This window comes from Nocardia sp. NPDC049190 (assembly GCF_040648115.1).
Lineage (GTDB): Bacteria > Actinomycetota > Actinomycetes > Mycobacteriales > Mycobacteriaceae > Nocardia.
Genome location: NZ_JBEZDE010000011.1, coordinates 1 through 113,073, shown reverse-complemented (window position 1 = coordinate 113,073; position 113,073 = coordinate 1). Strand labels below are relative to the sequence as shown.

Genomic DNA, 113,073 nt, shown 5'->3' with positions numbered 1-113,073 from the left:
GATAGCCGAGCACGCTCGACCCGAAACCGTCAGTGACATCGACCATGTGCGGGAACACTCCCTTCCTGTATTTGATTGCAGCGCCTGCGGCGCTGCGTGTTCGCGGCCCTGGGGAATCTCGCGTCCGAGTGTCCGCTGCTCGCGCCTTCGGCGCTTGCGCAACGGAACTCGGACGCGAGACGGGCCGCGAACGGCGCTCGTAGGACTCGCACCTCGCACTGCAAGAGGGTGCGAGTCGGACGGTCACTCCAGGGTTTCACCGACCACCTCGCGGTCGACGAACGTCTATCGGTTGTATTGGTAGAAACCGGCGCCTGTTTTCTTGCCGAGAAGTCCTGCTTCGACCATGCGCATGAGTAGCGGGGGCGCCGAGTAGAGGGGCTCTTTGAACTCCGAGTACATCGAGTCGGCGATCGACTTCACGGTGTCGAGCCCGACCAGGTCGGTGAGCGCGAGCGGGCCCATCGGGTGGGCACAGCCGAGCACCATTGCCTTGTCGACATCGTCTTTGGTGGCGAAGCCGGACTCGACCATACGGATGGCCGACAGCAGGTACGGCACCAGCAATGCGTTGACCACGAAACCGGAGCGGTCGGCCGAGCGCACGACCTGTTTACCGAGTACCTCGCTCGCGAATGCCTCGGCTCGCGCGGAGACCGACTCGCTGGTCTTGAGCGTGGTCACCAACTCGACCAGGGGCAGCACCGGGACGGGGTTGAAGAAGTGCATGCCGACCACGCGCTCGGGGTTCGCCGTGGCGACCGCGATCTTCATGATCGGGATGGACGAGGTGTTGGAAGCCAGCACCGCCGTCGGATCGGTGACGACCTTGTCCAGTTCGGCGAAGATGCTGGTCTTCACCTTCTCGTCTTCGAGTACCGCTTCAACCACCAATTGGCGATCGGCGAAGTCTCCCATCTCGGAGGTGAAACGCAGGCGCCAGGCCGCCTGTTCACGCTCGCGCTCGGTGATCTTGCCGCTGCTCACGCCGCGGTCCAGTGACCGGAGGATGCGGGCGCGCCCCGCGGCAGCCAGCTCTCTGGTCTGCTCGTATACCAGCACGTCGACGTGCGCCCTGGCACATACCTCCGCGATTCCGGCGCCCATTTGGCCGGCGCCGATAACACCGACGCGTTGGATCTTTTCGCTGCTCACGTCCCGCTCCTGCTGGTTTTGTCTGGCTGTCGGGTGGCTTGTGGCGAAGGTGTCGCTCGGGTCCGAGCAAAGCCTTCGATGGTCCAAGGTATAGGGATGCCCTCCCCGCCGTGACTGTTCAGCGGGGAGGGCGGTTCACCCCTACCGAAGTAGAGGATTGTCGGTATTCACGTCGGGAACCTCTTTCCCTCAGCGAGTTCCAGGTGCGTCGAACTAGTCGAACTATCGGTGCGTTGTCACCAACTCGCGCGAGCCCGCCGAGCGCCGTTCACGGCCCGCCGCACGTCCCAGTCGCCCATCCACACAAGCACCGAAACCACCAGCCGAGAACGCTGACCCAACCACAACGCGCGAGGCTTTCGAGCGCCGTTCGCGGCCCGTCTCGCGTCCGAGTGTCCGTGGCGCACGCGCCGCAGGCGCAAGCAGCGGACGCTCGGCCGCGAGACGGGCCGGGGCCGCGAACACGCAGCGCCGCGGGCGCTGCCGATGACACTGCCTAATGGAACTGCCCCTCTTCGGTGGAGCCCTTCAGCGCTGCCGTCGAGGTGTTCGGGTCGACAGTGGTCGCGATCAGGTCGAAGTAGCCGGCGCCGACTTCACGCTGGTGCTTGGTGGCGGTGTAGCCACGCGCTTCGGCGGCGAATTCGCGCTCTTGCAGGTCGACGTAGGCGGTCATGCCTTCGCGGGCGTAGCCGTAGGCCAGGTCGTACATGCCGTAGTTGAGCGAGTGGAATCCGGCCAGGGTGATGAACTGGAACTTGAAGCCCATCGCGCCGAGTTCCTTCTGGAACTTCGCGATGGTGGCGTCGTCCAAGTGTGCCTTCCAGTTGAAGGACGGCGAGCAGTTGTAGGCCAGCAGTTGGTCGGGGAACTCGTTGCGCACCGACTCGGAGAACTTCTTGGCCAGCTCGAGGTCCGGGGTGCCGGTCTCCATCCAGATCAGGTCGGCGAACGGAGCGTAGGCCTTGGCACGAGCGATGCACGGATCGATGCCGTTTCGCACGCCGTAGAAGCCCTCGGAGGTGCGGGTGCCGTCCAGGAACGGCTTGTCCCGCTCGTCCACGTCGGAGGTGATCAGGGTGGCGGCCTCGGCGTCGGTGCGGGCGATGATCACCGAGGGGACGTCGGCGACGTCGGCGGCCAGCCGCGCGGAGGTCAGCGTGCGGATGTGCTGCTGGGTCGGGATCAGCACCTTGCCGCCCAGGTGACCGCATTTCTTCTCGGACGCGAGCTGGTCTTCCCAGTGCACGCCCGCGGCGCCGGCCTGGATCATGGCCTTCTGTAGTTCGTAGGCGTTCAGCGCGCCACCGAAGCCTGCTTCGGCGTCGGCGACGATCGGGGCGAGCCAGTTGGACACCGAGGTGTCGCCTTCGACCTTGGCGATTTCGTCGGCGCGCAGCAGCGCGTTGTTGATGCGACGGACTACGGCGGGCACCGAGTTGGCCGGGTAGAGGCTCTGGTCCGGGTAGGTGTGGCCGGACAGGTTCGCGTCACCGGCGACCTGCCATCCCGACAGGTAGATGGCTTTCAGCCCAGCACGGACCTGCTGGACGGCCATGTTGCCGGTGAGTGCGCCGAGGGAGTTGATGTAGTCCTCGTTGTTGACGAGGTCCCACAGGACCTCCGCGCCGCGGCGGGCAAGGGTGGCCTCCTCTACGACGGTGCCCTGGAGCTTCGACACCTGCTCCGCGGTGTAGTTGCGCGTGACGCCCTTCCAGCGGGGGTTGGTGTCCCAATCCTGCTGGATTTCCGCAGCGGTCTTAGGGGTGCCGGTGGTCGACATCTCTGACTCCACTTCCTCGTGTGATCGATGGCCCCACGGTCGAGCAGGAAACAACTCGAACTGCTGGAGCGGCAATTTGCAGGCTTGCTAGACCCATCGTGCGTACTTCCACACGATTGCACACCGAGAAATAGCCGTCTACCTGTTGCTAATGTGAATCTCAGCTAGCTTTACACAGCCGTTTGCTAACACTGCGAAATTTGCTGTTGAATTGCATGTACGAATGCTACCGGCCAGTAGCTCTGACATGCGGTTTTAGCGTAACGCTCGTACTGTTTCCGGCCGACGCGCGGCCCACCTGCGACGCACCCGGCAATTGCCTTGTGTGAGCGCATTCACAAGCCCAGAAGGGCTGCGCGTGTCCCGCGCCACGCGACCCGCCGCCGAGGATGACACCGGACATTTCGCGCTACCGCACAGAGTCCCCCGGATCGGCGTCGAGGATCTCGCGCATCTTCGCGGCATACCCGACCGGGTGGGTCAGATTCCCGTTGTGCCCACCGGGGAATTCCACCACCGGCACACCGCGCAGCGCCCCCAGTTCCCGGGCGCACTTGTAGTCGAAAACATGCGTGGCGGTGGTGCGCCCGCAGGCGGGGACGATGCGCACCGGGGACCGCCGCAGGCGAGCGACGTCGAGGTGATCGTCCCGGACCGCGGTGAAGTCATTCTCGAGGAAGTACTCGAAGTTCGCCGCGCGCTCCGGGCCGAGCGCGGGCGCTGTCACGCCGGGCTCCCGTTCCTGAGCCTCCGGATCAATGCCGAGTGTGCGCACCATCGGTGCGAGCGCAGCGCGCCAGCCGCGCTCGGCGAACACCTGCTGACAGTGTTCGAGTTCGCCGAGATGGTGGGCGCGGTCGGCGGCGGCGAGCAGCCACGGCGCGGCGGGCTCGTGCGCGATGAGGGTGTGCAGCAGCCCGGGATGCCGGACGGCCAGGTGTAAGCCGATGGCCGCACCCATGCTGCACCCGAGCATCCGGACCGGCTCGTCGGTCAGCGTGGCGAGCAGGCGGCGCACATCATCGGCGTGCCTGGCGAGCGACGCGGTTCGCCCGGTCTCGCGCACGATGCTGCGGGAGAGGCCGCGCCGGTCGTAGGTGACGACGGTGAAGTCCCGAGCCAGCTGCCCGACCAGACCCGCACTGCGCCGCGCGTCGCCCTCTCCGCTCTGCCCGATCAGCAGCAGCGGACCGCTGCCGTGGACTTCGTAGTACAGGTCGGCGCCAGGGGCTTCGAGAGTGTCGGAGTACTCGGAGTACTCGGAGTACATCGTGTTCATGTCGACCACGCTAATCCATCAAAATTAATATATCAAGAGTGATACATCTTAACTGATGTATCTTGAGCGACATGGACGGAGTCGAACTGTTCCTCTTGGGCCGAACACTCATGAAAATCGGCGAGGAGGCGCTGCCGACCGAGGGGATCGGCGGCGGGCATCGGCCGGTGCTCGTCGTGTCGAGCGACATCCTCGAGCACCCGGGCAGCACGGTGGGTGAGATCGCCGCGCGTACCGGACTCCCGCAGAGCGCGGTGTCCACAGCGGTGGCCCGACTCAAAGCGGCGGGCTCGATCATCACGGCCGTCGACCCCCGCGACCGGCGGCGTTCCCTGGTTCACCCGGCCGATCACGTGTCGCCACGGGTGGCCGAGGTGCGGGCGACACCGATCGATACCGCGGTGGCGGCTGCGCTGGCGAGCGACCCGGCGGCCGTACGCGAGGTGCTCGATGCGCTCGACACGCTGGCTCGTCATCTGCGCCCACGTGCGCCGCGGGTCGCCGATCGCGCCAATCCGACTCCACACGGCGAGCACTGAGGGACGCATCGGCCCGGCGCGCCGGTCCAGGATCAGACGCCCGCCGGATGTACCGAGCGCCAGTGTTCGGCGATGTCGATGCGCCGCGCTACCCAGACCTGGTCGTGCGACTGCACGTGGTCGAGCAACCGTTCCAGCGCGGCAGTACGGGCGGGACGACCCACCAACCTGCCATGCAGACCGATCGACAGCATCTTCGGATTGCCTTCCGCGCCTTCCCGATACAGCACGTCGAACGCGTCACGCAGGTGCGTGAAGAATTGCTCGCCAGTGGGAAATCCGGCAGGCGAGGCGAAACGCATGTCGTTGGTGTCCAGGGTGTAGGGCACCACCAGGTGGTCGAGGTCGCGCACTCGCGTCCAGTACGGCAGGTCGTCGGCGTAGGAATCGGAGTCGTAGACGAACCCGCCGTGCTCCACCACCAGCTCACGCGTGTGCGGCGAGTCGCGGCCGGTATACCAGCCGCGTGGCGCGGCACCGGTCAATTCGGTCAGGATGCGCACCGCCTCGGCCATATGCGCCCGTTCGGTCTCGCGGTCGACGAGCTGATAGGACTTCCAGCGCAAGCCGTGGCAGGCGATCTCATGGCCGAGTTCACGAAACGCGGCCACCGCTTCCGGGTTGCGCTGCATCGCAGTGGCGACGGCGAAGACGGTCAGCGGCAACCCGCGGCGCTCGAAGACCCGCAACACCCGCCACAGTCCGGCACGGGAGCCGTACTCGTAGAGCGACTCCATGCTCATGTGGCGGTTCGGAAACGCCTCCGCCGGCGTCATTTCCGAAAGGAACGTCTCGGAGTGTTCATCCCCGTCGAGGACGTTGTTCTCGCCGCCCTCTTCGTAATTCAGCACGAACTGGACCGCGATGCGCGCGTCATCCGGCCATTCCGGATCGGGTGGCGTGGGGCCGTATCCGACGAAATCCCGATCGCTCATCCGCTCGACTCCCCGTACAGTCGCAGCCGAGCAAGCCCGCCGTCGGGATAGATGTCCAGGCGGACCTCCCGCACCGGCACCGCCGTCGGCACGACCGGAAAGCGGTGCCTGGTATCGGGCAGCAGCGCGGTGCGCGGCAACAACTCCCACTCGGTGCCGTCCTCGGTACGGCCGGTGAGCCGGGCGGCGCCCGGGCTGTTGCCGAGAAAGTGGGAGGTGTCGAGCTCGGCGAGCCGGATCACTCCGGGCCCGGCCAGCCGGACGCGCACCCAGTCGTTGCCGTCGTCCCTGCGGCGCGCGGTCTCCCAACCGTCACCCATGCTTCTGGCCAGCCCAGGGTAGAGCAACTGATTGGGGGAACTGTAGAAGCGATTGGAGCAGTCCAGCACCAGCGCTCCGTTCTCCACCGCGGCCAGGTCCAACGGGCCCAGGCCGAGCAGCCGCTGATCCGGCCGGCCCTCGCCGTGCACCCGCAGTCTGGCCACTCCCCCGTCTGGATGCATGGTGAGTTTCACGTGTGTCCAGCGATTCTCGCTCTCGACGGCGAACAGGTTACGACTGTCGCCCGCGATCGGAGCACGGTCGACGAGAGTGACCCAGTCATCACGCACGGCAAGGGTTTCCGCAGGCGGATAGCCCTCGACTTCCAGGGCGGAGACCGAGACAGCGGGCGGGTAGTTGCCCGTGAACCAGGCGGTATCGACCACGATCCCGCGGATCACACCGGGCACGCCGAGCCGCACGATGGCGGAGTCGTCGCCGGGCTGCCCGCGGTGCCTGCGGGTCTCCCAGCCGTCGTAGATCTGACCCTTGTGCCCGAAAGTGGACGGCCGGTAGTCGGCGGGGCCAGGGTTGATCAAGTTCTCCTTCTCCGCGAAGAATTCGTCATCGGCCCAGATCACCGCGCCGCCGAGCGGACGAACCGCCAGATCGGGCAGCAACGTGAACTTCTCGTCCTCGATGGGACCGCGCATCGCACCTCCTGTACTCATGCGGGACACCCGCACCCGGTCGGACCGATCACGCGCTGCGCAATGGTGCCCGACCACTCCTCAGTATTCATGCGGCAACCCATTCGTCCAGGTGGCCGTTCATCGTCTCTGCGGCGGAATCGCCGCGCGGGCGGCCAAAGCGCGCAGGACGGCCTCGGTCAGCTCTGGTGCGCCCGCGTCGATCCGTGCGCCGCAGTCGATTCCACGCAATACCGTGGCGGCCAGCGCCTCCGCGGTGGCAGGCTCATCCAGGACGCTGCCGCCGCGCCGGTTCAGGTAGGCCAGCAGGCGCGGCACTGCCACGTCGATCGCCGCGCGGAAGAAGTCGTAGGTGGCCAGCCATCGGGTGACCAGATGGCCGGGATGCATATCCCAACCTTGGTAGTAACCGTGCCGCAACGAGCGTACGACCAGACGGTGATGGTTGCGCAGCGCGGCTTCCGGTTCGGCGTCCGGCACGATCTGGGTGGATCCGTCGCACACCCACACCCCCGTCTGCGCGGCCGCTACCTGCATGACCGCCTTGGCGTAGTCGGCGGCCGGGTGGTCGAGTGCCTGGTGCGGTGCGGCGACACCACAGGCGGCGGTGTAGTCGTAGGTGCCGAAATGCAGTGCGCTGCATCGGCCGTCGGTCATTGCGATCATCTCGGCCACCGGTGCCCGGCCGTCCGCCGCGATAATCGCCTGCGGGCTCTCGATCTGTAGTTCGAACCGCAGGGCGCCCTCCGCGATGCCGTAGCCGCGCTCCAGTCCCGCGCAGAGTTGTGTCAACGCCGTAACCTGCCGCGCGGCACGAATTTTCGGCACCGTGAAGCGGAAGCCGTCCGGAACTCCGCCCGCGCTGTCGAGCACCAGTTCCAACGTACGCAGGGCACGGTTTCGCTCGCCGCCCGTCAGGCCCTTCATCCGAATACCACCGGCCGGGCCGCCGGGCTGCCGCGCCCACGCCGCGAGCACGCCGCCCGCCGCCACGGCCGCCCGGTCCTCCTCGGCGTCGGCACGGAAGCCATAGCCGTCCTCGAAGTCGATGCGCAGGTCCTGGACCGGATTCTGTGCCAGCCGTTCGCGAACGTCGGGCAGCGACCCGGTGCCATCGAGGGTTGCCAGCAGGTCACGGTGGCGGTCGAGCAGTTCCACCGCAGCCGCGCCCCATTCCCGCGGCGTCGCCTCGGTCACGCGATCAGCGGGGACATAGACGGTATGGATCGGCTGCTTCGTGCCGGTCGATCCCGGATAGCTATGCCGCAGTTGCGCATCGACCGCGTCGAGTATCGCGTCTATCCCGATGCGAACCTCCGCAGCCACCTTGGTCATCGCCGGCCCTCCTCCTGTATCGCACGCCAGACCCGATCCGCCGTCATCGGCACTCGAGTGAGGCGCACCCCCACCGCGTCCCGGATCGCGTTGGCCAGTGCGGGCGCGACCGGGTTGTACGGTGATTCGCTCATCGACTTGGCGCCGAGCGGCCCGAGTTCGTCAGTTGTGTCGGCGAAGTACACCTCGGTGCGCGGTACATCGGCGAACTGCGGGACGTGATAGTGCCGCAGGGTGCGCGTGGTCACCACCCCCGCATCGCTGCGCATGTCCTCGTACAACGCCGTGCCGACGGCTTGCGCGACACCGCCCTCCACCTGCCCTCGGCACTGCACCGCGTTCAGCACCGTGCCCGCGTCCGCGGCCTGGATCGACTGGAGAATGCGGATCGAACCGGTGTCGGGGTGCACAGCCACTCGGGCGGCGTGCACGTTGAAGCTCACCGACCTGGGGCTGCCCGCATGCTCACAGTGTGCGGTCAGTTCGCCGTCGGCCAGCAGGTCGTCCGCTCCGAGCATCCGGTCACCGCAGCGAACGCCGCCGGACTCGACCACGCAGTCCTGCTCGGGAACCCCCGCCAGCTTCGCCGCCCTGGCCAGCATCAGCCCGTGTAGCTCGCGCGCCGCCGCGTAGGTGGCTTTGCCCGCGACCACGATGCCGGTGGAGCCGAACGCACCGGTGTCATGGCCGACCAGGTCGGTGTCGGACTGCCGGATCACGATGCGGGACACATCGGTGTTCAGCGCGGCGGCGGCGAGCTGGGCGTGCACTGTCGTGGTGCCGTTGCCGAATTCCGCGGTGCCGACCCGGACCTCGCAGCGCCCGTCCGGCAGCAGCCGCGCGATCGCCTGCGATCGGTGTCCGCGTGGCGGAATAGTGGCGATCATCGCCACGGCCATGCCCGTGCCGACCCGCCATTGCCGGCCAGGAGATTGAAGGCCGTTGCCTCGCAGCAGCGCTCGCTCGGCGAGGTCGATGCACTGGCCCAGACCGTAGCTGCCGAACACCAGATCGTCCTTGTCCACCTCGGCGCCGACGAACGGGTCTCCTGGCACCACCACGTTGCGACGCCGGAACTCGAACGGGTCGATGCCGAGCGCATGGGCCAGTTCGTCCAGCGCCGACTCCACCCCGAAGATCACCTGGCCGAGGCCGTAACCGCGGAACGCGCCGGAGGGAACATTGTTGGTGTACACCGACTGTGCGTCCACCCGCTTGTTGGCGCAGCGGTAGATCTGCACCGACTCGCCGACACTGTGAAACATCACCCCCGCGCCGTGGTTGCCGTATGCCCCGGTATCGGCGAGCACATCGACAGCGAGCGCGGTGAGCACGCCGGTGCGGTCAGCGCCCGCCGTCACCGCAACCCGCATCGGATGACGGCAGGTGGCGGTGGTGAACTCCTCGGAGCGGGTGAACTCGTAGCGCACCGGCTCGCCGGTACGCAGGACGGCCAACGCGATCAGATCCTCGGCCAACATCTCCTGTTTGGCACCGAACCCGCCGCCCACCCGCGCGGCGAATACCCGCACTCGGGCCTGGGGCAGCCCGAACACATGGCACAGCTCGTCGCGCACCAGGAAGGGAACCTGCGTGCTGCACCGGATGACGAGCCGACCATCCGAGTCCAGCCAGCCGATCCCGCCGTGTGCCTCCAGGTGCACGTGCTGCGCGCGCGGCGAGTGCCAGACACCACGCACCACCTGCGCCGCGGCGGCCAGACCCGCTGCCAAGTCGCCGACCTCACCGTGCAGCTCGGCGACCAGATTCCGGTCGGCGTCCGCGATCCTGGACGAATCGGGTTTGTCCCCATGCAGTTTCGGCGCTCCCGTGCGCAGCGCCTGCTCCGGATCGAAGACGGCGGGCAAGATCTCGTAGTCGACTCGCAGCAATGCGCACGCGGCCCGGGCGACCCCCACGCTCTCGGCCACCACCGCCGCCACCCGCTGCCCGACGAATCGCATCGTGCGATCGAGCACAAAGGTGTCGTCGGGGTCGTCGGTCCGCTGCTCGTGCCGCGCGGTCGAGAACGCGACCGGCGGCGCGTCGGCGTAGGTGAGCACGACGCGCACTCCGGGAAGCGCCTCGGCGGCCGTGGTATCGATCGACCGGATGTACGCGTGCGGGTGCGGACTCGGCAATACCGCGAGGTGCAGCGGGACGGTTGGGGGCGCGACGGCCGAGGCGCCCGGCTGCGGATAGTCGTTCGCTGCGGGGGACGGTATGTCGAAGGTGAACGGTTCGGTTCCGGTGACGATCCGCGGCCCTGCCGGAGCGCTCACTCCGCTTCCGATCCGCCCCGCCACCCCGGGCGGGCGCGGAGAAGCATCGGCGGCGCGGGCGTCGTCGGGCGGCGCTCCCAGTGCCGCCGCGATCGCGCGATAGCCCGTGCAGCGGCAGAGGTTTCCCTTCATCAACTCGGCACGTTCCGCCTCGGACGCCCCGACCTGCCCTTCGGCCCCGGCGCCGAGGCCCGCGGCCGTCACGACCATGCCCGCGGTGCAGAAACCGCATTGGAATCCGGCGTTGTCCAGAAACCGTTGCTGCACCGGGTGTGGGTTCTCGGTCGTCCCGAGCCCGGACGCGGTGGTGACCACACGGTCCGCGGCGCGATAGGCGGGAACCACACAGGAGTGCGCCGGCACGCCATCGATCAGGACCGAGCACGCGCCGCAATCGCCCGCATCGCATCCCTTTTTCACGGCCGGATGGCCGCTGTCGCGTAACGCCGACCGCAGGCATTGCCCCGGCCGCGCGTCGATCGCGACCGATCTGCCGTCCACCTCGACCCGCATCATGATTCCCGCACCCGCAGTTCCGCGGCGACCGCGCGGGCGAGCAGCCCGGCGACGTGCCGCCGCCACTCCGGCGATCCGTGCGGGTCGTCGAACCACAGCGTCGGGTCGAGCGCGCCGACCGCCCCGGCGATCTCGGTGTCATCCGGCGCAGCAGCGAAATCCAGGACGATGGGTCGGACCGTGGCGGCGGTGAGGGTGACCGCACATCGACCATCCGGATCGCGCCGACCCAGCACGACGGCGCCGGACCGTCCGAGCGGAGCGAGCGCGATCTTCCGAAAGCTGGTTCGCGCCAGCAGACTCGACCGCGGCACCCGTATCGAACGCAGTACCTCGCCAGGCCGCAGTACAGTGTGTCCCGGTCCGAGGACGAGGTCCCGCAGCGGAATACGTCGATCGGAACCATCAGCCGCCCAGATGAGCGCGACACCGTCCAGCGCGGTCAGTGCGCCGAGGACCGCGCCAGCGGGCAGTGCGAGACACACGTTCCCGCCCACCGTGGCGCTGCGCCAGATCTTGTGTGAGGCGAGCAGTGCCCGGCAGGACGGCGCGAACAGCGCGGTCCCCGGCCAGCCCTCGCGTAGTACGGGCATCCCCAGCTCACGTCCGGGTGCCGCCCCGGCGAACTCGGCCAAGGTGCAGGTCGCGGCGATCTCCAGGCCGTCCGCGACGACTTCGAACGGCGGCCACCCCATGGTCGTAATGTCCACCAGCCGTTCGAGCTGATCCTGCGGCTCGGAAAACAGAAAGGTCCCACCGGCCAGAACCGCCGTCGACGCGCCGAGCATGCGCAGATCCGCTCGTTCGCGCGCCACCACCACCTCCCGGATCGTGTCCAGATCCACGTCTCACCCTCTTCCCGCCACTCCCGCCACGGTAGAGCCAGTCGATTGCCGCAATGTTGCGCGACACCGGCCGCAGATGTCGCGGCCGTTACCTCGTCACACTGCGAACACCGCGACCGCGCCCATTCGAACCGGTCGCGCCAGTCGGCATCTCCTCCGACGCGCCACACACACCCGCACCGACCCGAATACCCCGAGAAACCGAGCCGATCCCCGTCCCAGTATCCCGCGCATATCCTGACCTGGCATGAAAGCCCGGCAGCACCCGCGATCCCCGACACATGGGGACGAGGTTTTCGCGGTGCGGGAAATGGTCATGCCGTCTTCCATCCGGCCATGTACCAGATTTCTATACGGCAGGCCGCGAGACGCGCCATCCTGGGGGCGACTCGACCATAGCTCAGTAGCCAACCGTATCCGGTCGACCCGCATCACGACGTTTCGACGACTGAACGAACTGACAATCACCGCCTTTGTCAACGTATTCATGTGGCGGGCGATGTGGCACCGGTCAGCCACCATATGACTACCGGCGACGACTCTCGACGGTTGTCGGCAGCATCTGGGGTTTGCCCGGTCGGCGATCAGCCGGGAGCTTTCAGGGAATGGGCTACTCGGCCGCAGGAGCCCTCGAGCACGTCAGCGATTGGTGGACGCTGCTGATCATGCGAGTCCGACCTACCTCCGCGCGATGGGCGAACGCCCACCTCTGGGCGACTACATCCGCGCAATCCGAGGATGCCCCGCTGCCGGCTGGCCACCCGCCTATGTCACAGCCGGAGGCGAAGTCGCCTGTCACTGCGTCGAAAGTTGACATCCGTTGAGGAAAGCACTCACTGCCGCAGCCGGACCGATCGACGCCACCGACGCACCGGACGCCGTCCGACAAGCCTCCCGAGCACGAGCAATCTGTTCGGTGTCCGACGAGTCGCGTGAGGTGGCGTGGTCCCTCCGGACAAGTTCGACGGGTTGCCAATGGTCGCGAGCATCCGGCGCCGTGTGGACGACTGGCGTTCGGGGTGAGTGGCCGGCCATCCGGTAGGGCTGGTCCTTCCCGATCACCGCAGCTCACACGACAGAATTCGTACAGATGGCCTGCGGGTTCCAGTTCACCGGACAGATCATCCGGCTTTCGCGATCAAGAGGGCCTGCGCCCGCGCCACCTGCACGGCGACCGCATCCATCGCGACCGTGCACACCACACCATCGCGCACTACCGCACGCCCGTCCACGATCAGCTCGGCCAGCGGCGGGGCGGAGCCGAGGACGAGCGCGGTCACCGGGTCCTCGATCCCGGCGTGCGCGTCCGTATCCAGGCGCCATAAGGCGAGATCCGCCAGTTTGCCTACCTCGATGGAGCCGATCTCGCGGTCGCGCCCGAGGACGCGCGCGCCACCGATGGTCGCCAGTTCCAGCGCGGTGCGCGCGGTCATCGCATGGGGACCGCCCGTGGCCCGGGCGTACAGCAGGGCGTTGCGCGGCTCCTCGATCATGGAGCCGGATTCGTTGCTCGCCGCGCCGTCCACGCCGAGGCCCACCGACACGCCGGCCCGCACCAGATCGGCGGTGCGGGCGACACCGGCACCGAGGCGCGCGTTCGAGGTCGGGCAATGCGCCACGCCGGTACCGGTTCTCGCCAGGGCGGCGATGGCCGCGTCGTCGAGATGGACTGCGTGCGCGAACCAGACATCGGAGCCGAGCCAGCCGAGTCGCTCCATATATTGCGCGGGCGTGCAGCCGTAAACCTGCTCGCAGTAGTTCTGTTCGTCGATGGCCTCGGCCAGGTGGGTGTGCAAACGCACACCTGACTCGCGCGCCAGCGCCGCCGACTCGCGGAGCAACTCCGGCGTGACCGAGAACGGCGAGCACGGGGCAAGGGCGATCCGCAGCATCGAGCCGAACGACGGATCATGCCAGCGGGCTATGGCTTCCGCGCTCGACGCGAGAATGTCGTCCAGATTCTCCACCACGCGATCGGGCGGCAGCCCGCCCGTGCTCACACCGAGATCCATCGAGCCGCGGCACGGATCGAAGCGCAGACCCACCTCTCGCGCGGCCGCGATCTCGGCGCCGAGCATGTCACCACCCGCGCGGGGGAAAACATAGTGATGGTCGGTCGTGGTGGTACATCCGGTGCGCGCGAGCACAGCGAGTGCGCCGGTCGCCGCGATCCGAACCGCGTCCTCGTCGATGCCGGCCCAGATCGGGTAGAGCGTGCGCAGCCACTCGAACAGCGTGCTGTCCACCGCGAGGCCACGGGTGATCCACTGGTAGAGGTGGTGGTGGGTGTTGACCAGACCGGGGGTCAGCAGGCAGCCGCGGCCGTCGATGCGGCGCGCGCTCGGGTCGGGCGCCGGCGCGTCTCCCGCACCGACCTCCTCGATCCGGTTGCCGCGCACAACGACATGACCGTGCCGGTATTCAGTGCGCTGCGCGTCGACCGTCGCGATCGCACACCCCTCGATCACGGTCACCGGGTCCATGCGAGACCCGCTTCCGGTGCGTCGGCTCGCGCGACGGTGGCATGGATCAAGCCGTAGGGACGGTCGTCCGCGTGGTAGACCTCACCGCGGTTCTCGATGCCGAATCGGGCCAGGTCGTAATCGAAGTGGTGGTTGTTCGACGCCGCCAGGCGGATCTCGGCCAGTACCGGATACGCCGTCAGCGCGGCCTTGCCCATCTCGAACAATGTCTGCTGCAGCGCCTTCGAGTGGTGCGTCGCGAACGTCCGCACCAACTGCGCCCGCACCCCGGCGTAGACCTCGTCCCAGGCGACGCGGTCGGCGGCGGCGAAACGCCACTGCGCGACCAGCGAGGCGGCCAGCACCCGATCATGCGTCGGGGTGAGCACGGTGAATTCGTCGGTCAGGAAGTCGGCGAACTCCGAATCGGTCGACTTCAGGATGGTCAGCAGCTTCACCCCGCCGACGACCCACGCCGCGCGGTCGGCGCCCTTGCCTGCCACGGTGACCGCCGCCGTGCGCACCTCAGGACCCTGCCGTACCCAGGTGTGGTCGTGCTCGGCGCCCCCCACCGACACCCGCTGCCAGACGTATTCGTCGACCTCGACGCGCGCACTGGTCACCGGCTCGATATCGGTGACGAAATGATCGGCCAGCGCGAGCGCGTAGTCCTCGATCGTTCGCAGTCCCGGTCGCTTCGCGTAGGCGTACGCGGTCTGCTTCTGCGTATCGGTGGGCAGTACCTTCGCCTGATCGCCCAAGACATAGGCGTCGGCGAAATCACCGCGCAGCATGGTGGAGACATTCACGTCGCGAATCTCATGCCGTGCGGTCTCCCGATAGATCCGGACAATCCGGTTCTCGGACTTGCCGTATCGGTATTCCGACAGCACGATCGGTCCGGTCAGTTCCATGCTCGGCTCAGCTTCCTCGGTAAGTGGAAAAAGCGAAAGGCGACAGCAACAAAGGGACGTGGTAATGCCGCTCGCCGGTAACGACGAACGCGATGGCGACCTCGGGGTAGAAGGTTTCGATGTCGCGCCGCGCGAAATACGCGCCGGTATCGAACACCAGGCGATAGGTCCCCGGCGCAAGCGCCGCACCGAACTGACCGATCCTGCCATCCGCGTCGGTCACGCCCGAATCGAGCTGCTGCGCTGGCCGATACAACGTCACCGTGACGCCGACAGCGGGCACACCGGACACCGCGTCCAGCACATGGGTGCTCAGCGTGCTCATGGCTGGCCCGCCAGCAGACCACCCAGCCTGATCCGGTTGATCTTCGCCAGTTCGGCACGAACGACGCGTCTTTCGACCTCCGGGGTGTTGCGCAGCCGGTCTGTGAGCAGTGCGAGCAGCTCCTCGGCCGACTTGCCGGTCGCACACACAAGGTAGATATGCCCGAACCGTTCCTCGTAGGCGTGGTTGCCCTTGGCCAGCGCCGTCCGCACGTCGTCCGTGGCAGTCGTCACCTCGGCCTGCTCACGCGCCGAATCCAGCGAATCCGCCCGCTCCCCGATCCGGGGGTGTCCGGCCAGGGCCAGATCTATCTCGGACTCGGGCAGCCGTGCCACCGCGGCGTCCGCGGCATCGAAGAACACCCGGATGCTCGGGTACGGGCGGCCCGCGACCAGCGAACGCGCCACACCCGGCGAGGAGCAACAGGCGAGCAGCACCTTATACGCCACGTCCTCGGGCATCGCGTCGAACGCCGCGAGGCCCGGTTCCTGGTCTGCCATCGGACCAGCATCGAACACGACCTGCCCTACCGCTGCCCGAACGCATGAGATCGCCTTCGGCGTGTCGCCTGTGGGCGGGCAGCCGCGCAGCCCGCTGAGCACCAGATTTACGGTTTTACCCCGTGCGGAGCAGACCGCGCGGTACTACCTTCATACCCATGTCGCCCCCTGATCGCCCGGACATCTCCCCAGCGTGCGCGGGAATCGTGCTCGCCGCGGGCGCCGGCACACGCTACGGGCGACCCAAGGTCCTCGCCGAAGGCGGCGCCTGGCTGCGGGCCGCCGTGCGGGCATTGCGGGGCGGAGGCTGCGATCCGGTGATCGTGGTGCTCGGCGCGACCGGCCCGACGCCCGAGATCGTCGATCTCCCGCCTGATGCCGAGCACGTGTGGGCGGCGGACTGGGCCACCGGACTCGGCGCCTCGCTGCGGGCCGGTCTCATCGCCGCGGCGCGCACTCCGGCGCGCTATGTCGCGATCATGCCGGTGGACACACCCGATGTCGGCGCCGACGTGGTCACCCGGGTGACCACCGCCGCGTTCGCGGCGCCGAGCGGTCTCGCACGAGCTGTGTTTCACGACCGGCCGGGCCACCCCGTTGTGCTCGCGCACCAGCATTGGAAGGCGGTATACGCCGCCGCCGTAGAAGATTTCGGAGCGCGCACCTATTTGACCGGTAAGGGCGATATGGTGTGCGTCACGTGCGACGATTTGGCGACGGGCGTCGATCGTGATTTCCCGGCCAGGACCGCACGGTGATCGGAGCTGGCTGATGCGGGACATCATCGACGACCTGCTGCGGGTGTGGCATTCGGGCCGGACCGGCGGGCTGGCCACCGTGGTGCGCACGGTGGGCTCCGCGCCGCTGCCGGTAGGTTCGGCCATGCTGGTAGATCCGATGGGCGGCGTGTACGGTGCGGTCACGGCGGGCGGGCTGGAGGAGATCGCCTACGAAGCCGCGCTGCAAGCCGCACGCACCGGCCGGCGCGCGCTGCACCGCTACGGTGCGGCGACCGGCATGGAGACGGGCCCGAACGGCGAGGGCATGATGGACGTCTTCACCGAGCCGTTCTCCCGGGTGCACTTCCCCGAATTTCCTGATGTCGCAGCCGAGATCGCCGCCCACCGCAGGGTCACCGTCTTCACGGTGGTGTGGAATTCCGATCCCGATCTGATCGGACAGCATCTGATCACCGACAAGAAGCACGCCACCGAGCTGATCGCACTTCCGGATGCGGATATGTTCGTCGCCTCCTACGCTCCGCCACCTCGGCTGATCATCTTCGGCGCCAATTCGTTCGCCGCCGCGCTCACCGTGCAGGCCAACCTACTCGGCTACCGCGTCACGATCTGTGACTCGCGCCCCAATTTCGCTACGCCGGAATCTTTTCCGGGCGCTGAGGTCGTCGTCGACTGGCCGCACCGGTACCTCAACACGCTGTCCGCTGCCGGGGAAATCGACCGCAGCACGAGCATCGTGCTGCTCGCACACGACCCCATGTTCGAGATTCCACTGCTCACCGTCGCGCTGCGGCTACCCGAACTCGGTTATCTCGGCGCGATGGGATCCCGCCAAGCGCACGCCCGGCGAGTAGAAGACCTGCGGGCGGGCGGGTTCAGCGACGAGACACTCGCCCGCCTGCATGCACCGGTGGGTGTCGACCTCGGCGCGCGGACCGCGCCCGAGTTCGCGGTCGCGATCGCGGCCGAGCTGCTCGCCGCGCGCGCCGCACAACCCCCACGACCCCAGGACCCGTACAGCGGGGAAATTCCGGTGACGTCGAAAGCCGCCGTAGGGCTTGGGATCTGATTCCGACGCTATCGCCTGCCCGGATCGGCCGAGACCTGTCGGCCGATCCGGGTACGGTTATCCGGTGGTTTACCAGCGTGCCTCGCGGTAGTGGGAGTCCCACGCGGCGGTAGACCGTCAGACAACACTGGTGCGCCCAGGACCGCGTCGTCGAGGTCGAAAGCCGCCATCCGTGCGGGGAGGTTGTCGGCGAGGTTGTTGATTGCGTGGTGGAGCTGCTGCTTCGTAGCGGTGACAGCGGAGGCGTCGAGTAGACCGTGGGCGAGGCACCACGCGGCATGCCGATCGAGATAGCGCAGGGCGAAAACGTCACGCACGGCGGCGATCTCGACGTGTTCGGATTGCTTTCGAGCAAGTCCAAGGCGTACTCGGCGCAATGGGCCTCGGCGACGTCGAGCACGTCCGGAATGACTGCCAACCTCTCCGCGAGCGCGGGAGTGGACAGGTGCGGTTGTGCCTCTTGCGCGATCGTCAGAACACGGGCGGTGAACACGCGGTCGTGCGGGTCGGCGGGGTCGTGCAGGACGGGCTCTGGGGGCGGGTGACGGGAGTTGTTTGGCCAGTATGCGGCCGGCGACGGAACGAGGACATCGCAGTCGCCCTCGCCGGTGATGGCGGCATGACAGACGCCGAGGTAGTCGGCGACCCGGTTGGCGCTGAACATGCCTTGTGCACCCATCTTTATTCGACAGTGAGTGATCGTGTCCAACGCATGCAACTGAATGAAGTACTTGGCCAACATCACCGTGACGACGGTGTCGGGGTCGGTGAGATCCGCGCCGGCAAGGAATGTCTTGATCGCGTTGCCGTAGACGGTGCGGGCCACAGTGTCTGCCAGATCGGTGAGCAGGGTGTCTCGCACGTGCGGAATGTCGAGCATTCGCGGTCGGTCTACCGCTGTCATCGGTACTACCCTGCCGGCGGCGTAGCGCAAGGAGATACAGAGCGCGGCGCGGGCCGAGGCATTCAGGCAGGACGACAGCGCCATTCGGCCGACGGTCAGCTGGCTGGTGACCGAGGGGAATGCCCGCCGTCGACTGTCCTCGTCGCGCCAGTTCAGCACACCGTTGGCATCGATGGTGGCCAGGCCGGCGCTCAGCCAGGCGCCGCGCTCCATTCGAAGGTTGTCGAAGCTGATGATCGCGTTGTCCATGATGACCAGCGACTGGCGGCCGAGCCGGGTGATCGTCACGCCGGGACATGGATCGCCGTTGGCATCGCGCAGCCGCGCCCTGAACAGTTGCACGCCATGATCGGTGCCCGCCCCATCGATGAGCCGCGCGGCGATGACGCAGACTCGTGCCACCGGAATGCCGACGCTGGGCAGGAACTTCCGCGCTCGCGGATCCGGGGTGTCGAGCAAGAACCCGTCCCAGGTCGCGGTGGTCTGCATGAACCCGATAGTGGAACCGCAGCCGTACTCGGTCAGCAGCATGTTCTCGATGCCGGAACCGTCGTCCAGGTCCTGCAGGCGCGGCAGAGTCGGGATCGGTCAGGGTGGCCAGGCTGCCCGAGGCCGAGTTGTAATGTCCGGAGATCAGCGGAACCAGGTCCGTCGCCAGCGCTGCGGACCAATCGAACGCTGCGAACAGACTGGGTGGATCGGTCGCGACAGCGGTGGAGGTGCCGAGTTCACCACGTATGCAGATCCACGGAGTCCAGCGCCCGCACCGTTTTCCGCCCGACCCGGAAGGACTTGGTCAAACCGCTGACCTGGATTCCGGTCCCCCGGTGGTGCCGATTTCCGTGCTCATGACGGTCACCCTACGAGAACCCGGTTGCGCCGATATTGCCAATCGCGGCGCCAGATTGCGCAATCGTCACGCTTCGCGCCCGGCGGCGTGGCCGCATGTCGAATCCGGGCGAGCCGATTCGGATGAGATCCGCCCCGCCGCTGGTTGCACAGCAGATGAACCCGATCCGTACGCTGCTCGACGCCGAACTGCACGTCGCGGGCTCGCAGATACTGTGGCGCGAAGTGATCGGCAACGGATTCGGCCTGGCCTCCGCGATCGGCGGCATGCGCAGAAAGGTGTGGGCATGGCCGATCGGCATCGCGGGGAACGCCTTGCTGTTCACGGTGTTCGTCAGCGGGATATTCCACACGCCGCAGCAGCTGAACATGGCGGGCCAGGCCGGGCGCCAGTTGATGTTCATCGCGGTCAGCGTCTACGGCTGGTGGAGCTGGTACCGGCACGCGACCACGGCGAGCGGGCTCGAGCATCGCGGCGTCGATCCGCGGTGGGCCGGCGCCGGCGAACGTCTCGCCCTCGTTGCCGCTATGCTCGCCGGCACCGCGGTCTTCGCCCTCCTCTTCGAGCGACTCGACTCCTATGGCCCGTGGGCCGAAGCCTGGATCTTCACCGGGTCGGTCCTGGCCACCTATGGCATGGCGCGCGGGCTCGCGGAGTTCTGGTTGCTCTGGATCGCGGTCGACATCGTCGGTATTCCGCTGCTTGTGCGCGCCGGGTACTACCCGTCGGCCATCCTCTATCTGGTCTACGCCGGCTTCGTCGCCTGGGGGTTCCTGGTCTGGGCGCGCTCTATACGGCCGAGCCCCGCGCCGCAGCGGCCGCTGGCGACGGTTGCGGAATAGTCGCCGTGGCGTTGCGGGCTCGAGCTGCTACACCACGTCGACGCGCACCCCGGCCGCACGGATCGCGGCCACCGCCGCTGGATCGGCGTCGGTGTCGGTGACCAGGATCTGCACCTGTTCGATGCCGCAGATCCGAGCCAACGCCGTGCGCTCCAACTTGTCGGCGGTGGCTACCACCATCACGTGCCGCGAACGCCGCACCATTTCGGTGGTCACCCCGGCCTCATCGATGTGCCTGCACTGCGCACCGCCCTCGGCGGAGATCGCGTTCACGCCGAGGATGAGTTCGTCGAGCCGCAGTTGGGCCAGCGCGCGCTCAGCCAGTGGCCCGTGCAGTTCGTAGGACTCCCGCCGCGCGACACCGCCGAGGACGATCGTGCGCATGTGCGGTCGCAGCACCATCTCACCGGCGATATTGAGCGCGTTGGTGACGATGGTCAACTGGTCGTCGCCGGACATCCCGAGATCGGTGCGACCGGCCAGCGCCCTGGCCACCGCCGTGGTGGTGGTTCCGCCGTTCATCGCCACCACCGCCCGCGGATCGACAAGGGACGCAGCGTGTTCCGCGATCCGATGTTTGGCCTCACCGCTGGTCTGACGGTAGCGAGCGGGCAGGTCGTAGGCGACCGTGGTCGCCACGACGCCACCGTGCGTCCTGGTCGCCAGCTGCTGTTCGGCCAGGGCGGTGAAATCGCGGCGCACCGTCGCGGCGGACACACCGAGCCGCTCGGCGGCGTCCTCTACCGAGAGCCGCCCGGATTCGGCGAGCAATTCCAGCAGCCGGTTCCATCGTTGCGGTCGATCCGTCGACCCGGTCATCTCACACCCTCCGGTCCGTGCGGACGACCTGATGTTTCTCCAAGCACGCGAACAATATGACCACAGCCACGGTACCGACCGTAGAGATTCGCCTACGGCGATACCGAGCCGGGCTTGCGAGCGCGTCGGGGAAACGCGGAATACTCCGCAGTGCGGGCCGTTTGCCGCGCCGCGTTCGTGTTACTTGACGCTTCCGGCGGTCAGTCCCGCTACCAACCGTTTCTCGATGAGCGCGAACAACACCACCACCGGAATAATGCCGACGGTGGAAATAGCGAACACGTACTGCCACGCCGTGTCGTACTGACCGACGAACTTGGTCAGCGCCACCGACAGCGGCTGGTTCGCCGGCGTCGTCAACACGACCAGGCTGGCGGCGAACTCGTTCCAGCACGCGACCACCACGAAGATGGTCGCGGTGACGATGCCGGGCCAGACCAGCGGCAGACTCACCCGGACCAGCGTTTGCCACCGGTTCAACCCATCGAGCAACGCGGCCTCCTCGATCTCCACCGGGACGGCGGCGAAGAAGCTGTGCAGGATCCACACCGCGAACGACAGGTTGAATGCCGCGTTCACCAGGATCATCGCCAGCCAGGTGTCGTTGATGCCCAGCGTGAAGAACTGCCGGATCAGCCCGGTGACCAAAACGGTCGGCTGCAGCATCTGGGTCACCAGCACCAGACCGAGAAAGACCGCACGCCCCGGAAAGCGATGGCGTGCGGTGTAATACCCGGCCGGAATCGCGACGATCAACACGAGCGCGGTGGCGCAGGCCGAGATGACGACCGTACTGACCAAATTGAACGGCAGTGGCGTCTCCGGGGTGCCCCACATCGTGGCGTAGTTGTCGAGATGCCACTCCCGGGGCAGGTAGGTCGGCGGGATACGCAGAATCTCGGCTCTGCTCTTCAGCGAGCCGAGCACCATCACCACGAACGGCAGCAAGAACATCGCGGCGATCACGATGCCGACCGCGGTCAGTTCCCAGCGACGCCGCCTGGTCCGCGCGGGGGTGACCACCGGCTCCGCCGCCCCGATGTCCTGCTCGATCCGCGCCACATCGGCCGGCGTGGTCATCAGTCCACCTCCTTGGTCGGCCGAACCACCTTCACGTAGATCGCGATGATGACCACGATCAGCGCGAAGTTCAGCACACTCATCGCGGCGGCCGTGTCGATCTGCTGATTCTGCCGAATCAGCTTGAAAGTCAGCGTCGTCGTGGTGTCCGCGGAGAACCCCGCGATACTTCCGGTGATGACCTGCAGGATCGGCAGCGAGTTGAACGCGTTGATGATGTTGATGATGGTCGCCACCGCGATCGCCGGCCGCAGCTGCGGCAGGGTCAGATGGCGGTAGCGTTGCCACGCGCTCGCACCGTCGACCCGGCCGGCCTCATCGACTTCGGCCGGAATCGCCTGCAACCCGGCCAGAATCGTGTACGTCGTGAACGGTATGGACACGAACACCGCGACGCAGATCGCCACGAGGAATGCCGGCGTCGGCTGTTTGGTGAAGCCGTACCCCCGGTCCAGCACGCCGATGTCGACCAGGAACCGGTTGGCGATGCCGACGTCCGGGTCGAGCATGTAGTAGAAGATCGTCGTGGTCATCACGACCGACGCCGCCCACGGGATCAGGATCGCCATCCGCACCGCGGTGCGGCCGGGGAAATCCTTGTTCAGGAACTGAGCCAGCGCCGCGGAGAGCAGCAGCGTGATCAGCACGACGCCGACCACCCAGATCACGGTGTGCACCAGGACCGAGCCCAGCTCGGAGATCCCGAACAGCGTCCGGTAGTTGCCCAGCCCGGCGCTACCGCGGTCCTGGCCGTAGGCACTGAGGTTCCTGGTGCTGGTCCACACCATGTAGCAGGCGGGGAAGGCGACGATGGCCGCGATCAGGACCAGCGATGGCCCGATCCACGGCATCGCCGCCAGTATTCCTCTGCGCCGCACGCTATTTCGCGGCTTCCTGGATTCGCTGCAACACCTGGGCGGGATCCGCGCCTTGAGCGATGGTGCCCATCTGCTGACGGATAGCGCCCTGTGCCGCGGCCCACGCCGCGTTGTTGCTGGGGTAGAACTTGGCTACCGGGAGCGTCGCGGCGAATGCCTTGGTCACCGGGTCGTCCGCGAGCAGGGCGGTCGCGCTGTCGGTGATCGGGATGAAGCCCTCGTGGCGCACGAAGTTCGCGTACACCTGGGCGGAGTAGAAGTAGTCGAGGAATTTCTTGATCGACTCGGTCTTCTTGCCGTCCTTCTTGAAGGCCATCAGATGGTCGGCCACGCCGAGCGTGACCGGTGCACCGGTCTTCGTCGGCGAGGGAGCGGTCGCGTACTGCAGACCCGGGTTCTTCGCCGCGATCTGGCCGATGGTGGGCGGCAGACCCTCGATCATGCCGATCTTGCCCTGGATGAAGGCGTTGATCACGTCTTTTCGATCGGTGGCGCCCGGATTCGGCTGGGTCACACCGGCGTCGATCAGCGCACGCATAGCCTGCACACCCTCCAGATTCTGCGGCGTGTCCACGGTCAGCCGGTCGCCGTCGGCCCAGGAGCCACCCGCACCGAAGGTCCAGATGGACGTCTCACCCTGGGCCTCCTCGCTGCCGAGGGGCAGTCCATAACCGGACACACCGCCACCGAGCGCCTGGATCTTGCCGGCCGCTTCGGTCAGTTCGGCCCAGGTCTTCGGCGGTGCGGCGACGCCGGCCCTGGCGAACAAGTCGGTGTTGTAGAACAGCGTGCGGGTCGAGGCGAACAGCGGGAGCGCGTATTGCGTTCCGTTCAGCGAGGCGTTCTTCGCGAAGCCGGGCTGGATGTCGGTCAGCACCGACGCGGAGACGATGTCGGCGGCCGGATACAGCATGCCGTCGCCCGCGAAGCTGGCGTAGGCGTCGATGTTGAGGATGTCCGGGGTGGTCGACGTCGACTGCAGTTTGGTGCGCACGACGTCGTTGATCGAGTTCCACGATTCCATCTGCAGATCGACGGTGACGCCCGGGTTCTGCTTCTGGAACTCGGCGATGATGCCGTCCCAGAGGGCCTTGGTGCCCGTGGCGCCGTCGCTGTAGGCGGGGGCGAGGAAGTTGATCGTGGTGTCGGAGTCCGCGGCCTCTTTCGAACCGAAACCGCAGGATGAGAGCGCCAGCGCTAGGCCGGTGACCATCGCGACTCCGGCAAGAACGCGGTGGAGTGGTCTTTTCACGAGCAGAACCTTTCAGATTTTCACACCCGGCGCCAGCGAACCGCCGATGATGAGAGGACGTACCGTCCGTGCTGCCAATCTAGCCCGAACGGTGATCACATGTGACCGATTTACTTGTAAATTTGACATGAACGATCACATAGGGTGATCCTGTCCCTGTGCCGATCCCCGCCGAGCCCACCCCAGTGACACATCTGGCCACCGAGGTCGCCACCCAGCCCGACGACTGGGAGCGCGCCGCGACCATCGCCGCCGACCACCATGCCGCACTTCCCCAACCGGGTGAGCGCGTGGCGGTAATCGGTTGTGGCACTTCACTTTTCATGTCTCGCACAATCGCCGCGCTGCGCGAAGGCGGCGGACACGGGATCACCGACGCCTGGCCCGCGAGCGAGGTGCGCGGCGGTCGCGACTACGACCGCTACCTGGTGATCTGTCGCTCCGGCACCACCACCGAAGTGGTGCGGGCGATGCGGGACATCCCCGCGCACATCCCACGGGCCGTTATCTGCTCCAGCCCCGGCACCCCCGTCCTCGAGCTGGGCGACCCGATCCTCATCGATCAGGTCGACGAGGAGTCGGTAGTGCAGACCCGCTTCGCCACCACCGCCTTGGCGATCCTGCGCCGGCACCTGGGACACGACCTCGAACCGGTGATCACGCAGGCGCGCGCGGTGCTCGCGCAAGACCCCGCGACATCACTCGCCGAGGTACGCGGGGCCGAGCAGATCAGCTTCGTCGGCATGGGGTTCGCGGCCGCCATCGCCGACGAGGCGGCGCTCAAACTGCGCGAATCCTGCCAGTCCTGGACCGAGGCGTACCTGGCGACCGAGTACCGGCACGGCCCGATCAGCATCTCCGCCCCGGGCCGCGCCGTCTGGGCCTTCGGGCCACTGCCGCCGAATTTCGCCGACGATGTCGCCGCCACCGGCGCGCATCTGGAACATCGTGCCATCGACCCGATGGCCGACCTGGTGCGCGTGCACCAACTCTGCATCCTGCGTTCGGCCGATCTCGGTCTCGACCCCGACCATCCGCGCGGACTGAACCGCTCCGTGCTCCTCGAGCCGTGATGGTCGCGGCACGGTGCGCGCGGCGCCGGGCAGTGGCTCCCGAGCCCGGGCCGCGCAGTCCGCGCCGCGAGCTGCCGTGCGGTCCATGACGGAAGCTACTGTGCCGAGCATGGGAACCCCACCGCCGGAGCCGCCGACCCCCTCCGGCACGATCAGATCCGATTCGACCAGCCCGGCCGATCTCGTGCGCGGCACCGACCAAACGCGCGCGAAGCCCTCGCCGACACCGGGTGCGGCCGCGACCGCATCGCGACCGGTCGTGCCACTACCCGACGACGCGCTCGTCCTCGGCCTGGATGTGGGTGGGACCACCATCAAAGGCGAGGTCTCGGATACCTCGGGCACAGTGCTCGCGACGGGAACCGTCGCCACCCCGTGGGGCGAGGCCGCCTTCGACGCGATGGCCGAACTCGGCGACCGATTGCTCGCCGAACTGTCCGGAGCACAGCGCCGAAGGGTCGGCCGCGCGGCAGTGGTGTTGCCCGGCCTTGTCGATACCGCGAACTCGATCGCGGTGTTCAGCAGCAACGTCGGGTGGCGCGATGTGTACCTCGGCGATCGGTTCACCCGACGCTGGGACCTCCCGGTCCTGCTCGAACACGATGTCACCGTGGCGGGCTGGGCCGAATCGCGATTCGGGGCCGGCAGCGGACACGACAACGTGTGCGTACTCATTCTCGGCACCGGAATCTCCGGCACACTCACCGTGGGCGGACGACTCGTGCGCAGCCATTACGGGCAAGTAGGCGAGTACGGTCACGTGCCGGTCCGGCGGGCGGACGGAGTGCCCTGCCCCTGCGGCAATATCGGCTGCGTGGAGACCGTGGCGTCCGGTGCGGCGATGTCGCGCGCCTACACTCGTCACACCGGACGCGAAATATCCGGCGCCGCGGAGATTTTCGCTCTGATCGCCACTGATCCGGACGCGGCGGCCGTGGTCGAGGACGCCGTGGACGCCTTGGCCGACGGTCTGGTCGGCATGGTGCACGCCACCTGTCCCGAACTGATCGTCCTCGGCGGCGGGCTCGCTGGAGCAGGCGCCGCCCTCACCGAGCCGCTACACCGAGCATTGGCTGATCGGCTGCGCCTGGTTCCCGCGCCACGGGTCGTGCTCGGCGAGTTCGGTGTCCGCGCGGGTCTGGCGGGCGCCGCACTGTTCGCACGACAGGGGACGCTCGAGTGACGCCGACCATTCGCGGGCGCATCGTGTCGACGAGTTCGATGCTGGACGACGGCGTGGTGTCGATTACCGGTGAGCGCATCGCTGCCGTGCAATCGTTCGCGCAATGGCGAACCGCGCATCCGGACGCACCCGAGCCGACGTTCGCCGGGATCGTGCTGCCCGGCCTGGTGGACATTCACAACCACGGCGGATTCGGGTATCGGTTCGACACCGTGGACAGCGCCCACGCACGGGCGGCGGCACAGGCCCACCACGCCCATGGGTCGACCACCGTGGTGGCGGGCGTGGTCACCGCGGCCGCGGTGGACATGGTGGCGCAGACCGCCGTACTGCGGGAATTGGCCGAGGAAGGGGTGCTCGGCGGCATTCACCTCGAGGGTCCCTTCTTGTCGGCGGCCCGGTGCGGGGCGCAAGATCCGCAATTTCTGCGCGACCCCGATCTCGAGCTGACGAACCGACTCCTGTCCGCCGCGGGCGGCCAACTGCGCGTGATGACAATGGCGCCGGAACGGCCCGGCTACGCCGCTGTCGCACGCCGACTGGCCGACCACGGAGTGGTGGTCGCGCTGGGCCACAGCGACACCGATTACGCGTCGTTCCGGAAGGCATTGCGTCCCGATGGCTTCGGTGGTCTGGTCACGCACTTGGCGAATGGGATGCCGCCCCTGCACCACCGCGGTCCCGGTCCGGTCGGCGCGAGCCTGGTCGCGGCGGCGGCCGGGCACGCGATCGTGGAGTTGATCAGCGACGGCGTGCACGTCGATCCCGGATTCGCCGCGCTGGTGTTCGCGACCGCGCCGGGGCGGGTCGCGTTGGTCACCGACGCCATGCAGGCGGCGGGGCTCGCGGACGGCGAGTACCAGCTCGGTCCACGGTCGGTGACGGTGCGCGACGGGGTGGCGCGAATCGCCAACGGTTCGATCGCCGGCGGCGTCAGCACGCTACTGCGGTGTGTGGCGCGAGCAGTACACGATTCCGGTGTTCCGCTGTCGGCGGCGGTCGCGGCGGCCACCTCGACCCCGGCCGCGGCGCTCGGACTCGCCGATGTCGGTGACCTGCGGGCCGAGTATTTCGCCGACGTAGTGATCGTCGATGACCGTCTCCAGTTGCGCCGGGTGCTCAGACGTGGACAGTGGGTGTCGTGATCCTTACCGTGACAATGAATCCCGCGTACGACATGACCTACCGGGTCGAACGCTTCGAACGCGGGCAGGCCCACCGGGTCCGTTCGGTGGAGCAGCGCATCGGCGGCAAGGGCATCAACGTGACCCGAGTGCTGAATCAGCTCGGCAAATACGCCAGGGCGACCGGGTTCTCCGACTACGCCTTCGCGGCCGCCGCCGAGCTGGAAATGCCGGTCGACTTCGTGCACGCGCTACCCTGGGTGCGCCGCACGGTGGTGATCAGCGAGTCCGAGGACGGCACCGCCACCGCACTGTGGGAACCGGGCGCCCGGGTGTCCAATCCGCATGCCGCAGAACAGTTGGCGGTGCGCGTCGCAGGTTTGCTGCCCGATATCGATGGCCTGGTCATCTCCGGATCATTACCCGGCGGCATCGAACCCTCGCTTCCCGCCGAGATCGCGCGGACGGCGATCGCGGCCGATGTGCCCACCATCTGCGATGTCGACGGCGAGGCACTGCGCTTGGCCACCGAGGTGCCGGGGATCGTGCTCATGCCGAACGAGACGGAACTGCAGCGTCTCACCGGCATGACGCCGAAGACCGAGGATGAGGTCGTGGCCGCCGCCTACCCGCTCATCGACCGCGGTGTGCGCGCGGTCATCGCCACGCGCGGCGCGGAAGGCATGGTTTTGGTCACCGCCGATGGCGCCTGGTCGGCCGTCTTGCCTGAACCGCTCGCCGGAAATCCCACCGGTGCGGGTGATTCCGCCACCGCCGCGGTAATCGCCGCACTCTCCGACGAACCCGACCCCGACTGGACTGCCATCCTCACCGACGCGGTCGCCACCTCCGCGGCCTCCGTCGTCATCCCGGTGGCCGGTGAGTTCGACCGCTGCCTGCGCGCCAACGTCGCTCCCACGATCCGAGTCGAGCAATTGGACCTCCCGACTTCGCAGGGCACCGCGCCATGATCACCGACAGCGCCGAGCCGATCAGTGACCGCCATCGTCCCGGCGGCCGGTCCGATGGCGCGCGCACCGGCGCATTCGAATCCGTTTACACCGCACCCGATGACCGCGCTCGAATCGCTTCCTTCCAGGGCAACCCCGGCAAGCATGGCGAACCCGCCGAAGCCGAACGGTCGAGGAGCCGCGCGCTATGCCATTGACCGCGGTTCCCGATCTGATCGAAGCAGCGCGCCCGGGTGGGCTCGGCGCGTTCAATGTGATCACCTTGGAACATGCCGAGGCTATTGCGGCCGCTGCGGAGTCGACGGAAAAGCCCGTGGTATTGCAGCTCTCGGAGAACACGGTGAGCTATCACGGTGGCATCGCCCCGCTCGCGCTGGCCTGCCTGCACATCGCCGCCGAGAGCCGCGCCACCGTCGCCGTCCACCTCGACCATGCCACCACATTCGAATTGATCACCGCTGCAGTCGATCTCGGCATCCGATCGGTGATGTACGACGGTTCGGCCCTCGACTACCCAGACAACGTCGCGGCCACCGCCGCCATCACCCGCTGGTGCCATGATCGCGGCGTCCATATCGAGGCCGAACTCGGCGAGGTCGGTGGCAAAGACGGCGCACACGCCCTCGGCGTTCGCACCGATCCCGACGAGGCCGCCGGATTCGTCACCGCCACCGGCATCGACGCGCTGGCGGTCGCCGTCGGCTCCTCGCATGCCATGCACACCCGCACCGCGGAACTCGACAACAACCTGATATCCCGCCTGGCGGCGAGCGTTCCGGTCCCGCTGGTCCTGCACGGGTCTTCCGGCGTCCCCGACAATGGCCTACGCGCGGCCGTCGACCACGGTATACGCAAAATCAACATCGCCACCCGCCTCAACGTGCTGATGACCGCCGCCATCGGCGCCACCCTCGCCGACAACCCCACCCTGTCCGACCCCCGCAAATACCTCGGCCCCGCCCGTTCTGCCATCCAGTCGGAAGTCGAGCGTTTCCTGCGCCTGCTCGCCTGACCGAACCGTCCGTCGTGACGAGCGGCCTTCTTCGATTCACGGTGGCATTCGCCACGAAGCGCACCCAGCGTCGGGCTTTCTCGCGTCTCGCCACAGCCATGTCATTCGGTGGGCCGGTTGCGGCCGGCGGCGCGAGCGAGGGAGTCAGCGCCGCCGGCCGGCGGGAGGTGGATCAGGGCAGTTGTCCACCGGTAGAGCTGTCGGAGCCGATCGCTTCGCACCGACGGGGCAAGCCTCGCTTGCTCACCTGAGTAAGCGTTTCAACCACGCTGAGAGTCAGCTGGGAACCGCCAGGAGTGCGATTGACGGATGCGACGATGGCCGTGGGCGACGCGGGGGTCCGGCTACGAAAACTCAGCCGCCCGAATGGCTGTCGTGAATGCGGACCATTGGGTCGGCGTGACGACCAGAACCGGCCGGATAGCGGGAAGGCCAGCAAACTTGCTGTCGCGGACGAGGACCCGCTCACCGTCGAAGCACACCTCGACGCAGGTCTGGCTGTCATTGGAGTACGAGGATTTGAACCAACCGGCGCTGCTCACCCGGCCGACTATAATCCAGCCGCGGCCTCCCGGATCAACGCCGAGGACTCGGCCGGAGACAGCGCCACCGACCACGCTCGCTCGAAGACGAAACCCAAGTCACGCACTGTGGTGTCCTTTCGGCTCTCGCCGTCAACCACGATCTGGCCGAATACCGCCGATTCGTACCAGCCCAGCGTCGGCAACCGCGGGCTGGCGAAATCCAGCAAATGGTAAGTGGAACTCGCCGGAACACTGTCCGCGACCGTAAACGGGATGACCCGCACGTCGAGATTCGCCGGATGCGACTCCGAGAGGTCGGCCAGGTGGAGGAGTTGTCGCCGCAGCACGCCGGGACCGCCGATCTGCTGACGGAGCGCGGCCTCACCGATCACCGCCCGCAGTGCGACCGGACTGTCGCCCGACAACCGTTGCTGCCGGAGAAGTCTCGCGTCGACACGCTGATCGACTTCGATCGCCGGCACTGTCGCTCCCGACGAAAGCATCAGTGCCCGAATGAACTCCTCGCCCTGCAGAAGCCCCGGCATCATGACGCTTTCGTATGTCCGGATCGATTCCGCTCCCCACTCCATGCCGTAGTAGCGCAGGATCTCATCACCGAACAACGCCGAATATCGGCTCCACCAGCCGCGCCCCTTGGCGGTCTCCCGTAGTGCCAGCAATTCGCGCTGTTCGCTGGGATCGATCTCGAGAATGTCCAGCAACTGTTCGAGCTTGGCCTTCGGAAGCAAGTTGCGCTCGTTCTCGATGTGCGACCAGTACGCAGCCGATACATCGAGCGCCCTGGTGAGCGAAGCGGCGCCGATCCCCAACTCCAGTCGTCGCTGCCGAAGCCGCAGTGCCAGCTCCCAGCGCGCAACCGCAGGTGATGGGGCCATGCCTCGCACAATACCGCTGATAGTGATAACAGCCGACAGCCGACAGCCTGTGACGACAGCGGACCGTGACGACACCTGAGAATGACGCGACACCACTTCCGTATCTTGACTTGTATACTTTACAATAGCCGAGTTCCACTGTCGCACATCACAGGCGGGGGCTCTGCTGCCCGCACGGCGGATCGGGGGGTTCTGGTGTCGGTGCACGTCATCGACCGGGCTTGGATGGTGAGTGATCGGACGCCGCATCAGGCCCGGCGAGTCAGTGAAGACGCATGGGTGGTGTCGTATCTGCGCGGTCGGATGTTGACCACCGAGCAAGCGACGGCCGCGATCCAAGCGGCCGAGGCGGTTTCGCTGATGCACGAGCTCGCCAGCCGCATAGGGCTCACCGCGCTGGAGGCCTTCGGCCTGGCCGTGATCGAAACACCGTGGAATACCGGGCCGTCCCCACGTCGGCGCCGATTGCCGCGACCAGGTGGGCGGCATCGTCGATGACCTCGGCCCTAGTTCGCCGTCCCGAAAAACCAAACGATCCAGGGGGTCACCGCAGTGGAACCGCTGCCGTCCAAAGAACGTGTCCTGCAGGCCTGTCGCGTCGCGCCGCACGGCGATCATCCGCTCCTGGAGTCCACACACCTACTCGCCGTGCTGCACGCTCGGCGGCTGCACACCGAGCCGGGCGAGCGCACCGATATCGACCAGCATCGAGCCCGAATCGTGCTGAGCATCGACCGTTGGATCGCGACCGAGGTGCCACTCCCGCATGGCGGCGCTCATATGCACACCGAAACCGTCGGCACGGTGATCGACCGCCTCGCCCAATTCTCGCGGTGCGCGCACGAAATCCTCACCGTCGCACCCGAATGGGCCGTCCACGACGCATGGGAACGTCTCGCCGAACTCGCACTCGGCTACGAAGACCTCGCCTACGAAGTCTCGGCGGGCCTGCGCCGGCTCCCGTATCTGAGCGGACCCCGAAATCACCGATGAACCGTAGGGCATGACGAGCCGTAGACGAGTTGGTCGCATATCGACGGGGCGCCAGGAAGGCACTCACACACCTTTACTCGGTGCGACACGGTCAGAATATCGTCACTCCGTGACTCCGACCGAGCTAGTCCTCGCCTGGGTCCGGCCAGGCGTGGGTCTCCAGACGAGTGCGCACGCGAGTCACATCCGCTTCGGACGGCAGGCTGTTGGTGATCCTGGTGATCATCACCTGGATGTCGATCTTGTCGGTGTGCAGGTCGCCGGACCCGGCCAACTCGGTGGCAATCCGAGCCACCTCCTGATCGGAGAGACGGCGGCGTAGCAGGGCCAGCAGCGGGATGTAGTCGGATTCCGGGACACCATCCGGATATCCGGCCCGTAGCCATTCGATGATGGCATTCAGGAAAGGTGGCATCGGCCAACGCTTTTCGTTCAGTCGGAGTCGGCGGAAAGCGCGGCCAGTGGCCAGCCGCCCGCCGCCAGACGGGAAGCGACGCGAGCGATGTCGCGGTCGTTGGGTTGTTCCTTCACAAACCGGCCGATCGCCGCCTCGATGTCGGCGTGGGTGATCATGCCGTCGGGGTTCGACACCGCCATTTTTTCGGCGATCGCCACCACCTCGTAGTCGGTGAGGTGGCGGTGCAGCACCGCGAACACGGCGACATAGTCCGCGTGCGGAATCCCCTGCGGGTAGCCGGCGCGCAGCCAGCCGACGATCTTGCCGAGCAGGGTCGACCGTAACTGCGCGGGTTTCACTTGGTCGGTCACTCTTCGCCTCTCATACATATCCGAACAGATGTATGCCGAACCTGGCCGCGATAAATGCCCGTGCGGTGTAGAGAATGCCGGCGATAATCACACCCACCACCAGCACGAGGCACATCAGCGCGACCGCCAGCGCCGGGAAGTTGCGCCGCCCCCCACCACCGTCCGCAGGGACCGCTTCCGATGCCGACCAGGCCCGCACCCCGATCGCGAAAATCGTCGGCAGCCCTGCCCCGAGCAGCAGCCCAACCGCCGTCACCTTCCACAGCGAATTCAGATTCGTGACGAGTATGTGCACGCCGTCGACCTCCTAGACCTGTGCCGAACGAGATGTCGAGCCGGATTCCTTCGACTGCCCGTCCTCGGCTGGTTTCTTCGCCTGCCCACTCTCGACCGGTTCTTTCGCACGGCCCGGAGTATCGGGTGCGGCACTCGGCGTATCGGCCGGCCACTCGTTGACGTTTCCGGTGTGCACCGGATTGCGCCGTGACCGTAGATACATCAGAGCCGACAGTGTGATCAGGATGCCGAACACCACGAGCACGCCGGCCAGCCCACCGATGAAATACGCGATGGCCCAGCAGATCGCTCCCGCGACGCCGGCCAGCGGCAGGGTGAGCAGCCATGCGACCACCATCCGCCCCATCACGCTCCACCGCACCTCGGCGCCCTTGCCGAGCCCGGTACCGAGGACCGCGCCGGTGGCGGTCTGGGTGGTCGACAGCGGCAGGCCGAGAGCAGAGGAGGTGAGAATAATCGCCGCTGACGCGGATTCTGCGGCGAGTCCCTGTGGCGAATCGATCTCGACCAGCCCCTTACCCAAGGTCCGAATGATCCGCCATCCGCCGAGGTATGTTCCCGCCGCGATGGCGACGGCACACGCGGCCATCACCCACAGCGGCATCTCGTCGTTCTTGGTGAGGGTCCCGTGCGCGACGAGAGCGAGGAAGATCACGCCCATCGTCTTCTGCGCGTCGTTGGTGCCGTGCGCCAGGGAGACCAGCGAGGCGGAGCCGATCTGGCCCCAGCGGAAGCCTTCGGTGACCTTGCCCTGGTCGCAGTTACGGACGATCCGGTAGACCAACCAGGTCCCGGTCGCCGAGACGAGCGCGGCGACGACCGGAGACAACACGGCCGGAAGAATGATCTTGATGATCACACCGTCCGCACCGGACGCCCAGATCACACCGCTCCAGCCGAGCGCGGCGAGCGTCGCGCCGATCAGACCGCCGAACAGCGCGTGTGAGGAACTCGACGGCAGGCCGAACAGCCAGGTCAGCAGATTCCACAAAATGCCGCCGACCAGACCGGCGAACACGATGATCAACAACTCGTGGCCCGACACGGCATCGAGCCGGACGATGCCCTTCGCCACGGTGGCGGCGACAGCCACCGACAGAAAGGCGCCGACCAGGTTCAGCACCGCCGACAGCGCGACCGCGGCACGCGGCTTGAGCGCGCCGGTGGCGATCGACGTCGCCATGGCATTGGCCGTGTCATGGAAGCCATTGGTGAAATCGAATGCGAGTGCCGTGACGATCACGATCAGGAGAACCAGTAGTTCGGCGGTCACGCCTCTAGTGTGCGGTACCGGCCGACATCGTGGGCATGCGGTTGCTGTCAGTTGCGCGTCCGAGATGCGATAGCGTGGATGTTGTCCTATCTCAGCCGAATCGCGCGCATTCCGGTGTGACCGGCCTACCCGCGAAGCGATCGTCGATCCAGGCATTCGCATCGGGAATGCCACTGGAACTGACGATGAAGTGTTCACCGGGATACACCTGGAATTCGACCGGCGTCCCGCCGCCACACCACTGCGCGTACAGGCTCTCGGCCCCCGCTATCGGCACCCACTGATCATGCGTCGCGTGGTAGAGGAACACCGGCACCTTCGGCGCGGTCGCACCGAGGCGGTTGGCGGCCAGGATCTCCTTGACCATGGGCAACTCGGTGGGCGCGGCGACATCGGTGAGCGCCTGCACCGGGATCGGCGCGACGAGACCGACGAACTCCTCCGCCGGAATACACATGTCTTTACCGATCTGAGCCAAGCGCCAGCCATTGTCGTTCATCAGACCGAGCATTTCCGGATACTCCCGCGCCAACCCGAGCGTCGCGGCCAGAAAGACCCCGCCAGCGGCGTTGCGGCCGTTCATGGTGTCCAGCAGCATGCCGAAGTCGGCGGGGACACCGCCGAACGCCGCGCCGACGAGATTCACCTCGGGCGCGTACTCCGGCGCCAGCTCAGCAGCCCAGCCGGTGGCGATGGCTCCACCGGAGTAGCCCGTCACCACCGTCGGCGCGTCCGGACGCAATCCGAGTTCTGGCGCACGGATCACGGCCTTGATCGCGTCGAGCACCGCGTGACCGGCCATCCGGCCCGCACCGTAAGCCTGTCGTGGGCCTTGGTGGTCCGGAACAACCACGGCGTAACCCTTGGAGAGGGGAATCTGCGCGGCCCACAGCATGGTGGATAGTCCCGATTTCAGTTCGTAGGACGGCGCGCATCTGTGCCCGAGCGAGTCGATCGCGGCGTCGAACGACAGCAGCGGGCGCGGACCGGGTCCGGGCCACGGCGCGGTCGGCATGAGCAGCGTCGCGACCACCGGGACCGGGCGGCCCTTGGCATCGGTGGACCGGATCAGCAGTTCGGTCGAGAGCAGCGGAAAGAGGGTCAGACCGGCGCCGCTCGGGCGGTTGGCAAGAACAGTTCCTGTCGGCCTGCTTTCGAAGTCCGGCGGCGGCGTGTAGAACGAATCACCCAACGGGGTCGGTAGAATTCCGGCGTACTCGCGTGACGGCGCAAGAAATTGCTCGAGCGGATTCGCCTGAGCCGATGTCCCGGACACAGCACTCACCGCAAGGGCACCGACGAGCGCCGATATCCCGAGGTAACGCACGCGAAGCAGCCACCGCACCATCGCACCCCCTTGCTGATCCCTGTCCGGAAGCGAGAACATCGCCGATCCACCACAGGTGTGGAGTATCCGACAGGCCCATACTTCCAGCGTGCAGCGATTTCGCACGCCACACACGCCGACGTCGGGCCGATGAATCATTCCGTATGATCACGGCAGTAGCGAACGCACCGCATCGATGGTGTCCGCCTCGACGGGACCCTTGTCCGGCCGATAGCGCACCACTCGGGCGAAACGCAGCGCCACACCACCGGGATAGCGTGGGCTGACCTGGACCCCGTCCAGAGCGATCTCGACTACGAGCTCCGGCCGCAGATACACGGTGGATTGGTCGCGAGTTCGCTCGTGGCGCGGGAATTCGGCGGTCTGCCACTGCAGCAGCGCGTCAGTGAGGCCTTTGAAAGTCTTGCCGACCATCACCGGATCGCCGGTTTCCGGATCCCGGGCGCCCAGATGCAGATTCGACAAATATCCGGCGCGGCGACCATAACCCCACTCCGCGCCGAGCACGATCAGATCGAGGGTATGGGTCGGCTTGATCTTCTGCCAGGCTCGTCCACGCCTGCCCGCCGCGTACGGCGCGGTCAGCGACTTGATCATGATGCCCTCGTGCCCGGCCGCGAGCGCACCGTCGAAGTATTCTGCGGCAGCTTCGGCAACCGGCCCGATCAGCGCGGGAATGCTGTGCGCACCGGCCACCTTCGTGAGCGCGGCGCGGCGCTCGGACAGTGGGGCGTCGAGCAGGTCCCGGCCGTCCAGGTACAGACAGTCGAAGAAGTACGGGTGCAGCAACAGCTCCCGGGTAGAGCTCACCTCGGCGAACCGACTCATGGTCTCTTGGAACGGGCGCGGCCGCCCGGAGTCGGTGAGCGCGAGTGTTTCTCCGTCCAGCACCACGCTCGTACAGTCCAGGCCCGCGACCAACTCCACCAGTTCCGGCACTCCTGCGGTGATCTCGCGCAGCGTCCTGGTGAACACCCGCACCTGGTCACCATCCCGATGCACTTGGATACGGGCGCCGTCCATTTTGTGCTCGACGCTCACCACCCCGTCGAATTCGGCCAGCGCCTCATCGAGCGACGCGCCGGGCGAGGCGAGCATGGGCTGAATCGGACGACCGACTTCCAGCCGGAACCCGGCCAACGCCTCGGCTCCACCGGTGAGTGCGGCTTCGGCGGTGACCGGCAGCTGACCGGAGAGCATATAGGCCCTGCGCACCAGATCCGGCGGCACAGCGGCGGCAGCGGCCACGGCTTCGCTGACGATCGCGACCAGCGCGCCCTGACGTAGCTCCCCGGTGAGTAAGCGCAGCAGGAAGCCCTGTTCATCGCGGGTCGCGGCAGACCAGAGTGCCGCGAGCAGTTCTTTGCGACGAGCCGTCGAGCCGGGACCGGAGGTTTCAGCGAGATCGCCCAGCGCGGAATCAACCGCCGAAACCGTCAGCGTCGCAGCGACTGCCGGTACACCGTCCATCGCCGTAAGCGTGCGCCAGCCCGCCCCGATCCGCCCCTGCGGCAGTTCGCCGGATACCCAGGCGACCACCGGCACCAGTTCCCTTGGTGCGGCCGACGTCAGTAACCGGGCCAACGTGGCGATCTTCGTCTTGCGTGACCTCGTCGCGCGAACGGTCGCCGAGACCCCGACCACATCCGAGAACAACACCCCTCGACGGTAACCCCAGGGTGTGACACATCGCTCAGTCGGCTGCTAATTCCCCGTTGGCGAGTCTGCGAAAGCCGCCATAAACTGGGCGTATGGCCAAGACTTACGTCGGTGCGCGGCTACGCCAGCTGCGCACCGAACGAGGGCTGAGCCAGGTCTCGCTCGCTCAGAAGCTGGAGATCTCGGCGAGCTACCTCAACCAGATAGAACACGACGTACGCCCGCTCACCGTACCGGTGCTGCTGAAGATCAGCGAGGTGTTCGGCGTCGACGCGACGTTCTTCTCGACCCAGGACGACACCCGGCTCATCGCCGAACTCCAGGAGGTCGTGATGGACCAGGAGTTGGGCATCGAGGCCGACACCCAGGAGATCGCGGACATGGTCTCCGCGCACCCGAGCATGGCCCGTGCGCTGGTCAATATGCACAACCGCTACCGCAACACCTCCGCACAACTGGCCGCCGCCACCGAGGATCGGTTCGCCGACGGCTCGGGCAGCGCCGCGATCAGCAAGCCACACGAGGAAGTGCGCGACTACTTCTACCAGCGGCAAAATTACATTCACGAATTGGACACGGCCGCAGAGGAACTCACCGCACGCATCCGGTTCCACGGTGGCGATGTGCACAGCGAGATCGCCAGGGTACTGCGCGCGCACGACGTGCGGATCGTCGAGCGCATCGACCTCGGCGAGGGCGTGCTGCACCGCTACGACCCGCAGACCCAATACCTGGAGATCGCACCGCACCTCTCCGGCGGGCAGCGCACCTTCAAGCTGGCCGCCGAGCTGGCCTATTTCGAGTGCGGCGAACTGCTGGAGAAGCTGGTCGAAGAGGGAAATCTCGCCTCCGACGACGCCCGTAAACTGGCCATGCTCGGCTTGGCGAACTACTTCGCCGCGGCGACGGTGCTGCCGTATACGCATTTCCACGAGGTCGCCGAGGATTTCCGCTACGACATCGAGCGGCTGTCGGCGTTCTTCACCCAAAGCTATGAGACCATCTGCCACCGGCTGTCCACCCTGCAGCGGCCGACACTGCGTGGCGTACCGTTCTCCTTCGTCCGGGTCGACCGCGCGGGCAATATGTCGAAGCGCCAGTCCGCCACCGGTTTCCACTTCTCCTCCAGCGGCGGCACATGCCCGCTGTGGAACGTCTACGAGACCTTCGCCTATCCCGGCAAGATCATGACGCAGATCGCCCAGATGCCCGACGGCCGCAAGTACCTATGGGTGGCCCGCACGGTAGAGCGCCGCGCCACCCGCTTCGGCCAGCCGAGTAAGACGTTCGCTATCGGCCTCGGCTGCGAATTGCGGCACGCGGGCCGAGTGATCTACGCCGATGGCATCGATCTCGACGAAGTGCAGGCGACGCCGATCGGCGCGGGATGCCGGGTCTGCGAGCGCGCCAACTGTCCGCAACGTGCGTTCCCGCCGCTGGGCAAGGTTCTCGACATCAGCGAGCACCGGAGTTCGGTGTCGCCGTACGTGCTGAAGTAGCGGCCGCGCAACCATGACCGCGCGCGCCCGCCGCGCAGCGCGAACAGTTCACCGGAGCCCTCGACCACGCCGGTCGATTCGACCCCGCTGTGCGCCCTGACCAGCACCGCTATGGCTTCCTGAACGCCGATGCGGTCAACAGGATTACCACCGCGGGAACGAGCATGCCGGTAACCAGCACCCGCCAACGGCCATAGCGCTCCGGCGGCGGTCCGAACAGGACGACCTCGGCCGCGTAGCCGAACGTGAACGCGCTGATGATCCAGGTCATCACACCACAAGAACCAACTAGTCGGTTTAGTGAGATGATAGAGTATAGGCCATGGTGGCCACCATGAGACGTAGCGACGCGACCAAGCAGGCCCTCCTGCGTGCCGCGCGCGACGAATTCGCGCAGTATGGCCTGGCCGGCGCCCGGGTAGACCGCATCGCGGAAGCGGCGGGCGTGAACAAAGAGCGCATCTACGGCTTGTTCGGCAGCAAAGACAAGTTGTTCGACGTCATCCTTCTCGAGGCCATGCGCGAGTTCCTCGAGGTGGTCGAACCCTTGGCCGACACCGAACCCGGCGCCTACGTCGGCAAGTTGTTCGACTACCACCGGCACAACCCGCAGCTGTTACGGCTGATGCTCTGGGAGGCGTTGCACCGCGGTACGGACGTGCACGCTGTCGACGGGTGTCGCGCCGAGCAGTATGCGCGCAAATTCGACCGTGCCCAAGCACAATTCGATGTCGACTCCAGTCGCGCGGGTCGCCTACTGCTCGCACTGTGCGGACTGGCCAACTGGGCGCACGCGGTGCCGCAGACCACCCAACTCCTGCTCGGCGCGGCCGCCGCGCAGGACAAGGACGCCACCCGCGAGTTCATGATGGATTTCGCGCGGGCTGCGCTGCGGCGCGACCCACCAGAGAACGAGGGTCGAGCACCGCTCCCGGAACCCGAACTGATCAAGGACTTGTCCAGCGACGATATGTCCGTGGTGGACCGGGCGGCGCACCGTCTTCGGGATGCTAGAGCGGCCGCCGAATCGGCCCGCACCGAACTCGCCGACGCCCTGCGCACCGCACACGCGGCCGGCGCCAGCGCCAACCAACTCTCCCGACAAGTCTCGGGCATCCTCTCCCGGCCTGTCGTCCTCAGACTTCTCTCGCCCCCCGAAGCCTGACGTGTCGGCGACCATACCGAACCCACTTCGACGGGTGGATTGACATCGTCGTCAGTGTCGCGTCGAACGCGCGACATCCCTGGCCACAGTCGGACAAGCCGTGCTGCGCCCACGGCCGGAACGGCTTCGACATTCCTACGGGGAATAGACCGTGCCAGGACAGCCCACCTCCCGCCAATTCGCCGCATAACCCCCGACGAACTATGAGGCAGACCTCCTACCTACCTCCTCGGGACGCTGCCTCGTCCAGGCTCCTGATGTCTAGACGCTTCCGGGCTCTAGCTGGGATCAGGACCCGTTTGCCCAGGTTTGGCTTGCCCGGGTTTGGCTTGCTCAGCGGTGGCCTGCTCAGGTTTGGTTTGCTCAGGTTTGGTTTGCTCAGGTTTGGTTTGCTCGGCGGCGGCTTGCTCCGGCTCGGCTTTGCCGGTGCGCGCCGTAGAGCCTTGGTCGGCGTGGTCGGATTCCGACGATTCCGACCCGGTAGCGACGGGGAGACGCCACTGCCAGCGATGAGATCCGTTCGGGCGCCCACGAACCCACTGTGTGAGAGCAACCAGAGCCGACACCGCCGCGAACGCGAGGGCAAGCCACGCCTCAGTGGTCAAAGTGCCGGTGGGCCATGCGTACTGCCGGGCTCCGGGCATCGGGTAGCTGCCGTTGCCGGAGGCCCAGCGAATGATCAGGCCGATCTGAGTGCCCATATCCCGGTGACTGCCGGACGAGACCATCCCCCGGAGTGCTTCCAATTTGCTGTTGATGTCGACTAGCGCCATGACGACGAAAAACGCCACGGCCACTGTGGCGCCGGTCGCCACGCGGGAAAGCAGCTCGGTGCGTGCTTGAAGATTGATCAGCACGGAGAAAACGGTGACAGCGATGGCGACGCTGGCAAGGACGGCCCATGTGCCATTGACCTTCGTGGGGGTCGGCGGCGCCCCTGACCAGAGGGAGGTGAGGGTTGTGCTGACTCGGAGTCTGCCGAAGGCGTTGGTGGCGATCTTGCCGTCGGGACCGTTACCGACGCCCCATGGCTTGAACAGCAAATAGAAGACGATGACATTTCCCACTGCGGCGCACAGGTAAGCCCAGTCCTTTCGGAACGACGCCGGCAGCGGCGGAACTGAGGCCAGAACCTGTGCCACGTCGATTTGGCGCCGTGTGGCACGGCCTTTCGACCGGCTGGGTAGGTCGGCCTGCCGGTCGCTTTTGCCTGCTTGCCAGGGAGTCGGCTGCACCATCGTCCAAGTTTAGGGGCTGAACAAGGCCGGTATTCGGCCCGAACTCACCTCTCGTGGGAAGCTTGCGCGGCGCCGCTGTGCATCGACCCTACTCGAGACTGCCGACGGAACTCATTTCGTGCAGTGGACAACGCGGCGCCCGGTCTTGTCTTCTGATCGACCATCCCGAATGGTCTGGCGGCCGATCTCGCACCTGTCGCGCCGGGTGCCGCGTCGGACTGGTGCGGCACTAGAACGACGCCTGGTCGAGGTTCATGATGTCGTTGTCGAGCGCGGCGATGATCCGTGCCACCGCGGTCAGTTGGGGCAGCACGTTCTTCGCGAAGAAGCTTGCGACAGCGATCTTTCCAGCGTAGAAAGCGCGGTCCCGGTCCGATATGTCGGCCGCGAGCGCCGCGGCCGCGATCTCCGCCTGCACCAGCAGCCGCCAGCCGATGAGCAGGTCACCGACCGCGAGCAGGAAGCGCACCGAGCCCAGGCCGACCTTGTACAGCTCAGTTGGTGTCTGCCGCGCGGCGACCAGAAAGCCGGTGAGCGTGGCAGCCATCGCCTGGACATCCGCCTCGGCCGTGCGCAGCAGCGCACGCTCGGTCTCGAACCGACCTGTCTTCGCGTCCAGGAACGCCGTGATCTGTCGGGTGAGGTGGCCGAGCGCCACACCGTTGTCACGCATAATCTTGCGGAAAAAGAAATCCTGCGCCTGGATGGCGGTGGTGCCCTCGTACAGCGAGTCGATCTTCGCGTCCCGGATGTACTGTTCGATCGGGTAATCCTGGAGGTAGCCCGAACCGCCGAGGGTCTGTAGCGATTCGGTCAGGTACTGGTAGGACCGTTCCGAGCCCACGCCCTTGACGATCGGTAGCAACAGGTCGCCCACCCGGTGGGCCAGCTCGGCGTCGGCGCCCGAAACCAGCTGCGCCACATCGGCGTTCTGATGGGCGGCGGTGTACAGGTATACCGCACGCAACCCCTCGGCATACGCCTTCTGCAGGGCGAGTGAACGCCGGACATCGGGGTGCTGGGCGATGGTCACCCGAGGCGCCGCTTTGTCGGTCATCTGGGTGAGATCCGCGCCCTGTACCCGGTTCTTCGCGTAGTCGAGTGCGTTCAGATAACCGGTCGACAGGGTGCCCGACGATTTGACCCCGACCATCATCCGGGCGTTCTCGATCACTTGGAACATCTGGGCGATGCCGTTGTGCACGTCCCCGACCAACCAGCCCTTGGCGGGCAGGTCCGTGCCGCCGAAAGTCAGCTCACAGGTGGGCGAGGATTTCAGGCCCATCTTGTGCTCGACCCCGGTGACATAGACACCGTTGCGGTCGCCGAGTTCCAACGTCTCGTGGTCGAACAGGAACTTCGGGACGTAGAACAGCGAAAGACCCTTGGTCCCGGGACCAGCCCCCTCGGGCCTGGCCAGCACCAGATGGAAGACGTTCTCGGCGGTATCGCCGACCTCGGCGCCGGAGATGAAGCGCTTCACGCCTTCGAGATGCCAGGAACCGTCCTCCTGTTCGATGGCCTTGGTGCGGCCCGCGCCGACGTCCGAGCCCGCGTCCGGCTCGGTCAGCACCATGGTGCCCTGCCAGCCCTTCTCGTAACCGAGGGTGGCCCAGTGCTGCTGCAGCGGTGTGCCGACGTTGTACAACACCGAGGACATCACGCTGCCCATGGCGAAGAAGGACGCCGAGGGATTGGCGCAGGTGATCATCTCGCCGACCGCCCACACCACGGCCGCGGGCGCGGGCGTGCCGCCCATGCCCGCCGGCATGCCGAGACGACCCCAGTCCGCCTCGCGCACGGCGGCGATCGTCTGACGCAGCGGCTCCGGAACCGAGATCGTGAAGGTGGTCGCGTCGTAGACCACCGGGTCGCGGTCCGCGGCGGCGAACGATGCCGCCACCGGGCCCTCTGCCAGCCGCTTCACCTCGGACAGCATCGAGCGAACGGTGTCGGAGTCCAGGTCGCCGTAGGCGCCGGTATCCAGCAGTTTGTCCAGTTCCAGCACCTCGAACAGGTTGAACTCGAGATCGCGCAGGTTCGCCTTGTAGTGCCCCACCTCGTCCTCCTCGACTCACAGCCCCTGGCCCGCCGCCGGGGGATCGGGTGGTTCTGACGTCGTACAAATCGAAGAGTGCCGTACCGCGGCGACGCTACGCAACCGTAAGGAAGTCGCCGCTGGTCAACGGGTCCGCACCGACCTCACCGCGATTAACCAATCGGTAACGGAAAAGGTTCACACCGACGAAACACTCAACATGGATTCGTCACCGGGAGACATTCCGGCGCGACAACTTCTGTCTACCCTTCGGAGCACGAATACAGCCGATGTATACAGCGCGGGCCTTCCGCCGTAACCGCCTGGAACAGCGAAATATTCGATGCGGCGCACACCGGGCGCCGCCGCGCCGCCTGATGAGGAGAAGGGTCCCACCCCATGCCAGATTCCCGTGCCATTCAACGACATCGCTACACGCGCGTGGTGAAGGCGTTGGCGATACCGACCGCGGCAGCACTTGCCGGTATGTTGCTGAGCGCCTGTGGCGCCAAGGACGACGCCTCGACCGCCGGCTCGACCACCGCCTCCTGTGTCGACACGTCGAAGAACACGATCAAGATCGGTTCCCTGCACTCGCTGTCCGGCACCATGGCCATCTCCGAGGTCACCGTCGCCAACTCGACGAAGCTGGCCGTGGACCAGATCAACGCCGCGGGCGGCGTCCTCGGCAAGAAGCTGGAACTGGTGCTCGAGGACGGCGCCTCGGACCCCAAAACCTTCGCGGAGAAAGCGGAGAAGCTGATCAGTTCCGACTGCGTCGCCGCGGTATTCGGCGGCTGGACCTCTTCGAGTCGCAAGGCCATGAAGCCGAAGTTCGAAAGCCTGAACTCGCTGCTCTACTACCCGGTCCAGTACGAGGGCCTGGAGGACAGCAAGAACATCTTCTACACCGGCGCGACCACCAACCAGCAGATCATCCCGGCGCTGGACTATCTGAAACAGAAGGGCATCACCTCGCTCTACCTGGTCGGCAGCGACTACGTCTTCCCGCAGACCGCCAACCGCGAGATCAAGGCCTACGCCGCGGCCAACGGCATCGAGATAAAAGGCGAGGATTACACGCCGCTCGGCTCGACCGACTTCTCCACCATCGTGAACAAGGTGCGCACCGCCAAGGCGGGCGCGGTGTTCAACACCCTCAACGGCGACTCCAACGTCGCGTTCTTCCGCGAGTACACCAACGCGGGTCTGAAAGCCGCCGACATGCCGGTGGTCTCGGTGTCCATCGCCGAGGAGGAGGTCGCTGGCATCGGCGCGCAGAACATCGCGGGTCAGCTGACCGCCTGGAACTACTACCAGACCGTCGACACCCCGGTGAACAAGAAGTTCGTCGCGGACTACAAAGCCGCATTCGGCGCCGACAAGCCGACCTCGGACCCGATGGAAGCCGCCTACGCCTCGGTCTACCTGTGGAAGAACACCGCCGAGAAGGCGAAGTCGTTCACGGTTGCCGACATCCAAGCCGCCGCCGACGGCGTGACCTTCGACGCGCCGGAGGGCCCGGTCACCATCGACGGCGCCAACCACCACATCACCAAAACCGCCCGCATCGGCGAAATCCGGCCGGACGGACTCATCTACACCGTGTGGGATTCGGGCAAGGCGGTCACCCCGGACCCATACCTGAAGTCCTACGACTGGGCCAAAAACCTGAAGTAACTAACCCATCTCACGGCCGGTAATCGCGCAAGAAGCCAACGATGACTGCTCCCCACCGCTCAACGGCTCAGCAGTCGAACGAGGGCTCACGAGCGCCGGGACACGGCCAGGGTCGCGCCGAGCGGCCGACACGCCAGCGACAAAGTCGCCAACGTCGATCGCTCGGGGCGAGCCGCACTCCCCAAACCGAATACGAGCCCAAACCCGACCGGCGAGCCCAAACCGTATCCCCGCCCCCCAGAACCACATTCATCCCCAATAGCGACCACATGAACCCACCTTCACCACCCACCGCGGCCACATCGGCCCGACCCCCACTTCCGAGCGAAGCGAGACCGAGCATTCCCCGTTCGCGCCGAAGGCGCTGCCAAACAACACAGGAGTCCCTATGGATGTCGTGATCGGACAGCTCTTCACGGGGCTGAGTCTGGGATCGATTCTCTTGCTTGCCGCGTTGGGCCTTTCGCTGACCTTCGGGCAGATGGGCGTGATCAATATGGCGCACGGCGAGTTCCTCATGGCCGGTTGCTACACGACCTATGTGGTGCAGAAGGTCATCTCGTCGGCGGGTGTCTCGCTGGCTGTTTCGCTGCTGGTCGGCTTTCTCGTCGGCGGTCTGCTCGGCGCGGCGCTGGAGATGGGCCTGATCCGCTGGATGTATGACCGACCGCTGGACACCCTGCTGGTTACGTTCGGTGTCGGGTTGGTGCTGCAGCAGCTCGCCCGCGACGTCTTCGGCGCCCCCGCCAAGAACGTGATCGCACCTGGATGGCTCGGCGGCGGCGTCACGATCATGGGCGCGGTGGTGCCGAAGACCCGCATCTTCATTCTGGTACTGGCGGTCGTCGCGGTGACCATGCTGGCGGTGGTGTTGAAGACGACACCGTTGGGGCGGCGCATTCGTGCCGTTGTGCAGAACCGCGGGCTGGCCGAAACCTCGGGCATCTCCAGTCGTTTCACTGATGTCAGTTCCTTCTTCATCGGCTCGGGGCTGGCCGGGGTGGCCGGTGTCGTGCTCACGTTGATCGGGTCCACGAGCCCGACCATCGGCCAGAGTTATCTGATCGATGCGTTTCTCGTGGTGGTGATCGGCGGGCTCGGCCAGATCAAGGGCACGGTGATCGCGGCTTTCGCGCTCGGCCTGCTGAATTCCTACATCGAGTACTCGACCACCGCGTCCATCGCGAAGGTCATCGTCTTCGTCATCATCGTCATCGTCATCGTCCTGCAGGTACGTCCGCGGGGCCTGTTCACCGTCCGCACAAGAAGTTTGGCGTGACCATGCTCGGACCGCTTCTGCGCGCGCACCCTTCGCTCACCCCACTGGCTGGATTCGCCGGCGCGGCGATTCTACTGTTCGGGGTCGCTCCCGTGGTGCTCGACGACTTCCGGCTGAACCTGCTCGCGAAGTTCCTGTGCTTCGCGATTGTCGCGGTCGGGATCGGACTGGCGTGGGGCCGTGGCGGAATGCTCACTCTCGGGCAGGGTGTGTTCTTCGGCATCGGCGCCTACATCATGGCGATGCATCTGCAGATGGCCGATGCCGCCCGGCTCGGCAACGAGGTACCGGAGTTCATGGAGATCGCCGGTATCCGCGAACTGCCTTCGTTCTGGCGGCCGTTTTCCTCTGCTCCGGTGGCGCTGGTCGGCATTCTGGTGCTGCCCGCGCTGACCGCCGCGATACTCGGCTACGGTGTGTTCAAACGCCGGGTCAAGGGCGCCTATTTCGCCATCCTGAGCCAGGCGCTCGCGGCGGCGCTGGCCATCTTGCTCACCGGTCAGCAGACCATCGGCGGCTTCACGGGCCTGTCCGATTTCCGCGCCTTCTTCGGGTTCAAGCTGTCGGATCCGACGAACCGGCAGATGTTGTTCTTCCTTGCGGCGGGCACCATGCTCGCGGTCGTCGCGCTGGTGCGGCAATTGATGCACAGCCGGTACGGCGAACTTCTCATTGCGGTGCGCGACCAGGAGGAGCGGGTGCGCTTCCTGGGCTACGACCCGGCGAACGTGAAGATCGTCGCGTATGTGATCGCCGCGTTCTTCGCGGGCATCGCGGGTGCGTTGTTCACCCCGATCGTCGGCATCATCTCCCCTGCCGATATCGGCGTCGTTCCGTCCATCGCGTTCCTGATCGGCGTCGCGATCGGCGGCCGGACCACCCTGCTGGGGCCGGCGCTCGGCGCGATCGGCGTGGCGTGGGCGCAGACCGCGTTCTCCGAGGAGTTCCCCTCCGGCTGGACTTATCTGCAAGGCGTGCTGTTCATCGTGGTGGTCGGTTTCGTCCCGGCCGGGTTGGCCGGGCTGTGGCCGATGGTGAAGGGGATGCCGGGCAGCCGGTTTCGGTGGCATCCGGCGGCGCGGGCCGTGACGACCGAAGCGCTGCCCGAGCCCGTGACGGGGAAGGTGGAATTCCGATGACCGAGATCGTGCAGGAACCGAAACTCGGCGGCAATGCCGGAATGTCCAGTGAATATCTCGAAATTCGCGGCCTCTCGGTGAGCTTCGACGGCGTCAAGGCCGTCACTGACGTCGATCTGACTGTGCTGCAAGGCGACCTGCGCTTTCTCATCGGCCCCAATGGCGCGGGAAAGACCACACTGATCGACGCGATCACCGGACTGGTTCCCGCGACCGGTTCGGCGCGGAAGACCGGTGTCGAACTGCTCGGCAAGCCGGTGCACCGGATCGCCCGTCTCGGCGTCGGGCGCACGTTCCAGACCGCGAGCGTGTTCGAACAGCTCAGCGTGCTGCAGAATCTCGACATCGCGGCGAACGCGGGCCGCTCGGCGCTCACCATGCTGCGCCGGCGCAAGTCGGTGCTGCCGAGCATCGAGACGGCGCTCGAGACGATCGGCCTCGCCGACCTGCGCGATCGGCCCGCTGGCGTCCTTGCGCACGGGCAGCGGCAATGGCTCGAGATCGGCATGCTGCTGGTGCAGAACGCGTCGGTGCTGCTGCTCGACGAGCCGGTCGCCGGCATGAGCGCCGAGGAGCGCGCGCAGACCGGAACCCTGCTGCGCCGCATCGCCGCCGAGCGCGTTGTCGTCGTGGTCGAACACGACATGGATTTCATGCGTGCCTTCGCCACCTCGGTGACCGTCCTCGCGGGCGGCAGGGTGCTCAGCGAGGGCACCGTCGAGCAGGTGCAGGCGGATCCGAAGGTGCAGGAGGTCTACCTGGGCACCGCGGCCTCCGCCGGGCCATCCGCGCGACGACATAACGACCACGCAGGGCAAGGAGTCCGCTGATGCTCGAACTCATCGATATCCACTCCGGGTACGGCCGCACCGAGGTGATCCATGGCGTCTCGGTGACGATTCCGGATGACAGTGTCGTGGCCATCATGGGGCACAACGGCGCAGGAAAGACTACCTTGTTGCGCACCGCGGTCGGTCTGCTCGGCACCGCATCGGGGCGGATAGTTTTCGACGGGGAGGTCATCACCAAGCTGTCCCCCGCACGGCGGGTGCGCCGCGGCATCGCGTATGTGCCGCAGGGACAGCAGAGTTTTCCGCAGCTGACCACAGCGGAGAACTTGCAGGTCGTCGCGGACGGACGCAGGCGAGGCACGGCGCTGATCGACGAGTCGCTCGACCTGTTTCCCGCGCTGCGTGGGTTGCTCGCCCGCAAGGCGGGCCTGCTCTCCGGCGGTCAGCGCCAACAGCTCGCGATCGCGCGGGCGTTGATCACCAACCCGAGGTTGCTCATTCTCGATGAGCCGACCGAGGGCATTCAGCCCTCGGTGGTCGCCGAGATCGAGCGCACCATTATCGATCTCACCCAGCGGGGCGGATTGAGTGTGCTATTGGTCGAGCAGCACATCGGCTTCGCGGTGCAGGCGGCACAGCGGTATTACATTCTGCGCTCCGGGCGGGTGACATCTGCCGGTGCGGGCGGCGCGGATGCGGAGACCGCGGTGCGCGTGGCGATGGCGATCTGAGCGCGGCCGTGACCACCCACCGGGGTCGGATCCCATTGAGCGAGCGAATATACGCCGCGCTGCGCCGGGATCTGGCAACCGGTGCGATCGTGCCGACCGAACGGCTCAGTGAAGAACGCCTCGCCGACCTCTACGGGGTATCACGGACCCCGGTGCGCGAGGCACTGGCCCGCTTGCAGGCCGACGGACTGGTCGAACGCCTCACCGACGGACTCTTCCCGCACCGCCCACGACTCGACGAGCTAGATCACCTCTATGAGTTACGGATTGTGTTGGAGGCGCGCGGGATTCAGCGGGTGCGATCCCGCGCACCCGAGTCCTCGCCTACACACAACTTAGCGCTGGTGCGCGCGGAACTGGATACCTGGCGCACGCTGCGCGACAACCCGCCCGAACCGGGGCCCGCGCTGGTGGCCGCCGACGAAGTTTTCCATACCGCGCTGCTCGCGGCGGCGGGTAACGCCGTTCTGGCTGATGCGCTCACCGCGGTACACCTTCGGGTGCGCCCGGTGCGCACCCTGGATCCGCCCACTGCGGACCGGATCGCCACAATGACCGCCGACCACATCGAGATCGCCGAACACCTGCTGTCCGGCGCGGTCGACGCCGCGCTCGACAGGTTGATCGCTCATATCGACGCAGCGCGGGCGCGTCTGCTCGCGCGAGCGCAGTCAGCGCTGCGTCTGGCCGAACTGGGACGCGCCGTGCGGGATTGAGGTCAGCAGTTGGGCTGGAAGGGCCAGCAGGTGGTAGGGCGGTAGGGCGTCGGCGAGGGCGTCGGACTCGTCGTGCCGACGTCGCCTGCCGGGGCCGGCTGCGCCGTATCGTGGGCCAGCGCGGTCGCGATCACGCCGAGCACGATCACCATGCCGAGGATGGCGACGGCGACCACCGCCCAGCCCGTGTATGTCTGTTGCTTCGTCGGGACGCCCGGTGTCGGTTCGATCCGCGGTTTTGCTTGGCGGTCAATAGTTTTCGTCGGCTCCGGCATCTTCTCCTCGAAGCCGGAGTCGAGCAGCTCGGCGCGGGACGGCGCCAGATCGGCGAGGCCGAGCGCATCGCACGCGCCGATCACCCGATCCGCGGTCCAGCTACGCGGTCCCGCGGAGAACCCTTCCAAGTAGATGCGCAGCTCGGTCGCGTCCGCGACGTTGCCCACGACGACGTCCAGACCGGGACGCAGATTGGTGCGCGCCGGGCGCACCACCGCGCCGCGGAACGGAACGAGCACGACCGCGCCGCAGATATGTCCCGGATCCTGCAGCGCTCGTTGGAGCGTGTGCTTCACCGCGTAGATGCCGTGTTCCACGCGATCGGACGGACTTCCGGAACCTTCGGCATCCAGTGCCACCACGGCGTCGCTGATCTTCCACGGCCCCTCGATCGGCGTGCTCAGGACGCCGCTCTGCCTACGCAGGAACCCGTGCACCTCGAGCACGGTGAGTCCGCGAGGCGTCCAGACCGCTGCGTCGATCCGCCGGTTGTCCGCCTCGACGTGGATCATGGCGAGGCCGGTCGTCGGATACGACTGTAGGCACGCGACGAATTCCCGCTCGGCGCCGGAAAGTTGCGCTCCGGGCCTGATCCTCACCAACATCTGTTCCCCTGCCGACCTGTGACGTATTCCGGGGGCGCGGGCATCCCGCTGCGGCCGCACCGCCCCGTATCGGTACTGATGATGACGGGGTACCCCGGCGAAAACCACTGGAAAGCAAAGAATGGTCCGCCGATCCCCGACTACCGCCGGTTAGGCTCAGACACATCGGCTCGGCACCAGCGCCGGCCGCAGACCACGCGGAGGTGACGATCGAGCATGGTTTCAGCGCTGCGACCCCGCATCTCGCCCGGACGGCTCCGGGAACTCGGCCCGATCAACTGGATTGTCTGGCAGGTGCTTTCCCGCGCCGCGGGCACCGACGACGCGCATCTGTTCAGTACCCTCGGCCGCACTCGGGGCCTGTTCCGCGGCTGGCTGCACTATTCGGGCAAGCTCATGCCGGGCGGGCGGCTGCCACGTCACGAGTCCGAGCTGGTGATCATCCGCGTCGCACACCTGCGCGGATGCGACTACGAGATGGACCATCACATCGCGCTGGGCAGGCGGGCAGGGGTGACCGTCGAGATCCTGGACCGGCTGCGTGCCGGCCCCGGCGCGGAGGGTTGGTCGGACAAGCACCGCGCGCTGCTGACCGCGGTGGACCGGCTGGTGCGGACACGCGACCTCGACGACGACACCTGGACCGCCTTGGCGCAGCACTACGACGAGCGCAGCCTGATCGAAATCGTCCTGTTGGTCAACCAATACGACGGGCTCGCAGCCACTATCGCCACCCTACGCATCCAGCGCGACAGCATCCAGCGCGACAGCATCTAGCGGTCCACGCTGGAACCTCCGTGTCCCTCGATGTGCTGGGCGAGCCCGTCCAGCAACCGAGCCAGACCGAACCGATAGGCGTGCTCGGCGCTGTAGGCGGCGTCATGGGCTCGGCCGGCGGCCGCGCCTACTCGTGCGGCGAGCGGATAGCGCCGTGCGTCGAAGACCTGTTCCAGCAGTGGGGCGGCGCGTTCCCACCACTGCTGGTCGGACATCGCGCTGTCGATAGCGGCACGCTCGGTATCGCTGGCGATGCGGGCGACGGACGTGACGAAGCCGAGCACGAGCGTCAGCGCGGCGTCCATCGTGACGTCGTCGAGGCCGAGACCGTCGAATGCGCGTAACTCGTGGTCGTATTTCGCGGCGAGGCCGGGGCCGAGCGGCGGACGAGTGGTCGGCAGGTAGGCCACCCACGGATGACGCGCGAGCATGGCGCGATTTTCGGCGGCGACCACGGTGACCCGTTCACGCCAAGCCAAGCCGGCCAGGTCGGCGCGCGCCATCTCCGCGTACACCGTATCGAGCATGAGGTCGACCAACTCCGCTTTGCCCGGCACGTAGGTGTAGGTGGCCATCGGGGTCAGACCGAGTTCGGTAGCGACCGCGCGCATGGTGAGTGCGCCGATGCCCTCGGCGTCGGCGAGCGCGATGGCCGCCGCGACCACCGCCTCGACACTGCTGCGCTGTTTCGGACCACGACCAGCGCCGTGGCGCGGCGGAACCCGCCACAGCAGCTCCAGGGTGCGCACCGGGTCGCCCGCGCTGCTGCGCTCTTTCGACTGCCCCACGCTGCCTCCTCACCGGTCGAACCACCGATCGTATCGACGTGCGGCAGCCCAGAGCGCGCGGGAAGGGAATTTCTCTACGAAGTACAGCGTACTTAGTACAGTAATTTGCGGCAGACCATCGAGGAGGACAGATGAATATCACCGCTTCCGCCATCTCACTCAACGTCCCCGACCCGCAGGCATCGGCGAAGTTCCTGATCGACCACCTCGGATTCGAGGAGACGATGTCGGCGGACGGGTTCGTCTCACTGGACCGAGCCGACGCCGGCCTCACTGTGATCTACCTGCGCACCGGACTGACGACCTTCAAGCCGAAGAGCGCGGCAGGCAGCGCCGGCGACGGGATACTCGTCGTGTTCGTCGTGGACGACATCGATGCCGAATACACCCGGCTGCGCGACGCGGGCGTGCCGATCGTGACACCTATCGAGACCGAAGAATGGGGCGAACGGTACTTCCAGATGAGCGATCCGAACGGGATCATCATCCAATTGGTCCAGTGGGTGTGAGCCCGAGCGGACGGCGCGCTTCCCGGTAGGGAGCCGCGCCGTCCCGGCAGGGTTCGGCGGCAGTCTCAGCCGAGCGCCGCACGGAAGACCTCGACCGCCGGGGTGGCGGGGCGGCCGAGCAGCTTCTCCAGCTCGCCGGAGCGCACCTCGAGGATGCCCTGCGCGATGCCGGCCTCGGCATCGCCGAGCACCCTGGCGTAGTCGGCGGACAGTCCCGCCTGGATCAGACCGGCGACGTAGTCCGCCTCCGACAGATTCTCGTAACGCACTGGCTTTCCCGCCGCCTCCGACATCAGTCGCGCCAGTTCCGGGTAGGTGAGCCGTTCCTCGCCACCGAGTTCATACACCCGACCCGCGTGCCCGTCGGTAATGAGTACCCTCGCGGCCGCGTCGGCGTAGTCGGCGCGTGCCGCGCCCGCCACGCGCCCCTCACCGGCCGCACCGTGCAGCACACCCGATTCCACCGTGTGCGCGAGACCACCCAGGTAGTTCTCCCAGTACCAGCTATTGCGCAGAATGACATGCGGGACGGTCGATTCGGCGAGCACGGACTCGGTGGCCCGGTGCTCCTGCGCGAGGATCAGCGGGTTGTCGGTCGCGCTCGGAATGCTGGTATAGGCGAGCAACTCGACGCCCGCGCGCTCGGCAGCGCGAATGACAGTGGTGTGCTGCGCTACGCGCACGCCGAACTCATTGCCGGAAATCAGCAGCATCCGGTCGACGCCGTCGAGGGCGATGTCCAGCGCCGCCGCATCGCCGTAGTCGGCCCGCCGGACGTCGACGCCGCGCTCGGCCAGGTCGGCCACCTTCCGCGGATCGCGCACGATCGCGACGACCGGTGTCGATCCCGCACGCATCAGCGCCTCGACCACGAGCCGGCCCAGCTGTCCACTGGCCCCGGTCACTGCGATGGTCATCACTACCTCCTGAGCATTTCATAAGTACTTACTATTTGTAAGTACTATGCATTCATGCGCTACTGAGGTCAAGGCAGGTACCATCGAAACCATGACTACCCAGCGCATCGCCTCGGCCGACGCCGACGATCCCACGCTGGAAGCCGATGTCTTCGCAAGAAACTGCACGTCACGGCCGGTTCTACAGAATGTCGCGGGCCGCTGGGGCACGTTGGCGCTCGTCGCGCTCCGCGAGGGGCCGTACCGTTTCAGTGCGTTGCGCAGACGAGTCGATGGTGTCAGCGAGCGCATGCTGTCGCAGACCCTGCAGGCGCTCGAGCGTGACGGCATGGTGCACCGCGAGGTACACGAGACCATTCCGCCGCGGGTCGAGTACACCCTCACCGAACTGGGCGCCGAGGTCGCCGCGCATCTGGAAGCGCTGATCCAGGTGGTCGAGACCAACATGACGCGCGTGCGCGCGGCCCAAGCGGCCTATCACCGCGACTGACCGCTCCGCAGCGCAGCAGGGAAGAGACCCGCGGCACCAACGGTTACACGGACATGGAACTCGCCGCCGCAGTCGATTTCGCACGAGATCACCGCAGGTCCGTGCTCACCACGATCCGCCGCAACGGACGCCCCCAACTGTCCAATGTGCTGCATGTCGTCGGTGACGACGACCGGATCCGCATCTCCGTCACCGCCGACCGTGCCAAATACCACAACCTGGCTCGCGATCCGTGGGCGGCGATCCACGTCACCCGCGACGACTTCTTCGCCTACGCGGTACTCGAAGGCACGGTGGAACTCAGCCCGATCGCCGCCGCTCCCGACGACCCCACGGTCGAGGCGCTCGTCGACTACTACCGCAAAGCCGTCGGCGAACACCCGGACTGGGCCGAGTATCGCGACGCGATGGTGGCCGATCGCCGCGCCCTGGCCCTGTTCACTCCCAACCGCGCTTACGGCATGCTCTGAGACCTGGCCGCACTCGGCCGGGGATGTATCGAGCCGTCACTGCGCGGATCCCGGTGGGGATCACCGTATCCGCGCGGTGCTGCACCAATCGACTCAGCGCGCCCTCAGGTCTGACACGGAGACGAAACGATAACCCGCGGAACGCAATTCGGCGGCGATACGCGGGATGGCGGCCAGCGCCGTAGCAGGCCCGAACATGGCGTGCAGCAGAATGATGGACCCGGGACGAACCTTGTCGAGCGTCTCGGCCACGATGTCGTCCGTGGTGGCGACCCCGCCCGAATCCGGCTCGACGTCCCACATCACGGTGACGCGGTCATGCTGGGCGAGGTAGTGCGGCAGCGTCCACAGCTTCTTGCCGTAGGGCGGACGGAAGGTGACCGGGCCGGTGTAGCCGGTTTTTCCGATCTCGGCGTCGGTACGTTCGATCTCATCGCCGACGGTGCCGGAAGAGACGAAGACCATCCGCCGATGCGAGTAGGTGTGGTTACCGATCTCATGGCCCGCCGCGGCGATCGCTCTCCCGTACTCCGGGTGAGCGGCGAGATCGCGTCCGTTCAGATAGAAAGTAGCCTTAACCTGGGCATCGGCCAGGACCTTCAGCACTTCGGGCGCCCGATCGGACGGTCCGTCGTCCAACGTCAGCGCGACCACTTTCTCGTCGGTGTCCACCCGGTTCACCACGTGACCGGCCAGCTGGAAGGTACGGGCGTTCATCAGGTAGTAAGTGCCCGCCGCTAGCAGCAGCACGACGACGAGTACCGGCACACTTCCGATCCGCGCTCTACGAAACATGCACGCTGTATAGCAGTGCCCGCGCGTCGACGGCGACTCGCGCGGTCCCGCGCAACCTTTCCCGATATGCGAAAGGGGCGTGCGGTCCTCGACCACACGCCCCTTTCGCGACCCCGGGATCAGAAGTTGATCATGTGACCGGCCAGGCCGTGGAAGGCTTCCTGGAGAGCCTCGCTGAGGGTCGGGTGGGTGTGCACGTTGCGGGTCAGCTCGTTGACCGTCAGGTCCCACTTCTGCGCGAGCGTGAGCTCGGGCAGCAGCTCCGAAACGTCCGGGCCGATCAGGTGGCCGCCGAGCAGCTCCCCGTACTTGGCATCCGCGACGAGCTTGACGAAACCGGTCGGGTCGCCGAGGCCGTGCGCCTTGCCGTTGGCGGTGAACGGGAAGGTCGCGACCTTCACGTCGTAGCCCTCATCGCGGGCCTGCTGCTCGGTCAGGCCGAAGCTGGCGACCTGCGGCTGGCAGAACGTGGCGCGCGGCATCATCCGGTAGTCGCCGAGGGTGACGGTCTCCGCGCCCGCGATGGTCTCGGCCGCGACCACACCCTGCGCCTCCGCCACGTGCGCGAGCTGCAACTTCCCGGTGACATCGCCGATGGCGTAGATGTGCGCAGCGGTGGTGCGCATGTTGTCGTCGATCGCGATGGCGCCGCGTTCGAGCTGCACTCCGGTCGTCTCCAGGCCGTAGCCCTCGACGCGGGGCGCGAAGCCGACGGCCTGCAGCACCTTGTCGACGGTGACGGTCTCGATCGCGCCGGTCTTGTTGTCTTTGATCGAGACGGTGACCTTGGCGCCGTCGTCGTCGATGGACTGCACGGCCGCACCGGTGGTGATGGTGATGCCGAGCTTCTTGTATTGCTTGGTGATCTCCTTGGAGACGTCTACGTCCTCGTTCGGCAGTGCGCGGTCGAGGAACTCCACAATGCGTACGTCGACGCCGTAGTTCTTCAGGACGTAGCCGAACTCCATGCCGATCGCGCCCGCGCCGACGATCAGGATCGAACCGGGCAGGTCACGGGTGAGGATCTGCTCCTCGTAGGTGACCACGTTCGCGCTCAGCTGGGTGCCGGGCAGCAGCTTGGTGACGGTGCCCGTCGCGATGATCACGTTGTCGAACGTGATCGTCTCGGTGCCGCCCTTGCCGAGTTCGACCGACAGCGAGTTCGGACCGGTGAAGGTACCTTTGCCGTCGAACTCGTCGATCTTGTTCTTCTTCATGAGGAAGTGGACGCCCTTGACCCGGCCGTCGGCGACCTTGCGGCTGCGGTCGAACGCGACGCCGAAATCGAAGTTCACCTCACCGGAGATACCGAAGGTCTTCGCTTCCTTGGTGAAGATATGCGCCAGTTCCGCATTCCGGAGCAGTGCCTTGGACGGGATGCAGCCCACATTGAGGCACACCCCACCCCAATACTTCTGCTCGACGATCGCGGTACGAAGGCCTAATTGTGCCGCACGGATAGCGGCGACATAACCGCCTGGGCCGGCACCGAGAACGACAACGTCGTAATGGGAAGTCACGGGTCCGAGCCTAACTCCGATGGGTGAAGTTCACCCACTGGTCCCCCGCAACAATGAGGCCTGCGCCACACCCGGCCGAATGATTCCCTAGGAGGGAAGTAACGGGTTGAGCGTCACGGCCGGCCTGCGGTACGGGCCATGCGGTCGGTCCGGTCGCCATGCCTGGTCCGGCGAGGTCGGCACACCCCAGGGAGGACCGCGTCTCCGTACCCGACCGACCAGTGTTGTGCGCTTGCGTGACAGGCTGAGCCAGGGCCGACCGGCTGGCTGAGATACGCGGGCGCCGGATTCCACGGTCGGGGGGTGAGGTCGAACCACCCTCGGCCCGCCGATCAAACCGCCATCGTGGTGCATCGGTGCACGCCGCCAATGACTTTCGATTTTCCGACCTGCTAACACAGGCTCCTGGACGACCGATCCACTCAGTACGTGATCCCTCGTGTCCGAAGGCGGTGCGACCATGAGTCGCTTGTTTCTCTTGGTCATCTCGCTCGTGACAGGCGTCGGTCTCTGGATCGCGCCGGGACCCGCGGCGGCGGCCGCGAACTGTGCGGTGGACTGGGGCTCGCGGGACAAAGCGAGTTCCACCCGGGCGCCCGCGCTGATCGCGGGAGTCCGATCCGGACGGCACGAATGCTTCGACCGACTCGTGTTCGATATCACCGGACCGGTGACCGGTTATCACGTCGGCTACGCCGATCGGATCGTCATGGACGGCTCAGGCGCTCCGGTCGCGCTGCGCGGCGAGGCGTTCCTGAACGTCGTCATCGGCGCCCCCGCCTACGACGACGCGGGCAACGCCACCTACCAGCCCGCGAACCGGGCCGAACTCGTCGACGTCGGCGGATACCAAACTTTCCGCCAGGTAGCCTGGGCCGGATCCTTCGAAGGGCAGACCACGGTCGGCCTCGGGGTCCGCGGCCGCTTGCCGTTCCAGGTACACACGCTCGCCGGACCAGGTGGTGAGTCGCGCGTCATGGTCGACATCGCGCACTCCTGGTGATCCCGGGTTGCGCCGCTCGGCAACAATGTGGACATGAGCGGCGTTGAGCAGAATGTGACGGACCCCTACCTCTGGCTCGAAGAAGTGACCGACGAGCGTGCCTTGGACTGGGCGCGCGCACACAACACCGTGGTCGACGAGCGTTTTGCCGACTCGGATCGCTTCCGCGAGCTGCAGCGGCGCATCCTGGACATGCTCGACACAGATGCCAAGATCGCCTATCCGGGCCGGCGCGGACGCTGGCTCTACAACTTCTGGCGTGACGCCGATCACCCTCGCGGTCTCTGGCGGCGCACCACCTTCGCCGAGTACGCCAAGGACGACCCGGAGTGGGACGTCCTGATCGATCTGGACGCGCTGGCCGCCGCCGAGGACGAGAACTGGGTGTGGGGCGGCGCCGCGGTGCTGCGCCCCGAACAGTCCCGCGCGTTGATCAGCCTGTCACGTGGCGGCGCCGACGCGAAGGTGGTCCGCGAGTTCGATATCGAGCGCAGAGAGTTCATCGAGCCCGCCGACGGCGGCTACTTCCTCCCCGAGGCGAAGTCGGAGATCCGCTGGATAGACCTCGACTCGGTGTACGTCGGCACCGATTTCGGTCCCGGCTCGCTGACCGAGTCGGGATATCCGCGGATCGCGAAGCGGTGGCGGCGCGGCACCGACCCGGCCGAAGCGGAGACGGTCTTCGAAGGTGAGGCCGGTGACGTCGCGGTCTCGGCGGGCTACGACCGGACGCCGGGCTATGAACGGCACTTCGTCGGCCGCGCCACCGACTTCTTCAACGAAGAGGTCTACCTGATCGAGGACGACGGTTCGCTGCGCCATCTCGACATCCCCACCGACGCCAGTGAATCCTGGTACAAGGACTGGCTGCTGATCCGGCTGAAGTCGCCGTGGGAGGTGGGCGGCGCCAGCTATCCAGCAGGCGCCCTACTTGCCACCGACTTCAATGAATTTCTTTCCGGCACAAGGAAATTCGAGGCCATATTCACTCCCGACGCACACACCTCGCTGCACGGCTACGGCTGGACCGAGAACCACCTCCTGCTGATCACGCTCGAGGACGTGCAGACCAAGCTCTACGTGCTGACCCCGGACGATGACGGCTGGCGAAGCGAACCGTTGGCCGACACCCCGCCAATGGCGACCACCAGCGTGCTGAACCTCGACCCGCTGGAGGGGGGCGACGAATTCATGCTGACCACCAGCGGATTCACCACGCCTGCCACGCTGCTGGCCAGCGCCGTCGGTGGGCGTACCGAGCGGCTCAAGCAGGAGCCCGGCTTCTTCGACGCCGACGGGGTCGAGACCGAACAGTTCTTCGCCCGGTCCGACGACGGAACCATGGTGCCGTACTTCGTGATCCGGCAGCGTGATCACAACAACACGCCGGGGCCGACGGTGATGTCCGGATATGGCGGTTTCGAGGTGTCGCGCACTCCCGGTTACAGCGGCGCGTCCGGGATGGGCTGGCTGGAGCGCGGCGGCACCTGGGTAATGACCAATATTCGCGGTGGCGGCGAATACGGTCCGCAGTGGCACACCTCCGTACAGAAGGCCAACCGGCACAAGGTGTACGAAGATTTCTCCTCGATCGCCAAGGACCTCGTCGCACGCGGGATCACGACCGCCGACCAACTCGGCGCCGTGGGTGGCAGCAACGGCGGACTGCTCATGGGCGTGATGCTGACCCGCTATCCCGAGTTGTTCGGCGCCATCGTGTGCCAAGTGCCGCTGCTCGACATGAAGCGCTACCATCTGCTGCTCGCGGGCGCTTCGTGGATGGCCGAGTACGGCGACCCGGACAAGCCGGAGGAATGGGAGTACATCGGCAAGTATTCGCCGTATCAGAACACGCGCGCCGACATCGCCTACCCTCCGATTCTGCTCACCACCTCCACCCGGGACGACCGCGTACACCCTGGCCATGCCCGCAAGATGGCCGCGCTACTGGAGGCGCAGGGGCACGAGTTCTGGTACCACGAGAACATCGAGGGCGGCCATGGCGGCGCCGCCGACAACAAGCAATCGGCGTTCCAGGCAGCCCTGATCTACGAGTTCTTCACCCAGATCCTGATCGAGCGGCGCGGGTAACCGTCCGGCCGATCCCACGGGCGCGGCCGCCTCGCCCCGCGGCCGCCTCGCCCCGCGGCCGCCTCGCCCCGCGGCCGTCGATGGCGCCGCGGGCGTCGACCGTTTCGAGATCGGCCGCACCGCGATGATCGACGGATTCGAGCGTCATCTCGGCAGCGGCACATCCTGACCTCGGCGAGGCGGTCGCTGCCGCCGCCCATCGACGAGCCGACCCGCTACCGATCGCGCAGCCACTTCTCGATCTGGTCGATCGTGCTGGCGCACTGACGGATCCAGCCGTTGTGGCCCAGTTTTTCCGGCTGCCGCCACCGGGTCAGCTCGGCGTTGGGCAGTTTCGCCAGCAAGTGCTCGGCAGAGCTGGGCGGTGTCAGATCGTCATCGGCGATCGTGATGGACAGCACGGGCAGTTTCAGCCGCGCGATCCGCTCCTCGTAGTCGATGTCGGCGCCCACCGGAACGAAACGGCCGGTGCGCGCCAGCCGTGCCCAGTCCGAAATCAGCACCTTGGACTGACGGCCGAAACCCATCGAGATCCGATCGCCGGGCCAGAAACCGGCCAGATTGGCGGTCAGCGAGATCGCGGCGGTGCCGAACAGCATCCCGGGGCCCGAAATACCCTGGTAGCCACGATAATACGGCGTACCGGAAGCGATCAGAATCAGTCCGCCGAGTCTGCCACGGATGCGTGCAGCGTACAGAACGCCGAGCTGGCCGCCCATGCTGTGGCCGAGCAGGTACGGCGTGCTGTCCGGGAACCGGTCGCGGACCACCTCGAAGATCGCCGGAAAGTCGACCGAAACCAACTCGTGGTAGCCGAAGCTACTGGCAGAACTCGGCTTCGGTCTGCTGTCCCCATTGCCGCGCAGCTCGCCGATGGCCACGTCGAATCCGCGTGCCGCCAGACCGGTGGCGAACAGTTCGTAATACCCGGCCGGAACACCGAGCCCCGGCACGATCACCAGCACCGGGCGCGGCGCGTCCGGCGTCACCGGATGCCGGTGCGCACCCGCTGCCGGAATCAACCGCACCGGGACGGTGCTGCCATCCGGCATCTGGATCGGAACTGTCTGCATGGGCGCACGCTACCGCGCCGACCCGCGCCCGTCGCGTACGCTCGGCCGCTACGCGCCGACCGCGCCGATGATCACCTTGCTCAACACCCGGATCACATCATCCAACGGCGGACGCGGGTCCGCGACGCTCCAGGCATCCACCACGTAGTTGACGGCGCCGATGATCGCGAGCACCCGCATCTCGTAGTCGCCGGTGGGAATCTCGCCGTGCAGGGCCGCGTCCTCGGCGGCGCTCGCCAGCAGCGAACCCCACACCCGGCGCAGTTCCAGGCGGAACTTCTCCACCTTCGGGCCCGCGCCGACCACCTCGACCAGCGCCACGCGCGCCTTGCGCGGATCGGATCCGATGGATTCGACATAGGCGCGTACACCGGCATCGACGATGTCGAGCGCGCTCGCGTCGGACTTCGATGCCAACGCCTTCGTCACGGCGTCACGCGATTCCCGATCGATGTGCTCATAGAGCTCTAAGAGCAGGGACTCGCGCCCGGTGAACTCCTCGTAGAACTGACGCGAGGACAGTCCGGCGTCCTTGCAGATGGCGCCGACCGAACTATTGGCGTAGCCGTCGCGCGCGAAGACCGTCAGGCCTGATTCCAGAAAACGCGCACGCCGCTGACGTTGCCGGTCCTCCACGGGTTGCCCGGCATACATTCGACCCGTATTCGCATCCTGTGACATTGAGGCAGACAATACAGAAGAGCTCGAACCTCTCGTCATGGATCGGGCCCTTCGTTTCGACGTCGAGCCGAATGCGCATTAGCCGAAAGTTGGCTGCTCGGTTACCCCCTCGCGCGAAAGTCTCCCATCCGACGCCAGGCGAACATAGTGACGCCCAAAAACGCACCCCAGGCCGGAGGCGGTTCGGGTAAATACGCCGATACGGCCGAATTGCGACGCTGTCACTAGCAATTTGCCAAAACTATAGCAACACACCGGGAGACGGCGACGTTTGATTTTAGAGGGAATTTGTAGAATTTATTTTTGGATACCGATCGGCGGATTACAGTGCGTTCGCCGGACTGGTAATCAACCCGGGAAGCGCGGCGACGGAATCGATGACGTGATCGGGTTTCCGGTCGACCGCAGCCAGCACCGCCGCGCGAAATTTCCCGGTGCGCACCAGCACGCCGGTCATCCCGACGGCCTGCGCCGCAAGCACATCGGACTGCACATCGTCACCGATCATCAACACCTCGGACGGGTCGAGTCGCATCAGTTCCGCACAGGTGCGGAAGCCGGCGGCGGCGGGTTTGCCGACCACCTCGATGCGCGCGTTCCCCGCCGCCTCCAGGCCGGGAAGGTACACGCCGGCATCGACGCGCAGCCCCTCGGCCGTCGCCCAGGTGAGCCCGCTGTGCATGGCCACGACAGGGACTCCATCGAGCATCAACTCGGCCACTCGACTCAGCGCCAGATGGCTGAATTCCACTCCCGCGCCACCGATTACCACCACGTCCGGATGTTCGTCATCAAGCGTCAATCCGGCGAGGTCCGCGCCGATATCGCCGTGGTTGAGCACCCAGACGGCGGCGCCAGGGTAGTGCCGACCGACGAACTCGGCGGTGAGCCGCGCGGCCGTGACGATCTCGCCCGCGGCGACCTCGATTCCGCTGCTGCACAGGCGTTCTGCGATCTCAGCACAGGTGCGCGAGGTCGTGTTGGTGAGAAATGCTCGGCGCAGCCCGCTTTCGCGAACACGGCGCACCGCGACAGCGGCGCCGTCGATCTCCTGCCAGGAGGTCACCAGCACGCCATCGATGTCGTAGAGCACGCCTCGGATCCGACCGCGGTCAGACATGGATCCAGCGTACGACCATAGGGACGAATGCGGCGACCTGCGGAGGTGTTCCTGGTACCGCAACGTCATAGCTTCTGCGCATCCTCTCCGCCGATATCGCGACACGGCAGACACCACCGCGTTCGCCCGCCGCTCCGCATTCCCCGGCGAGTCGACACCAGCACACCAACACAGCTGTCGACAAGGCGGCACATACCCGCTGACCTAGGGTGATCCCATGCTGACCGCGCTGCTCTACGGACTCGGAACGGGCGTGCCACTGGTCATCGGCGCGGCCATCGGGTTGCGGTGGCAGCTACCAACGGCGGCCCTCGCTTCGCTGATGGCCTTCGGCGCCGGCACCATGATCGCCGCGGTGTCCGAAGAGCTGTTCGAGCCCGCGTTCCACCAGGCGGGCGCGCTGATCGCCGCACTCGCGCTGTTCGCGGGCGCCGGCGTCTACGTGGTGGCCAACCGCCTCATCGAGAACAAGCTGGGGCCGCGCGCACTCGGCTGGGCGCTGATGCTCGGCACAGTGCTTGACGGCGTCCCGGAGAACACCGCGCTCGGCGTCTCGCTGGCTGGTGGTGGCGGACTGGTCTTGCTGGTGGCGGTGGCCTTGGGCAACGTCCCCGAGGCGATCAGCGGTGCGGCGCTGACGCGCGATCAGCATGACGTAGCCGGCGCCCGTACCCTATGGCTCTGGACCCTGACCGCTGCGACGCTCGTGCTTGTCACTGTCATCGGGAATGCGTTGTCGGATAACCTTTCGCACACTCATATCGGTATCGTGCAGGCGTTCGCGGGCGGCGCGACGATCGCCGTACTCGCCGACTCGCTGATGCCCGGGGCTTATCGCGAGGGCGGCTGGTGGGTCGGACTGGCGACAGCGGCAGGCTTTCTCGTGGCGTTCGCGCTCGGCGGCTGACCGCTCAACACGGTCCGGTGCCACGGACTCCGGACGGGTCGCCTCCAGCACCGATCATCTCGCCGAACGCCGGAAGCCGGCCCACCCGAGGGTGGACCGGCTTCCGGTTCGAAATATGGTGCCGGGTGGCCGGACTCAGAAGTCCATGCCGCCCATGCCGCCGGTCGGGTCGCCGACGGGAGCGGCGGCCTTCTCCGGCTTGTCAGCGACCACGGCCTCGGTGGTGAGGAACAGGGCCGCGATGGAGGCCGCGTTCTGCAGCGCCGAGCGGGTGACCTTGACCGGGTCGGCGACGCCGGCGGCCAGCAGGTCCTCGTACTCGCCCGAGTCGGCGTTCAGGCCGTGGCCCGCGGGCAGGTTGGACACCTTCTCGGCGACCACGCCGGGCTCGAGGCCGGCGTTGAAGGCGATCTGCTTCAGCGGAGCCGACAGCGCGACACGCACGATGTTGGCACCGGTGGACTCGTCACCGGTCAGCTTCAGCGCGTCCAGCGCCGGAGCCGACTGCAGCAGGGCAACGCCACCACCGGCGACGATGCCCTCTTCGACGGCGGCCTTCGCGTTGCGAACGGCGTCCTCGATGCGGTGCTTGCGCTCCTTGAGCTCCACCTCGGTCGCGGCGCCGGCCTTGATCACCGCGACACCGCCGGCCAACTTGGCCAGACGCTCCTGCAGCTTCTCCCGGTCGTAGTCCGAGTCGGAGTTCTCGATCTCGGAGCGGATCTGCGCGACCCGGCCCTTGATGGCCTCCGGGTCACCCGCGCCCTCAACGATCGTGGTCTCGTCCTTGGTGACGACGATCTTGCGCGCCTGACCGAGCAGCTCGACGCCCGCGGTCTCCAGCGAGAGGCCGACCTCTTCGCTGATGACTTCGCCACCGGTCAGGATGGCGATGTCGGCCAGCTGCGCCTTGCGGCGGTCACCGAAGCCGGGGGCCTTGACGGCAACCGACTTGAAGGTGCCGCGGATCTTGTTCACGACCAGAGTCGACAGCGCCTCGCCCTCGACGTCCTCGGCGATGATCAGCAGCGGCTTGCCCGCCTGGATGACCTTCTCCAGCAGCGGCAGCAGATCCTTGACGGTCGAGATCTTCGAGCCGACCAGCAGGATGTACGGGTCCTCGAGGACCGCTTCCTGACGCTCCGGGTCGGTGACGAAGTAACCCGAGATGTAGCCCTTGTCGAAGCGCATGCCCTCGGTCAGCTCCAGCTGGAGACCGAAGGTGTTGCTCTCCTCGACGGTGATGACGCCTTCCTTGCCGACCTTGTCCATGGCCTCGGCGATCAGCTCACCGATGGACGGGTCGCCCGCCGAGATACCGGCGGTGGCGGCGATCTGCTCCTTGGTCTCGACCTCCTTGGCGGTGTCGAGCAGCGAGGCGGTGACCGCCTCGACGGCCTTCTCGATACCACGCTTCAGGCCGAGCGGGTTGGCGCCGGCCGCGACGTTGCGCAGGCCCTCGCGCACCAGCGCCTGGGCGAGCACGGTGGCGGTGGTGGTGCCGTCACCCGCGACATCGTCGGTCTTCTTGGCGACTTCCTTGACCAGCTCGGCGCCGATCTTCTCGTACGGGTCCTCCAGCTCGATCTCCTTGGCGATGGACACACCATCGTTGGTGATCGTGGGGGCACCCCACTTCTTCTCCAGGACAACGTTGCGACCCTTCGGCCCCAGCGTCACCTTGACCGCGTCGGCGAGGGCGTTCAGACCCCGCTCGAGGCCGCGCCGGGCCTCTTCGTCGTACGCAATTGTCTTGGCCATTGCGTTGAGATCCTCCACATGTATATGGGGCTGACACACAGGGCGACCACAGGTTGGATCACCCCATTTACGCTGGCCAGGTTCGGTGCCCGCGACGGACGACCGAGGGTGTCGATGGAACCCGGTCTCACCGTCCCGACCTGGCACTCACAGGTCGAGAGTGCCAAAGCCTTTTTAGCACTCAAGGGTGCCGAGTGCAAGGTCCACGCGACGCCTACGAGACTCCGCTAGAGACGGTCGTCGACGCGCAGTACCAGTGCGACGAACGCGTCGGTGCGCCGTTCCTCGGGTGTCCGTGGCTCACCGTCCTCGACGGTGACGAGTTCGGCGTCGTTCAGCAGCAACTCCGCCTCGACCCGCATAATCGCGCGAATGAACGGCGGCGCCACGTCCGGCGGGAGGTCGCCGTTGACGATGTAGCTACCGTCCGGCTGGGACTCGGTGGACACATACGACAGCGCGCGCAGTAGGTCTACGCGGCGTTCCCCCGCTATCAGGTCGGAATCGATGTCATCCGCCATTGCTATATCTTAGCCACCGCCGGTCCGACTACCCGGCTCCAACATTCCGACCGGTCCGCGTCTCGATCGGATTCGATGACAAAGACCCAGTTCACCGCACTGTCGAGCGGACCGCGGCTGGCTCGGCGCCGCGCCGCGATGCGGGTCCCGGCGTAGATTCCGGATGGACCATGATCAGGTTCGCGTCGATCCGGGAAGGGGATGTGGTGGCCGAGGTGCCGTTCGATTCGCTGTATCGACACGGGTTCGCGCGGGTGGCGGTGGCTGTCCCCCGGGTCACGGTGGCCGATCCGAGCTATAACGTCGAGCAGACCGTGGCGCTGGCCGAGCAGGCGGCCGCCGCGGGAGTGGTATTGACGGTCTTTCCCGAGCTGGGGTTGTCGTCCTACACCGCCGATGACCTGTTCCACCAGGACGCACTGGACCTGGCCGTCGAGGCGGCAGTCGAGCGGATCGTCGCCGCCAGCTCGGACATCGCCACCGTGCTGGTGGTCGGAGCGCCGGTGCGGGCGCAGGGCCGGCTGTTCAACTGCGCGATCGTGATCTGCCGCGGAGTCGTGCTCGGGGTCGCGCCGAAGAGTTACCTGCCGAACTATCGAGAGTTCTACGAGAAGCGACAGTTCGCGGCGGCACGGGAGACGTTGGACGATCACATCACGATCGCTGGGCAACGGGCGCCGTTCGGGTCCGACCTGCTGTTCCGCGCGCGCAATCTGAACGGGTTCGTCTTCCACCTGGAGATCTGCGAGGACGGGTGGGTTCCGCTGCCACCCAGCGGGTTCGCCGCGCTGGCCGGCGCGACGGTGCTGGTCAATCTGTCCGCGAGCAACATCGTGATCGGGAAGGCGGACTATCGGCGGGCGCTGTGCACATCACATTCGGCGCGCTACCTGGCGGCGTATCTGTACTCGGCGGCCGGCCACGGCGAGTCGACCACCGACCTCGCCTGGGATGGACAGGCGCTGGTCTGCGAGAACGGCGAACTGCTCGCCGAGGGCGAACGGTTCTCCGATCACCCACAACTGGTCACCGCCGACCTGGATCTGCAGCGCCTCGCGGCGGATCGGTTGCGGACAACCAGCTTCGCCGACAACGTGCACGATCACCGGGACCGTCTGGTCGCGCTGCGCAGCGTCGAGTTGGAGTTGCCTATCCCGGATCGCACGGTCACGCTGAAACGCGACATCGAGCGCTTCCCCTACGTCCCCGCCGATCCCGCCGTGCGCAATGAGCGCTGCGCCGAAGTACATCACATCCAAGTGGAGGGCTTGAGCACGCGATTACGTGCCACCGGAACACAGCGCGTGGTGATCGGAGTGTCCGGTGGACTGGATTCCACCCAGGCGCTGATCGTGGCGGCCAAGACGATGGACCGGCTCGGCCTGCCGCGGGCGAACGTGCTGGCTTACACCATGCCCGGGTTCGCGACCAGCACCAGGACCAGAACCGACGCGCACCGGTTGATGGCCGCACTCGGCGTGACGGCGCGGGAAATCGATATCCGGCCTTCGGCCACCCAGATGTTGCGCGACCTCGACCACCCAGCCGCGGACGGCGCGGCACACTACGACATCACCTACGAGAACGTCCAGGCCGGCGAGCGGACCGCGCACCTGTTCCGCTTGGCCAACCAGCACGGCGCCTTGGTGGTCGGCACCGGAGACCTCAGCGAACTCGCGCTCGGCTGGTGCACGTTCGGCGTCGGCGACCATATGGCGCATTACAGCGTCAACGCCTCGGTACCGAAGACCCTGATCAAGTACCTGATCGCCTGGGCGGTGGACACCGCGCAGTTCGGATCCGAAGCGGGCGAGGTGCTCTCGTCGATTCTGCGCACCGAGATCTCGCCCGAGCTGATCCCGCACACCGACTCTTCGGCGCCGAGCCAGAGTTCCGAGGCGACGGTCGGGCCCTACGAGTTGCAGGACTTCCACCTGTATTACCTGCTGCGCTTCGGTTATCGGCCGAGCCGAGTCGCCTACCTGGCCTGGCACGCCTGGTCGGACCCGTCACGCGGACGCTGGCCCGACCTCGTGCCCGCCGACCAGCGCCACGGCTACGATCTCGCCACGATCAAGCACTGGTTGGCCGAATTCGTGCGTCGATTCATCCAGACCAGCCAATTCAAGCGGTCGACGCTGCCGAACGCGCCGAAGGTCGGCTCCGGTGGATCGCTCTCGCCGCGCGGCGATTGGCGTGCGCCCAGCGACGCGTCGGCGGCGGCCTGGCTGGACGAGCTCGCCCGCAACGTACCGGAGTCCTGACCCGACAACCGATCCCGATGCCCCCGATGCGGCAGACCGGCGCGTGCCTATGGTGACTGGGTGAGTGAAAAACCCGGCTGGGATGCCATCGACGGCGCATTGCGACCGTTGTACGGCGATATCGAGCCTTTCCACTGGGCGCCCGACCATCCGTGGCCCCTCGGCGGACCCGACCCACTCGACGGGATCAGCGCATATTCCCGGACCGACCCGGTCCCGCACTGGCACTACGTCGGCTATGGCATGACCGAACTGTACGAGAAGGAGTGGGACAACCCCGCGGAGTCCGGCTGGGGGTTCGAGTTCACTTTCCGCCTGGTGCGCGACGCCGACGAGACCGAGCCGCCGGTGTGGCCGACGAATTTTCTGCACAACCTGGCCCGCTACGTCTTCCAGTCCGGCAAGTGGTTCGAGCCGGGACACACCATCAAGCCGAACGGGCCGATCGCGACCGGCTGCGCGGACTGCACGATCCATGCTGTCTGCTTCACGGTCGACCCGGAACTGAACAGCATCGATACCCCGCACGGGCGCGTTCGATTCCTCCAGATCGTCGGCCTGACCATGCCGGAATACCGCGCGGCGCAGGGCGGACGAGCCCTCGAACTACTCGCCCGGCTGGAACCTCAACTCCCCCTTTATGTCACCGACATCCACCGCGATCCGCTGGTCGACGAGCCGAAACCACAGATCCGCTGGCCACGGTGGGGTGGGGGGTTGCGCGGACGCGGGTAGCGCCCGCGACGCTCAGGCGGTCCACACCGCACGCGACGCCACCACAGCGGTCGCATGCGGGCGGTTGATTCCCGCCGCACGGGTGCGCAGCGTGCGCCGATGACGCGCGCGGGCGGCGTGCGCACCCCGAAAGCCGTTGACGACGTTACGGATTCGGTGCCAACTACGTGATCGGCCACCCGTGCCGATCACCAGCACCCCGACCGCGACGACAACTGCCGGTCCGGCGAACACCCGGCGTTTCCCGGCCACCACGGCTCGATCAGGATTCCCCGGCCACGATCGACCTGAGCAGTTCGACCAGACGCGATTCGGTCGTCGCCTTGTCGATGCCGAGATCGGTCAGCAGACCGGAACCGTGCTCGTGTTCGAGCAGGGCGAGCAGGATGTGCTCGGTGCCGATGTAGTTGTGCTCCAGGCGTACCGCCTCACGGAAGGTGAGTTCGAGAACCTTTTTGGCCTCTGGATCGAACGGGATCAGCGCAGGAACCTCGCCCTCGCCCGGCGGCAGTGCCGCGCCTGCCGCGGCCGTGACCGCGTCGAGCGTGACGCCACTGGCGAGGATCGCGTGCACCGCGAGGCCTTCCGGCTCGGTGAGCAGCCCGAGCACCAGGTGCCCGACGGCGATCTGCGTATTACCCGCGGCATGCGCGGCCTGCTGCGACGCCACTACGACGGCCCGCGCACGAGGGGTGAATCGGGCGAAGCCCGCGTTCGGGTCCATCGCCTCGGCATCGGACGGCGACTTCGGCACGAATCGCTTCTGTGCGGCTTGCTTGCTGACTCCCATGCTGGTGCCGATGTCGGTCCAGGAGGCACCGGAGCGGCGGGCTTGGTCCACGAAGTGGCCGATCAGGTGATCGGCCACTTCGCCGAGGTGACTCGCGGCTACCACCGCGTCGGAAAGTTGCTCGAGCACGTTGTCTGGACGGGCTTTCTTGATGCCTTCGATCAGATCGTCGAGGCGAAACTGAGGTGTCATGCGTCAACCATAGGTTGACGCAATCTCGATCGTCAACCCCGGATTGACGATTCAGGGCCGGGCAGCCCGCGCCGCGCCACGGACGATCCACTCCTTCACCGAGGCGGCCGCCCGCCCGGTCAGCACGGTCCGACGCGGTGAATCGTCGCCGCGCAGGACCTGAATCAGTCCGTCCCGACGCCCCAGACTCAAGCACTGCACGACATATCGGAACCGCAGCGGCCGCGGCTCGACGCCGCGAATCCGTGCGAGGGCAGCATCGGCCGCGTACTTCCCGGTGGGCAGCGCGGTGGCACAGGCCATGCGCAATTCGCGGTCGCCGGGACCGGCGATCACGGCGGCGTCGCCTGCGGCGTAGATCTCCGGATGGGACACCGAACGCAAAGTCGCGTCGGTCCGCACGCGGCCCGCGGCGTCCACCGCGAGCCCCGAGCGCATCGCCAGATCGGGTACGCGAAAGCCGGTGGTCCACACGGTCGCGGCGGCCGCGACGAGCGAGCCGTCGGCCAACCGGACCCCGTCGGACGTCACCTCGATCACCTTCGCGTCCGAGCGGATCTCGACCCCGAGTCGCTCCAGCGTCCGGCGGATATACGCCCGCGCCCGTGGCGACAGCCACGCGCCCGGCTCCTCCGAACCGAGCAGCACCACCGGCAGGTCCGGGCGCGACTCCCCTAGTTCGGCGGCGAGCTCGATCCCGGTCGCGCCGGCGCCGACGACCGCCACCGGACCACGCGAGAGGGTAAGCCGCCGCGTATCCTCCGGTGTCGCAACGGTATAGGCGTGTTCGGCCACACCAGGCACGCGCTCGGGGTCAGCCAGACTGCCGAGGGCGTACACCAGGATGTCGTAGTCCAGGGCCGGCGCCGCGTCGAGGACGACCCGCCTGCCCACGGTGTCGATCTCCGTCGCCCTGGCACATACGAAGCGAATCCTTTTGCGTTCCAACATCTCCCGTAGATCCCACGCCGGAATCCGTTGCCCGGCGGCCTGCTGATGCAACCGCACCCGCTCGACGAATGTCGCACGAGCATCCACCACGGTGATCTGCGCGTCGCGCGCAGCGCCCGCGAGCCTGCGTGCCGCCGCCAGCCCCGCGTACCCGGCGCCGAGAACGACGATCCGATGTTGTCCGGTCATGATGTGGCTCCCTTTCGATCGGCCGACACCTTTCAGACCGGACAGGCCCCCGATTCCTGACACCCCGCGGCCGTGAACCACATCACAGCGAGCGGCGACTGCGATCCGGCAGTTCGCCGACCAGGCCGCCCGGCCCACTCGACCTGGTGAAATACGTCAGCTTCTCCGGATTGACGATCAACCGCAGCGCCGCGACCACACCGTCGGCAACGTCGATCCCGACGACGACCAGCGGCGCACCGTCCACCCGCGCGACTACCGCGGGCGCGCCATTGACTTCCTCGACCAGCAGCTCCAGCCCCGGCACCGTCCGGCGCAACAACCCCGCCAGATAGCGCGCCACCTGCTGCGCGCCGCGCACCGGTCGTCGGGCCGCGTTGGCAAGACCGCCGCCGTCGGCTGTCGCGCTCACATCGGCGGCCAGCAACTGCTCGAGCGACTCGATATCGCCATTGCGCGCCGCTTTCAGGAACCGTTCGATCAACTCCCTGGCATGCTCGGCCGGAATGCCGAAGCGGGTTCGGTCTTCGCGCACGTGCTGCCTGGCCCGACGGAAGATCTGCTGCGAGTTGGCTTCGGTCACGTCGAGCATGTCGGCGATCTCTCGGTGCGCGTATCCGAACGCCTCACGCAGCACGAAGACGGCCCGCTCGACCGGAGTCAGCCGTTCCAGCGCCGTGAGCAGCGCGAGCGAAACCAGTTCGCGCTCTTCGACAGTCTCCAGCGGACCGAGTTCACCATGCGCGGTCGGCACCGGCTCCGGCAACCAGGGCCCGAGGTAGCTCTCCCGCCTGGCCCGCGCCGAAACCAGCCAGGTACGGCAGAGATTCACCAGCGCGGTGGTCAACCATGCTTCGGCGGAGCGGATCTGGGCGCGGTCGGTGCCGTCCCAGCGTAAGTAGGTCTCCTGTACGGCGTCCTCGGCCTCGCTCACCGAGCCGAGCATCCGATAGGCGAGCGCGAACAACCGAGGTCGATGCTCTACGAATTCCCGCAGTCCGTCCGGTTCCATCGTCACCTTCTTCTGCGTCCGACCGCTGGATAAACCGTACCGCTCACACGCCGTCCGGATGGGCGGTCGAACTGAGGCCTACCATCAGCGAGAAATCGGAAGGTCACGATCCGCGGACCAGACTCTGGCCTTCGATCAGATCGTCCAGGCGAAACCGAGGCGCCATCCGTCAACCATAGGTTGACGATGCATACAAGGGATTGGTGAGCGACTTCTGCGTCGGCTTCTCCTCGCGCAACAGCCCGCCGTTGCGCTGAGGCTGAAACGCAAAGAATTCGCACCGAATTCCCTCCAGGCGGCAATCTCATACGTCGGCGCGACCAGCGTGCCGCTCCAGCGCTACATCACCGAGAACTTCACATCAGCGGCGCGATACGAACCGCCGCTCAGCCAAGTAGGGCAAGCACGAAGGCAGCGAGAAGACCAGCGCCGTTACCGTATGCCCCATGATCGGGGCAGTCGTATTCGATGTTGGGGAAACGCTCGTCGACGAGACGCGCGAGTACGGAACTTGGGCAGATTGGCTGGGGGTGCCGCGCCATACTTTTATATCGGTCTTCGGGGCAGTCATCGCTCGCGGCCAGGACTACCGGGAGGTCTTCCAGGTTTTCCGGCCCGGGTTCGATCTGGCCGAGGAACGAGAGCGCGAGCGAGAGCTGGTCAACCGGAAAGCTATTCCGAAAACGACCTGTATCCCGACGTCCGGTCGGCTCTGTCGAAGTTGCGCGCGATGGGGGTTTGGGTGGGGGTCGTGGGCAACCAGACTGTCAGGTCAGGACAGATTCTGCGCAGTCTCGACTTGCCCACCGATTTCATTGCCACCTCAGATGATTGGGGCGTGGAGAAGCCTTCACCCGCGTTTTTCTCGAAGGTGGTCGAGGTCGCGCCGTGCAGCGCTGCCGAGATCGTCTACGTGGGAGATCGGATCGACAACGACGTAGCACCAGCAAAGGCCGCCGGCATGCGGACCGCCTACATTCAGCGGGGCCCGTGGGGGTGGATCCTTCGCGACATGCCAGAAGTCGCGGAGCTATCCGATTGGAGGATCCGCGACCTCTCCGAACTTCCGGGAATTGTTGCTACGGAGAATGAATGCTAGGCAGACAGTGACCTGATCATTGTGTGCCAATTGTACAGGTGATCGTCGAGCGCTCTCATCTGCGGCAGCGAGTCCCACGCCCGCAGTGTTCGGCGCACATCCTTCACTCGATCCATCGCGGTGGCATACCACTGTTCGCCGAGCTGCTCGAGTGCTTGCTCGAGGTAGGCGCATGCCTGTTCAGGATCTCGTTCCAGCACGGCGGCGGCCGCAAGGTCAGCGAGGTAGACCGCACGCTGCTTGATCTCCTCCATCGGTAGCTCGGCCAGCGCGTGTTCCAGCGTCTCGCGTGCCGCGGCACCATTGCCTGCCGCGAGCAGGGTGTTGCCCTTGAATCCGGCAAGTCTCGTCGGCGAGAACCAATTCAGCCATGGCGGGCTGGGGGTCCCGTCGGCGTCGTGCTGCTCGTACATCTCCTCGGCATGGGCGATCAGTTCGAGTGCCCTGCGTGTGTTGCCGAAATGAGTTTCTACCTCGGCCTCGACCGCGTCGAGCCACGCCAGCATCTCCGTGCTGACGCTGCCGCGGCGGGCGAATGCGCGTGCGCCATGGAGTTTGTCGCGCGCGTCCTCGGCGCGCTTCGGGTCGCCCGAGAAAGCTGGCGCGAACGCCATATGCGCCAGTGTTGCGGCACCTAGCAGCTCGTCTTCGGCCTCTCCTGCGGCCTGGAGTGCAAGGGTGAAGCTTGGCTTTGCCATGTCAGGCTGCTGAAGGTCGAAGAACTCGAGCCTGCCAGCGAGGAGGCTGGACTCCGATACCGCCCGCGCCATCACCGACTTGGCAGCGGCAGGCATTTGCGGCAGTAGATCCCAACCGAGTGCTGCATGCTCAGCGACCAACCGTTGCAGCCTTGCAACTGGAACGACCAATACAAGCGCCGATATGTCGCCGTCGCCGACATGGGGACTGCATGCAGTACCTGTCGGCATCCGCTTACCGGGACGGCTGCGGGGATGGAGCAGACCATGGCTGACAACGAGCTGATAGGTATCCGGCACAGCTATATCGATGGTGAGTTGTCCATCATCGGCGCTGATGGATGGCCGCTGCCCCCCGAGGAAACGACCGAGCTGTTCCAGGCAGCCTCCGACGGCGAGTCTCTGGAGTTACTCGAGCGGGTGCTTGACGCTCTGCGCGTGTTGGCGAGGAAAGCCGATGGCGCTCAGTGAATCGCAACACGCACAATACCCGCGCATCATCCCCGCCGCCGACACGTACACCGTCGGCAGTTGGATGTTGGAGAAGCTGGAGAAGTAGAGCGCTTCCCTGCCTACGAGCCGCCACAAGGCGTACAGCCGCCTGCCTCAGACGGAAGACCGCCCCGGCTCATCAAGAGTCGGGGCGGTCGGTGTCACGCCGACCGCCACCACTGGCGAGGGCATCGCACCGACACCTAGGAGAGGCCCGCTCCTGGTGGCGGATTCCCACCTTCGCGCTCCTTGCCGCCCGGACGCCGCAACCGCAGCGGCGCTGTCGATCCGCGGATCACCGGACGCCGGATCGCCGGACGCGGAATCGCCGGCAGCCGTCGGCTCGCGCGGCGCTGGGCGCGCCGCTCCGCGGGCTTGTGTTGCCAGGTCTCGGGTCGAGCAGCCACCCACCGCTGGGAATACCAGGCGAACGGGATGTGCCCCAGATACAGCACGACCAACACCAGCAGCAACACAATCGGATAGGTCACCAGCGCCGCCGCAGCAAGCGCGACCAGCACGAGTAGCCCGGCCGCCGCCTGCGGCGCCACGGACACCGACTTCATGGCGAGCGTCGGAATCGTGCTGACGCACAACGCCGCGGCGAACACCGTCCACGCCGCGACCTCGTAGAAGCCGACCCACCAACCATCGCCGAACTGCACGAGCAGCGCCACCGGCACCATCGCGATCAGCGCACCGGCGGGCGCGGGCACGCCGACGAAGTAGTCCCGTGACCAGTCCGGCCGGGTGTCATCGTTCATCAGCGTGTTGAACCGGGCCAAGCGCAGGACGACACTGACCGCGAACAGCAGCGCGACAATCCACCCTGAACTGTTGTTCTCGTCGTTGAGCAACGTCACGTAGAGCACGAGCGCGGGGGCGACACCGAACGAGATGGCATCCGACAGCGAATCCAGTTCGGCGCCCATCTTGGTGGTGGCGTGCAGCATCCTCGCGAGTCGGCCATCGAGGGTGTCCAGCACGGCCGCGGCGCCGATCATCGCCAGAGCGAGGGCGAGTTTGCCGTCGAGGCCGAACTTCACCGCCGACAATCCGGAACACAACGCCAGGATCGTCACGATGCTCGGCAGCAGGCGGATCGTCCGGGTCCGCCGCCGAGTGGCTACCGCCGCTTCCATCACGACTCGGCGGTGCAGGCGAGCACGGCGAGCACGGTCTCGCCGCCGATGGTGCGCTGGCCGGGCTCGACGAGCAGTTCGGTGCCCGGCGGGAAATAGGTGTCGACCCGGGAACCGAAGCGGATCAGGCCGTAGGTGTCGCCGATCGTCAGCACGTCACCGACCTGGGCATCGCAGACTATCCGGCGCGCGAGCAAACCCGCGATCTGGACGACGACGAGTTGTCGACCATCCGCCGTTTCCAACACCATGCTGTTGCGCTCGTTCACCGCACTGGCCTCGGGCAGGTCCGCCGAGCGGAATTGACCCGGCTCGTGCAGCACCGTGCGCACGACACCGGAGACCGGCGTGCGCTGCACGTGCACATCCAGAACGGAGAGGAAGATGCTGACCCTGGGCAGCGGCTCGTCCCCGAGGCCCAACTCCGCAGGCGGAGCTGCGGTGTCGACCAGGGCGATCTCGCCATCGGCGGGGGCGACCACGGCGCCGGCCCGGTTCGGCGGCACCCGGTTCGGGTGCCGGAAGAACGTCGCACAGGCCGCCGCGGCCAGCAGTCCCGTCCGGCGCACCCACTTGCGCTTGCCGCCGACGACGGCCACCGCTAACGGTGCGGCGACGAACGGGAGCCCAGCGGGATGCAAAGGGGGTATCGCATTGCGAACAAGGTCGGCGACGTGGCCGATCTTGGTGCGTTCAGGCGTGCCGGGCGGGGTGGGACGGCGGGCCACAGGCTCCTCTTTCGTGCTCGATGCAGACGGATTGCGCCCCTCGATGATCGGACTGGCGCAAGCGTTCACACCTTACGGGAAGGGAGCCTGTGGCACCTGGCCTCAGGACCTGACTCTACTCCCAGTGACCAGCTTGACCAGGAACAACAGAATCACCGCGCCCGCTAGGCAGGTGAAGAAGCTGAACCAGAGGCCGCCGCCTTCGACGTCGACGCCGAGCACCTTCAGGAGGAACCCGCCGAGCAGGCCACCCACCACGCCGACAACGATGTTCAGGAGGATGCCTTGCTGGGCGTCCGTCTTCATGAACTTGCTGGCAATCCATCCGGCCAGACCGCCGATGATGATCCACCCGATAATCCCGAGTCCGAGCATGGTGTCCTCGAATCACTAGTTGGAGTCCACGCCGCGACGTGCAACGACGTGCTCCATCGATATACCCGGCGATTGTGAGAATACGCACGCCACATGAGCGACTTTCGGGCTAATATGAGGAAGCCTCATGTCTAACCGTTTCGCGGGCAGTGGCTGATGAGGGAATCGATTTCGATGCTTCGGGGACACCCCGGCGGCGCCGCCGCAGGTACATAGGAGACGCACATGGCTGCTCGCATCGCCCAGACCACCGGCGCAGAGCACACGGCGATCCTCGGGCTCGGCGTATACCGCCCTGCTCGAGTGGTCACCAATGACGAGGTGGCAGGCCCGATCGGCTCGAGTGACGAGTGGATCCGGACCAGGTCGGGAATCAAGACCAGACGGTTCGCCGACGAATCGGAGACGATCCAGAGCATGAGCGTCGCGGCTGCCCGCGACGCACTGGCGGCCGCGGGCATCGAGGCCGACCAAGTCGATTGCGTGATCGTTGCCACCTCGACACATCTCCTGCTGACGCCAGCCGCGGCCCCGCGGATCGCCACCGAACTCGGGATGAACGGCGCCGCCGCGTTCGACATCTCGGCGGGCTGTGCGGGCTTCTGCCACTCGCTCGCACTGGCCTCGGACCTGATCCGGGCCGGTACCGCGGGGCGTGTCCTGGTGATCGGGGTGGAGAAACTGACCAACACGGTCAACCCGGCCGACCGCTCCACCGCCTTCCTCTTCGCCGACGGGGCGGGCGCGGTCATCGTCGGCCCTTCCGACGAGCAGGGCATCGGCCCCACGGTCTGGGGTTCGGACGGCACCCAGCACCACGCCATCCGGCAGGACAAGGACTGGATGGAGTACTTCGCCGAGCTCGAGGAGAAGGGTCTCGACGCGGTGCGCCCCTACCTGACCATGGAGGGCACGGCGGTGTTCCGTTGGGCCGCGCACTCGTTGGAGAAGGTCTGCCGCGACGCGATCGACCGTGCCGGACTGTCCACCGACGACCTGAACGCGATGATTCCACACCAGGCGAACGGGCGGATCATCGAAATCATGGCCCGGGTGCTGAAACTGCCCAAGGACTGCGCGCTGGCCAACGACATCGAGGAAACAGGCAACACCTCGGCCGCCTCGATCCCGCTGGCCATGGAGGCGTTACTGCGTAAGGGCGAGTCGAAGCCGGGCGATCGGGCGCTGCTCATCGCATTCGGCGCGGGCCTGTCCTATGCGGCCCAGGTCGTGAGCTTGCCGAATTGGCAGTAGCGCTCGGTCGAGACGCCCGAATGCTCGGCACCTGCGTCGGTGCAGGCAAAGGCCCGATGAGTCGTCCTCGATCGAGGCGCCGCGCCGGGCAACTACGCTCGCGTTCAGCATGTCACTGCGCCTTGACTACCCGGTGCAAACGAATCGCCGAGATCAGAAAGAATATGCCGCCGACCGTCGCATACCCGACGACCTGTCCGAGCGAGGCATTGGGCCCGCTGGCCTGCAGAATGAAGCTTCCGCCCGCCAAGACCGAGATCCCACCGCTGAGGATCATCGCCCACTGACCGCCGAGCCGGTAGCGCAAGATCGCGACCAACAGCTGCACGATACCCGCGGTGATGGCCCAAACGCCCCACACCCGCAGTACGTTGGAAATGCCGGAGGCGAATACGGCGCCCAGTCCGGCAGCGGCGGCCAGGCTCAACACCATGTTGACGTACAGCGCCCCTCTGGGACCGTCAGTGCCCGAGACGCGGTAATCGATCACCGCCGCCGCCACGTCGAACAATGGATAGATCACCAACAAGGCAACCACACCGGCCGAGGGAAGCGCCGGAGCCGCCAGCGCGATGAAAACTGCCCAGACGGCGGCGAAACCGAAGCGGGCGTAGTACAGGTCGCGCAGCCCCGCGGCACTGCTGAAGGGATCGGCAATAGCGCCGGCACCGGTGGCATCGATGGACATCGGATCTCTCTTTCGACGATTCAGGTTGCTTGGCAACAGATAGCCCTAGGTGGATAGAACGATCGGTATCGTGAGATCTTATCGTGGACCGAACGTTCTATCCACTTGAGCGAGCATGCATATAACAGAGATACCGATCGTTCTATCCTCTACACTCGACCAGATGGGGCACACCACTCGGGGCCAGGTATCCGAAGCGCGGTCAAGGCTCCTCGCGACGGCCACCTGGCTCTTCTACTCAGAAGGTCTGCACGCTGTAGGGATCGACCGGATCATCGCAGAGGCGAAAGTCACCCGCGCCACGCTGTACCGACATTTTCCCGGCAAGGATGACCTTGTCGTCGCATATCTGCAGGGCGTACATGAGATGGATCGCGCAGGGGTCGAGAAAGCCGTCGCAGGCAACCCGTCGTCCCTTGATGCCCTGCGAGCCGTAGCCGAGTCGATCGTCGAGGGCATCCAGTCCGACCGCTTCCGCGGATGCGCCTTCCTCAACGCTGTAGCGGAGTACCCGGACCCCGGACACCCCGTGCATCAGGCCGTCCTCGCTCATCGTGAATGGTTCCTCAGCCTTGTCACGGACTTGTTCGCGCAGGCTGGTGACACGCGGCCAGAGTTCGCGGGCCGACACTTCGTGTTGCTGCGAGATGGTGCGATGACCTCGGGGTGCCTGTCAGGCTCGGCTGAGATCTGCGATTCATTCCTCCGGGGAGTGGACGGGATCCTGCAGTCCCACATCGACTCTGCGTCGAAATAGGTGCTACGGGCGGCAACGTGGACCGAAGGTCTGTGCATGTCGCCAGGTGTAGTGAGGGTCTTTCACTCGTCGCCCGCGAGGAACGGCACTCCGTGACCGTCCGAACATCTAGGCGTACGCCTCGACCGCGAGCTTGATGTTGTCGAGTGTCCGAGTCATGCCGCGCAGCAGTGCCTCCTCGAACGGCTGCTCGCCACCGAGCGCCGCGTCGATCGCCCGGCGGGAGACCCAGGTGGTGCCGTTCGGCATGTCGCGACGTTCGATCAGCCGGGTACCGGTCTCGGTGGGCTCCAGGAGGTAACTCCACACACTGCGGTTCTCGTTGATCCGGAAGGTGAAGGCCCGGCCCGGCTCGTAGCGAAGGATGCGCGCGGTGGTCGGCCAGTATTTCTTTCCGTCGCGGTTGAGATTGATCGTCCAGGTGCCTGCCCTGATCGAGCCGAGTGCCACCATACGCACGCACTGCGGGCTGAACTCCGGCATACGTGCGAGGTCGGACACCACCGCCCACACCCGCTCCGGCGACGCGGCGATATCGATGGTGACTTCGAGATTCTTCGGCAACGCTGCCTCCAGGGTTCCTGCGCCGGACCGACCGAAATCCATCCGAACACCTTCGACGAGTCCGCTCATTTAATCAGGGAGACAGTTGCCGCTTAATCGGAAAGACAGTTGCGCCACATTTCTACGCGATAGGTACCGATCGGTGTAATAGTCGGCGCACAATGACAGATAGATGAAGCATCAGGCACTGCCTCCTCCAACTTTCAGCGTCCCAATGTGAGGTGATCCGGCCGTGAAACTTCGCTCCTTGTTGCATCGTCGGCCCGCGGACCCGGTTCCGCTTCTTCCCGCTACCGAATCCGAAGACGGGCAAACGGCCCGCAGCACATCCTCTTCGCCCCGCAACCCCCGTACGGCTGCCCAAGAAGAACGACTGGAGCGACTGCTCACTCCGACCGAACTCGATCTCGTCATCCATCATCGGCTCTGAGCCGTGAGCGAACGACCACGACAGACCCGCGGGTCGAGGCTCATACTCGTCAGGTGACTTCACCCGCTGCTCCGAAACCGGCCATCCTGAGCGTCGACGACGATCCGGGGGTTTCCCGGGCGGTGGTGCGTGATCTGCGCCGCCGTTATGGGGCCGATTACCGGATTCTGCGTGCGGAATCAGGGCCCCAAGCGCTCGACGCGCTGCGAGAAATGAAATTGCGTGGTCAGCCGGTCGCGGTGCTGATCGCCGACTATCGGATGCCGGGCATGGACGGCATCGAGTTCCTGGAGCAGGCGATGGACCTGCACCCGTATGCCCGCCGCGTGCTGTTGACCGCCTATGCGGACACCAACGCCGCGATCAACGCGATCAACGTCGTCGATCTCGACCACTATCTGCTCAAGCCGTGGGACCCGCCGGAGGAGAAGCTGTACCCGGTGCTGGACGGCCTGCTCGACGCATGGCGTAGCAGCGAGCACCGGCCGGTGACCGAAACCAAGGTGATCGGCAACCGCTGGTCGCCGCGCTCCTCGGAGGTGCGCGAGTTCCTCGCCCGAAATCAGCTGCCCTACCGCTGGTACCTGGCCGACGAGCCCGAGGGGGCGCGACTGTTGGAGGCGGCGGGGGCCGATCCGGAGCGCTGTCCGGTGGTGATCACCGCGGCGGGCGAGGCGCTGGTACAGCCCACGGACAGCGAGCTGGCGGAAAACGTCGGCCTCACGGTCAATCCCGCGGGCGAGTTCTATGACCTGATCGTGGTCGGCGGCGGCCCCGCCGGCCTGGGCGCGGCGGTATACGGCGCGTCCGAGGGCCTGCGCACCGTGCTGGTCGAGCGGACCGCGACCGGCGGGCAGGCCGGCCAGAGTTCACGCATCGAGAACTACCTCGGTTTCCCCGACGGCCTGTCCGGCGCCCAGCTGGCCGACCGGGCGCGCAGGCAGGCCGCCAAATTCGGCGCCGAGGTGATCACCACCCGCGAAGTGGTCGGGCTGGAGGTGAACGGGTCCGCGCGCACGGTGCGGTTCGCCGACGGCGGCAAGCTGTGCGCGCACACCGTGATCATCGCGACCGGTGTCGACTACCGCCGCCACCCGGCATCCGGCGTCGACGACTTCACCGGGCGCGGGGTGTACTACGGCTCGGCGATGACCGAGGCATCCGAGTGCGCCGACCATGACGTCTACATCGTGGGCGGCGCGAACTCCGCCGGTCAGGCCGCGGTGTTTCTCTCACGCAACGCGCGTACCGTGAACTTGGTGGTTCGGGCCGCCTCGCTGGAGCAGTCCATGTCGCACTACCTGATCCAGCAGATCGAGCAGATTTCGAACATCCAGGTGCACACCGACACCGAGCTGATCGCCGCCGACGGCGGTGACCACCTGCAGCAGATCGTGCTCCGTGACAACCGGACCGGCGCCGAGGAGAAGGCCGACGCGGAGCGGCTGTTCGTGTTCATCGGCGCCGCGCCGCAGACCGACTGGCTCGACGGCGTGGTCATCCGCGACCGCGCGGGCTACGTGCTCGCGGGGCCTGACCTACTCGTCGAGGGCGCCCGTCCGGCGGGCTGGGAACTGCCCCGCCCACCGCATCATCTCGAAACGAGCGTGCCAGGCGTGTTCGTGGCAGGCGACGTGCACGCCGATTCCGCCAAGCGCGTTGCCTCCGCCGTCGGTGAGGGCGCGATGGCGGTCATGCTCGTGCACCGGTATCTCGCGTAATCAGGAGGCTGACCATGACTTCGAACCAGACCGCGGACCGCCGCAGCCGACTGGTGTGCGACCCGGCCGAGCTGCGCGCCCTGTTCCTGTTCGAGAAGCTGAACGACGAACAGTTGGAATGGCTGTGCGCCGACGGTCGGGTCGAGACCATCGAGCCCGGACTGGTCTTCCGCGAAGGCGACCCGGCCACCTGCTTCTACGTGCTGATGGACGGGGAATTGGTACTCACCAAGCAGTCCGGCGGCGCCGAGGTCGAACTGGTGCGCACTGCACACCACGGCGCCTATTCGGGCGCCTGGATGTCGTATATCGGTGACAAGGTCGAGCAGATCTACGACAACTCGATGTCGGTGACAAGGCCGTCGCGGTTCTTCGTGATCGACGCGGCGGTCTTCGCCACGATGATGCACCAGTGGTTTCCGATGGCGGTGCACCTGCTGGAAGGTCTGTTCTTCGGCAGCAGGAAGATCAACGCGCGGATCGGCGAGCGCGAGCGGCTGCTCGCACTCGGTTCGCTCTCGGCGGGCCTCACCCACGAACTGAACAATCCGGCGGCCGCCGCGGTACGCGCCACCGCGGGTCTGCGCGAGCGGGTCGCGGGCATGCGGCACAAGCTCGCCATGATGGCCGAGGGAAAGTTCGCTCCGGAGACCCTCGGCCCCCTGGTGCGCCTGCAGGAGGAGGCGGCCGCCCAGATCGCGAAAGCGCCGGAACTCACGCCGATGGAGGCGGCCGACCGCGAGGACCTGCTCGGCGACTGGCTGGAGGAGCACGGCATCCTCGACGGCTGGGACCTCGCGCCGAACTTCGTGCAGGCCGGCTTCGACACGGACTGGCTCGAACGAGTGGCCGCCACCTTGGACGATGCACCGGATCAGGTCTTCCAGGGCGCGATCCGATGGCTGAACTACACCATCGAGACCGAGCTGCTGATGAACGAGATCGGCGACTCGACGACGCGCATCTCCTCGCTGGTCGACGCCGCCAAGCAATACTCACAAATGGATCGGGCGCCGTTCCAGGTTGTCGACATCCACGAACTGCTCGACAGCACCTTGGTGATGCTCAGCCGCAAACTCGGCGACGGGGTGCGGGTGGTCAAGGACTACGACCGGAGTCTGCCCCTGGTCCCCTGCTACGCGGCCGAGCTGAACCAGGTGTGGACCAACCTGATCGATAACGCCGTGTACGCGATGAACGGTGCGGGCATCTTGACCGTAGCCACCCGGCACGAGAACGACTGCGCGGTGGTGGTGATCGGCGACACCGGGCCCGGTATCCCGCCGGACGCGCGGGGACGGATCTTCGAACCGTTCTTCACCACCAAGCCGATGGGCGAGGGCACGGGCCTAGGCCTGGACATCTCGTTCCGGATCGTGGTGAACAAGCACGGCGGCGACATCAGTGTGTCCTCCGAGCCGGGCGACACCAGGTTCACGGTCTGGTTGCCGCTGCACAAGCCCGAGGAGAATCAGGCCGAACCGGAATCGAATACGGGAGGGCAGTAATGACAGAGCAACTCGAGGGCATCGATCCCGGGATACCGCCCAGCGGTCCCGGTTGTCAGGAATGCGAAGCGAACCAGGGCTGGTGGTTCCACCTGCGCCGCTGCGCTCAGTGCGGGCACATCGGCTGCTGCGACAGCTCGCCCGAGCAGCACGCCACCAAACACGCGAAGGACACCGGCCATCCGTTCATCCAGAGTTTCGAGCCGGGTGAGGACTGGTTCTACAACTTCCAGACCGAGGAAATGTACGGCGGCGGACCGGCATTGACCCCGCCGCACAGTCACCCCGCCGACCAAGGCGTGCCCGGCCCGCGCGAACGCGTTCCCGCGGACTGGCAGGCACGCCTGCACTGAACCGAACTCCCACCCGGTACGCTGCACCGAACGCGCCGGAGGCTCCGGCACCACGATCCACCGGGGAAAGTACGGTATGAAGCGAACTTCCGTCATCGTCCTGGCCATCGGGACGGTGGGTTTCCTGCTGACAGGCTGCGGCGGGCAGGATGAGCCCGCCAACCCGAACGGAGCGCGCACGTCCTCGTCGTCGAGCACTACCGCCGCCGCGCGCACGACAAGCGCCACCACCACCGTGGCGCCGAGCGCCGAGGCGGAGGCGGAGCCAACCGCCACGACGAAGCAGAGCGATTCTTCGCTCGGTCCCGCGTCCAGCACCACCTGCGGCGAGTACAAGAAGCTCGACAGCGACGGCGAGAAGGCGCTGATCGAGCAGATCCTCGCCGAGAACCCGGGCAGTCCGTTCGAGGGCAGCCCGAACGTAGCCCTCGGCACGGCCAAACTGGTCTGCCTGTCGCCGAGTGTGGCGGACACCTCGGTCGCGGTGGCCGCCGGAATCGTCAAAAAGTAGCCGGGCGGGCGACGCCCCGGCCGCCGATGACACACGCCACCTCGGTCGGTCGGCCGATGATGCGCGACTGAACGACCTGGCGCCGCCGCTGCACTCCCGTGCTTCGGTTCCGATGGACCTCTCGCGCGGGTTGGGCCGGGAATGTCTCCGATAGCAAGCACCGCACAGTCGGCCGCTGCACGCGCGCTTCCTGTTGGCGCGTCGGCGTGCCGATGCTGGACCCGCGAAGCCGTCGGCTCGCGTCAATGAGCTGAACACGCGGCAGGGCATGCTATTGGGGAATCACGGATGCTTCCCGCTCTCCCGAACAGCTTCCACTTCAACCCCACAAGCAGACTTGACAATACTATAGCCAGGGTGGACGGTGGTGTCGAGCGCACGTAATACGACCTGAGGTGCAATATACGAACTGAGGTGCGATGACATTCTTCAGCATTGCCCTGATCAGCGCTGGACCTATTGTGCGAAAGGAGTAGATGATGCCCAGACGCAGAGTTCTGATCACGGGGGCATCGAAGGGCATCGGGCGTGCAGCCGCAGACCGCCTTGCCGCCAGTGGCCATGATCCGATCGGGGTGGCGCGGACGGCGCCGCCGGACTTCCCCGGGCAGTTTTACGAAGCCGACCTGAGCGATCGCGGCGCTACCGCCGAACTGCTCGACGATATCGTCGCGGGAAGCGGAGTCGATGCGGTGGTCAACAACGTCAGTTATCAACGGTTCAGTCATATCGGTTCGGTCGACCTGGACGACCTGTTCACCACCTACGACATGAATATCCGCGTTGCGGTGCAGGTGGTGCAGGCGGTGCTGCCCGGCATGATCGAGGCGGGACGAGGCCGCATCGTCAACCTGTCCAGTTTGGTGACGCAAGGCGTCGCCGAACGCACGCCATACGCCGCCGCGAAGGCGGCGCTGGAAGCGTGCACGCGCGTGTGGGCCGGCGAGCTTGCGTCACACGGCATTACGGTGAACGCCGTGGCGCCGGGCCCGATAGAGACCGAAACATACCGCGGATTCAGCCCGACCGGATCAGACCGCGAAACTCGCGCACTCGACATCATTCCACTGCATCGGGTCGGCACCCCCGCCGAGGCGGCTCATCTGATCTGCATGTTGCTGGACGAGGACGCCGGATACATCACGGGCCAGATTGTTCGCGTCGACGGCGGCGGCAGTATCAGCGCCGCCTGACGAACGCGGTGGTGAGCGAACGAAACACATCCGGACTCGCGATCGGCTTCGATGCGAATGACATCAGCTGACGGATATGGCTACCGCCGCAACCGTATCCATCGCCGGTCGGAGCGGTGAGATATCACCAGGATATTCATTCGATCATCGGTTACCGGACCGAATCTCGAGTAATGAGCGACCGCATCAAGGAACGAGCGACTGAATTCGAGGAGTGGTCCATATGGACTCAGCCACGCAAGTCGACGTCAATGGTAGACGAGCCAGAATATTTGCCCAGGGCGATCGGCATGAATCTCCAATCTTGTTGCTGCACGGCATCGGTCGTAGTCTCGAAGATTGGGCACCGCAATTTCCGCATTACCGACAGGCCGGGTACCGGCTCATCGCTCCCGACCTTCCCGGTTCCGGGTTTTCCGATCGCCTGCCGACAGCCACCACGCTGCGGGCACTCGCACAGGGCGTGATCGAAACTCTTGACGCGCTCGGTGAAGTCAGCCGCCTCCATGTGATGGGAAACTCCCTCGGCGGGGCGGTCGCGTTGCAACTACTGGCATTGCAACCCGATCGGGTGGCTACCTTGGTTCTGGCCGACTCCGCCGGATTCGGTTCCGAACTGCATCCGATGATGCGGTTGGTGGCCACACCAGTCATCGGCAGCGTAGCGGCGCGTTACACCGCCACGCGCGCAAGCGCCCGGATGACGGAACGACTGCTGTATGTCGACCAATCGTTCGCGACCGAAGCGCGGATAGAGCACGCCCTGAAGATCGCGCGGCACACCGACGCTGGTGTGATTCTGCACGAGACCGCTCAGATCTTGGGCACCAGCAGGGGCGTCAGACCCGAATGGCGAACGAAGTTGTTGGCCGAGGTGTCCAACCATCCGCGTCCGACGCTGATCGTCTGGGGCGATCGTGACCGCATTCTGCCGATGAGGCAGCTCGAGGCCGCTCACCGGCTACTACCCCACGCTCGAGTCCATCTCTTCGAGGGCATCGGCCACATGCCGCAAATAGAGGCCGAGGACGAATTCGCCGAGTTGACCCTCGACTTTCTTCGTTCGACCGCAACTGCGCAACGGTAGGTGGCTCGGGATGTTGTTTCGTGCGGTGGCCGTACCGGGCGGGTAGCGCGTAGTTCCACTACCCGCCGTCCGGCTCGCGGGTGTTCACCGCACGATCAGGGCAGTACCTGTGGCACCTCCGTCGGCACGATCGCACCGACGATGGCCCCGATGACAGCCCCACTGATCGCGCCGTAGGCGGCGCCGAGAGCGCCGAGCGGAATCGCTCCGACGATGAACAGCGGCAGACCCGAGATGGCGCCGCTGACGCCGCCGAGAACCGCCCCGATTCCCGCACCGACAGCCGCACCGTTGGCGACCGGGTCGGAGTTCTGCGCGTTCGGGTCGGTCGCGATGTCCGCCGGTACGCCCGCGGCGATCGGTTCGGCCCGATCAGCGGTCGCGGCGACGGCCTGGAACGTCACGGCCTGGAACGTCATGGCATCGCCCGACAGACTGCCGATGGACGTCGCCGGTATCGGTCCGGCCGGTAGCCGGTCGGCGCCGGACGACGCGTGCTGATCGGTGATCAACGGCTGCGCCTGCGCGGTTGCCGCCGCGATGCTGATGGCCGCAATCGGCAGCAGGACGGCAGCACTGAACTTTTTCGACTTCATGTCAGGTCCCCTCCAGCAATGGACCGTCCCCCTGTGGACCGGCCGCCCGCAGACTGTACAACGTCCGTTAGGCCCTTGGCGCAGAATGCTTCCCCCTCGCCGGAACCGCGCGCGGATCGCGCCTGGCACCAGAATTCCGCGTTTGCCGACAAATCGCCCAGATCCGATCGTCCAGGATGTTCACGCCCTCGCACCCCGTGAGTCGAACCGGCCCAGCGTGCTGCCGATGGCATGTGCGAAGTGTGCCGACTTCGGCGACCGATCGCCGTACCCGACATCGACGGTTCCCCGCCGACGACCGATACCGGTGGCACCGGAAATACCTCCCGTGTGCGCGGTTGCGTGACGACCACGATCCCATGACAAGATGGACAATTCCCCCTCGCCCCGGCGACCGCACCGCCGAGCACGACCCTGTCCGATCGCAGCCGACGCCGCGGGCCACTTACCCATCGCGGCCGCACGCGGCAGAATGGCACAGTGGCAGAACTGGCGCTCACCGCTCGACTGAATCCGTCCGCCGCCGATGCCCGCCGTGGGGTGGTGCGGTTGCATCCGGAGGCGCTGACGGCGCTCGGACTACGGGAGTGGGACGGCATCACACTGGTGGGGACACGGCGCACGGCCGCGGTGGCCGGTGTCGCGCCGAAGGGAACACCCGCCGCCATCGCCCTACTCGACGACGTCACCCTGTCGAACGCCGGACTGCGCGAGGACGCGCAGGTCATCGTCGCGCCCGAGACGGTCTACGGCGCCAGACAGATCTCGGTGAGCGGATCGGTCCACGCGACCCGCACCATCCCGGCCGCGACCCTGCGGCAGGCGCTACTCGGCAAGGTGGTCACGGTGGGCGACGCGGTCTCCCTGTTACCGCGCGACCTCGGCCCCGACATCAGCTCCTCGGCGGCCACCCAGGCGCTGTCACGCACCTTCGGCATCGCGTGGACCACCGAGCTGCTCACCGTCACCGCCACCGATCCGCGCGGACCGGTGAGCGTGCAGCCCAACAGCGCGGTCGTCTGGGGCGCGAGCGTGGTCGCCGCGCGAGACGCTGCCGACCTGGCACTGGCCGGAACGCCGATACCGGCCGGGGAGCCCTCGCGCGGCGCCACCGAGGCCGCCGTGTTCGGCACCGCGGCGGGAACGAATGGCGCACCCGGGGGCCGGAGCGCGCCGACCAGGGATGTGGCGCCGAGCATCACGGTCGAGGATTTGGCTGGCATGCACAGCCAGGCCGCAAAACTGGGCGAGTGGCTCAGCCTCGCCCTGGACGAACCGGAGCTGCTGCGGATACTCGGCGCGACACCGCATCTCGGGGTACTGATCACCGGACCGGCGGGCGTCGGCAAAGCCACGCTGGCGCGCGCCGTCACGGCGCCTCGCCGCATCGTCGAGTTGGACGGCCCCACCGTCGGCGCGGCCGAGAGCGGTGCGCGGCTACGCGAAGTCGCCCAGGCCGTGGCCGATATCTGCTCCGGCCAGGGTGGCATTCTGCTGATCACCGACATCGACGCGCTACTGCCCGCGACCGCCGAGCCGGTGGCGACGCTCATCCTCGACCAACTGCGCGCCGCGGTCGCCGAACCGTGCGTCGCGTTCCTGGCGACCACCGCGCACCCGGCCCAGGTCGACGCGCGACTACGGGCGCCTGACCTGTGCGATCGCGAACTCACGCTGCCGCTGCCCACCGTCGCCGTGCGCAAGGCACTGCTGGAGCAACTGCTGCGCCGGGTGCCGACCGGGGAGCTGACGCTCGACGAGATCACCGCGCGCACCCCCGGATTCGTGGTGTCCGATCTGGCCGCGCTGTGCCGGGAGGCGGCGCTGCGGGCGGCGTCGCGGGCCACTCGGGAGCGCGGCGACCCGCAACTCACCCAGCCGGATCTGCTCGGCGCGCTCGCGGTGATCCGGCCGCTGTCGCGGTCGGGCATGGAGGAACTCGCCATCGGTAGTCTCGCGCTCGACGATGTCGGCGATATGGCGGAGACCAGACAGGCCCTCACCGAAGCGGTGTTGTGGCCGCTGCGTCATCCGGACTCGTTCGCCCGCCTCGGCATCGACCCACCGCGTGGCGTGCTGCTCTACGGTCCGCCCGGCTGCGGCAAGACCTTCCTGGTGCGTGCACTCGCCGGCAGCGGCCAGCTCAGCGTGCACGCGGTGAAGGGCGCCGAGCTGATGGACAAGTGGGTCGGCTCGTCGGAGCGCGCGGTGCGCGAACTATTCCAGCGTGCGCGCGATTCCGCGCCGTCGCTGATCTTCCTCGACGAGCTGGACGCGCTGGCTCCGCGCCGCGGCCAGAGCACCGACTCCGGCGTCGGCGACCGAGTGGTCGCCGCGTTGCTCACCGAACTCGACGGCGTGGAACCACTGCGCGACGTCGTGGTGCTCGGCGCGACCAACCGGCCGGAACTGATCGACTCCGCGCTCCTGCGGCCGGGCAGACTCGAACGGCTGGTCTTCGTACCACCGCCGGACGCGGCCGCGCGTCTGGAGATCCTGCGCACCGTGGCCCGTGCGGTGCCGCTGGCCGACGACGTCGACCTGGCCGTCCTGGCGCGTGACCTGGATGGTTATTCCGCCGCCGACTGCACCGCGCTGCTGCGCGAGGCCGCGCTTGCCGCGATGCGGCGGAACATGGACGCGGCCGACGTCACCACGGCCGATGTGGCCGCCGCCAAGGCGGCGGTGCGGCCCTCGCTCGACCCAGTGCAGATCGACACGCTACGCCGGTACGCGCACACGCGCGGGCAGGCGACCGGCAACGACACTGCCCAGCCCTAGCGCCGAGGCATCGGCGAACGCCCCGTAAACAACAGCTTTCTGGCGTTTTCCCACCATCGACATGCAGCGGCGAATCCGCGGCAATCACGAGGTCCTGCCCTCAGCGCAGGTATCTTCGACAATCATGCGCAGGATCGGCGAGACGGTCGACGCGGCAACGGCCTTCCTCGGAGCCGTGGTCGCGAGTGTGACGCTGTTCCTGCCGGTCACCGTCAACACCATGAGTCAGTCGACGCCCTACCGGATATCCAGTCTGATGAACAGCGGCCCACGCGGCGCCACGATCGGCGTGATCGTCGCCGTCGCGGTAGCGGTGCTGGTCACCACCACAACCCGAACGGTGACGGGGTGGGCGACGGCCTTGACCGGCGCGACCGGACAGTTGATCAACCACTTCGCGGTGCCTGATGCGGCCTCGGCGGACCTACTCACCACGCAGAACTACATCGACTCGGTGTGCGGCGCGGTATTACTCGGCGCGCTGGGCGCCGTGGCGCTGCGCAGGCCACTGCTCGCCGTGGCGTTCGCGGTGGGCGGGGTCGGAATTCTCGCATTCGGCGATCTCGCCGAGTTGCTCGGCATCGCCCCGGATCCGTACTCCGTGTTGGAGACCCCGCCGCGCTGGTCGATCGGGCTGGCGGTCGTACTCCTGGTGTTCAGCACCCTGCGCAATCTGACGCGGACCGTAAAGTCGACCACGCCGGAGGTCGCGGTCGAACTGCCGATCACTCCGATTCTCGCGGCCATGGTGCTGGCATTGGTGGTGCTCGCGGGTAGCGAATGGCTCGGCCGCCAATTCACCAAAGCGCCGGAGGAGAGCCACGCGGTCGAGATCGGAATCGTAGTCGCGGCGACGATCGTCGCCGCGACCGCCGCGGCCATGTTGTTGCCCGGCCGCGACGGCATCGGTGTGTATCTGGCCGTCAGTCTCAGCGCCGCCGTCGACGCGGTGGGCTACGAGGCCCGGCCGGGGTGGAGTCTGTTGGTGCTCATCGCGCTGACCACGTGCGGCGTGATATTCAGCGCCCGCCTACCGTCGGTTGCCCTCGCCATCCTGCTCGTCACCGGCATCGTGGCCTTCGCACTGGTCACCTCGATGGCAGCCAGCCGCGTCGGCTTCGCGGCGATCAGCGCCGCCATCGCGGTGACGGCCGGCTACTGCTGCGGCACCGCACGCCCACGCTCCGCGCCGAGCGGCGTACTGGCGATCGCCGCGCTCTACCTTCCCTCGGCCGTTTCGGTGCTGCCCGCCAGGAACAAGGAGTGGCGCGACGACGTCGCGATGCACGACTCGACTCCGGGGCGCACCGCACTGGCCATTGTCATCGGCAGCGCGATCGGCCTATTCGTGCTGCGCAAGTTCCGACCGCGTAGCAATCCGAACGCGAATGGACAATCCGGGAGCGAACCATTAGCGGACATATAGCTTCGAGGGCGGCGTTCCGTCGGGACGACACGCACCTTCCTGCTAAAGCCCCAGGCTCAACATAGGATCATCCCGAACACGCCGCTGCCGCTACCCGACGGAGTGCAGTTTGCTAGCGATCCTGCTCGCTCATGGCGCAGCTGCCTTGCTTGCGCCGCTGTGGGTGCGGGCACTGGGGCGCAACGCTTTCTACCCGCTCGCGCTGGTCCCGCTCAGCGGCCTGGGCTGGGTGCTCACGAAGTGGGTTGGCCTGCACCGAGTTCACCTGACCTGGGCGCCGAGCATCGCGATGACCATCGATCTGCGCTGTGACGCGCTCACCGCAGTGCTGGCCGCACTAGTACTCGGAATCGGCGCGCTGGTTCTGATGTACTGCGCCAGGTACTTCGAGAACGACGAACCAGGACTCGGTGTGTTCGCCGCCCAACTGGTCGGCTTCGCCGGCGCGATGTTCGGGCTGGTCACCAGCGATAACATGCTGCTGCTCTACGTTTTCTGGGAAGCGACGACCGTGCTGTCGTTCCTGCTCGTCGGCCACAACGCCGAGCAGGCGGTCAGCCGGAGAGCGGCGATCCAGGCCCTGCTGGTGACCGGGGCGGGCGGGCTGGCGATGCTGGTCGGCATCGTCATCCTCGGCGAGGCGAACGAGAGCTACCTGCTGTCGGATCTACTGGCCCGAGCACACCCGCCGAGCGGGCTCGCCGTGAACGTCGCGGTGGCGCTGCTGCTGGTCGGTGCGCTGAGCAAATCCGCGGTGGTGCCACTGCATTTCTGGTTGCCCGGCGCGATGGCCGCGCCGACGCCGGTCAGCGCGTACCTGCACGCCGCGGCGATGGTGAAGGCCGGTGTGTATCTGGTCGCGCGCCTCGCGCCGGTGTTCGCGACGAACCCGGTGTGGCATCCGCTGGTGCTCATCCTCGGACTGACGTCGATGCTGCTGGCTGGTCTGCGGGCACTGCAGGTTGTCGATCTGAAGCTGGTGCTGGCGTTCGGCACGGTGAGCCAACTGGGGTTTTTGATCGTGCTGGTCGGCATCGGCACGCCGAACGCCGCGCTCGCCGGAGTGACGATGATCGTCGCGCACGCGCTGTTCAAGGGATGTCTGTTCATGGTGGTCGGAATCATCGATCACGGTGCGGGGACCCGCGATCTGCGACGCCTGTCCGGCCTGGGGCGTCGCGCCCCGATGCTGTGCGGCACCGCGATTCTCGCCGCGCTCAGTATGGCGGGGATTCCGCCACTGCTCGGCTTCGTCGGCAAGGAGAGCGCGCTGAGCGCCATCTCGGGCGCCGACGTGCTCACCGGGGCGGCCCGCGGCGTGGTGACCGTCGGCGTCGTACTCGGCTCGATGCTGACAGTCGGCTACAGCATCCGGTTCGTGTGGGGCGCATTCGCAGACAAGCACACCGGGCAACCCGGCATATCGAGCAGCACGTCGGTCGGCCCTCATCCGAGCGAAAAACCGAATGGCACGAACGCCACCGACCGCCGCGCCAGTTGGCGCCCGCCGGGCGCGGCCTTCCTCGGACCGCCCGCGGTACTGGCGGTCGCGGGCCTCGTCGCGGGGCTCGCGCCGTCCGGCTTGGACGAAGCACTCAGGCCATACCCCGAAACCATCGCTGGACAGCCTCTTTCACCCCTGTCGCTGTGGCACGGGTTCACTACCCCGCTGGCGCTGACCGCCCTGATCATCGCCGTGGGCATCCTGTTGTACCGGTCACGCGACCATCTCACGGGATCGGGCCGCCCACGTCTGGGCAATGCCGACCGCGCCTACGACACCGCACTGCGTGCGATGGACAAGCTGTCGCTGCGGATGACCGGCGCGGTGCAGCGCGGCTCGTTGCCGCTGAGTCAGGCGGCGATCCTGGTCACCCTGATCATCCTGCCGAGTGCCCTGCTCGTACTCGGCGCCCGGACCGAAGTCGCACTGCGCCTCTGGGATTCGCCACCGCAGCTGGTGATCGGCGCGATCATGGCGGTGTCGGCGCTCACCGCGACGGTGCAGCGCAATCGACTCGCCAGCGTACTGGTGGTCGGTGTCACCGGCTACGGCTGCGGGGTGATCTTCGCGCTGCACGGCGCGCCCGATCTGGCGCTGACCCAATTCCTGGTCGAGACCCTGACTCTCGTGATCTTCGTGTTGGTACTGCGGGCCTTTCCCGCGGAGATCGAGGCAAGCAAGACGGCCGCGTTCCCGGTGCGCCGAGCGATCCTGGCGGTGCTGGTCGGAGTGGTGGTCGCGTTGCTCACCGCGTTCGCCGTCGCGGCGCGCACCGCGGAGCCCATCTGGCACCGGATCCCGGAGGCCGCATACCGGTTCGGCCATGGCAAGAACGCGGTCAACGTGCTGCTGGTCGATATCCGAGCCTGGGACACGCTCGGCGAGGTCTCGGTGCTCGTGGTCGCCGCGACCGGCGTCGCCTCACTGGTGTTCCGCAGCAGACGATTCGGCAGCGCGCCGCGCGCGGCCGATTCTCCCGACTACAACCCGGATCTGGTGAGCTGGCTGCCCGCGGGGCGACTGGTCGACCGAGCCTACCGCTCGATGGTCCTGCAGTTCACCACTCGGCTGGTCTTCCCGACCATCATGGTGCTGTCGGTCTACTTCTTCTTCTCCGGCCACAATGCACCCGGAGGCGGTTTCGCGGGCGGGCTCACCGCCGGACTAGCGCTGACACTGCGTTATCTCGCGGGCGGACGCTACGAACTGGGTGAGGCGCTGCCCGTCGACGCCGGGCATATCCTGGGTGCTGGCCTGTCCTTGGCGGCTGGAACCGCCGCCTCGTCGTTGCTGCTCGGAGCACCGCCGCTGTCCTCGGCGGCAGTCGAACTGACGGTGCCGGTGCTCGGTCATCTGAACCTGGTCACCGCTGCGTTCTTCGACCTCGGCGTCTATCTGATCGTGGTCGGCCTGGTCCTGGACGTACTGCGCAGCCTGGGTGCGCGGCTGGACTACGAGTTGGACCAGATCGAACCGAGCACGGCGCAGAACGGCACCGGCGCATGAGCGCGAATCTGACACTGCTGGTGGTGATCGCCGTCCTGGTCGCTTGCGGGGTATACCTGATCCTGGAAGCCGTCGTGTCGAAGATGCTGCTCGGGCTGATCTTGTTCGGCAATGCGGTGAACCTGCTCATTCTCACCGCGGGTGGCGCCGACGGCAAGCCCCCCATCCGCGGCGCGACCGACGCCGCGGACCAGGAGATGGCCGATCCGCTGGCGCAGGCCATGGTGCTCACCGCCATCGTGATCACCATGGGCCTCGCCGCGTTCGTGCTCGCACTTGCCTACCGCTCCTACATCCTGACCACCACCGAAGACGTGGCGAAGGATACGGAGGACGTGAACGTCGCGCGGCGGGCCGAGCGAGAGGACCCGGAAGCGTGAGACTCTCCCCCGAGCTGCTCCCGGTCCTCGCGCCGCTTCCGGTGCTCGTTCCGCTACTCGGCGCCGCGGCGACGCTGGTCTTCGGGCGTAGGCCACGCACACAGAGTTCGGTCAGTGTCGCCGCGCTCGCCTGCGTGGTCGTGACCTGTGGGTTGCTGCTGTATCTGGTCGACCGGGACGGCACGATCGCGGTGCAGGTCGGCAATTGGGAAACACCGATCGGCATCACCCTGGTGGTGGACCGGTTCTCCGCCGCGATGCTGCTGGTCTCGTCCATCGTGCTGCTGTCGGTGTCGCTGTACGGCGCGGGCCAGAATATCCGCGACGGCGGTGCGCGGCAGCCGACCTCGATCTACCGACCTACGTATCTGGTTCTGACGGCGGGCGTTTCGGCCGCGTTCCTCGCCGGGGACCTGTTCAATCTGTACGTCGGGTTCGAGATTCTGCTGGCGGCCTCGTTCGTGCTGCTCACCGTCGGCGCGACGGCCGAGCGCATCCGCGCGGGCGTGTCCTATGTGATGGTCTCGATGGTGTCGTCGCTGATCTTCCTGACCGGCATCGGCCTGGCCTACGCGGCCACCGGAACACTGAATCTCGCCCAACTCGCCGTCCGGATCAATGCTGTGCCGGAGGGTCCCCGAACCGCGATCTACGCGGTGCTGCTCGTCGCGTTCGGCGTCAAAGCGGCGGTCTTTCCGCTGTCGAACTGGCTGCCCGACTCCTACCCGACCGCTCCGGCGCCGGTGACCGCTGTGTTCGCCGGCCTGCTCACCAAAGTCGGTGTGTACGGGATCATCCGGACGCACTCGCTGCTGTTCCCCGAGGGCGGATTCGGTTCGGTGCTGCTGGTGTGCGGCTTGCTCACCATGCTCGTCGGCATCTTCGGCGCGATCGCGCAGAGCGACATCCGTCGTCTGCTGTCGTTCACGCTGGTCAGCCATATCGGATATCTGATGTTCGGGGTCGGGCTCGCCAACCAGGGCGGCCTGACGGGCGCGGTGTTCTATGTGGCGCACCACATCCTGGTACAGACCGCACTGTTCCTGGTGATCGGTCTGGTCGAGCGACAGGCCGGGTCGACTTCGTTGCGCAGGCTCGGCGGACTCGCCACGACGAGCCCGCTGCTTGCTCTGCTGTTCCTGGTCCCCGCACTGAATCTCGGTGGTATTCCTCCGTTCTCGGGGTTCATCGGCAAGGTCGCGCTGCTGCAGGCGGGCGCGGAACAGGGTAGTGCGCTGGCTTGGGTGCTGGTCGGCGGTTCCGTGCTCACCAGCCTGCTGACGCTCTATGCCGTCGCACGGGTATGGAGCAAAGCCTTCTGGCGCCCACGTGCCGAGGCGCCGGAGGGGCACCTCACCGCGGCGAAACCGCCGACACTGATAGAGGATTCGACCGACGTCCGATATGACGAACGCACCGACCCGGGCCGGATGCCATTGCTGATGGTGCTGTCCACCGCGGCGCTGATTGCGGTCGGACTGAGCCTGACCGTTCTGGCCGGTCCGATCCTCGGCATCGCCGAACGGGCCGCGGTCGATCTGCGCGACCCCGGGGTGTATATCGGCGCGGTGCTCGGCGACGCGCCGGACCACTCGGGAGCGCGGCGATGAGGGCCGGGCGGACACGCGGTGGCCCGCGGCGCGACACCATCGTGCGTTTCGCCATCCTGGTCTGGCTCGCCGTCGTCTACGTCGCGCTGTGGGGCGATCTCAGCGTGGCGAACCTGGTTGCCGGACTGGCGGTCGGTGCACTGATCATGCTGGCACTGCCGCTGCCCCGGGTTCCGGTGTCCGGGCGGTTGAACCCGCTTCCGCTGGTCGAATTGGTCGTGGTCAGCGCCTATTACGCGCTGGAGTCGAGCCTCCAGGTGGCGTGGTTCGCCGTCCGCCCCGCCCAGCTGCCGGTTTCCGGGGTGCTGCGGGTGTACCTGAGCACGCGATCGGATCTGGTGCTCGTGCTGTGCACCGACCTGCTCAATCTGATCCCCGGCACCATGGTGCTGGAGATCGATCGAGAACGCTGTGTCGTCTACGTCCACGTCTTCGACGTCAGCAGCGACGCCGCGGTGGACAAGTTCTACCGGACCACCCGGCGTCTGGAGCGCCTGCTGATCGAAAGCTTCGAACACTCGACCGGATGGCCTTCCACACCACCGACCTCGCCTCCGGAGGTGAACCCGTGACCGTCGTCGCCGTCATCGCGGCCGTTGTGCTGGCCGCCGCCGCCTTGATCACCACCTACCGCGTCGTGGCTGGTCCGAGCACCCTGGACCGGGTCGTGGCCATCGACTCGCTCATGGCCACCGCGGCCGCCGGACTGGCCGTGTGGGCGGGCTACACCACCGATCCCACCGTGGTTCCCGCGATCGCCGCACTGGCGCTGGTCGGTTTTCTCGGCTCGGCCGCCGTTTCCCGCTTCCGGGTGCGGGACGACACATGAACCTCTGGCACGTGCTCGCCGGCGTATTGATCCTGTCCGGCTCGACGTTCGCGCTGACCGCCGCGATCGGGATCGTGCGCTTTCCCGACACCCTCACCCGCATGCATGCCGCCACAAAACCGCAGGTGATCGGGCTGGTCCTGGTGTTGGCGGGCACCGCGATCCAGTTCCACGGGCGCGGCAATATCTGGGCGCTTGCCCTGGTCGGCCTGTTCACCCTGCTCACCGCACCGGTCATCGCTCACCTCCTCGGGCGCACGGCATATCGCGAGCAGCAGGACCGCGACGGCCTGCTGCGCGTCAACGAGCTGCGCGACGACAACGCCGATTGACGACCTTCAGTGCACGGCAGGCAGGACTTCCCGCCCGGGCTGCCGCGCCACCGCACCGCCCGCGAACCACGTCGCGTGGAACGCCGATGCCAGACCGGCGAGCAGCCCGAGTACTACCGTGCCCGCCACCACCGGGTACTCGGCCATCGGGACCGCGAGGTAGCGGTAGGACAGCAGCAGGACGGCCAACACCGCCACGCCGCCTATGACCAGCCGGGTGCGGCCCCACCCCCAGCCCTGCTCCGGCGCGCGCAGTGCCGACTCGACGGTCAGGCACAGTACCGCGCCCGCGACCAAGTCGACGCCGTAGTGATAGCCGAAACCGAGCGTCGCGGCCAGGGTGGCCAGCAGCCAGAACGTGCCGCCCCAGCGAATCCAGCCCGGAGCGGCCGCGCCGTCGGTGTCGCGGCGGGTGTGCAGGAACACCGACAGCGCCCAGGCGGTGTGCATGGACGGCATACAGTTGCGCGGCGTCGCCGTGTCGAACGGCAGCGGAATCGGATTCCGGTCGATCGGCGGCACCACACCCGGCCAGTAATTCCCGAGCTGTAATCCGTGTCCGTCCGGTCCGAACGCGAACATCGGGCCGACCACCGGGAAAAGTAGGTAGACCATCGGGCCGACCAGCCCGAGTACCAGAAATGTGCGCACCAGATAATGCGTCGGCCACCGGCCCGACGGGACGACCCGCCGCAGCTGCCACACCGCTACGACGATCGCCGCCACCGGAAGCTCGATATAGACCCAGTGCAGCACCGCGTAGACGGCGGGCCCCAGTGCGTCGATCGCCCGCCCGAGTACCCAGGACGGGTCGCCGAGCGCATGGTCGGCCAGGATGACGTACTCATCGAGCACGGTCGGCCTGCTGAGCACGGTGACGTGCAGCCACACGTCACCGACCTTGGTAGCCAGCATGAGCAGAGCGCCGAGCGCGGCCGCGGCCAGCGCGTTGCGTCGTTCGGTGCCCGACCAGCGCAGCCAAGCCACCAGCGCCAGCGCGGTGAGTACGATCACCGGACCGTTTCCGATCGCGAACGGCTCACCGGCCACCAGCCTGGCGCTCGCCCACACCACATCGATGGCCACCGCGACACCGAGCGCAACGATCCGGCGCCGCGCCGAAATGCCCACCAGCGCAAGAATCAACCCGGCCCACGGCACCGTCATGGATTTGGGCGTACCGACGTAATCTCGCCAGAGGCTGTCCAGCGGACCTTCGAACCGCTGCCACACCGCGATGACCTGCAACGCGATCAGCAGAACGGGCACAGCGGCGGTCGCGGCGGCGACCCACACCCGGGCCCGCGGCGCGCGCCCCGGCGGGGCCACGCTTCTTGCTCTGGAACCCGGATCTTCGACAAGCACGTCGACCATAGTAAACGGGGGGTGAACGCCATCCCCCTGACCAGCTGAACGCCAGCCGACGTGCGGTTACTGGTTCAGCTCGTCGACCAGCGCGTCCACCACCGCGATCAGATCGCCCTGCGAGGCCGCGGCAACCCGGCGCTGCCGCTGATAGGAGGCTCCCCGCTTGGGGATATCGGCGACCAACGTGAGCTCGTCGGCGCAGCCGAGGCGCGCGGCCGTCGGCTCCAGCCGATTCAGCAAGTCGCTCAGGTCGTCGGTGACCAGCCGCTCGTTGCTGTCGGCGTCGGTGATGATGATCGCATCCAACCCGTAGCGGGCAGCCCGCCACTTGTTCTCCTGCACATGCCAGGGCGGAAGGGTTGGCAGGGTCTCGCCGTTCTCGACCCGGCGATCCAAGTCGACGATCAGGCAGTGGATGAGCGAAGCCATGGCGGCCAGCTCGGCGCGAGTGGAGATTCCGTCGCACACCCGCACTTCGATCGTGCCCCACTTCGGCGCGGGTCTGATGTCCCAGTGCATGCCGCCGAGTTGCTCGAACACACCGGTCCGAAGCTGGTCGTATACGAAATGCTCGAACTGCGTCCAGTTTTCGAACTGGAACGGCAGACCGGCGGTGGGCAACTGCTGGAACATCAAAGTCCGGTTACTGGCGTAGCCGGTGTCCGAGCCGGACCACATCGGCGAGGACGCCGACAGCGCGAGCAGATGCGGGTACGACAGCAGCAGCGAGTTCAGGATCGGAAAGACCTTGTCGCGGTGGGAGACTCCGACATGCACGTGCACGCCCCAGATCATCATCTGGCGGCCCCACCACTGGGTGCGCTCGATCAGCTCGTCGTAGTGCTCCGAGCGGGTCAGCTGCTGAGCCGACCACTGCGCGAACGGATGGGTGCCCGCGCAGAACAGGTCGACACCGAGCCGGTCGGCGGCACGTCGGACGGCGTTCATCGTGCCGGTCAGATCGTCGACCGCCGCGCCGACGGTGTCGTGCACCCCGGTCACCAGCTCCACGGTGTTGCGCAGCAACTCCTTGGTGACCTGCGGCTTGCCGTCGTAGGCGCGCAGATCTCCGACCTCATCGAAGACGTCGGCAGCCGTATTGGACAGATCACGGCTCACCTTGTCGACGAGCGCGATCTCCCATTCCACACCGATGGTGGGCCGGGGCGAGCCCTGGAAGGGAACGTGTTCGATTCCTGCCCCGGCCATGTGGCACCGCGCTACTGGATGACGCCGCAGGCGATGCGACCGCCCGCGTCGCCGGTCGACAGCGTCGTCTCGTCGGGGCCCGCGGTGCCGTCGGCGCGGGTGTAGCGATTGGGGATGTTGCCGAAGTTGTCCGCGTCGGCGTGGATGACCAGGGCCTTGCCCTTGATGTCGGACAGCGTGACCGAGTCGGTGGTGGTGACCAGATGGGCCGAGCCGTCGGAGCGCACCTCGAGCGAGGTCAAATCACCGCTGGCCGGGTGCGCGGTGGCGCCGCCGACCTGCAGATGGCCGCCGGCCGAGAGGAAGTTGCCGGCCGGGCCGCCGCTCGGCGCGACCGAGTTGGGCTCGCACTTGCCCATCTGGTGCATGTGCAGGCCGTGGAAGCCGGGGCGCAGCCCGTGCGCCTCGACGGTGACCCGCAGGTGTTTGCCGTCCTCGGCGAAGTTCGCGGTGCCGACCGCGGCGCCCGATGGGTCCTTCAGCTCGACGTTCACACCGGCCTCGGGTTTCGCGGTGCCGTGCTCGGTCCCCGACTCGCCCGCCGGGGCAGGCGAGGATGTGAATACCGGCGGAGTCGTTCCCTGGACGTTACTCGACTCCTGACTGTTCGAGCAGGCAGCGAGGCCGAGTACCGCGACCGCGAGCACCGGGGTCACAGTCCACCAGGACGGGCGACGAGTTGTGTACGGGGCCATCGGAGAACTCCTTTACGAGTAACGAGTTTACGAGTAATGCTGCGTGGGCACGTTCGTTACCGGACAAGATGATGCCACGCCGCCATGTCACACCCGGACAAGGGCCGCGTGCCGCCGTACGTCGGGCCGGCCCGGTTCACGGTCGGGCCGGTCCTACCGGTCAGTTACCCGTGACAATCACTGTCACACCCGGTTCGGAGTCGCCGATCGCGTCCGACTTCGGCGCGACGGCCGCGCCGAGTTCGGTCGCGATGGCCTGGGCGGCCTCCCGGTCACCGGACGAAGTCCCGTAATACACGGTGGTTTTCGGAATGGTCGTGCCGGGATAGTTTCCGGTTTCCGCGATCGTCCAGCCGCTCTCGGAGAGCTGACTCGCCGTCTTGGCCGCGAGACCGGCGACCAAGCTGTTGTTGAGCACGCGCACCGGCACCGAACGAGCCGCCGGAGTCGTGGATGCGGAGGTCGACGATGTGCCCGCGGCGGTCGCGTCCTTGGTCTTGGGCACCGTCGTATTCGCGGGCACCTGCGGTGCCGCGGCCGCGCTGGAGGTCGCCGAGGAACCGGTTCCCGAGGCGTCGGTGGCCGAGGCATCGGAATTCGACAACGACATCGCGCCGAGGCCGGCGAAAACAATGGCCAACGCGATCAGCACCATCGCCAGCGCACGCAACGGTGGCCCACCGGAGGTGGGGTTCGGGTAGCTCACCCGCTCGAGCCTAGTCGCACAGCACGGGTCCAGGTCCGCATCACCGGCGTTACACCTGGAAACCGAGCCGACGCGCGGCCCGGGCCTTCTGCCTGCTCGCGCGCAGCCTGCGCAGGCGTTTCACCAGCATCGGGTCCACGGCCAGCGCTTCGGGGCGGTCGACCACCGTGTTGAGTACCTGGTAGTAGCGAGTCGGCGACATGCCGAACAGTTCCCGGATCGCTTCTTCCTTGGCCCCCGCGTACTTCCACCACTGCCGCTCGAAGGCCAGGATGTCGTGCTCACGACGGCTCAGACCGTCACCCTCTTCCGACTGAGCCGAGATCCCCACCGTGGCATCTTCGCTCGCGGAAGGGCCGTCTTGGATCGCGGAAAGATTCCGAGCCGCTGCGCCGTCCATCTTGCTCCCTCGCCGAGTAGCCACCAGACGAAAATGGTGCTTGTACGTCGCGGATTATTCAACCATGACAGCCGTAAATCACCCGTTCGCGCCGCGGCGTGTTCACTACCTGCCGGTAGGTGTGTCCGGGCGGTCCGGGCACCCCCGCGGCCGGTGTGGCGGCCCGCACGACGATAATCGACCCATGGCAATCCTCCCGATCGTGATCGTCGGCGACCCGGTTCTGCACAACAAGACCGAGCAGGTCACCCAATCACCGGAGGAATTGGCTCCGCTCATCGCGGACATGTACGACACGCTCGACGCGGCGCATGGTGTCGGTCTGGCAGCCAACCAGGTGGGCGTCGCGCTGCGTCTGTTCGTCTACGACTGCCCCGATATCGCCGCCGACGGCACCACGGCCCGTCGACGCGGCGCCGTGATCAACCCGGTCCTGGAGACCTCGCGGATCCCGGAGACCATGCCCGACCCGGAGGACGACGAAGAGGGCTGCCTGTCCGTCCCCGGCGAGTTGTTCCCGACCGGCCGCGCCGAGTGGGCCAAGGTGACCGGCACCGACGAGCACGGCGATCCGGTCGAACTGGAGGGCAACGGCTTCTTCGCCCGCATGCTCCAACACGAGGTCGGCCACCTGGACGGTTTCCTCTATGTGGACGTGCTGATCGGCCGCAACGAACGGGCGGCGAAAAAAGCGATCAAGCGGAACAAGTGGGGCACACCCGGACTGAGTTGGCTGCCGGGCACGGTTCCCGATCCATTCGGACATGACGACTGACCCCGGCATCGGGCGTCCGGACATTCCACTCGGCCGCCGGGTAGTGCTGCGCTACCGGCTGCCGGCGGGCTATCCGCAACCGATGACCGACGTGATCGGCGAACTCGTCGCGCTGGATCCGCCGACCGTGCGCGGCGCCGACGGGCAGCTCGTTTCGGTGACGCCGGAGCGGGTGGTTGCCCTGAAAGCCATCGGGGCGCGACCGATCCGCACCAAAGAGATCCGCGCGCTGGAGGCCGCCGCCGCCTACGCCTGGCCGGGAGTCGAACACGGCTGGATCGACGGCTGGATGCTCCGGGCCGGCCACGGCTATACCGGTCGCGCCAATTCCGCTGTGCCGCTGGGCAGTTCCACGCAACCGGCCGTCCTCGCGGCGGACACCCTGCACCGGATCGGAGAGTGGTACGCCACGCGCGGACTGCCCGCTCTGCTCGCGTTGCCCGACCGGTTCGCCGCGGCGCCGCCGGGCTGGCACAGCCGGCGGGAAACACTGGTGCTGGCCATCGATATCGGCAATTTCGTTCTGCCGCAGGGTCCTTCGATGGTGCGTGTCACGCCCGCACCCGATACCGATTGGCTGGAACTGCACCGTAGCGGCGACGACGCCACGGCAGCGAGCGCTTCCGCACCTGTTCGCGAGGTGCTGACCGCCGTGCACGACGGCGAACTCGGCTTCGCGGCGCTCGGCCTGCCGCGGCCCATCGCGATCGGCCGCGGCGCGCTGACCACCGCGCCGGACGGACGCCACTGGGTAGGCCTGAGTTGCGTGGCCGTCGCGCCGGCGCACCGCAGGCACGGGCTCGGATCGCTGGTCTGCGCCGAACTGATCCGCTGGGGCAGCACGCGCGGCGCGACGCACGCCTACCTCCAGGTGGAAGCGACGAACGCGGCCGCCCGCGCGATGTACCGCGAACTGGGCTTCGTCGAGCACCACAGCTACCGCTACGCGGGCCCGACGGCACTCGCCGAGCCCGGCGGCCCGCGGTAGAACGGACCCTGTCACCCCGTACGAAGGAAGGCCACTGTGCGTCTCGCCACCTGGAACGTCAATTCGATCCGCTCCCGGCTCGACCGTGTCGCGGACTGGCTGGACCGCCAGGACATCGACGTGCTGGCCATTCAGGAGACCAAGTGCCGCGACGACCAGTTCCCGTTCGAGCGGTTCGACGAACTCGGTTACGAGGTGGCCCACCTCGGCATCAACCAGTGGAACGGGGTGGCGATCGTATCCCGGGTCGGCCTGACCGACGTCGAGTTCGCCTTCCCGAACCAGCCGGGGTTCGACAAGGACGCGGGCGACGCGCTGATCAGCTCGCCGGTGGTCGAGTCCCGCGCGATCGGGGCGACCTGCGGCGGCGTCCGGGTGTGGAGTTTGTATGTCCCCAACGGCCGCACACTCGACGACCCGCACTACGCGTACAAACTGGAATGGCTTGCCGCGCTGCGGGACAACGGCGCGCGCTGGCTGGCCGAGCACTCGGAGGCGAAGATCGCGCTGGTGGGTGACTGGAATATCGCGCCGACCGACGACGACGTGTGGTCGGTCGAGTTCTTCGCCGACAAGACGCACACATCGCGGCGGGAACGGGAAGCGTTCTCCGCCGTCGTCGACGCGGGGTTCGTGGACGTCATGCGGCCGTTCGCCCCCGGGCCGGGCGTCTACACCTATTGGGACTACACCCAACTGCGTTTCCCACGCAAAGAGGGCATGCGCATCGATTTCATCCTCGCCTCGCCCGCCTTGGCCGCCACCGCGACGGACGCGATGGTCGACCGCGAGGAGCGGAAAGGTAAGGGCGCCAGCGACCACGCACCGGTGATCGCCGAGTTCACCGACTGACCTCGAGCTATCTCGACGCAACCATACCGGTCGCACCCTCCGGCGCTGTGCGCGACATCGTCCTCGCGCGGCGGAATTCCCCTTCCCACCGGACCAGCAGTACCCTCCCGACCAGCGCTGATATGTTGTCGACATGGGTAGCGATTCGGCCGTAAAGGTACGGCGGCGGGCGCGGCATCTCGGCCCGGAGCGACGCCGCCCACAGGTACTCGACACCGCGCTGGCAATCGCCGTGGAACACGGCATCGCCGCGGTCACCATGGCCGCGATCGCGGAGCGGATGCAGGTGACGCGCCCGGTGGTGTATGCCTGCTTCGCCGATCGCGTCGAGTTGATCGAGGCGCTGATCCGGCGCGAAGAGAGCTACCTGGTCAGCGGGGTACTGGAGGTGGTGACGCCGCGCGAGGTGAACGCGGACGAAACCGTGTTTGTCGAAGGCTTCCGCGCGCTGCTGACGAAGGCCGCGGGTCGGCCCGACGCGTGGCGGCTGGTGTACGGCAATCCCGATCCCGCCGTGGCGGATTCGTTCGGACGCGGCCGCGCGCTCGTGGTCGAGCGCTGCGCCGAGTTGCTGCGTCCCACGCTGCGCGCGTGGGGCACCGAGGACGCCGACGGCAAGCTGCCCGTGCTGGTGGAGCAGTGGGTGTCCGCGGGCGAAGGCGCGGTGCGGGCCCTGCTCGCCGACGAGGGCAGCTGGACGCCACAGGAGCTCGGCGCGTTCGTCGGCGCCGCGGTCTACCGCGCGCTACGCCACGCCTGACTGAATGGATGACAATTATTCGTCCACGAACATGATTGATCGACAATTTGCTAGGCAAAGTGGCTATATTGTGGAATAATTTGCGCCGCCGCGTCGCGTTTTCGCTCCGCTCAGCAGGTCCGATCACTACGATGGTGATCAACTATCCGACCACCGGCCTGGCGGAGGAACGGCTATGGCGTTCTATCGGCACCTGGGTGCGGTGCCACCGAAGCGGCACACCCAGCATCGCGATGATCAGGGGCGGCTCTATTACGAAGAGCTGATGGGCGAGGAGGGATTCTCCGGCGACTCCGCGCTGTTGTATCACCGTGGACTGCCGCCCGCGATAGTCGATTCGACGGTGTGGGAGCTAACCGATCAGTCCACGACGCCGAATCATCCACTGCGTCATCGCCATTTACGTCTCCACGCCCTGTTCCCCGGCGACACTCCGACCGAGACCGATCCGGTCACCGGTCGGCGCCTGCTGCTGGGCAACGCGGACGTGCGGATCCACTACGTGGTCGCCGAACGCGGCTCTCCGCTGTATCGCAATGCGATCGGTGACGAGCTGGTGTATGTGGAGTCCGGCGCCGCCGTCGTCGAAACCGTCTTCGGCGCATTGCCCGCGCGGAAGGGCGATCAGGTGCTCATTCCGCGGGCCACCACCCACCGCTGGCTGCCCACCGGACCGGAACCGTTGCGCGCCTATGTGATCGAGGCGACCGGCCATATCACGCCGCCGAAACGATACCTGTCCAAGTTCGGTCAGTTGCTCGAGCACGCCCCCTACTGTGAGCGCGACCTACACGGGCCCACCGAGACGATCACCGTCACCGGCGCCGACGTCGAGGTGCTGGTCAAACACCGGCCCGGCGGAAAGGTCGTCGGCACTCGACTGGTCTACCGGACTCATCCCTTCGACGTGGTGGGCTGGGACGGCTGCCTGTATCCGTTCACCTTCAATATCGGCGATTTCGAGCCGATCACCGGCCGCATCCATCAGCCGCCGCCCGCGCACCAGGCGTTCGAAGGCGGTAATTTCGTCGTCTGCAATTTCGTACCGCGCAAGGTGGACTACCATCCGTTGTCGATTCCGGTGCCGTACTACCACTCCAACGTCGACTCCGACGAGATCATGTTCTACTGCGGCGGAAGCTACGAGGCACGGAAAGGGTCCGGGATCGGGCAGGGCTCGGTGTCGGTGCACCCGGGCGGCTATGCGCACGGACCGCAGCCGGGCGCCTATGAAAACAGCATCGGACTCGAATTCTTCGACGAATTGGCCGTTATGGTCGATACCTTCCGCCCGCTGGAACTCGGTGAAGGCGCGGTGGCCTGCGAGGACCCGAACTACGCGTGGACCTGGTCCGGGCGGGGTCCCGCGTGAAAACCAGGATCGAGGTGGCCGCCGATTCCGTTTTCGGGCCGGACAACCTGCCCTATGGTGTGTTCGCGCCGCGCGGGCGAGGAGGTCGGGTGGGTGTCCGGATCGGCGATCACGTCATCGATCTCGCCGCGACACTCGAGGACGCGACCTTCGCCAGGCCCGGATTGGCAGTGTTCATGGCGCAGGGCCCCGAGCGATGGCGCGAGGTGCGTGATCGAGTCCGTGAGTTGGTCGACGGCGAGATCGACAGCGCCGCGGTGCATGCGCTGTCCGAGGTGGACCTCGGCCTGCCGGTACGCATCGGCGACTACGTGGACTTCTACGCGAGCATCGATCACGCGACGAACCTCGGCCGCTTGTTCCGGCCGGACGGCGAACCGCTGCTGCCGAACTGGCGACATCTGCCGGTCGGCTACCACGGCAGAGCGGGCACCGTGGTGGTCTCCGGCACCGAGGTGGTGCGTCCGCACGGGCAGCGCGGCACCGACTCGGGCACTCCGGATTTCGGCCCGTCGCGACGGCTGGACATCGAAGCTGAACTGGGGTTCCTGATCGGCGTCGGCTCCCCGCTCGGCAGGCCGGTCGACATCGACGAGTTCGGCGACCGGATATTCGGCGTCGCGCTGATCAACGACTGGTCGGCCCGGGATATCCAGGCGTGGGAATACCAGCCGCTCGGACCATTCCTCGGCAAGTCGTTCGCGACCTCGATCTCGGCCTGGGTGACACCGCTGGCGGCGCTGGAGGCCGCCCGGATCCCGCTGCCCGAGCAGTCGCCGGAGCCATTGCCCTATCTCCAGGGGACCGAGCGGTGGGGCCTCGATATCGATTTCACCGTCGCCTGGAACGGACAACCGGTCACATATCCGCCCTACGCCAGGATGTATTGGTCACCGGCGCAAATGCTGGCGCATCTCACCGCGAACGGCGCGGCCACCCGGACCGGCGACCTCTACGCCTCCGGCACCGTCTCCGGACCGAAGCCGGACCAGCGCGGCTCGTTCATCGAATTGTCCTGGGGCGGAACCGCACCGGTTCTGGTGAACGGCCAGCAGCGCACCTTCCTGGAGGACGGTGACGAGGTGACCATCACTGCCACCGCCCCCGGCCCGAACGCCGCGCGGATCGGACTCGGTGAGGTGAAAGGCCGCATCCAGCCGGCCCGGTCGCGGTGATTCCCTGATATCCGGACGCCGGACACTGTCGAGTGGCTGGGGCGCCGAATCCGCCGACGTGGACCGCGTCGAATCGCCGGGCACTCCGGGTGGACGGGTATGGTCGGTCGGGAAATTCACAAGCCAAACGGGGGCTCGCACCAGCGGGCTGAGAGGACGGCTAGCCGAACAGGCGCCAGGGCCGTCGACCGTATGAACCTGACCGGGTAATGCCGGCGTAGGGAGGAAAGATGGCAATCACCGCTGCGTCCGACGGTGCCTCCGCACCTGTCGACGGGGTCACCACCGGCCCCATCGAGGGCAGCAACAAGCACTACCTGGAGGTCGATGAACTGCGCATTCCGGTGCGCCGGATCACGCTGAGCAATGGCGAGCACTTCGACGTCTACGACACTTCGGGCCTGTACACCGACGGCACGGCGGAGATCGACCTCGAAGCCGGTCTGCCGAAGCTGCGCGACGCGTGGACCAGGCCCGAGCCCGGGTCCGCGCAAACACCCGCTGCCGCCGCCGAACTCACCGATGGCCCACGTACCCAGCTTGCCTGGGCGCGCCAGGGCATCGTCACACCGGAGATGCGCTTCATCGCCGCGCGCGAAGGGGTCTCGCCGGAGTTGGTGCGCGCCGAGGTGGCCGCGGGTCGGGCGGTGATCCCGGCCAACCACCGGCACCCCGAGCTCGAGCCGACCATCATCGGCAAGAAGTTCCTGGTCAAGATCAACGCCAATATCGGCAACTCGGCCGTCTCCTCCTCGATCGCCGAGGAGGTGGAGAAGATGGTGTGGGCCACCCGCTGGGGCGCCGACACCATCATGGACCTGTCCACCGGCAAGAACATCCACGAGACGCGCGAATGGATTCTGCGCAACTCGCCGGTTCCGGTCGGTACCGTACCGATCTATCAGGCGTTGGAGAAGGTCAACGGCGACCCGACCGCGCTCACCTGGGAGATCTACCGCGACACTGTGCTCGAGCAGTGTGAGCAGGGCGTCGATTACATGACCGTGCACGCGGGCGTGCTGCTGCGCTATGTGCCGCTGACCGCCAAGCGGGTCACCGGCATCGTCTCGCGCGGCGGGTCGATCATGGCGGCGTGGTGTCTGGCCCACCATCAGGAATCGTTCCTGTACACGCACTTCGAGGAGCTCTGCGAGATTCTCGCGCGCTACGACGTCACGTTCTCGCTCGGCGACGGCCTGCGCCCGGGCTCCATCGCCGACGCCAACGACGAGGCGCAGTTCGCCGAGTTGCGCACCCTCGGCGAACTGACGACGATCGCGAAGTCGCATGGCGTGCAGGTGATGATCGAGGGACCCGGGCACGTGCCGATGCACAAGATCGTGGAGAACGTGCGACTCGAGGAGGAACTGTGCGAGGAGGCGCCGTTCTACACGCTCGGCCCGCTCGCCACCGATATCGCCCCCGCCTACGACCACATCACCTCGGCCATCGGCGCCGCGATCATCGCACAGGCGGGCACGGCCATGCTCTGCTACGTCACGCCGAAGGAACACCTCGGCCTGCCCAACCGCGACGACGTCAAGGTCGGTGTGATCACCTACAAGATCGCCGCACACGCCGCCGACCTGGCCAAAGGACACCCGCACGCCCAGGACCGGGATAACGAATTGTCCAAGGCGCGGTTCGAATTCCGCTGGCGCGACCAGTTCGCGCTGTCACTGGATCCCGACACCGCCCGCGAATACCACGACGAGACACTGCCCGCCGAGCCCGCCAAGACCGCGCACTTCTGCTCGATGTGCGGCCCGAAGTTCTGCTCGATGCGCATCTCGGCCGACGTACGCGAGTACGCGGCGCGCCAAGGCCTGACCGAGGCCGACGCACTGGAGGCGGGGATGGCGGAGAAATCCGCGGAGTTCGCCGACCGTGGCAAGGCCGTCTATCTGCCGGTCGTTTCGTAGCAAGTGATCGCCGCCCGCCGACCTTCGGCGGGCGGCGGGATCGGTTTACAGTCGAATCACCGCGACTGTCTTGTCGTCGTGCCGTTTCGACCGAGGCTGATACTGCCCGTCGGGGTCGACAGAAGACTCCCACCGGCGGCATCGCACCAGCAGATTTTCGAGTTCTATGTTGTCGAGTCGAGCAACGTCGTGCCATGAAATCCCCAGCGCCGCAATAGGGTTGGTCGCGCCATCGGTAGCGAGAACGACCCAGTCGACGCCGTCGACCGGAGTACGCAGCGTGACGGCCTCGGAAGCCGCGTTCGGGTCCGCTTCTGCGATCCAATAGCCACCCTCGCGGTTCCGATTCGCGCGCTGTCGACGCCGAAGCGAGCGAAGCAATCCGCGATGGCGCTCGTCGTATCCACTACCCCGTTTCAACCGCTCTCGGTAAGCGCCCGACTCGGGAAGCTGGAGATCCGCAAGCCTCGTGTCGGCGATGGTCCGAACAGAGCCATCCGAGCCTCCGATGATGATCGGCGAGTCACCCAGCACGAGGTAGTCGAGTACGTTGCCGTCGAGTCTCATAATCGCGACTGTGCTGGATGGCGCCCTACCGGGATGTAGGTCGAGTTTGTCGGCTGTGCTGCGGATTGCTTCGCGAAGGACATCCGACAAGTCGGTGTCATTATCGATCGTCTGATAGAGCTGATCAGCCAGAGTGTCGACATACAGCGTCGCGGGAGGTACATCCGGTCCATGCGAGGACGCGCCGTCGAGCACAGCGACCGCGCGGCATGTGACAAGAACCCGGTCCTCACCCGAATCGGTTGACAACTGCGCGGTTACGACCTTCATCGTCGCAGGACTATGTTGGGCCCGAGGATGATTCGGCTATCAGAGACCGAGAAGTCGGCATCGAAGTCGCATTCGACAACCCCACTCGCCGTGTCGGCTGCCGGGTCGAACAACTCTGCGACATACTTGTCGATCCACCGCGCGACACCCAGTGATCCGATGCTGGTGATACCCGCGATGTGCACGATCACCCGCCCCCGGTCTTCGCGTCGACGGAAGTAGCCGATATCGATCCGGGTATGAGCATCAGCGCGGAACGGCGATTCGTATCGTCGGCCAGTGTGCGTATCGATAATCCACCACCCGTCATCGTGCCGCTCGATATCGAAGTCGGGGTCGTCGTTCATCAGGTTCCGTGCCACCGGGGCGGACTTCGGTCCGCAGATGATTACACAGTCGCCACTCGGCGGCACATCACGGTCGGAGTCGATGGCGATGCGAGTTGAGGCGAGCGACAAGCGGGCAAGGGTTGCCTCGACTTGCTCCTGGGCCGCCTGATCGTTGGCGTCGAAGTAGGGCCGCTCGCGGCCATCCTCGAATCCGTAGCGCCGAGGGATACCGACAGATACAGGTCCCACACCGAAGAACGCGCGTTCGGGTCCGGGCGCGGTTGTTCGAATCTGAGTGATACGCCCCTTGGTGATGCCGAGCTGCGCTGCGATGTCTGTGTAGCTCATGCCCTGTTGGTGATGCGCCTCTTCGATGGCCGCCTTCCGCAGCCGAGCAAGTTCGATCGCCCGCTGCTGATAGATGGTGATCAGGTCCGTTGCCCTGCGGCCACGCCGGATCGGATCCGGGTCGTTCCGGAGCGCGTCGAAGTCGTCGGCAATCGCCACATCGCGAGTTTAGAGGGTCTTGACTCGTATCTCACAGTCGGCGTAGCCTGAGTTTATCCCCCCTAAACAGACCCAGGGAGCCTAGCGGAGCGGGAGTTTATAGGGGGTAAATGGACGAGGAGGGAGGGCCATGGCACTGCGCGGAAAAGTCTCGATGGGCCGCACCATGACGTTCTCATGCACTTATTCCAACCGAACAGCACATACGAGCAAGGGGGTACGAAATGGCCGAAATTCTGATCGTTGGCACAGCAACCGTCTTCACGCTCTGGTTGATCTTCTTCGCCCTGCCCAGCCTCATAGGGCATTTCGGTGGCTGCCACCCAGCACCAGCCACCCTCTACGGCATCGAGCGGGCCCACGAGGTGATGCAGGACCTAATCGACTGCGACACGGACACCTGCGCAGCCAAGCGCACGGCCATGGACGTTCTCATTGCCGCCAAGCACCTCGCCCCGGCGAGGCTCCGATGATCCCTCATCCCGCCCGAGAGCAGATCGACCTCTGGGCATCAGCCTCCCGCGACTGCACTCTCGGCATCATCATCGAGGGCCAGGATCACGCCCGCTATCTGCTTTCCGCTCACACCGGGCACGGCCCCTGCTGCCAGCCCTACCAGGACGCGTTGAGCGCTGTTTCAGTGGCGATGGGATGAGCGACCCGATCGGAATTATGCAATCCCACATCGACGGTTCGGTGTACATCGTCGGCGCGGACGGATTCCTGTACACCGCTGAGGAGTACGCCGACCTGCTCAGGGAAGCGAACGACAGGTCACCAGAACATCTCCAACGTGTCGCTGACGCGGTCCGGGAATGGGCAAGACCATTAGATGACCCTGAGTAAACCACCAGTTCGACTGAGCGTCTGCCGACCGTGCGACTGTATGCGCGACCATGAACTGAGCGACCGAGCAAGTGGCACATACCGGTGCGGAATTCGTTGGCTGAGGCGACAAATGTGGACCCGAAATCGGTTGAACGCTGGGTGAACCTCGGTCGAGTCCCTCGGCGGCGCACCGCAATCCAAGCCGCCGAGTGTTTGGGTGAGGACGTTCATGCCCTGTGGCCCGCCCTACAGCAGGCGCGTACAGCCCGCGCCGTCAGCCCCGAACTCGTTGCCCTCTACGACCAGAGAGCAGATGTCTCGGTGAGCGGTCCCCGATGACGAGACCACCCGGAAATAGAGCCGGGTGATTTCGTTCCGTGTTCAGTTGGTTCCGCAGGCCATCGGATGATGGGTGTGGGTGCAGGCCGCAGCGTACTCGGCCGGCGTGTGATAACCCAGCGCCGAATGCCGGTGCCGCCGGTTGTGGTCGGTCTTGAAATCGCCGATCACCACCCGGGCCTCGAGCAAGGTGATCCAGTGGTTGCGGTTGAGGCACTCGGTCCGCAGCCGCCGGTTGAACGATTCGATGAAGCCGTTGTTCCAGGGCGTGCCCGGTGGAATGTAGGAGATCCCGACCCTGTCAGAGCAAAACTGTTGCAGGGCAGTCGAAATCATCT

113 protein-coding genes and 1 riboswitch (1 of these 114 only partly in view) are annotated in these 113,073 nt (G+C 66.7%); of the genes, 56 read left to right on the top strand and 57 right to left on the bottom strand.

Translation table 11 applies throughout. From position 1 onward, the window contains the following. From metE to AB0B25_RS12590, 4 genes are all read right to left on the bottom strand, one after another. On the bottom strand, positions 1–46 hold the 5' end (the start) of the coding sequence (metE, locus tag AB0B25_RS12605) for a 5-methyltetrahydropteroyltriglutamate--homocysteine S-methyltransferase (protein WP_357177574.1). It extends 2,273 nt beyond the left edge of the window; only the first 46 of its 2,319 coding nucleotides appear in the window; it begins with the start codon at positions 44–46; its stop codon lies beyond the left edge, outside the window. Between the two features lie 239 nt (positions 47–285). Further along, a complete protein-coding gene (locus tag AB0B25_RS12600) occupies positions 286–1,155 on the bottom strand; it encodes a 3-hydroxybutyryl-CoA dehydrogenase (RefSeq protein ID WP_357177572.1) in 870 nt (289 codons plus the stop codon). A gap of 496 nt (positions 1,156–1,651) precedes the next feature. Then, positions 1,652–2,938 carry an isocitrate lyase gene (gene aceA, locus AB0B25_RS12595; protein WP_357177570.1) on the bottom strand — a complete coding sequence of 429 codons (1,287 nt, stop codon included), beginning with the start codon at positions 2,936–2,938 and terminating at the stop codon, positions 1,652–1,654. A gap of 409 nt (positions 2,939–3,347) precedes the next feature. Continuing rightward, positions 3,348–4,217, bottom strand: coding sequence for an alpha/beta hydrolase (locus AB0B25_RS12590; RefSeq protein WP_357177568.1), 870 nt, complete (start codon positions 4,215–4,217; stop codon positions 3,348–3,350). 71 nt (positions 4,218–4,288) lie between these two features. Here AB0B25_RS12590 and AB0B25_RS12585 point away from each other — a divergent pair, with 71 nt between their 5' ends. Then, positions 4,289–4,756, top strand: coding sequence for a helix-turn-helix domain-containing protein (locus tag AB0B25_RS12585; protein ID WP_357177566.1), 468 nt, complete (start codon positions 4,289–4,291; stop codon positions 4,754–4,756). 32 nt (positions 4,757–4,788) lie between these two features. On the opposite strand, the gene puuE is transcribed toward AB0B25_RS12585, so the two are convergent. The 9 genes from puuE to uraD form a co-directional block, all read right to left on the bottom strand. Then, a complete protein-coding gene (puuE, locus tag AB0B25_RS12580; protein WP_357177564.1) occupies positions 4,789–5,691 on the bottom strand; it encodes an allantoinase PuuE in 903 nt (300 codons plus the stop codon). After that, the gene (gene alc / locus AB0B25_RS12575) at positions 5,688–6,683 is read right to left on the bottom strand and encodes an allantoicase (protein ID WP_357177562.1); all 996 of its coding nucleotides are present in this window, start codon (positions 6,681–6,683) and stop codon (positions 5,688–5,690) included. Before alc ends, puuE begins: the two co-directional genes overlap by 4 nt. Before the next feature lie 99 nt (positions 6,684–6,782). Continuing rightward, a complete protein-coding gene (locus tag AB0B25_RS12570) occupies positions 6,783–7,997 on the bottom strand; it encodes an aldolase/citrate lyase family protein (RefSeq protein ID WP_357177560.1) in 1,215 nt (404 codons plus the stop codon). Further along, positions 7,994–10,792, bottom strand: coding sequence for a molybdopterin cofactor-binding domain-containing protein (locus AB0B25_RS12565; RefSeq protein ID WP_357177756.1), 2,799 nt, complete (start codon positions 10,790–10,792; stop codon positions 7,994–7,996). Before AB0B25_RS12565 ends, AB0B25_RS12570 begins: the two co-directional genes overlap by 4 nt. Beyond that, positions 10,792–11,640 carry an FAD binding domain-containing protein gene (locus tag AB0B25_RS12560; RefSeq protein ID WP_357177558.1) on the bottom strand — a complete coding sequence of 283 codons (849 nt, stop codon included), beginning with the start codon at positions 11,638–11,640 and terminating at the stop codon, positions 10,792–10,794. Before AB0B25_RS12560 ends, AB0B25_RS12565 begins: the two co-directional genes overlap by 1 nt. Before the next feature lie 1,121 nt (positions 11,641–12,761). Beyond that, the gene (locus AB0B25_RS12555; RefSeq protein ID WP_357177556.1) at positions 12,762–14,123 is read right to left on the bottom strand and encodes an 8-oxoguanine deaminase; all 1,362 of its coding nucleotides are present in this window, start codon (positions 14,121–14,123) and stop codon (positions 12,762–12,764) included. Then, positions 14,111–15,016 (bottom strand): factor-independent urate hydroxylase, encoded by a 906-nt coding sequence (gene pucL / locus AB0B25_RS12550; RefSeq protein WP_357177554.1) that lies wholly within the window; start codon positions 15,014–15,016, stop codon positions 14,111–14,113. The genes AB0B25_RS12555 and pucL overlap by 13 nt, the downstream gene beginning before the upstream one ends. Positions 15,017–15,023: 7 nt before the next feature. After that, positions 15,024–15,341, bottom strand: coding sequence for a hydroxyisourate hydrolase (gene uraH / locus AB0B25_RS12545; protein WP_357177552.1), 318 nt, complete (start codon positions 15,339–15,341; stop codon positions 15,024–15,026). Continuing rightward, positions 15,338–15,841: a 2-oxo-4-hydroxy-4-carboxy-5-ureidoimidazoline decarboxylase gene (gene uraD / locus AB0B25_RS12540; protein WP_357177550.1), complete on the bottom strand. Its 504-nt coding sequence runs from the start codon at positions 15,839–15,841 to the stop codon at positions 15,338–15,340. Before uraD ends, uraH begins: the two co-directional genes overlap by 4 nt. Before the next feature lie 158 nt (positions 15,842–15,999). Here uraD and AB0B25_RS12535 point away from each other — a divergent pair, with 158 nt between their 5' ends. From AB0B25_RS12535 to pnuC, 3 genes are all read left to right on the top strand, one after another. Beyond that, complete coding sequence (locus tag AB0B25_RS12535) at positions 16,000–16,599, top strand: nucleotidyltransferase family protein (RefSeq protein WP_357177548.1); 600 nt, start codon at positions 16,000–16,002, stop codon at positions 16,597–16,599. Positions 16,600–16,612: 13 nt separating this feature from the next. Continuing rightward, positions 16,613–17,650 (top strand): XdhC family protein, encoded by a 1,038-nt coding sequence (locus tag AB0B25_RS12530; protein WP_357177546.1) that lies wholly within the window; start codon positions 16,613–16,615, stop codon positions 17,648–17,650. 1,909 nt (positions 17,651–19,559) lie between these two features. Next, entirely contained in the window at positions 19,560–20,246 is a 687-nt protein-coding gene (pnuC, locus tag AB0B25_RS12525; RefSeq protein WP_357177544.1) for a nicotinamide riboside transporter PnuC, read from the top strand. Between the two features lie 27 nt (positions 20,247–20,273). Here pnuC and AB0B25_RS12520 read toward each other — a convergent pair whose 3' ends face one another. The 4 genes from AB0B25_RS12520 to AB0B25_RS12505 form a co-directional block, all read right to left on the bottom strand. After that, positions 20,274–21,065: a DeoR/GlpR family DNA-binding transcription regulator gene (locus AB0B25_RS12520; protein WP_357177542.1), complete on the bottom strand. Its 792-nt coding sequence runs from the start codon at positions 21,063–21,065 to the stop codon at positions 20,274–20,276. Between the two features lie 180 nt (positions 21,066–21,245). Further along, on the bottom strand, positions 21,246–22,145 hold the full coding sequence (locus AB0B25_RS12515) for a carbohydrate ABC transporter permease (RefSeq protein ID WP_357177540.1): 900 nt from the start codon (positions 22,143–22,145) through the stop codon (positions 21,246–21,248). Further along, a complete protein-coding gene (locus AB0B25_RS12510) occupies positions 22,145–22,996 on the bottom strand; it encodes a sugar ABC transporter permease (RefSeq protein WP_357177538.1) in 852 nt (283 codons plus the stop codon). The genes AB0B25_RS12515 and AB0B25_RS12510 overlap by 1 nt, the downstream gene beginning before the upstream one ends. A gap of 28 nt (positions 22,997–23,024) precedes the next feature. Beyond that, entirely contained in the window at positions 23,025–24,275 is a 1,251-nt protein-coding gene (locus AB0B25_RS12505) for an extracellular solute-binding protein (RefSeq protein WP_357177536.1), read from the bottom strand. A 158-nt stretch (positions 24,276–24,433) separates the two neighbouring features. On the opposite strand from AB0B25_RS12505, the gene AB0B25_RS12500 reads away from it, so the two are divergent. The 5 genes from AB0B25_RS12500 to AB0B25_RS12480 all read left to right on the top strand — a co-directional run bounded on the left by AB0B25_RS12500 (position 24,434) and on the right by AB0B25_RS12480 (position 29,638). Beyond that, the gene (locus AB0B25_RS12500) at positions 24,434–25,348 is read left to right on the top strand and encodes a sugar isomerase (protein ID WP_357177534.1); all 915 of its coding nucleotides are present in this window, start codon (positions 24,434–24,436) and stop codon (positions 25,346–25,348) included. 109 nt (positions 25,349–25,457) lie between these two features. After that, positions 25,458–26,531: an ROK family protein gene (locus tag AB0B25_RS12495; protein ID WP_357177532.1), complete on the top strand. Its 1,074-nt coding sequence runs from the start codon at positions 25,458–25,460 to the stop codon at positions 26,529–26,531. Then, complete coding sequence (locus AB0B25_RS12490; RefSeq protein WP_357177530.1) at positions 26,528–27,676, top strand: amidohydrolase family protein; 1,149 nt, start codon at positions 26,528–26,530, stop codon at positions 27,674–27,676. Before AB0B25_RS12495 ends, AB0B25_RS12490 begins: the two co-directional genes overlap by 4 nt. Beyond that, complete coding sequence (locus AB0B25_RS12485; RefSeq protein ID WP_357177528.1) at positions 27,673–28,626, top strand: 1-phosphofructokinase family hexose kinase; 954 nt, start codon at positions 27,673–27,675, stop codon at positions 28,624–28,626. The genes AB0B25_RS12490 and AB0B25_RS12485 overlap by 4 nt, the downstream gene beginning before the upstream one ends. A gap of 187 nt (positions 28,627–28,813) precedes the next feature. Beyond that, on the top strand, positions 28,814–29,638 hold the full coding sequence (locus AB0B25_RS12480; protein WP_357177526.1) for a class II fructose-bisphosphate aldolase: 825 nt from the start codon (positions 28,814–28,816) through the stop codon (positions 29,636–29,638). A gap of 344 nt (positions 29,639–29,982) precedes the next feature. Here the strand turns inward: AB0B25_RS12480 and AB0B25_RS12475 are convergent, their stop codons facing one another. Both AB0B25_RS12475 and AB0B25_RS12470 read right to left on the bottom strand, forming a co-directional pair. Then, positions 29,983–30,180 (bottom strand): DUF397 domain-containing protein, encoded by a 198-nt coding sequence (locus AB0B25_RS12475; RefSeq protein ID WP_357177524.1) that lies wholly within the window; start codon positions 30,178–30,180, stop codon positions 29,983–29,985. Between the two features lie 8 nt (positions 30,181–30,188). Further along, positions 30,189–31,058: a helix-turn-helix transcriptional regulator gene (locus tag AB0B25_RS12470; RefSeq protein ID WP_357177522.1), complete on the bottom strand. Its 870-nt coding sequence runs from the start codon at positions 31,056–31,058 to the stop codon at positions 30,189–30,191. A 195-nt stretch (positions 31,059–31,253) separates the two neighbouring features. Here AB0B25_RS12470 and AB0B25_RS12465 point away from each other — a divergent pair, with 195 nt between their 5' ends. Together AB0B25_RS12465 and AB0B25_RS12460 are read left to right on the top strand one after the other, a co-directional pair. Continuing rightward, positions 31,254–31,556 (top strand): hypothetical protein, encoded by a 303-nt coding sequence (locus tag AB0B25_RS12465; protein WP_357177520.1) that lies wholly within the window; start codon positions 31,254–31,256, stop codon positions 31,554–31,556. A gap of 54 nt (positions 31,557–31,610) precedes the next feature. Beyond that, positions 31,611–32,051, top strand: coding sequence for a DUF4254 domain-containing protein (locus tag AB0B25_RS12460; RefSeq protein ID WP_357177519.1), 441 nt, complete (start codon positions 31,611–31,613; stop codon positions 32,049–32,051). A 124-nt stretch (positions 32,052–32,175) separates the two neighbouring features. On the opposite strand, the gene AB0B25_RS12455 is transcribed toward AB0B25_RS12460, so the two are convergent. The 6 genes from AB0B25_RS12455 to AB0B25_RS12430 all read right to left on the bottom strand — a co-directional run bounded on the left by AB0B25_RS12455 (position 32,176) and on the right by AB0B25_RS12430 (position 37,396). Then, complete coding sequence (locus tag AB0B25_RS12455) at positions 32,176–32,466, bottom strand: DUF3349 domain-containing protein (RefSeq protein WP_357177517.1); 291 nt, start codon at positions 32,464–32,466, stop codon at positions 32,176–32,178. Positions 32,467–32,483: 17 nt separating this feature from the next. After that, on the bottom strand, positions 32,484–32,819 hold the full coding sequence (locus AB0B25_RS12450) for a DUF3349 domain-containing protein (RefSeq protein WP_357177516.1): 336 nt from the start codon (positions 32,817–32,819) through the stop codon (positions 32,484–32,486). A gap of 10 nt (positions 32,820–32,829) precedes the next feature. Further along, on the bottom strand, positions 32,830–33,114 hold the full coding sequence (locus AB0B25_RS12445) for a hypothetical protein (RefSeq protein ID WP_357177514.1): 285 nt from the start codon (positions 33,112–33,114) through the stop codon (positions 32,830–32,832). Positions 33,115–33,126: 12 nt separating this feature from the next. Then, entirely contained in the window at positions 33,127–34,389 is a 1,263-nt protein-coding gene (locus AB0B25_RS12440) for an inorganic phosphate transporter (RefSeq protein WP_357177512.1), read from the bottom strand. A 91-nt stretch (positions 34,390–34,480) separates the two neighbouring features. Continuing rightward, a complete protein-coding gene (locus tag AB0B25_RS12435) occupies positions 34,481–35,776 on the bottom strand; it encodes a lipase family protein (protein WP_357177510.1) in 1,296 nt (431 codons plus the stop codon). A 108-nt stretch (positions 35,777–35,884) separates the two neighbouring features. Further along, complete coding sequence (locus tag AB0B25_RS12430; RefSeq protein WP_357177508.1) at positions 35,885–37,396, bottom strand: ATP-dependent DNA ligase; 1,512 nt, start codon at positions 37,394–37,396, stop codon at positions 35,885–35,887. Positions 37,397–37,488: 92 nt separating this feature from the next. Between AB0B25_RS12430 and ramB the strand changes: the two genes are divergently transcribed. Next, positions 37,489–38,895 carry an acetate metabolism transcriptional regulator RamB gene (ramB, locus tag AB0B25_RS12425; protein ID WP_357177506.1) on the top strand — a complete coding sequence of 469 codons (1,407 nt, stop codon included), beginning with the start codon at positions 37,489–37,491 and terminating at the stop codon, positions 38,893–38,895. A 109-nt stretch (positions 38,896–39,004) separates the two neighbouring features. On the opposite strand, the gene AB0B25_RS12420 is transcribed toward ramB, so the two are convergent. Beyond that, on the bottom strand, positions 39,005–39,166 hold the full coding sequence (locus AB0B25_RS12420) for a hypothetical protein (RefSeq protein WP_357177504.1): 162 nt from the start codon (positions 39,164–39,166) through the stop codon (positions 39,005–39,007). A 63-nt stretch (positions 39,167–39,229) separates the two neighbouring features. Here AB0B25_RS12420 and AB0B25_RS12415 point away from each other — a divergent pair, with 63 nt between their 5' ends. Next, positions 39,230–40,060: a TetR family transcriptional regulator gene (locus AB0B25_RS12415; protein WP_357177502.1), complete on the top strand. Its 831-nt coding sequence runs from the start codon at positions 39,230–39,232 to the stop codon at positions 40,058–40,060. 278 nt (positions 40,061–40,338) lie between these two features. Here the strand turns inward: AB0B25_RS12415 and AB0B25_RS12410 are convergent, their stop codons facing one another. Together AB0B25_RS12410 and AB0B25_RS12405 are read right to left on the bottom strand one after the other, a co-directional pair. Beyond that, complete coding sequence (locus AB0B25_RS12410; RefSeq protein ID WP_357177500.1) at positions 40,339–41,298, bottom strand: hypothetical protein; 960 nt, start codon at positions 41,296–41,298, stop codon at positions 40,339–40,341. A gap of 229 nt (positions 41,299–41,527) precedes the next feature. Then, on the bottom strand, positions 41,528–43,357 hold the full coding sequence (locus AB0B25_RS12405) for an acyl-CoA dehydrogenase (RefSeq protein WP_357177498.1): 1,830 nt from the start codon (positions 43,355–43,357) through the stop codon (positions 41,528–41,530). A 378-nt stretch (positions 43,358–43,735) separates the two neighbouring features. Here AB0B25_RS12405 and urtA point away from each other — a divergent pair, with 378 nt between their 5' ends. The 6 genes from urtA to AB0B25_RS12375 all read left to right on the top strand — a co-directional run bounded on the left by urtA (position 43,736) and on the right by AB0B25_RS12375 (position 49,672). Next, positions 43,736–45,016, top strand: a complete 1,281-nt coding sequence (gene urtA / locus AB0B25_RS12400) for an urea ABC transporter substrate-binding protein (RefSeq protein WP_357177496.1) — start codon at positions 43,736–43,738, stop codon at positions 45,014–45,016. A 388-nt stretch (positions 45,017–45,404) separates the two neighbouring features. Beyond that, a complete protein-coding gene (urtB, locus tag AB0B25_RS12395) occupies positions 45,405–46,295 on the top strand; it encodes an urea ABC transporter permease subunit UrtB (RefSeq protein WP_357177495.1) in 891 nt (296 codons plus the stop codon). Positions 46,296–46,297: 2 nt separating this feature from the next. Continuing rightward, complete coding sequence (gene urtC / locus AB0B25_RS12390; protein WP_357177753.1) at positions 46,298–47,434, top strand: urea ABC transporter permease subunit UrtC; 1,137 nt, start codon at positions 46,298–46,300, stop codon at positions 47,432–47,434. Then, positions 47,431–48,264 carry an urea ABC transporter ATP-binding protein UrtD gene (urtD, locus tag AB0B25_RS12385; protein ID WP_357177493.1) on the top strand — a complete coding sequence of 278 codons (834 nt, stop codon included), beginning with the start codon at positions 47,431–47,433 and terminating at the stop codon, positions 48,262–48,264. Before urtC ends, urtD begins: the two co-directional genes overlap by 4 nt. Further along, complete coding sequence (gene urtE / locus AB0B25_RS12380; protein WP_357177491.1) at positions 48,264–48,956, top strand: urea ABC transporter ATP-binding subunit UrtE; 693 nt, start codon at positions 48,264–48,266, stop codon at positions 48,954–48,956. The genes urtD and urtE overlap by 1 nt, the downstream gene beginning before the upstream one ends. 35 nt (positions 48,957–48,991) lie before the next feature. Beyond that, the gene (locus AB0B25_RS12375; RefSeq protein ID WP_357177489.1) at positions 48,992–49,672 is read left to right on the top strand and encodes a GntR family transcriptional regulator; all 681 of its coding nucleotides are present in this window, start codon (positions 48,992–48,994) and stop codon (positions 49,670–49,672) included. A 2-nt stretch (positions 49,673–49,674) separates the two neighbouring features. Here AB0B25_RS12375 and AB0B25_RS12370 read toward each other — a convergent pair whose 3' ends face one another. After that, positions 49,675–50,553, bottom strand: coding sequence for an NERD domain-containing protein (locus AB0B25_RS12370; protein WP_357177487.1), 879 nt, complete (start codon positions 50,551–50,553; stop codon positions 49,675–49,677). Between the two features lie 228 nt (positions 50,554–50,781). On the opposite strand from AB0B25_RS12370, the gene AB0B25_RS12365 reads away from it, so the two are divergent. Then, positions 50,782–51,330, top strand: a complete 549-nt coding sequence (locus AB0B25_RS12365) for a carboxymuconolactone decarboxylase family protein (protein ID WP_357177751.1) — start codon at positions 50,782–50,784, stop codon at positions 51,328–51,330. On the opposite strand, the gene AB0B25_RS12360 is transcribed toward AB0B25_RS12365, so the two are convergent. Next, the gene (locus tag AB0B25_RS12360) at positions 51,327–52,118 is read right to left on the bottom strand and encodes a TetR/AcrR family transcriptional regulator C-terminal domain-containing protein (RefSeq protein WP_357177485.1); all 792 of its coding nucleotides are present in this window, start codon (positions 52,116–52,118) and stop codon (positions 51,327–51,329) included. The two genes, AB0B25_RS12365 and AB0B25_RS12360, sit on opposite strands and share 4 nt — an antisense overlap. A 131-nt stretch (positions 52,119–52,249) precedes the next feature. On the opposite strand from AB0B25_RS12360, the gene AB0B25_RS12355 reads away from it, so the two are divergent. Next, a complete protein-coding gene (locus tag AB0B25_RS12355; protein WP_357177483.1) occupies positions 52,250–52,627 on the top strand; it encodes a VOC family protein in 378 nt (125 codons plus the stop codon). A gap of 65 nt (positions 52,628–52,692) precedes the next feature. Here AB0B25_RS12355 and AB0B25_RS12350 read toward each other — a convergent pair whose 3' ends face one another. Continuing rightward, on the bottom strand, positions 52,693–53,544 hold the full coding sequence (locus AB0B25_RS12350) for an SDR family oxidoreductase (protein WP_357177481.1): 852 nt from the start codon (positions 53,542–53,544) through the stop codon (positions 52,693–52,695). A 91-nt stretch (positions 53,545–53,635) separates the two neighbouring features. Between AB0B25_RS12350 and AB0B25_RS12345 the strand changes: the two genes are divergently transcribed. Together AB0B25_RS12345 and AB0B25_RS12340 are read left to right on the top strand one after the other, a co-directional pair. Further along, the gene (locus AB0B25_RS12345) at positions 53,636–54,034 is read left to right on the top strand and encodes a helix-turn-helix domain-containing protein (protein ID WP_357177479.1); all 399 of its coding nucleotides are present in this window, start codon (positions 53,636–53,638) and stop codon (positions 54,032–54,034) included. Between the two features lie 53 nt (positions 54,035–54,087). Then, a complete protein-coding gene (locus AB0B25_RS12340; protein ID WP_357177477.1) occupies positions 54,088–54,504 on the top strand; it encodes a PPOX class F420-dependent oxidoreductase in 417 nt (138 codons plus the stop codon). 93 nt (positions 54,505–54,597) lie between these two features. On the opposite strand, the gene AB0B25_RS12335 is transcribed toward AB0B25_RS12340, so the two are convergent. After that, the gene (locus AB0B25_RS12335; RefSeq protein WP_357177475.1) at positions 54,598–55,299 is read right to left on the bottom strand and encodes a polysaccharide deacetylase family protein; all 702 of its coding nucleotides are present in this window, start codon (positions 55,297–55,299) and stop codon (positions 54,598–54,600) included. A gap of 119 nt (positions 55,300–55,418) precedes the next feature. Further along, complete coding sequence (gene lpdA / locus AB0B25_RS12330; RefSeq protein ID WP_357177473.1) at positions 55,419–56,819, bottom strand: dihydrolipoyl dehydrogenase; 1,401 nt, start codon at positions 56,817–56,819, stop codon at positions 55,419–55,421. 460 nt (positions 56,820–57,279) lie between these two features. On the opposite strand from lpdA, the gene AB0B25_RS12325 reads away from it, so the two are divergent. Together AB0B25_RS12325 and AB0B25_RS12320 are read left to right on the top strand one after the other, a co-directional pair. Next, positions 57,280–57,822, top strand: coding sequence for a hypothetical protein (locus AB0B25_RS12325; protein ID WP_357177471.1), 543 nt, complete (start codon positions 57,280–57,282; stop codon positions 57,820–57,822). Between the two features lie 33 nt (positions 57,823–57,855). Beyond that, complete coding sequence (locus AB0B25_RS12320; RefSeq protein ID WP_357177469.1) at positions 57,856–59,913, top strand: prolyl oligopeptidase family serine peptidase; 2,058 nt, start codon at positions 57,856–57,858, stop codon at positions 59,911–59,913. A 215-nt stretch (positions 59,914–60,128) separates the two neighbouring features. On the opposite strand, the gene AB0B25_RS12315 is transcribed toward AB0B25_RS12320, so the two are convergent. The 3 genes from AB0B25_RS12315 to AB0B25_RS12305 all read right to left on the bottom strand — a co-directional run bounded on the left by AB0B25_RS12315 (position 60,129) and on the right by AB0B25_RS12305 (position 62,787). Continuing rightward, positions 60,129–60,986, bottom strand: a complete 858-nt coding sequence (locus tag AB0B25_RS12315) for an alpha/beta fold hydrolase (protein WP_357177467.1) — start codon at positions 60,984–60,986, stop codon at positions 60,129–60,131. A gap of 48 nt (positions 60,987–61,034) precedes the next feature. Beyond that, a complete protein-coding gene (locus AB0B25_RS12310; protein ID WP_357177465.1) occupies positions 61,035–61,667 on the bottom strand; it encodes a TetR/AcrR family transcriptional regulator in 633 nt (210 codons plus the stop codon). Positions 61,668–61,989: 322 nt separating this feature from the next. Beyond that, positions 61,990–62,787, bottom strand: a complete 798-nt coding sequence (locus AB0B25_RS12305; protein ID WP_357177463.1) for an HAD-IIA family hydrolase — start codon at positions 62,785–62,787, stop codon at positions 61,990–61,992. 217 nt (positions 62,788–63,004) lie between these two features. Here AB0B25_RS12305 and AB0B25_RS12300 point away from each other — a divergent pair, with 217 nt between their 5' ends. Beyond that, a complete protein-coding gene (locus AB0B25_RS12300; RefSeq protein WP_357177461.1) occupies positions 63,005–63,694 on the top strand; it encodes a ZIP family metal transporter in 690 nt (229 codons plus the stop codon). 135 nt (positions 63,695–63,829) lie between these two features. On the opposite strand, the gene groL is transcribed toward AB0B25_RS12300, so the two are convergent. Beyond that, the gene (groL, locus tag AB0B25_RS12295) at positions 63,830–65,455 is read right to left on the bottom strand and encodes a chaperonin GroEL (protein WP_357177459.1); all 1,626 of its coding nucleotides are present in this window, start codon (positions 65,453–65,455) and stop codon (positions 63,830–63,832) included. A gap of 227 nt (positions 65,456–65,682) precedes the next feature. Further along, positions 65,683–65,976 (bottom strand): hypothetical protein, encoded by a 294-nt coding sequence (locus tag AB0B25_RS12290; protein WP_357069771.1) that lies wholly within the window; start codon positions 65,974–65,976, stop codon positions 65,683–65,685. A gap of 170 nt (positions 65,977–66,146) precedes the next feature. On the opposite strand from AB0B25_RS12290, the gene AB0B25_RS12285 reads away from it, so the two are divergent. Then, positions 66,147–68,240: an NAD(+) synthase gene (locus AB0B25_RS12285; RefSeq protein ID WP_357177457.1), complete on the top strand. Its 2,094-nt coding sequence runs from the start codon at positions 66,147–66,149 to the stop codon at positions 68,238–68,240. Positions 68,241–68,300: 60 nt separating this feature from the next. Beyond that, positions 68,301–68,975: a suppressor of fused domain protein gene (locus AB0B25_RS12280; RefSeq protein ID WP_357177455.1), complete on the top strand. Its 675-nt coding sequence runs from the start codon at positions 68,301–68,303 to the stop codon at positions 68,973–68,975. Between the two features lie 12 nt (positions 68,976–68,987). Here the strand turns inward: AB0B25_RS12280 and AB0B25_RS12275 are convergent, their stop codons facing one another. From AB0B25_RS12275 to AB0B25_RS12260, 4 genes are all read right to left on the bottom strand, one after another. Beyond that, positions 68,988–69,227: a hypothetical protein gene (locus AB0B25_RS12275; protein ID WP_357177453.1), complete on the bottom strand. Its 240-nt coding sequence runs from the start codon at positions 69,225–69,227 to the stop codon at positions 68,988–68,990. 10 nt (positions 69,228–69,237) lie between these two features. Continuing rightward, a complete protein-coding gene (locus tag AB0B25_RS12270; protein ID WP_357177451.1) occupies positions 69,238–69,957 on the bottom strand; it encodes a Clp protease N-terminal domain-containing protein in 720 nt (239 codons plus the stop codon). Between the two features lie 51 nt (positions 69,958–70,008). After that, on the bottom strand, positions 70,009–71,097 hold the full coding sequence (locus AB0B25_RS12265; RefSeq protein ID WP_357177449.1) for an FAD-dependent oxidoreductase: 1,089 nt from the start codon (positions 71,095–71,097) through the stop codon (positions 70,009–70,011). An 82-nt stretch (positions 71,098–71,179) separates the two neighbouring features. Beyond that, entirely contained in the window at positions 71,180–72,109 is a 930-nt protein-coding gene (locus AB0B25_RS12260; RefSeq protein ID WP_357177447.1) for an RNA polymerase sigma-70 factor, read from the bottom strand. A 439-nt stretch (positions 72,110–72,548) separates the two neighbouring features. On the opposite strand from AB0B25_RS12260, the gene AB0B25_RS12255 reads away from it, so the two are divergent. Continuing rightward, the gene (locus AB0B25_RS12255; RefSeq protein ID WP_357177748.1) at positions 72,549–73,208 is read left to right on the top strand and encodes an HAD family hydrolase; all 660 of its coding nucleotides are present in this window, start codon (positions 72,549–72,551) and stop codon (positions 73,206–73,208) included. On the opposite strand, the gene AB0B25_RS12250 is transcribed toward AB0B25_RS12255, so the two are convergent. Beyond that, entirely contained in the window at positions 73,205–73,906 is a 702-nt protein-coding gene (locus AB0B25_RS12250; protein ID WP_357177445.1) for a hypothetical protein, read from the bottom strand. The two genes, AB0B25_RS12255 and AB0B25_RS12250, sit on opposite strands and share 4 nt — an antisense overlap. Before the next feature lie 267 nt (positions 73,907–74,173). On the opposite strand from AB0B25_RS12250, the gene AB0B25_RS12245 reads away from it, so the two are divergent. Next, on the top strand, positions 74,174–74,377 hold the full coding sequence (locus tag AB0B25_RS12245; protein WP_357177443.1) for a hypothetical protein: 204 nt from the start codon (positions 74,174–74,176) through the stop codon (positions 74,375–74,377). A 224-nt stretch (positions 74,378–74,601) separates the two neighbouring features. Here AB0B25_RS12245 and AB0B25_RS12240 read toward each other — a convergent pair whose 3' ends face one another. The 3 genes from AB0B25_RS12240 to AB0B25_RS12230 form a co-directional block, all read right to left on the bottom strand. Beyond that, positions 74,602–75,540: a phosphatidylcholine/phosphatidylserine synthase gene (locus tag AB0B25_RS12240; protein ID WP_357177441.1), complete on the bottom strand. Its 939-nt coding sequence runs from the start codon at positions 75,538–75,540 to the stop codon at positions 74,602–74,604. Beyond that, a complete protein-coding gene (locus AB0B25_RS12235) occupies positions 75,540–76,268 on the bottom strand; it encodes a phosphatidylserine decarboxylase (RefSeq protein WP_357177439.1) in 729 nt (242 codons plus the stop codon). The genes AB0B25_RS12240 and AB0B25_RS12235 overlap by 1 nt, the downstream gene beginning before the upstream one ends. Before the next feature lie 102 nt (positions 76,269–76,370). Next, positions 76,371–76,643 (bottom strand): GlsB/YeaQ/YmgE family stress response membrane protein, encoded by a 273-nt coding sequence (locus AB0B25_RS12230; RefSeq protein WP_357177437.1) that lies wholly within the window; start codon positions 76,641–76,643, stop codon positions 76,371–76,373. Between the two features lie 225 nt (positions 76,644–76,868). Between AB0B25_RS12230 and AB0B25_RS12225 the strand changes: the two genes are divergently transcribed. Continuing rightward, positions 76,869–77,897, top strand: a complete 1,029-nt coding sequence (locus AB0B25_RS12225) for a beta-ketoacyl-ACP synthase III (protein WP_357177435.1) — start codon at positions 76,869–76,871, stop codon at positions 77,895–77,897. Positions 77,898–78,009: 112 nt separating this feature from the next. On the opposite strand, the gene AB0B25_RS12220 is transcribed toward AB0B25_RS12225, so the two are convergent. After that, on the bottom strand, positions 78,010–78,585 hold the full coding sequence (locus AB0B25_RS12220; RefSeq protein WP_357177433.1) for a hypothetical protein: 576 nt from the start codon (positions 78,583–78,585) through the stop codon (positions 78,010–78,012). A gap of 115 nt (positions 78,586–78,700) precedes the next feature. Here AB0B25_RS12220 and AB0B25_RS12215 point away from each other — a divergent pair, with 115 nt between their 5' ends. Beyond that, on the top strand, positions 78,701–79,342 hold the full coding sequence (locus tag AB0B25_RS12215; protein WP_357177431.1) for a TetR/AcrR family transcriptional regulator: 642 nt from the start codon (positions 78,701–78,703) through the stop codon (positions 79,340–79,342). Between the two features lie 108 nt (positions 79,343–79,450). Here AB0B25_RS12215 and AB0B25_RS12210 read toward each other — a convergent pair whose 3' ends face one another. Next, the gene (locus AB0B25_RS12210; protein ID WP_357177745.1) at positions 79,451–79,906 is read right to left on the bottom strand and encodes an SRPBCC family protein; all 456 of its coding nucleotides are present in this window, start codon (positions 79,904–79,906) and stop codon (positions 79,451–79,453) included. Positions 79,907–80,138: 232 nt separating this feature from the next. Between AB0B25_RS12210 and AB0B25_RS12205 the strand changes: the two genes are divergently transcribed. From AB0B25_RS12205 to AB0B25_RS12175, 7 genes are all read left to right on the top strand, one after another. After that, positions 80,139–80,336: a hypothetical protein gene (locus AB0B25_RS12205; RefSeq protein ID WP_357177429.1), complete on the top strand. Its 198-nt coding sequence runs from the start codon at positions 80,139–80,141 to the stop codon at positions 80,334–80,336. Between the two features lie 53 nt (positions 80,337–80,389). Then, positions 80,390–82,057 (top strand): FAD-dependent oxidoreductase, encoded by a 1,668-nt coding sequence (locus AB0B25_RS12200; RefSeq protein WP_357177427.1) that lies wholly within the window; start codon positions 80,390–80,392, stop codon positions 82,055–82,057. 14 nt (positions 82,058–82,071) lie between these two features. Continuing rightward, positions 82,072–83,565: an ATP-binding protein gene (locus tag AB0B25_RS12195; protein WP_357177425.1), complete on the top strand. Its 1,494-nt coding sequence runs from the start codon at positions 82,072–82,074 to the stop codon at positions 83,563–83,565. After that, positions 83,565–83,918, top strand: coding sequence for a UBP-type zinc finger domain-containing protein (locus tag AB0B25_RS12190; protein WP_357177424.1), 354 nt, complete (start codon positions 83,565–83,567; stop codon positions 83,916–83,918). Before AB0B25_RS12195 ends, AB0B25_RS12190 begins: the two co-directional genes overlap by 1 nt. Positions 83,919–83,994: 76 nt before the next feature. After that, complete coding sequence (locus tag AB0B25_RS12185) at positions 83,995–84,429, top strand: hypothetical protein (protein ID WP_357177422.1); 435 nt, start codon at positions 83,995–83,997, stop codon at positions 84,427–84,429. A gap of 479 nt (positions 84,430–84,908) precedes the next feature. Continuing rightward, the gene (locus tag AB0B25_RS12180; RefSeq protein WP_357177420.1) at positions 84,909–85,622 is read left to right on the top strand and encodes an SDR family oxidoreductase; all 714 of its coding nucleotides are present in this window, start codon (positions 84,909–84,911) and stop codon (positions 85,620–85,622) included. Positions 85,623–85,845: 223 nt separating this feature from the next. Continuing rightward, the gene (locus AB0B25_RS12175; protein ID WP_357177418.1) at positions 85,846–86,709 is read left to right on the top strand and encodes an alpha/beta fold hydrolase; all 864 of its coding nucleotides are present in this window, start codon (positions 85,846–85,848) and stop codon (positions 86,707–86,709) included. A 95-nt stretch (positions 86,710–86,804) separates the two neighbouring features. Here AB0B25_RS12175 and AB0B25_RS12170 read toward each other — a convergent pair whose 3' ends face one another. Beyond that, entirely contained in the window at positions 86,805–87,305 is a 501-nt protein-coding gene (locus tag AB0B25_RS12170) for a hypothetical protein (protein ID WP_357177416.1), read from the bottom strand. Positions 87,306–87,785: 480 nt separating this feature from the next. On the opposite strand from AB0B25_RS12170, the gene AB0B25_RS12165 reads away from it, so the two are divergent. The 8 genes from AB0B25_RS12165 to mnhG all read left to right on the top strand — a co-directional run bounded on the left by AB0B25_RS12165 (position 87,786) and on the right by mnhG (position 97,673). Then, on the top strand, positions 87,786–90,086 hold the full coding sequence (locus AB0B25_RS12165; RefSeq protein WP_357177415.1) for an AAA family ATPase: 2,301 nt from the start codon (positions 87,786–87,788) through the stop codon (positions 90,084–90,086). A gap of 124 nt (positions 90,087–90,210) precedes the next feature. Continuing rightward, on the top strand, positions 90,211–91,512 hold the full coding sequence (locus AB0B25_RS12160) for a hypothetical protein (protein WP_357177413.1): 1,302 nt from the start codon (positions 90,211–90,213) through the stop codon (positions 91,510–91,512). A 109-nt stretch (positions 91,513–91,621) separates the two neighbouring features. Next, a complete protein-coding gene (locus tag AB0B25_RS12155; protein WP_357177411.1) occupies positions 91,622–94,522 on the top strand; it encodes a Na+/H+ antiporter subunit A in 2,901 nt (966 codons plus the stop codon). Further along, entirely contained in the window at positions 94,519–94,902 is a 384-nt protein-coding gene (locus AB0B25_RS12150) for a Na(+)/H(+) antiporter subunit C (RefSeq protein WP_357177410.1), read from the top strand. The genes AB0B25_RS12155 and AB0B25_RS12150 overlap by 4 nt, the downstream gene beginning before the upstream one ends. Continuing rightward, on the top strand, positions 94,899–96,512 hold the full coding sequence (locus AB0B25_RS12145; protein ID WP_357177408.1) for a Na+/H+ antiporter subunit D: 1,614 nt from the start codon (positions 94,899–94,901) through the stop codon (positions 96,510–96,512). Before AB0B25_RS12150 ends, AB0B25_RS12145 begins: the two co-directional genes overlap by 4 nt. Then, a complete protein-coding gene (locus AB0B25_RS12140) occupies positions 96,509–97,084 on the top strand; it encodes a Na+/H+ antiporter subunit E (protein ID WP_357177407.1) in 576 nt (191 codons plus the stop codon). Before AB0B25_RS12145 ends, AB0B25_RS12140 begins: the two co-directional genes overlap by 4 nt. Further along, complete coding sequence (locus AB0B25_RS12135) at positions 97,081–97,341, top strand: monovalent cation/H+ antiporter complex subunit F (RefSeq protein ID WP_357177405.1); 261 nt, start codon at positions 97,081–97,083, stop codon at positions 97,339–97,341. The genes AB0B25_RS12140 and AB0B25_RS12135 overlap by 4 nt, the downstream gene beginning before the upstream one ends. Next, positions 97,338–97,673 (top strand): monovalent cation/H(+) antiporter subunit G, encoded by a 336-nt coding sequence (mnhG, locus tag AB0B25_RS12130; RefSeq protein WP_357177403.1) that lies wholly within the window; start codon positions 97,338–97,340, stop codon positions 97,671–97,673. The genes AB0B25_RS12135 and mnhG overlap by 4 nt, the downstream gene beginning before the upstream one ends. A gap of 6 nt (positions 97,674–97,679) precedes the next feature. Here mnhG and AB0B25_RS12125 read toward each other — a convergent pair whose 3' ends face one another. The 5 genes from AB0B25_RS12125 to AB0B25_RS12105 all read right to left on the bottom strand — a co-directional run bounded on the left by AB0B25_RS12125 (position 97,680) and on the right by AB0B25_RS12105 (position 102,051). Next, positions 97,680–99,047, bottom strand: coding sequence for a DUF5933 domain-containing protein (locus AB0B25_RS12125; RefSeq protein ID WP_357177401.1), 1,368 nt, complete (start codon positions 99,045–99,047; stop codon positions 97,680–97,682). A gap of 57 nt (positions 99,048–99,104) precedes the next feature. Further along, complete coding sequence (locus AB0B25_RS12120) at positions 99,105–100,250, bottom strand: glutamate--cysteine ligase (RefSeq protein WP_357177399.1); 1,146 nt, start codon at positions 100,248–100,250, stop codon at positions 99,105–99,107. An 11-nt stretch (positions 100,251–100,261) separates the two neighbouring features. Continuing rightward, positions 100,262–100,945: a superoxide dismutase family protein gene (locus tag AB0B25_RS12115; protein WP_357177397.1), complete on the bottom strand. Its 684-nt coding sequence runs from the start codon at positions 100,943–100,945 to the stop codon at positions 100,262–100,264. Positions 100,946–101,105: 160 nt separating this feature from the next. Continuing rightward, positions 101,106–101,651: a LytR C-terminal domain-containing protein gene (locus AB0B25_RS12110; protein ID WP_357177395.1), complete on the bottom strand. Its 546-nt coding sequence runs from the start codon at positions 101,649–101,651 to the stop codon at positions 101,106–101,108. A 49-nt stretch (positions 101,652–101,700) separates the two neighbouring features. Further along, a complete protein-coding gene (locus AB0B25_RS12105; protein ID WP_357177393.1) occupies positions 101,701–102,051 on the bottom strand; it encodes a DUF3263 domain-containing protein in 351 nt (116 codons plus the stop codon). 184 nt (positions 102,052–102,235) lie between these two features. Between AB0B25_RS12105 and AB0B25_RS12100 the strand changes: the two genes are divergently transcribed. The 7 genes from AB0B25_RS12100 (at position 102,236) to thiC (ending at position 109,895) form a co-directional block, all read left to right on the top strand. Then, entirely contained in the window at positions 102,236–102,826 is a 591-nt protein-coding gene (locus AB0B25_RS12100) for a peptide deformylase (protein ID WP_357177391.1), read from the top strand. Further along, the gene (locus AB0B25_RS12095; RefSeq protein WP_357177389.1) at positions 102,816–103,814 is read left to right on the top strand and encodes a GNAT family N-acetyltransferase; all 999 of its coding nucleotides are present in this window, start codon (positions 102,816–102,818) and stop codon (positions 103,812–103,814) included. The genes AB0B25_RS12100 and AB0B25_RS12095 overlap by 11 nt, the downstream gene beginning before the upstream one ends. Positions 103,815–103,850: 36 nt before the next feature. Beyond that, entirely contained in the window at positions 103,851–104,666 is an 816-nt protein-coding gene (locus tag AB0B25_RS12090; RefSeq protein WP_357177387.1) for an exodeoxyribonuclease III, read from the top strand. Positions 104,667–104,799: 133 nt separating this feature from the next. Continuing rightward, positions 104,800–105,426 carry a TetR/AcrR family transcriptional regulator gene (locus tag AB0B25_RS12085; protein ID WP_357177385.1) on the top strand — a complete coding sequence of 209 codons (627 nt, stop codon included), beginning with the start codon at positions 104,800–104,802 and terminating at the stop codon, positions 105,424–105,426. A gap of 175 nt (positions 105,427–105,601) precedes the next feature. Beyond that, on the top strand, positions 105,602–106,798 hold the full coding sequence (locus AB0B25_RS12080; RefSeq protein ID WP_357177383.1) for a homogentisate 1,2-dioxygenase: 1,197 nt from the start codon (positions 105,602–105,604) through the stop codon (positions 106,796–106,798). A gap of 14 nt (positions 106,799–106,812) precedes the next feature. Next, positions 106,813–107,973: a fumarylacetoacetase gene (gene fahA / locus AB0B25_RS12075; RefSeq protein ID WP_357177381.1), complete on the top strand. Its 1,161-nt coding sequence runs from the start codon at positions 106,813–106,815 to the stop codon at positions 107,971–107,973. 118 nt (positions 107,974–108,091) lie between these two features. Continuing rightward, positions 108,092–108,211: riboswitch (TPP riboswitch) on the top strand. After that, complete coding sequence (gene thiC, locus AB0B25_RS12070) at positions 108,204–109,895, top strand: phosphomethylpyrimidine synthase ThiC (protein ID WP_357177379.1); 1,692 nt, start codon at positions 108,204–108,206, stop codon at positions 109,893–109,895. (Overlaps the previous riboswitch by 8 nt.) A 45-nt stretch (positions 109,896–109,940) precedes the next feature. On the opposite strand, the gene AB0B25_RS12065 is transcribed toward thiC, so the two are convergent. Both AB0B25_RS12065 and AB0B25_RS12060 read right to left on the bottom strand, forming a co-directional pair. Further along, positions 109,941–110,732, bottom strand: a complete 792-nt coding sequence (locus AB0B25_RS12065) for a protein phosphatase 2C domain-containing protein (protein ID WP_357177377.1) — start codon at positions 110,730–110,732, stop codon at positions 109,941–109,943. Continuing rightward, positions 110,729–111,568, bottom strand: coding sequence for a sigma-70 family RNA polymerase sigma factor (locus tag AB0B25_RS12060; protein ID WP_357177376.1), 840 nt, complete (start codon positions 111,566–111,568; stop codon positions 110,729–110,731). The genes AB0B25_RS12065 and AB0B25_RS12060 overlap by 4 nt, the downstream gene beginning before the upstream one ends. Before the next feature lie 224 nt (positions 111,569–111,792). On the opposite strand from AB0B25_RS12060, the gene AB0B25_RS12055 reads away from it, so the two are divergent. Further along, complete coding sequence (locus tag AB0B25_RS12055; protein ID WP_357177374.1) at positions 111,793–112,041, top strand: hypothetical protein; 249 nt, start codon at positions 111,793–111,795, stop codon at positions 112,039–112,041. Continuing rightward, positions 112,038–112,223: a hypothetical protein gene (locus tag AB0B25_RS12050; protein WP_357177373.1), complete on the top strand. Its 186-nt coding sequence runs from the start codon at positions 112,038–112,040 to the stop codon at positions 112,221–112,223. Before AB0B25_RS12055 ends, AB0B25_RS12050 begins: the two co-directional genes overlap by 4 nt. 554 nt (positions 112,224–112,777) lie before the next feature. On the opposite strand, the gene AB0B25_RS12045 is transcribed toward AB0B25_RS12050, so the two are convergent. Then, a partial coding sequence (locus AB0B25_RS12045; RefSeq protein ID WP_357177371.1) for an integrase core domain-containing protein occupies positions 112,778–113,073 on the bottom strand: 296 nt, incomplete at its 5' end.

Bases quoted from the DNA above. Each gene is read 5' to 3' on its own strand.
- AB0B25_RS12510 (WP_357177538.1), bottom strand. From the start codon at position 22,996: ATGCCGTGGATCGGGCCATCGCTGGTCCTGATCGCGGCCATCGTCGCC.
- AB0B25_RS12345 (WP_357177479.1), top strand. From the start codon at position 53,636: ATGACTACCCAGCGCATCGCCTCGGCCGACGCCGACGATCCCACGCTG.
- AB0B25_RS12215 (WP_357177431.1), top strand. From the start codon at position 78,701: ATGCATATAACAGAGATACCGATCGTTCTATCCTCTACACTCGACCAG.
- pucL (WP_357177554.1), bottom strand. From the start codon at position 15,016: ATGGAACTGACCGGACCGATCGTGCTGTCGGAATACCGATACGGCAAG.
- AB0B25_RS12220 (WP_357177433.1), bottom strand. From the start codon at position 78,585: ATGTCCATCGATGCCACCGGTGCCGGCGCTATTGCCGATCCCTTCAGC.
- urtD (WP_357177493.1), top strand. From the start codon at position 47,431: ATGACCGAGATCGTGCAGGAACCGAAACTCGGCGGCAATGCCGGAATG.
- AB0B25_RS12555 (WP_357177556.1), bottom strand. From the start codon at position 14,123: ATGGACCCGGTGACCGTGATCGAGGGGTGTGCGATCGCGACGGTCGAC.
- AB0B25_RS12100 (WP_357177391.1), top strand. From the start codon at position 102,236: ATGGCAATCCTCCCGATCGTGATCGTCGGCGACCCGGTTCTGCACAAC.
- AB0B25_RS12370 (WP_357177487.1), bottom strand. From the start codon at position 50,553: ATGTTGGTGAGGATCAGGCCCGGAGCGCAACTTTCCGGCGCCGAGCGG.
- AB0B25_RS12530 (WP_357177546.1), top strand. From the start codon at position 16,613: ATGCGGGACATCATCGACGACCTGCTGCGGGTGTGGCATTCGGGCCGG.
- AB0B25_RS12150 (WP_357177410.1), top strand. From the start codon at position 94,519: ATGAGCGCGAATCTGACACTGCTGGTGGTGATCGCCGTCCTGGTCGCT.
- AB0B25_RS12245 (WP_357177443.1), top strand. From the start codon at position 74,174: ATGGCTGACAACGAGCTGATAGGTATCCGGCACAGCTATATCGATGGT.
- aceA (WP_357177570.1), bottom strand. From the start codon at position 2,938: ATGTCGACCACCGGCACCCCTAAGACCGCTGCGGAAATCCAGCAGGAT.
- ramB (WP_357177506.1), top strand. From the start codon at position 37,489: ATGGCCAAGACTTACGTCGGTGCGCGGCTACGCCAGCTGCGCACCGAA.
- AB0B25_RS12305 (WP_357177463.1), bottom strand. From the start codon at position 62,787: ATGTCTGACCGCGGTCGGATCCGAGGCGTGCTCTACGACATCGATGGC.
- AB0B25_RS12515 (WP_357177540.1), bottom strand. From the start codon at position 22,145: ATGACCACGCCGGCCGATGTGGCGCGGATCGAGCAGGACATCGGGGCG.
- AB0B25_RS12355 (WP_357177483.1), top strand. From the start codon at position 52,250: ATGAATATCACCGCTTCCGCCATCTCACTCAACGTCCCCGACCCGCAG.
- AB0B25_RS12225 (WP_357177435.1), top strand. From the start codon at position 76,869: ATGGCTGCTCGCATCGCCCAGACCACCGGCGCAGAGCACACGGCGATC.
- AB0B25_RS12470 (WP_357177522.1), bottom strand. From the start codon at position 31,058: ATGGCCCCATCACCTGCGGTTGCGCGCTGGGAGCTGGCACTGCGGCTT.
- AB0B25_RS12455 (WP_357177517.1), bottom strand. From the start codon at position 32,466: ATGCCACCTTTCCTGAATGCCATCATCGAATGGCTACGGGCCGGATAT.
- AB0B25_RS12115 (WP_357177397.1), bottom strand. From the start codon at position 100,945: ATGGCCCCGTACACAACTCGTCGCCCGTCCTGGTGGACTGTGACCCCG.
- AB0B25_RS12125 (WP_357177401.1), bottom strand. From the start codon at position 99,047: ATGGTCGACGTGCTTGTCGAAGATCCGGGTTCCAGAGCAAGAAGCGTG.
- AB0B25_RS12495 (WP_357177532.1), top strand. From the start codon at position 25,458: ATGGGAACCCCACCGCCGGAGCCGCCGACCCCCTCCGGCACGATCAGA.
- AB0B25_RS12185 (WP_357177422.1), top strand. From the start codon at position 83,995: ATGAAGCGAACTTCCGTCATCGTCCTGGCCATCGGGACGGTGGGTTTC.
- AB0B25_RS12315 (WP_357177467.1), bottom strand. From the start codon at position 60,986: ATGCAGACAGTTCCGATCCAGATGCCGGATGGCAGCACCGTCCCGGTG.
- AB0B25_RS12240 (WP_357177441.1), bottom strand. From the start codon at position 75,540: ATGGAAGCGGCGGTAGCCACTCGGCGGCGGACCCGGACGATCCGCCTG.
- puuE (WP_357177564.1), bottom strand. From the start codon at position 5,691: ATGAGCGATCGGGATTTCGTCGGATACGGCCCCACGCCACCCGATCCG.
- AB0B25_RS12140 (WP_357177407.1), top strand. From the start codon at position 96,509: ATGAGGGCCGGGCGGACACGCGGTGGCCCGCGGCGCGACACCATCGTG.
- AB0B25_RS12175 (WP_357177418.1), top strand. From the start codon at position 85,846: ATGGACTCAGCCACGCAAGTCGACGTCAATGGTAGACGAGCCAGAATA.
- AB0B25_RS12300 (WP_357177461.1), top strand. From the start codon at position 63,005: ATGCTGACCGCGCTGCTCTACGGACTCGGAACGGGCGTGCCACTGGTC.
- AB0B25_RS12270 (WP_357177451.1), bottom strand. From the start codon at position 69,957: ATGACACCTCAGTTTCGCCTCGACGATCTGATCGAAGGCATCAAGAAA.
- uraH (WP_357177552.1), bottom strand. From the start codon at position 15,341: ATGAGCACGCTGAGCACCCATGTGCTGGACGCGGTGTCCGGTGTGCCC.
- AB0B25_RS12435 (WP_357177510.1), bottom strand. From the start codon at position 35,776: ATGTTCTCGCTTCCGGACAGGGATCAGCAAGGGGGTGCGATGGTGCGG.
- AB0B25_RS12340 (WP_357177477.1), top strand. From the start codon at position 54,088: ATGGAACTCGCCGCCGCAGTCGATTTCGCACGAGATCACCGCAGGTCC.
- thiC (WP_357177379.1), top strand. From the start codon at position 108,204: ATGGCAATCACCGCTGCGTCCGACGGTGCCTCCGCACCTGTCGACGGG.
- urtC (WP_357177753.1), top strand. From the start codon at position 46,298: ATGCTCGGACCGCTTCTGCGCGCGCACCCTTCGCTCACCCCACTGGCT.
- pnuC (WP_357177544.1), top strand. From the start codon at position 19,560: ATGAACCCGATCCGTACGCTGCTCGACGCCGAACTGCACGTCGCGGGC.
- AB0B25_RS12480 (WP_357177526.1), top strand. From the start codon at position 28,814: ATGCCATTGACCGCGGTTCCCGATCTGATCGAAGCAGCGCGCCCGGGT.
- groL (WP_357177459.1), bottom strand. From the start codon at position 65,455: ATGGCCAAGACAATTGCGTACGACGAAGAGGCCCGGCGCGGCCTCGAG.
- AB0B25_RS12565 (WP_357177756.1), bottom strand. From the start codon at position 10,792: ATGCGGGTCGAGGTGGACGGCAGATCGGTCGCGATCGACGCGCGGCCG.
- AB0B25_RS12250 (WP_357177445.1), bottom strand. From the start codon at position 73,906: ATGGCAAAGCCAAGCTTCACCCTTGCACTCCAGGCCGCAGGAGAGGCC.
- AB0B25_RS12095 (WP_357177389.1), top strand. From the start codon at position 102,816: ATGACGACTGACCCCGGCATCGGGCGTCCGGACATTCCACTCGGCCGC.
- AB0B25_RS12230 (WP_357177437.1), bottom strand. From the start codon at position 76,643: ATGCTCGGACTCGGGATTATCGGGTGGATCATCATCGGCGGTCTGGCC.
- AB0B25_RS12415 (WP_357177502.1), top strand. From the start codon at position 39,230: ATGAGACGTAGCGACGCGACCAAGCAGGCCCTCCTGCGTGCCGCGCGC.
- AB0B25_RS12585 (WP_357177566.1), top strand. From the start codon at position 4,289: ATGGACGGAGTCGAACTGTTCCTCTTGGGCCGAACACTCATGAAAATC.
- AB0B25_RS12260 (WP_357177447.1), bottom strand. From the start codon at position 72,109: ATGGAACCGGACGGACTGCGGGAATTCGTAGAGCATCGACCTCGGTTG.
- AB0B25_RS12290 (WP_357069771.1), bottom strand. From the start codon at position 65,976: ATGGCGGATGACATCGATTCCGACCTGATAGCGGGGGAACGCCGCGTA.
- AB0B25_RS12170 (WP_357177416.1), bottom strand. From the start codon at position 87,305: ATGAAGTCGAAAAAGTTCAGTGCTGCCGTCCTGCTGCCGATTGCGGCC.
- AB0B25_RS12255 (WP_357177748.1), top strand. From the start codon at position 72,549: ATGCCCCATGATCGGGGCAGTCGTATTCGATGTTGGGGAAACGCTCGT.
- AB0B25_RS12350 (WP_357177481.1), bottom strand. From the start codon at position 53,544: ATGACCATCGCAGTGACCGGGGCCAGTGGACAGCTGGGCCGGCTCGTG.
- alc (WP_357177562.1), bottom strand. From the start codon at position 6,683: ATGAGTACAGGAGGTGCGATGCGCGGTCCCATCGAGGACGAGAAGTTC.
- AB0B25_RS12195 (WP_357177425.1), top strand. From the start codon at position 82,072: ATGACTTCGAACCAGACCGCGGACCGCCGCAGCCGACTGGTGTGCGAC.
- AB0B25_RS12320 (WP_357177469.1), top strand. From the start codon at position 57,856: ATGAGCGGCGTTGAGCAGAATGTGACGGACCCCTACCTCTGGCTCGAA.
- AB0B25_RS12420 (WP_357177504.1), bottom strand. From the start codon at position 39,166: ATGACCTGGATCATCAGCGCGTTCACGTTCGGCTACGCGGCCGAGGTC.
- AB0B25_RS12050 (WP_357177373.1), top strand. From the start codon at position 112,038: ATGATCCCTCATCCCGCCCGAGAGCAGATCGACCTCTGGGCATCAGCC.
- urtE (WP_357177491.1), top strand. From the start codon at position 48,264: ATGCTCGAACTCATCGATATCCACTCCGGGTACGGCCGCACCGAGGTG.
- AB0B25_RS12265 (WP_357177449.1), bottom strand. From the start codon at position 71,097: ATGACCGGACAACATCGGATCGTCGTTCTCGGCGCCGGGTACGCGGGG.
- AB0B25_RS12520 (WP_357177542.1), bottom strand. From the start codon at position 21,065: ATGACCGGGTCGACGGATCGACCGCAACGATGGAACCGGCTGCTGGAA.
- AB0B25_RS12335 (WP_357177475.1), bottom strand. From the start codon at position 55,299: ATGTTTCGTAGAGCGCGGATCGGAAGTGTGCCGGTACTCGTCGTCGTG.
- AB0B25_RS12055 (WP_357177374.1), top strand. From the start codon at position 111,793: ATGGCCGAAATTCTGATCGTTGGCACAGCAACCGTCTTCACGCTCTGG.
- AB0B25_RS12190 (WP_357177424.1), top strand. From the start codon at position 83,565: ATGACAGAGCAACTCGAGGGCATCGATCCCGGGATACCGCCCAGCGGT.
- AB0B25_RS12535 (WP_357177548.1), top strand. From the start codon at position 16,000: ATGTCGCCCCCTGATCGCCCGGACATCTCCCCAGCGTGCGCGGGAATC.
- AB0B25_RS12590 (WP_357177568.1), bottom strand. From the start codon at position 4,217: ATGAACACGATGTACTCCGAGTACTCCGAGTACTCCGACACTCTCGAA.
- AB0B25_RS12285 (WP_357177457.1), top strand. From the start codon at position 66,147: ATGATCAGGTTCGCGTCGATCCGGGAAGGGGATGTGGTGGCCGAGGTG.
- mnhG (WP_357177403.1), top strand. From the start codon at position 97,338: ATGAACCTCTGGCACGTGCTCGCCGGCGTATTGATCCTGTCCGGCTCG.
- AB0B25_RS12160 (WP_357177413.1), top strand. From the start codon at position 90,211: ATGCGCAGGATCGGCGAGACGGTCGACGCGGCAACGGCCTTCCTCGGA.
- AB0B25_RS12325 (WP_357177471.1), top strand. From the start codon at position 57,280: ATGAGTCGCTTGTTTCTCTTGGTCATCTCGCTCGTGACAGGCGTCGGT.
- AB0B25_RS12065 (WP_357177377.1), bottom strand. From the start codon at position 110,732: ATGAAGGTCGTAACCGCGCAGTTGTCAACCGATTCGGGTGAGGACCGG.
- AB0B25_RS12120 (WP_357177399.1), bottom strand. From the start codon at position 100,250: ATGGCCGGGGCAGGAATCGAACACGTTCCCTTCCAGGGCTCGCCCCGG.
- uraD (WP_357177550.1), bottom strand. From the start codon at position 15,841: ATGGCAGACCAGGAACCGGGCCTCGCGGCGTTCGACGCGATGCCCGAG.
- AB0B25_RS12105 (WP_357177393.1), bottom strand. From the start codon at position 102,051: ATGGACGGCGCAGCGGCTCGGAATCTTTCCGCGATCCAAGACGGCCCT.
- urtA (WP_357177496.1), top strand. From the start codon at position 43,736: ATGCCAGATTCCCGTGCCATTCAACGACATCGCTACACGCGCGTGGTG.
- urtB (WP_357177495.1), top strand. From the start codon at position 45,405: ATGGATGTCGTGATCGGACAGCTCTTCACGGGGCTGAGTCTGGGATCG.
- AB0B25_RS12570 (WP_357177560.1), bottom strand. From the start codon at position 7,997: ATGACCAAGGTGGCTGCGGAGGTTCGCATCGGGATAGACGCGATACTC.
- AB0B25_RS12310 (WP_357177465.1), bottom strand. From the start codon at position 61,667: ATGTCACAGGATGCGAATACGGGTCGAATGTATGCCGGGCAACCCGTG.
- AB0B25_RS12180 (WP_357177420.1), top strand. From the start codon at position 84,909: ATGCCCAGACGCAGAGTTCTGATCACGGGGGCATCGAAGGGCATCGGG.
- AB0B25_RS12410 (WP_357177500.1), bottom strand. From the start codon at position 41,298: ATGGTGCAGCCGACTCCCTGGCAAGCAGGCAAAAGCGACCGGCAGGCC.
- AB0B25_RS12080 (WP_357177383.1), top strand. From the start codon at position 105,602: ATGGCGTTCTATCGGCACCTGGGTGCGGTGCCACCGAAGCGGCACACC.
- AB0B25_RS12085 (WP_357177385.1), top strand. From the start codon at position 104,800: ATGGGTAGCGATTCGGCCGTAAAGGTACGGCGGCGGGCGCGGCATCTC.